Consider the following 112,970-nt stretch of genomic DNA (forward strand, 5'->3'; position numbering starts at 1 on the left):
GCGCGTGGCGGTCAGCGCGTGGCGGTCAGCGCGTGGCGGTCAGCGCGTAGCGGTCAGCGCGTGGCGGTCAGCGCGTGGCGGTCAGCGCGTGGCGGTCAGCGCGTGGCGGTCAGCGCGTGGCGGTCAGCGCGTGGCGGTCAGCGCGTGGCGGTCAGCGCGTGGCGGTCAGCGCGTGGCGGTCAGCGCGTGGCGGGTGGGGCCAGCGCATGGTGGGTAGTGCATGGCGGTCCGGTACGTGCGGGGCAGCCGGCGCGTGTCAGTCCGGCGGATGTGCCTGGCGGGCCGGTGCGGGGCAGTCAGCGGCGTGTCGGGCCGGCGCGCGGTAGCGCCGGGCGGACCAGTGTGGGGCGGACCAGTGTGGGGCGTGCAGCGTGGGGCGGGGTAGGGCAGGAAGGAAGCGGATGGTCAGCGGTCGAGGGCGTCGACAGCCTTGCGGGCGGCGATCAGCACCGGATCCCAGACCGGCGCGTACGGCGGGGCGTAGCCGAGATCGAGGGCGGTCATCTCGTCCACCGTCATCTCGTTCCACAACGCCACGGCCAGCGCGTCGATCCGCTTCGCCGCCTCGGAGCGGCCGACGATCTGCGCGCCGAGCAGCCGCCCGGTGGGCCGTTCGGCGATCAGCTTCACCGTCATCGGCTCGGCCCCCGGGTAGTAGCCGGCCCGGTTCGTCGACTCGGCGATCACCGAGACGAACTCGAAGCCGGCCGCCGTGGCGTCCCGTTCCCGCAGCCCGGTACGGCCCACCTCCAGGTCGCAGACCTTCGTCACCGCGGTGCCGATCACCCCGGGGAAGGTGGCGTATCCGCCGCCGATGTTGATCCCGGCGACCCGGCCCTGCTTGTTGGCGTGGGTGCCGAGGGGGATGTGCACCGACATGCCGGTGACCCGGTGCAGGGTCTCCACGCAGTCACCGGCCGCCCAGACGCCCGGCACCCCGGTCACCCGCATCCGCCGGTCCACCCGTACCCCGCCGGTCGGGCCGAGCGGTAGGCCGGCGGCGGCGGCGAGCGCGGTGTTGGGGCGTACCCCCAGGCCGAGGACCACGACGTCGGCCGGCACCGGGCCCGCCGAGGTGACCACCGCGGACACCCGGCCGTCGCGCTGCTCGACCCCGGCCACCGTGACGCCGGTACGGATCTCGATGCCCAGTTCGCGCATCGCCTCGGCGACCAGGCCGGCCATGTCCTCGTCGACGGTCGCCATCGGTTGCTCGGCCTGCTCGACCAGGGTGACGGCGAGCCCGCGTTGGATCAGCGCCTCGGCCATCTCCACCCCGACGTAGCCGCCGCCGACCACCACCGCCCGGCGGGGTGTCGGTGTGCCGTCCAGCCAGGTACGCAGCGCCGCCCCGTCGTCCAGCGTCTGGATGCCGAAGATGCCGTCGACGTCGCCGGCCGCCCAGTCGGGCAGGTTCGGGACCGAGCCGGTGGCGTACACCAGGGTGTCGAACCGTTCGCGGACCTCGCCGCCGTCGTCGAGCCGGCGGGCGGTGACCTCCCGACGGTCGAGGTCGATGCCGGTGACCTCGGTACGCAGCCGTACGTCGATGGCGAAGTCGTCGCGGAAGGTGGCCGGGTCGCGGGCGATCAACGCGTCCCGCTCCTCGACCAGCCCACTGATCCAGTACGGGATGCCGCACGCCGAGTACGACGTGAAGTGTCCCCGCTCGAACGCCACGATCTCCAGGTCGTCGGCGTCCCGGCGGCGACGGGCCTGGGAGGCCGCCGCCATCCCGGCGGCGTCCCCACCGACGACGATCAGCCGCTCTGCCACGACGCCCAGTCTTCCACGCGCCGGTCGACCACGGGCCGGTCACCGACGCGTCGGTCAGCCACGGGCCGGTCAGCCACGGGCCGGTCAGCCACGGGCCGGTCAGCCACGGGCCGGTCAGCCACGGGTCTGCCGGGCGACCTCGGCGACCACGTCCTCCAGCCGACCCGACCGCGCGAAGACGGCCCGCTGCCGGGCGGCCCCGCTGCCGTGCCGGCGCAGCCCGGCCAGCAGTTCGGAGACCTCGGCCAGGTCGTCGTGCGCCACCAGTGCCGGGCTCACCTGCTCGACCAGCCGGTCCACCAGCTCCCAGGCCGGACGCAGCTCGCCGTTGGACAGGTCGACGCCGTCGCCCTCCAACCCGTCGTGCGCGGCCCGCCAGTGCGCGGCCACCAGCAGGTGGTGATCGGTGTTCACCGCTGGGCGGCCCGCCGCCACGTCGTTCATCGCGGTGGCGACCAGCGCCCGGACCAGCGCTGCCACCAGCACCGCGTCGTCGACCGAGGGGCAGACGTCACCGATCCGGACCTCCACCGTCTGGTACTTCGCCGACAGTCGGGCGTACCAGTAGAGCATTCCCTCGTCGAGCATCACCCCGCTGGCGATCAACTGCCGGATCAGCCGCTCGTAGTGCTCGTAGGACTCCAGGTAGGGGGTGGGCGCCACCGAGGGCCAGCGCTCCCACTCGACCGACCGCCAACTCGCGTAGCCGGTGTCGACGCCTTCGGAGAACGGCGAGTTGGTGGTCATCGCGTGCAGCACCGGCAGCCACGGCCGGATGTGGTTGAGCACCCGCACCCCGGTGTCCGGGTCGGGCACACCCACGTGCACGTGCATGCCGTTGTTGCCGGGACCGGGCACCAGCAGCCGGAACCGCTCGATCATCCGGTCGAAGCGGGGCTTGTCGACCACCGGGGGCACCGGACCCGCCACCGGTCCGGTGCCGATGGCCAGCACCCGTACGCCGGCCCGCTCGGCGGCGTCGGCCAGCGCGTTGCGCAGCACGCCCAGCGAGTGCCGGATCGAGCTCAGCTCCAACCCGGGCGGGCTGCCGATCTCGATCTGGCTGGTCTGGAACTCCCGCTCCACCTGACCGCGCAGCTCGGCCGGCACCTGCGCCATGACCAGGTCGACGGCGGGCACCGCGGCACCGGTGTGCGGATCGACCAGGAGGAACTCCTCCTCCACGCCCACCGTGAGCCGGTCGACCCCGGCCCGCTCCGGAGCCACCTCCCCGGCCGCCACCCCACTGGTCATCGCCATCACCGTCCGTCCCGTCCCGGTCGCGGCGGGTTTCGCCGCGCTGCTGTCCGGCCCATTACCCAGAGTGTCCGGCGGAGAAAACGCGACACGGCGGGTCATCGCGCCGGATGCTTACCATGGCCCGGTCCGCCGACCGGTGCCGTGCCGCACCCCCGCCCGACCGGGTGGGTCGGGGCGGCGACGTGAGGGAGGTCAGGTGACCCCGACGACGGTGTCCCGGGTAGCGCCCCCACCGCCGGCTCGCCGGAGCGGCGACGCCCGGCAGGCCGGCGCGGACTGGCGGCGGCAGGTGCCCCGGATCTTCGCGGCGATGCTGTGGTTCATCGCCGCGATCTGCGCGCTGGCGGCGGTGAGCAGCGCGGCCAACGCCGAGTTCCAGCCGGTCCGGACCACCATCGACACGCTGCTGGTGCCCGCCCCCGCCAACCTGGCGTACGCGGTGTTCATCGGCACCCTCGCCGCCGCGGTGCTGCGGCGCAAGCGGTTGGCGTACTGGGTGCTGGTCGTCTACTTCACCCTCAGCCTGGTCGTCGGCGGGCTGGCCGGACTGCTGCTGGTGACCGTCGGCGCGGACCGGCTCACCGACGACGCCGGCCGGCGGATCTTCGACCTGGTCGACACCGTCGGCGTCTGGGTGGGCATCGGCTTCGCCGCCGCCGCGTTGGCCCTGCTGCTGGCCGCCCGACGGGAGTTCTACGCCCGGGTCCGCAGCGGCAGCACCCGCCGGGCCCTCGGGGTGTTCTTCGGCCTCGCCACGGCCGCCGTCGGGCTCGGCTACCTGCTGCTCACCGCCGTGCCCGGCAGCCTGCGCAGCTGGCTGGACCGGTTGGGGTACGCAATCGAGAAGGTCTTCGGCGGGGCGATCACCCTGGACGTCACCCGACACGGTCAGGCCCCCGGCTGGGTCAACCTGCTGCTCGGCGGGATGGGCGCGATCGCCTTCCTCGCCGGCCTGTTCACCCTGCTGCGCTCGCAGCGCGCCGCCGCCGTGCTGCACCCCGACGAGGAGCAGCGCATCCGGGAGCTGCTGGCCCGGTACGGGGAGCAGGACTCGCTCGGCTACTTCGCCACCCGGCGGGACAAGGCGGCGATCTTCTCGGCCAGCGGAAAGGCGGCGCTGACCTACCGGGTGGTCAACGGGGTGAGCCTGGCCAGCGGCGACCCGGTCGGCGACCCGGAGGCGTGGGGGCCGGCCATCACCGCCTGGCTGGAGCAGACCCGCGAGTACGCCTGGACCCCGGCGGTGATGGGGGCCAGCGAGGCCGGCGCGCGGGCGTACCACCGGCACGGGCTGAAGGTGCTGCAACTGGGCGACGAGGCGATCCTGGTGGCCCGGGAGTTCGACCTGGACGGGCGGGACATGCGTCCGGTCCGGCAGGCGGTGCACCGGGTCGAGCGGGCCGGCCACACCGCCCGGGTCCGCCGGCACGCCGAGATCCCGCCGGACGAACTGGCCGACCTCGCCGCGCTGGCCACCCGTTGGCGGGACACCGAGCACGAGCGCGGCTTCTCGATGGCGTTGGGCCGGCTCGGCGACCCGGCCGACGGCGACTGCGTGCTGGTCGAGGCCAGGGACGGCACCGGCCGGGTACGGGCGCTGCTGTCGTTGAGCCCGTGGGGCGTCGACGGGTTGTCGCTGGACCTGATGCGCCGGGACCGCACCGCCGACAACGGGGTCACCGAGTTCATGGTGGCCGCGCTGCTCGGTGCGGCGCCCCGGCTGGGCGTCGAACGGGTGTCGTTGAACTTCGCCGTGTTCCGGTCGGTCTTCGAGCAGGGCGCCCGGATCGGCGCCGGCCCGGTGATCCGGGTGTGGCGGCGTACGCTGCTGTTCTTCTCCCGCTGGTGGCAGTTGGAGTCGCTGTACCTGTCCAACGCCAAGTACCAGCCGCACTGGACGCCCCGCTACCTGTGCTTCGGGGAGCGGCGGGAACTGGCCCGGGTGGGGCTGGCCGCCGCCGTCGCCGAGGGCTTCCTGGCGTTGCCCGGTGGCCGGCCGTCCCCGCTGCACGGGGCGCCCCCGGCGGGCGGCGGGGTGGGGTTCGTGCCGCCGGAGGCCGGGGCGGTGCACGCGGTCAGCCCGGAACCGGCCCGCGAGCAGCTCCCCGAGCAGGTCCGGGTCCGCCGGGCGAAGCTGGACCGGCTGCGGGCGGAGGGCGTCGAGCCGTACCCGGTGGGGTGGGCGCGTACCGACGGCTGCGCGGCGGTGCGGCAGCGGCACGCCGGGCTGGCCCCGGACACCGGCACCGGGGAGACGGTGTCGGTGGCCGGGCGGGTGCTGCTGGTCCGCGACCACGGCCGGGTCTGCTTCGTCACCGTCCGGGACGGCACCGGCGACCTGCAGCTGGTGCTGGAGAAGGAGCTGGACCGGTGGCGGGCCACCGTCGACATCGGTGACCACGTCGGCGCGACCGGCGAGGTGTACGCCACCCGGCGCGGCGAGGTGTCGGTGCGGGTGGCCGACTGGCGGCTCACCGCCAAATGCCTGCGCCCGCTGCCGGACAAGCACCACGGCCTGGCCGACCCGGAGGCGAGGGTCCGCCAGCGCTACCTGGACCTGGCGACCAGCACCGAGGCGCGGGAGCTGCTGCGGGCCCGCAGCGCCACCCTCCACAGCCTGCGGCGGACCCTGGTGGCGCGGGACTTCCTGGAGGTGGAGACGCCGATCCTGCAACGGGTGCACGGGGGCGCCAACGCCCGCCCGTTCGTCACCCACAGCAACGCCTACGACCTGCGGCTGACCCTGCGGATCGCCCCCGAGCTGTACCTGAAGCGGCTCGCCGTGGGCGGCGTCGAGCGGGTGTACGAGCTGGGCCGGGTGTTCCGCAACGAGGGCGTCGACTTCAGCCACAACCCGGAGTTCACCGTGCTGGAGGCGTACCAGGCGTACGCCGACTACCACGACATGCGGGAGCTGGCCCGGGAGTTGATCGTGGCGGCGGCGGTGGCGGTGCACGACGCCCCGCTGGCCCGCCGGCCGGGGACCGGTGAGCTGGTGGACATCGGTGGGCCGTGGCCGGTGCGCACGGTGCACGAGGCGATCTCCGCCGCGCTGGGCGAGGAGGTCACCGTCGACACCGACGTGGCCGCCCTGCGCCGGTTCGCCGACACGGCCCGAGTGCCGTACGACCCGCGTTGGGAGCGCGCCGAGCTGCTGCTGGAGCTGTACGAGCGGCTGGTCGAGGCGGGTACCGACGTACCCACGTTCTACCTGGACTTCCCGACCGAGGTCTCGCCGTTGACCCGTCAGCACCGTGCCGATCCCCGGTTGGCCGAGCGGTGGGACCTGGTGGCGTTCGGGATGGAGCTGGGCACCGCGTACTCGGAGCTGGTCGATCCGACCGAGCAACGGCGGCGGTTGACCGCCCAGTCGTTGAAGGCGGCCGGCGGCGACGCGGAGGCGATGGAGCTGGACGAGGACTTCCTCACCGCGCTGGAGTACGCGATGCCACCGACCGGCGGGTTGGGGCTGGGCGTGGACCGGCTGGTGATGCTGCTGACCGGCCGGTCCATCCGGGAGACGTTGCCGTTCCCGATGGTCCGCGAGTCCTCGTGAACCGGCCCCGGCCAGTCCGGACGTGGCGCTCGTCGGCCGGCAAGTCGTCGGCCGGCAAGTCGTCGACCGGCAAGTCGGCGGCCGGGAAGTCGGCGGCGGCCGGGACACCGCGCTCGACCGCCCCGAGGTCGCCGGTCGCCCCGACGTCGTCGGCGGCCCGGACCGTGGCGGCGGTGGCGTTCGCGCTGGCGGCGGTCTGCTACGCCTCCTGGCTGCTCGGCCCGGTGCTCAACCCGGGGCTCGGGCCGATCGACAGCTACCTCAGCGAGCTGGCCGCGCGGGACCAGCCGTACCACCGGTTCTTCCAGCTCGGCGACGTGGCGACCGGGCTGTGCGCGGCGACCGCCGGGCTGGTGCTGCTCCGGGTGGCCCGGGACGTGCCCCGACCGGCCTGGTGGGGGGCGCTGGTCTTCGGCGTGGCCACCGCCGTGGACGGCGGCTACACCACGATGGACTGCGCCCCGTCGGTGGACGCCCGTTGCGCCCGGCTGGAGGAGCTGGGTGACCTCTCCTGGCGGCACCAGGCGCACACCGTCACCTCGTCGGTGGCGGTGGCCGGCGGGCTGCTGTCCCTGGTCGTCATCCTCGCCGTGCTGCGCGGCCCGGCCCGCCGCCGGGTGGGTCTGGCGGTGGCGGTGGTGCTGCTGGTCGGCACGGTCGGGACGCTGGTCGCCGCGGTGCGTCCCGAGTTCGGGTTGGGCCTGTGGCAGCGGGCCCAGCTGATCGGCCTGTCCGGCTGGCTGCTGCTCGCCGCCGGCGTCGCCCGCTGGGGCCCCCACCCGGAGCAGCCCCGGTGACCGGCCCGGCCGGGACGGGCGTGCCCGGTGGGCCGGGGGTGCTGCTCTGCCCGGGGATGGGTGAGGGGGCGGCCACCTGGGACCGGCTGGTCCCGTTGCTGACCGCCGACGGTTACCGGGTGGGCCGGTTGGACCGACCGGGATCGGGTGGAGCGCCGGACGACGGGCGGGTGCCCACCCTCGCCGCCGAGGTGGCCCGGATCGCCGCGGGGGTGGCGGGGCTGGGCCGGCCGGTGCTGGTGGCGCACTCGGCGGCGGCGCTGCCCGCCGAGGCGTACGCCCGGCTGCACCCGGGACGCCTCGCCGGGCTGGTGCTGGTGGACCCGAGCCTGGTGGAGCCGAGCGGGGCGGTGGGGTGGGGGCGGTTGTCGGTGTGGTCGGCCGGGCGAGTGACCGCCGTCGCCCCGGTGCTGGCCGGGTTGCTCGACCGGTCCGGCCTGGCCCGTCGGCTCGGCCCGTGGGCCTCGCTCCGGTCGGTACGCCGGATGAGCGTCCGGCCGCCCGATCCGGTGCTGGCGGTTCCGTACGGCTCGGGGGCGGTGCTGGTCGGGGCGCTGGTGGAGTGGCTGGCGCATCCGGCGGTGGCGGCGCAGTTGGCGGCGCTGCGCGCCGGCACGGACCCACCGGCGCTGCCGGTGCGGGTGCTGACCGCGCTCGGTGACGTGCCCACCCCGGTCGGCCGGGCGGCGTGGCGGTCCGGGCACGCCCGGCTGGCGGCGAGCTTCCCGGCCGGTCGGCAGGGGGTGTTCCGGGACGCGCGACATCTGGTGCATGTCGACCATCCGGAGGCGGTGGCCGCCGCCATCGGGGCGGTGCGGGGTGACAGCGGGCCCTAAGCTGGTGCGCGTGTCGGGTCTGCGGGTGGTGACAGGTCTGTGGGCGTACGCGCTCACCGGGCTGACCCTGCTCGCGGACGGTCCGGGTGACCTGTTGGCCGGTGCGGCGGTGGTGGCCGCGCTGTTGCTCGTCGTCCTGCTGGCGGCCCGTCCCCGCCCGGCGACCGGCCCGGCCTACGGGCGGCGTCGGGCGGTCGGGCTGCGGGACCGGGCCCGGCGTCGACGGGTGCCCCGACAGACCGATCCGGACGCGGCGGGCCGACCCCGTCCCCGGGCACCCGGTGCTCCTCTCCCGGTCGGCTGGTCTCCGGTCGCGGGCTGACCCCGCGCGCCGCCGAGCCGCCGACCGATTCCGTCGTCATCCGTCCCTGATCGGGACCGGCCGTCATCCGTCCCCTGGTGGGGGATGCGGTCGACCGTCTCGTCGGGACATCCGGAATTGGACCGAGGGGTTCCGCCATGCTCGCCTTCTCACCCGTGCACGACGCGGCTGCCGCCGCGGGGTCCGTCGTCGGCCGGCTGGCCGACCTGCTGACGCCGCTGACCGGCGGGGTCGCGACCGCCGTCGCCATCGTCCTGTTCACCGTCGCCGTCCGGCTGTTGATCTCGCCGCTCACCGTCGCCCAGATCCGCGGGGAGCGGCGTCGGGTGGCGCTCGCCCCGGAGGTCCGCAAGCTCCAGCAGCGGTGCGCGGGCGACCCGGCGACGTTGCAGTCGGAGTTGTTCGCGCTCTACCGCCGGACCGGGGCGTCGCCGGTGGCGGGTTGCCTGCCGGGCCTGCTCCAGGCACCGTTCTTCCTGGTCATGTACCGCCTGTTCAGCACCGGTGACGGTGGTGCCGGGCTGCTCGACGAACGGCTGGCCGGGGTGCCGCTGGGCTGGCACCTGGGCGACGGGCTGTCACCGTCGGTGCTGGCGGTCTTCGGGGTCCTGCTGGTGGCGTTGCTCGGGCTGGCCCGGATGCTGTCCCGGCGGGCGCAGCGGACGGCGGCGCTGAGCGGTGCCCCGACGGATCAGCCGGGGGCGGCGGTGCTGGCCCGGCTGATCCCGCTGCTGCCGTACGCGACGGTGCTGGTGGCGTTGGTGGTGCCGTTGGCGGCGGTGCTCTACCTGGTCACCACCACCGCGTGGACGGCGGGGGAGCAGGTGGTGCTGCGTCGGGGGCAACCGGCACCCGTCGAGGCCATCGACGGACGTTGACAAGTGGTGGGGCGGGAGCGTAGAAAACCGCTCAGAGAGCGCTCTCTCGCTCCCGTCCCCCAGAGAGGCATCCCGATGAACGCTGTCCCGGCGGCTCCGGTCGCCCCCACCGCCCCGCGTCGGTCCCGCCGCCGCCTCGCCCTGGCCGTGACGCTCGCCGCCGCCACCGCGTTGACCGGGGCCTCGGTCGCCGCGCAGGCCGCCGTGCCCACCCCGCCCGCCGGCTGGAGCCTGATGTGGAGTGACGACTTCACCGGGGCGGCCGGCACCCAGCCCTCCTCGGCCAACTGGATCGTCGACACCGGCACCAGCTACCCCGGCGGCCCGGCCAACTGGGGCACCGGCGAGATCCAGACGTACACCGGCAGCACCGCCAACCTGGCCCACGACGGCGCCGGTAACCTGCGGATCACCCCGGTGCGCGACGGGTCCGGCCGGTGGACCTCGGCCCGGATCGAGACGGTCCGCACCGACTTCAAGCCTCCGGCCGGCGGGGTGCTGGCGATCGAGGGGCGGATCCAGATGCCCAACGTCACCGGGGCCGAGGCGGCCGGCTACTGGCCGGCGTTCTGGGCGCTCGGCTCGCCCTACCGGGGCAACTACCAGAACTGGCCGGGTATCGGCGAGATCGACGTGATGGAGAACGTCAACGGGCTCAACCAGGTCTGGGGCGCGCTGCACTGCGGGGTCGCGCCGGGCGGGCCGTGCAACGAGTTCAGCGGGCTGGGCGCGACCCGGGTCTGCCCCGGTAGCGCCTGCCAGGCCGGCTTCCACACCTACCGCACCGAGTGGGACACCTCGGTCAGCCCGCAGCAACTGCGTTGGTACGTCGACGGGCAACTGTTCCACACCGTCACCGAGACCCAGGTCGGCGCGACGTACTGGGCGCAGATGACCGGTCACGGCGGCTACTTCCTGCTGCTGAACGTGGCGATGGGCGGCTCCTTCCCGGACGGGGTGGCCGGCTACGTCACGCCGACCGGGTCGACGGTCTCCGGTCGGCCGATGGTGGTCGACTACGTCGCGGTCTACCGCCGGGGGTCCACGTCCACCCCGACGCCGACGCCCACCACGCCGGCCCCGACCACGCCGCCGCCGTCCGGCTCGGTCGACGCGTACGGGACGATCCAGGCCGAGGCGTTCTCCGGCCAGAACGGGGTGCTCGTCGAGGCGTGCGCCGAGGGTGGGCAGAACATCGCCGCGCTGCGCAACGGCGACTGGGCCCGGTACGACAACGTGGACTTCGGCACCAGCGGGCCGCGTGACTTCCTGGCCCGGGTGGCCTCCGGGGCGGCGAGCGGGGTGAGCGGCCTGGTCGAGGTCCGGTTGGACAGCCCGACCGGCACCCCGATCGGCAGCTTCGCCGTCGCCAACACCGGCGGCTGGCAGAGCTGGCGGTCGGTGCCGGGCAACGTCTCGGCGGTGACCGGCCGGCACAGCGTCTACCTGACCTTCAGCAGCGGTCAGCCGGCCGACTTCGTCAACGTCAACTGGTTCACCTTCCGCCGCTGAGTCGGGCTGCCGAGGGGGTCCGCGTCGAGACGGCGCGGACCCCCTCGCCTGTTTCGGCCGGTCCAGGGGCTGGACAGAAATAGTTAAGAGTCCTAATAATGGGCGCTGACGTAGACGTACGTGGATGCGTTTGCGTCGTTCCGGTCGGGTCCACCCCCACCCGCCGCGCGTCACCACGCCCAGGTCCCTGGAGGCCACCCGTGAGAGTCCGCCCCCGCCGCCCGCTCACCCTCGCCGTCATCCTCGCCGCCGCCCTGGTCACCGGCACGATCGTGGCCCCGCCGGCCGCGTCCGCCGCCACCGCCGCCTTCGTCCGCACCGCCAGCTGGAGCAGCGGGTACGAGGCGAAGTTCACCGTCACCAACGACACCTCGACCGCGATCAGCTCGTGGACCGTCCAGTTCGACCTGCCGTCCGGCAGCACCGTCGGCTCGTTCTGGGACGCCCGGGTGACCAGCTCCGGCCAGCGGGTCACCGCCGTCAACCAGAGCTGGAACGGCAGCCTCGCGCCGGGCGGCAGCACCACGTTCGGCTTCGTCGTCGCCGGGACCGGCGACCCGACCAACTGCACGGTCAACGGCGGCGCCTGCACCGGCGGCCCCGGCAACCCGTCCGGCCCGGCCACCCCGACCGGGCTGCGGGTCACCGGCACCACCGCCTCCTCGGCCACGCTGGCCTGGAACGCCGTCTCCGGCACGGTCACCGGCTACCGGGTGTACGAGGGCAGCACCGTGAAGGCCACCGTCACCGGCACCTCGGCCACCGTCTCCGGCCTGGCCACCTGCTCCGCGCACAGCTGGACCGTCACGGCGTACAACTCGACCGGCGAGTCGGCGAAGTCGTCCCCGGTCTCCGCCACCACCACCGGCTGCACCGGCGGCACCGGCCCGATGGCTGCCGCCCCCTACCTCTACCCCGGCTGGGGTGAACCGCCCGCGCCGTCGACGGTGATGGAGGCGACCGGGATCAAGTGGTTCACCATCGCCTTCGTGCTCTCCGGTGGCGGCTGCACCCCGGCCTGGGACGGTTCCGGCCCGCTCACCGGCGGTGCGCACGCCAGCACCATCGCCGCGATCCGGGCGGCCGGCGGCGACGTCATCCCGTCGTTCGGCGGGTGGAGCGGCAACAAGCTCGGCCCGAACTGCGCGTCGGCCAGCGCCCTCGCCGGGGCCTACCAGCAGGTGATCAACGCGTACGGGCTGAAGGCGATCGACATCGACATCGAGAACAGCGACGAGTTCGAGAACGAGGCGGTGCAGGACCGCATCCTCGGCGCGCTGAAGATCGTCAAGCAGAACAACCCGGGGATCAAGACGATCGTCACCTTCGGCACCACGACCACCGGGCCGTCGTACTACGGCACCCGGCTGGTCAACCAGGCCGCCGCGCTCGGGGCGAACATCGACACCTTCACCATCATGCCGTTCGACTTCGGCGGCGGGGCGAACATGTACCAGAACACCGTCAACGCCGCCGAGGGGTTGAAGAACACCCTGAAGACCGCGTTCGGCTGGTCGGACGCCACCGCGTACGCGCATCTGGGCATCAGCGGGATGAACGGCCTCTCCGACCAGCAGGAGCTGACCTCGCCGACCACCTGGACGCAGATCCGCGACTGGGCGAAGGCCCGGGGCCTGTCCCGGTTCACCTTCTGGTCGGTCAACCGGGACCGCCCCTGCCCGGGTGGGGGAGTGGTCGCCCACTGCTCCGGCATCTCCCAGAACAACTGGGAGTTCACCTCGATCACCGCGCGGTACTGAGCACCCGTACGGCGACGCGTACTCCGGTCAGCGGCCGGCAGTCACCGACTGCCGGTCGCCCCGGTCCCGCCGGGTGCGGACCTTCTTCACCACCCAGCTCCCGATCATGACGGCGAAGATCGCGAAGATCGCGTAGTTGAACCAGTCGCTGTACTTCTCCACGTCCTGCCAATGCGAGCCCAGCGTGTAGCCGAGGCCGACGACCAGCGCGTTCCACACCCCGCTGCCCAGCGTGGTGAGCAGGACGAACTCGCCCATCGGCAGGCGGTTCGCGCCGGCCGGTACGGAGACCAGGCTGCGGACCACCGGCACCAGCCGACCGATCAGCACCGCCCACCGGCCGTGCCGTTCGAACCAGCGGTCGGCCTTCTCCAGATCCTCCCGGTCGACCAGCGGGATGCGGTCCAGCCAGCGCTTGAGCCGCTCCTCGCCGAGCGCGGCGCCGAGCCAGTAGAGCACCAGTGCGCCGACCAACGAGCCGACCGTCGCGGCGAGGACGATCACCACCAGGTTGAACCGGCCCTCGCTGGCGAGGTAACCCGCCATCGCCAGCACGATCTCACTCGGGATCGGCGGGATGATGCTCTCCAGCGCCACCAGGAAGGCGACGCCGACCGCGCCGAGGGAGTCGATGACGCCCGCCACCCAGCCGGTCAGCCCGCGGAACTGGTTCGGGTCGACGTTCTGGGCGAGAGCCATGGGCGTCCTTCCACGAGCCGGGCGATGATCGGACAGTGGTACCCGCCCGGCCACCGCTTACACCCCTGGTGAGCGAGCCCACCCGAGAACCCGGCGGCCCGACCTCGACTCAGCCGGTCGGCTCTCGGCTGATCCGTGGCTCAGCCGGGGCCCTCGGCGGGGTCGGGATCAGCCAGCCGGATCCCGACCGAGCGGGGCTCGTCCGGGCCGGACCCGGGCCGAGTCGGTGCTCAGCTCGTCGGATGCAGTTCCCGGTCGGCCGGCCCCTGTCGCCAGCCGGTGAACCGGACGGTCAGCCCGCCCCGGGAGGGAGAGCAGCAGAACGGCCCGGCCAGCGCGATCGCGTCCGGGGCGAGCGGGGCGAGCCGGACCAGCCGCCACGCCTCACCGTCGGCCCGCGCCCGGACCGTCAGCGCGTCGCCGTCCCGGCTGACCCGCACGGTCACCTCGCGCCCGCTCCATTCCGACACCGGGGCCACCGACCAGTCCGAGAACTCCCGGGTGACCACCGCGCCGACCTGCGGCAACCCGTCGCTGATCTCCACCCCGGCCTTCACCCAGTTCCGCTCGTCGACCCGGACCAGCACCCCGGCCTGGTCGAACTGCGCCGTGTAGTCGAGCACGAAGCTCACCTCGACCGCGTTGCCGGTGGGCAGCGCCGCGAGCAGCGCCGGCCCGTCGTCGTGCACGAAGCCGTAGCTGGTGTGCCGCCACAGGTCGCTCTCCGCCCCCGGCTCCACCAACAGGCCACCGTCGTCGGTCCGGTCCACTCGCACCGGTGGGTGCAGCCACCGGCCCTCGTCCCAGTCCACCGCGCGGGAGCCGTCCGTCGGATGATCAGCCATGCCCGGCACCGTACCCCGGACACCTGCGGAGCAGCCGGTGGCGTGGCAACCGGGCGAGCCGGCGGTACGGGGTGAGCGTGCCGGTGCCGGTGCCGGTGCCGGTGCCGGTGCAGGGGTGGGCCGCGGGGCGCGGCGTCGGCAGCCGAGGGCGGCTCGCGTTTGCGGCGACGCCGGATCGGAGACATTAGGCCGGCATGGGTGACAGGTGGTACTCCGAGGCGGTCGTCTACTGCCTCGACGTCGACACGTACGCGGACTCCGACGGTGACGGGGTCGGTGACTTCCGTGGCCTCATCGGCCGGCTCGACTACCTGGCGCGGTTGGGGGTGACCTGCCTCTGGCTCAACCCGATCCATCCCTCGCCCAACCAGGACGACGGGTACGACGCGACCGACTTCTACAACGTCGACCCGCGACTGGGAACCCTCGGGGACTTCGCCGAGCTGCTGCACCAGGCGCAGAACCGGGGCATCCGGGTGATCATCGACCTGGTGGTCAACCACACCTCCGACCAGCACCCGTGGTTCCAGTCCGCCCGGTCCTCGCCCGACTCGCCGTACCGTGACTGGTACGTCTGGGCCGACCACGCACCGGCGGACCGGCACCAGGGCATGGTCTTCCCGGGTGAGCAGCACGAGACGTGGACCTACGACCGGACCGCCAAGGCGTGGTACTACCACCGCTTCTACGAGTTCCAGCCGGACCTCAACATCGAGAACCCGAAGGTCCGCGCGGAGATCAAGAAGATCACCTCGTTCTGGCTCCAGCTCGGCGTCTCCGGGTTCCGGATGGACGCCGTGCCGTTCATCATCGAGCAGACCGAGCCGGGCAACCCGAACGCGCCCAAGGACTTCGACTTCCTCACCGACCTGCGCCAGCACGTCCAGTGGCGGCGCGGTGACGCCGTCCTGCTGGCCGAGGCGAACGTCGAGCCGGACCAGCTGCCGGTCTACTTCGGCGACGGCAGCGGCTCGGGCAACCGGATCCACATGCTCTTCGACTTCATGCTCAACGGCCGGCTGATGCTCGCCCTCGCCCGGGAGGACCCGGAGACGATCGTCGACGCGCTGCGCGACACCCCGAAGCTGCCCACCGGCGGCCAGTGGGCGACCTTCCTGCGCAACCACGACGAGATCGACCTGTCCCGGCTCACCGCCGACCAGCGCAACGACGTGCTGGCGAAGTTCGGGCCGGACGAGAGCATGCAGCTCTACGGCCGGGGCATCCGCCGTCGGCTCGCCCCGATGCTGGGCAACGACCGCCGGCACATCGAGCTGGCGTACGCGCTCCAGTTCTCGCTGCGCGGCACGCCGGTGCTGCGCTACGGCGAGGAGATCGGGATGGGCGAGAACCTGGCGCTGGACGGGCGGAACGCGATCCGTACCCCGATGCAGTGGTCGTACAAGGAGAACGCCGGCTTCTCCACCGCGGACCCGGAGAAGCTGATCCGCCCGGTGATCGACCAGGGTGACTTCGGCTACCAGAAGGTCAACGTCACCGCCCAACGTGGCGACTCGAAGTCGTTGCTGGCCTGGTTCGAGCGGATGATCCGGACGCTGCGGGAGGCCCCGGAGATCGGCTCCGGCTCGACCTCGCACATCGACGTGCCGATGCCGGCCGGGGTGCTCGCGCACCGCGCCGACGGCCCCACCGGCACCATGGTCTTCCTGCACAACCTCGGCACCGAGGACGTCGAGGTGGACCTGAGCACCCTGGCCGCCGAGGCGGACCTGCCGATAGACGTCCTCACCGACCGGGGCTACGGCGACGTCGGCAAGCTGGACCGCCTGAAGCTGGGTGGGCACGGCTACCGCTGGATCCGGCTCTGCCGGTCCACCGCCAGCTACTGACCATCCTCCGGAGTACGGGCCCTCTCCTGTCGTTCCCGGCGCGGGAAAGGGCCCTTCCCCGCGCCGAGGGCGAGTAGGCTCCTTCGATCGAGCCCCAAGTTACCGGGAGGTAATCGTGTCGGAGGAGCCCCGCGTCGCCATCGTGACCGGAGCCGCACGCGGCATCGGCGCGGCCACCGCCCGTCGGCTGGCCGCCGACGGCATGACCGTCGCCGTGGTCGACATCGAGGAGTCGGCGACCCGCCAGACGGTGGACGCGATCACCGCCGCCGGCGGCCGGGCCCTCGGGGTCGGCGCGGACGTCGCCGACCGATACCAGGTGGAGACCGCCGTCGAGCGGATCGCCACCGAGCTGGGTGGGCCGACCGTGCTGGTCAACAACGCCGGTGTGCTGCGGGACAATCTGCTGTTCAAGATGACCGACGCCGACTGGGACACCGTCCTGGGTGTGCACCTGCGCGGCGCGTTCCTGTTCAGCCAGGCCGCCCAGCGGCACATGGTCGAGCAGAAGTACGGCCGGATCGTCAACCTCTCCAGCACCTCCGCGCTGGGCAACCGGGGCCAGGCCAACTACGCGGCGGCCAAGGCCGGTCTCCAGGGCTTCACCAAGACCCTCGCCATCGAGCTGGGTCCGTTCGGGGTGACGGTCAACGCGGTCGCCCCCGGCTTCATCGTCACCGACATGACCGCCGCCACCGCCGCCCGGATGAAGGTCGACTTCGACGACCTCCAGAAGCACGCCGCCGCCGAGATCCCGGTCCGCCGCCCCGGCCGACCGGAGGACGTCGCGCACACCATCTCGTTCCTGGTCAGCGAGGGCGCATCCTTCGTCTCCGGCCAGGTCATCTACGTCGCCGGTGGCCCGAAGGACTGACCGCCCGGCAGGTGTCCCGCCCGGTGCCGGGCGGGACACCTCAGGCGTCGGTGCGCGCGCCGGTCCCGGTCCCCGTGCTGGTGCTGGTGCCGTGGTTGGTGCGGGTGCGCCAGAGCCAGAGCAGCCCCAGCACCGGCAGCACCAGCGGGATGTAGCCGTACCCGCTGCCGAAGCCGGACCAGACCGTCTCGTCAGGGAAGAGCTCGGCGTCGACCAGGCTGAGCACGCCGACGCCGACCACCCCGACCAACTCCACCGAGCAGCAGGCCAGCGCGACCCGGCGGCCGGCGTGGCCGGCGCGGGCCAGCCCGACCGCCGCCACGATGTAGATCAGCGCCGCCACCGCCGAGAGCAGGTACGCCACCGGTGCCTCGTCGAACTTCGTGGCGATCTGGAGGCCGGCCCGGGAGGTGGCGGCGATGGCGAACAGGATGTAGACGGCGATCAGCAGCCGCCCCGGCCCGGCGTTGGTGACGCGCTCCGGCGTCCGGGTGTCAGCCACCGACGACCTCCCAGGTCTGCTGGAGCCGGACCACGACCACCGGGACGACCAGGCAGATCGCGCAGACGATCGCCGACCCCCAACGGGTCGGCTCCATCCGGGCCAGCACCCAGGCCAGCGGGGGCAGACAGACCAGCGTCACCAGGTAGCCGAAGAACGCGCCGGGCTCGCCGGCCCGTTCACCGCCGACGACGGCGACCAGGGCCAGCGCGGTCAGCGCGAGCAGCGCCACCTCCAGCACGCCCAGGCCGACGGACTGCACCAGGTCCGGCGGCCGGTGCCGGACCGCCGCCACCAGACTCCACAGCGCGAGTACGAGCGACAGCACGATCGTCACCGTGGCGGGAACTCCGTCCACCGGCGAGCCGGCCGACGCTACGCCGGTCATCGCGGGCATCCGGTCGGTGTGTCGGTCACCGGCACAGCCTACTAACCAGCGTAGTACTCACCGTCGTCCCGGTCCTGGTGTCGGCCCTCGTCCCGGTTCTGGTGCCGGGGCCGGTGCCGGCTGCGGTGGCCGGGGTGGGCGACTAGCGTGGATCACGGTCACGGCGTTCCGTGGCCGACGACGACACCGGGGGTAACTCGTGCTGCGGTTCGGCCTGTTCGGCACCGGTCACTGGGCGGCGCAGACGCATGGCACCGGGCTGGACGCGCACCCGCGCGCCGAGTTGGTGGGTGTCTGGGGGCGCAACCCGGACAAGGCCGGCGCGTTGGCCGCCCGGCACGGCGTACCGGCCTTCGACGACGTCGACGCGCTGCTCGACGCCTGTGACGCGGTGGCCGTGGCGCTGCCGCCGGACGTACAGGCCGAGATCGCCGTCCGGGCCGCCACCGCCGGCCGGCACCTGTTGCTGGACAAGCCCCTGGCGCTGCGCCTCGCCGAGGCCGACCGGGTGGTCGCCGCCGCACAGGCCGCCGGGGTGGCGTCGGTGGTCTTCTTCACCCAGCGGTTCCACCCGAACGTCAACGGCTTCCTCGCCGCCACCGCCGCAGCCGGCGGCTGGCAGCACGCCCGAGCGACCCAGTTCGCCTCGATCTACCAGCCGGGCAGCCCGTACGGCGATTCCCGCTGGCGGCGGGAGCAGGGGGCGCTGTGGGACATCGGCCCGCACGCGCTGTCGATCGTCCTGCCGGTGCTCGGCCGGGTCACCCGGGTCGCCGCGCTGGACGGCCCCGGCGGTCTGGTGCATCTGCTGCTCAACCACGACGGGGGCGCGACCAGCGCGTTGTCGCTGACCCTGGACGCCCCGCCGACGGCGGTGACCCGGGACTTCGTCTTCTACGGCGACAACGGCACCGCGTCCGTCCCCCCGGGCGACGGCAACGCGCTGACCGCCTTCGGCACGGCCCTCGACCAACTGCTGGAGGAGATCGACTCGGGCAGCCGGGACCACCGGTGCGACGTCCGCTTCGGCCGCGAGGTGGTGGCCGTCCTGACGGCGGCACAGGTCGCCCGTACCGAGGCCCGCACCGTCGACCTCTGACAGCGAGGAGGTGGGAGCGGGAGGGAAAACCCGTTGCGGAACGTGCGGAGTGGGTTAGCGTGGCCTACATGTTCACGCACGCTCTGATCAACGTGGCCGTCGCGCCGGCCGCGCGGGGCCCGCTCCTGGTTGCCCGCCCGCGAGTCCGGCGTCCGGCCCTGGCCGGCCGGGACGCCCACCGCGCCTGACCTGATCACCGTGCGCTGAGTCGATCTCCGCGCCGCGCTGATCGCCGTGCTCCGGTGATCGCCGCGCCGTCACCGCATCGCGTCCCCCGCCGATCTCCAGGGTCGTCCGAGTCCCGATCCACTCGGACAGGCCCGCTTTCGTGCTGCGCCTGTCCGTACCGTCGCCCGGTGGCGACAGACAGGACGAACCCGTGGCGCCCCGCCGAGACCGCACCACCGCACGCGACCGGTCCCGTCGCGTACTGTCCCAGAACTTTCTCGCCGATCCGGCCGCCGTGACGCGGATGGTCCGGGCGGCCCGTACCGACCCGGACGACCTGCTGCTGGAGGTGGGCGCCGGACGCGGTCAGTTGACCCGGCCGCTGGCCGAGCGGTGCGGCCGGCTGATCGCCTACGAGGTCGACCCGACCGTCGCCCCCGGGTTGGCGGCGGTGTGTGCGGCGTTTCCGCACGTCGAGCACCGGCAGGCCGACTTCCTGACCGCGTCGCCGCCCGACGAGCCGTTCGCCGTGGTCGGCAACATCCCGTGGTCGCTGACCGCGGCGGTGGTCCGCTGGTGCCTCGCCGCGCCCCGGCTGCGCGCGGCCACCCTGCTCACCCAGTGGGAGTACGCCCGCAAGCGGACCGGTGACCTCGGCCGGTGGAGCCGGCTGACCGTGCTGACCTGGCCGGAGTACCACTGGCGGCTCGCCGGCCGGGTGACCCGTACCGCCTTCCGTCCGGTGCCCGCCGTCGACGGGGGCATCCTGCGGATCGACCGCCGGCCGGAGCCGCTGCTGGCCGCGGCCACGCTGCCCGCGTACCGGCGGATGGTGGAGCGGGGGTTCGGCGGGGCCGGCGGGTCGCTCGCGGCGTCGCTGCGGGCGGCCCACCCCGGCCGGCGGGTCGACGGCGCGTTGCGGGCGGCGCGGCTCGACCCGGCGACCCCGGTCGGGCTGGTCTGGCCGGAGCAGTGGCTCGTGCTGTTCCGGCTGCTGCACGCCTCCGCCCCGATGCCCCGGCGCGACCGGGCGGGCGGTGACCCCGCCGGCCCCGGTCCGGCGTCGAACGCCCACCGTACGGGCAGGTGGAGCGGACGGGAGGCGAGACCGGAGGACCTGCGGCGACATCGCCGATGACCCCCCGGAACCGGTCGGGGACGGGCCACGCCCGTCGGCGCTCCCCGGCCCGGTAGCTCCTGGACGGTCACCGTGCGCACGGCGATCGTCCAGGAGCTCTGGTCAGGCGAGGGTGGCGAGGGCCTCGTTCAGCTCGGCCGGGTCGTCGAACTGCTGGGCGGGCAGGGCGCGCAGCGTCTGGAGCAGTTCGGTGCTCGCGCCGTTCTCCTGACCCCAGCGGACCAGGTCCTCGCGGGAGACCGGGTAGTCGAGCCCGGCCAGGTACTCCTGCAACTGCATCCCGGTGACGCTCATCCGCCCGGCTACCCGTTCAGCCCGCCGCCACACCGCCCCGCCGCCACACCGCCCCCGCCGGGTCGTCACACCGCTGCCACGGCCGGGGTGCGGCGCGTCCGTCCCCGCCGATCGGCGGTTTGTTCGCCGACCCTGCCGGGTAGCCCGGCGCATGCTGGTACAGCGGCTCGGTACGCCGAGCGACTTCGACCCGCTGCTGGAGCGCGTCCGGGACGCCCGCGTGGTCATGATCGGTGAGGCGACGCACGGCAGTTACGACTACTACCGGTTGCGCGAGCAGCTCACCCGACGGCTCATCGTCGAGCAGGGGTTCGACTTCGTGGCGGTGGAGGGGGACTGGCCGGACTGCGACCGGGTGCACCGGTCGGTGGTCGGCGCACCCGGCGGGGCACTCGACCCGCGCACCGCCCTGGGGCGTTTCGCCCGGTGGCCGACCTGGATGTGGGCGAATGCCGAGGTGAACCGGTTCTGCCGCTGGTTGCGGGCGTGGAACCTGGAACGTCCGGAGCGGGAGCGGGCCGGCTTCCACGGGCTCGACGTCTACAGCCTCTGGGAGTCCATGCAGGCCATCTTCGACTATCTCGGCGAGGAGGACCCGAACTCGATGGAGGCGGCGCAGGACGCCTACCGGTGCTTCGAGCCGTACGGCAAGCGGGTCGAGGAGTACGGCATGGCCAGCCGGTTCGTCTCGGCGCGCTGCGAGGAGGAGGTGATCCGCCTGCTGGCGCGTACCCGGGCACACGTCGCCTCGGACGGCCCGGACGCCTTCGCGGCCTGGCAGAACGCGGAGGTGGTGGCCGGCGCGGAGCGCTACTACCGGGCGATGGTGCACGGCGGACCGGACTCGTGGAACATCCGGGACATCCACATGACCGACACCCTGGACCGGTTGCTGACCCGGTACGGCCCGGGGTCGCGGGGGATCGTCTGGGCGCACAACACGCACATCGGGGACGCCCGAGCCACCGACATGGCCGACGACGGGATGGTCAACATCGGTCAGCTCGCCCGGGAACGGCTGGGCCGGGACGCGGTGGCGTTGATCGGTCTCGGCGGCTACCGGGGTACGGTGATCGCCGCCCCGCGCTGGGGTTCACCGGCCGAGGTGATGGTGGTCCCGCCGGCCCGGGAGGGATCGGTGGAGCGGCGGCTGCACGAGTTGCTGCCGGAGCGGGCGGTGCTCGTCTTCGGCGGTCCCGACCAGCCCGACTGGGCCGCGGACACCGCCGATAACCGGGCCATCGGGGTGGTCTACGACCCGACCTTCGAGCGCTGGGGCAACTACGTTCCGAGCCGGTTGGCCGACCGCTACGACGCCTTCATCTGGTGCGACGAGTCCACCGCCCTGCACCCCCTGCCCGCCCTGACCACCTTCGGCGAACTGGAGACCTACCCTGCCGGCGTCTGACCGGTGGCTCCCTGGTCAACGATCAGAAACGGTCGGTGTCATCCCGGCGACGAAGTCGCCGTCGGATGCCGGGCCGGACCGGTGGTCGCGGGTGGGGGTGCCCGGTCGGGGCGGCTTTCGCGGCCTTCCACCGGGCACCCCCACGCCATGCTTCACCGGGGTCAGACGTTGACCGGGTGCTTGTCGAGGTGGGCCCGTAGGCCCTCGCCTTCGATGTCGACGTTGGGCAGGGCCCGGTCCAGCCAGCGGGGGAGCCACCAGGCCCTGCTGTTCAGCAGCGACATCACGGCGGGGACGATCGTCATCCGGACCACGAAGGCGTCGATGGCGACACCGACCGCGAGTGCGAAGCCCATCGACTTGATCACCGGGTCGTCGAGGAAGACGAAACCGCCGAAGACCGAGATCATGATCAACGCGGCGGCGGTGACCACCCGTGCGCCGTGCCCCATCCCGTTGATGGTGGCCTGCTGGGCGGTGTCGCCGTGCACGAAGTCCTCCCGCATCCGGGAGACCAGGAAGACCTCGTAGTCCATGGCCAGGCCGAACAGGATGCCGATCAGCAGGATCGGCAGGAAGCTGATCAGCGGGGCCGGGCTGTCCAGGCCGACCAGGCTGGCGAGGTGGCCCTGCTGGAACACCGCCACGGTGATGCCGAAGGTGGCGGCCACCGTGAGCAGGAAGCCCAGCGCGGCCTTCACCGGCACCAGGATCGACCGGAAGACCAGCATCAGCAGCAGGATCGACAGCCCCACCACGAGCAGCAGGTAGACCGGCATCGCGTCGGAGAGCTTCTCGGACACGTCGATGCCGATCGCGGTCACGCCGGTCAGCAGCACCTCGGCGTTGCCGACCGAGCCCACCCGGTCCCGGATGTCGTGGACCAGGGTCTCGGTGGCGGCGTCGGTCGGGCCGCTCTTCGGGATCACCCCGATCAGCGCCGTCCGCCCGGACGGGTCGAGCTGCGGCGGGGTCACGGTCAGCACCCCCTCGGTACGCTGGATCAGCGCCGTGACCTGCGGCACGGCGGCCGAGGTGTCCTGCGGGGAGTCCGAGGTGACCACCACGGCGAGCCGGCCGGTGAAGCCCGGACCGAAGCCCTCCCGGATCAGGTCGGCGCTGGTCCGGGCCGGGGTGCCCACGGGGGCGGTGCTGGCGTCCGACAGGGCGAGCCGCATGTCCTGGGCCGGCAGGGCGAGCAGCCCGAGGCCGAGCAGGCCGACCAGGATGACCGGGATGCGCAGCCGGGTCACCCAGTGCGCCCAGCGGAACCCGAAGTTGGAGCGGTCCTCGGCGGCGTGGGCGACCGGCGCGGCCTCGGCGGCGTCGGCGGCGGCGTCGGTGGTCGACCCGGACCCGGCGGCCGACGTGGCGTCGGCCCTGCGCAGCTTGCGGGGAAGGGCCTTGCGGCCGGCGAAACCGAGCAGCGCCGGGGCGAGGGTGATCGCCACCAGCACCGCGACGGTGACCGTGCCGGCGGCGGCCAGACCCATCACGGTGAGGAACGGGATGCCGACGACGGCGAGACCGGCCAGGGCGATGACCACGGTGGCGCCGGCGAAGAGCACGGCGGAGCCGGCAGTGCCGACGGCCCGGCCGACCGCCTCCTCGGGGGTGAGCCCGTCGAGCAGGTACTGCCGATGCCGGGAGGTGATGAACAGCGAGTAGTCGATGCCGACCGCCAGGCCGAGCATCAGCGCCAGGATGGGCGCGGTGCTGGTCAGCTCGACCGCGCCGCTGAGCGCGAACAGGCCGGCCATGCCGACCCCGACGCCGATCAGCGCGTTCAGCATGGTCATCCCGGCCGCGACCAGCGAGCCGAAGGTGATGACCAGGACGATCGCGGCGACCAGCACACCCAGCGCCTCGGTCGAGCCGACCTCGGGCTCGGAGTTGAGCACCTCACCGCCGGGCGCGACCTGCCAGCCCTGCGCCTCGGCCTGCGCGCCGACCTTCTCGTACGCGTCGCGCTGGTCGTCGGTGACTTCGTCCGCGCCGGTGGCGAACTGCACCTGGATCAGGGCGTACCGGCCGTTGGGGGTGACCGCCTGGGCCTGGTACGGGTCGACCGCGGCGACCACCCCGGGCAGCGTCCCCGCCTCCTGGACGATCCCCTTGACCACGGTCTGGCCCTCGGGGGTGGTCAACTGGCCGTCCGCGGGCGCCTTCACCGCGATGGTGCCGGTCGCGCCGCTGGCCGCCGGGAACCGGTCGGCGAGCAGGTCCAACGCCTGCTGCGACTCGGTGCCGGGCATGGTGAAGTTGCTGGCCGTCGGGCCCTTCAGGGTGGCCGCGGCGATGCCGAGGCCGACGAGTACGACGAGCCAGACGGCGACGACGAGTCGCCGGCGGTGCAACGATGCCCGGCCTAGCCGGTACAGCAGGGTCGCCATCAGATCCTTGTCCTCAATCGTGGTTGGGTGGGTCGAGAGGTGGCCGTGGTGACGGCGGTGCGGGTGTTACGAGTACCCGCTGGGCGACGGCCAGCAGGGCGGGACGCAGTTCGTCGTCGGGGATGTCGCCGAACGCGTCGCACCCCTCGGCGATGCCGGCGAGCAGCACCAGCGCGGCGACCCGCGCGTCCTGCTGGCCGCCGGGGCCGGTCATCGCCTCGATCAGCCGTTCCGAGATGCGCTGCACATGGGCGAAGGCCGGTTGGGCCAGCAGCTCCGGGAACTCCCCGCGCAGCAGCGAGATCTCGCCCCGGAACCGCACCGCGAGGTCGACGAGCCCCTCCGCCGCGACGCGCTGGGCCGCCGCTCCGGTCAGCTGCGAGATCCGCTCGTCCAGCTCGCACAGCACCGCGATCGGCTGCGCCATCAGCTCGGCGAGCAGGGCCTCCTTGCTGGCGAAGTGGTAGAGCACCGCCGCCTTCGAGCAGCCCACCTCGCGGGCGATGTCCTGCAGCGAGGTGCCCTTGTAGCCGGTCACCGCGAACCGCCGGGCCGCCGCGGCGAGGATCTCGCCGTGCGTGCGAGGGGTGCGACGGATCATGCGCTCCAGCATGCCTGACCGATCGGTCAGACACTGACCGATCGGTCAGAGAAAGGTGGTGGCGTTCACCACATGATCGACACCGGTCTCACCCGTCACGGGCTGCGATGCTCACGGGCGAACCGGGGGCGGCAGACCCGTGTCGGGGTTGCGTCCGGGCGGACCGGCCGCGAGGGTGGGCGGATGAGCGGGGCGACGGAGACGCGGGACGGGGTCGGCCTGACCAACCTGGACCAGCCCCTGCTCGCCGGCGGCGACGTGACCAAGCGGGACCTGGTCGACTACCTGGACACCGTGCGCGACCGGCTCCTGCCCGGCCTGCGCGACCGGCCGCTGTCGGTGGTCCGGCTGCTGCGCGGGCAGGAGCCGTTCATGCAGAAGAACCTGCCGAAGTACACCCCGGAGTGGGTACGCCGTACCGAGATCTGGGCGGAGGCGTCCCACCGCCAGGTGTCGTACGCGCTCTGCGACGACCGCCGCACCCTGCTCTGGTTCGCCAACCAGCGGGCGATCGAGTACCACCCGGCGCTGGTCACCGCGACCCACCCGGAGCAGCCCACCCACCTCGTGCTCGACCTCGACCCGCCGGACGGGGACGCCTTCGGGGCGGTGGCCCGGGTTGCCGGGGCGGTCCGCCGGGCGCTGGCCGACGTGGGGCTGGTCGGCGCGGTGAAGACCAGCGGCGCCAAGGGATTGCACATCTTCGTCCCGGTGCACCCGGAGACCACCGCCGAGGAGGTGGCCGCCGCCACCCGGGCGTTGGCCGTGCACACCGAGCGCCTCGCCCCGGAGTCGGCGACCACCGCCTTCATCCGGGAGGACCGGGGCGGCCGGGTCTTCGTCGACCCGACCCGGGCCGGCGGGGCGACCGTGGTCGCCGCGTACAGCCCCCGGCTGCGCCCCGGGTTGCCGGTCTCCTTCCCGGTGGCCTGGGACGACCTCGACCGGGTCAGCCCCGCCGATTTCACCGTGCGGTCCGTTCCGGAGCTGCTCGGCGACCGAGACCCGTGGGCTGCGGCGATGCCCCCGCCGCAGCAGCTCCCGGCCGACCTGGTGGCCGAGGGGCGGACCATCCCGGTGCCCCGGGTGCAGGCCATGCACGAGGGGAAGCGCCGGGCGAAGGCCCGCCGCGAGACCGGCTGAGCCCGGCCGTCGGCAGAGCGGCTGCGGGGAACGCGAAGAAGCCCGGGTCGGCGACCCGGGCTTCTCGTTGTCTGGTGCCCCCGGCGGGGCATGTCACAGAACTGCAAATAGTCACCGCCCCCGCCGTCGTCGGCGGGGGCGGCGTCGTCTGTGCTGGTGTGGCCGGTGGCGGCACGGGGACCGCTGACCGTGGCGCGGGTTAGGCGGGCTAGGTGCGGGGTGGCGTGTTGGCTGACGGTGGCTCGGAACGCGACCTGCTTGGTGCGGACGTCGTGGTAGATCTGCACCGCGAACGCGTCCAGGAGGCGACGGAGGCGGTCGGTCGGTAGCAGGCCGAGCTTTACTTCCATCTCCGGCAGGCCGGCGAGGATGTCGGCGCTGCCCGGCTCCTCCGGCATGGTTTCTTCGAGATGTGCGAGTTCGGCGGCCTTGATCTCTCGGTCACGGTCGAGTTGGGCTCGCCGCTCGCTGATCTCCGCGAACACGCTGCCATCCGGATCGTCGTTCTCCTCGATGACCCGCAGGAGGCGGCGGCGGCGAGCGGCGATGTCTTCCAGCGTCCGCCGCAGCACCGTGATCTGTCGGCGCTGCTCCTCGGCGGCTTGCTGGGCGGCGATGTCCAGGCTGCGGGTGGCCAGTTGGACTCGATCGGGACCGAGGACGTAGATGTTGAAGAACCGGTCGGCGGCGTCGAGTAGCACGTCCTCGGTCACCGAGATCATGTTCGGGTGGCCCTCGGGGATCGCCCGCTCTCGGGGTTGGCAGGAGTAGTAGGTGTAGCCGGTCACGGTTCGACCGAACATGCGCCGCTGGCACGGCGCGCACCAGACGTAGGAACGAAGCGCGTAGACCCGCTTGGTCTGCCGGTGCCGGTTGGGAGATCCCTGGCGGGCATCGGCGCGTGATCGTTCCCGAGACCGGCCCACGTTCTGCGCGGCCAGGAACGTCTCGATCGGCACGATGCCCGGGTGGGTGGGCTCTGCGGAGACGATCCATTCCTCACGCGGGTTGACCTTGCCGGGGTGCATCTTGTCTTTGGTGGAGCGACGGTTCCACACCATGTGGCCGGTGTACTTCGGGTTGACGAGGATTTCGCGGACGGCCGAGCCGGTCCACCGGCCGACCGCGCGGGCGGGGTCAACGGGCTGTGGTGGCGGGTAGCGGTCGAGGTCGGTGTTGAGCCGGTCGGCGATGGCTCGGTAGGACAGCTTCTCGTCGATGCGCCAGGCGAAGATCTGCTCGACCACAGGACCGCGATCCGGGTCGATCTTCAGCTTGGTCTTGTGCTTGCCCTGCGCCCGCTTGGCGGGAACAGGGTGTTTGTGCTTCTCGGCGAGGTAGCCGTACGGAGGCTTGCCGACGTTCCAGCCCTGACCGGTGTGCTCTTCGAAGCCGTCCCACGACTTCTCCAGCATCTCGATCATGTACCACTCGGCCACGCCCTGCTTGGTACGCCGTAGGAGGACCTGGGCGGCGCGTTTGCGGCTGTTCGACTGCGTGATCGGTTCGTCGGCGGCCAGCAGCGGCACCCCGGCGAGTTCGAGGTCGTGTTCGATCTTGGTGCCTTGGTGCGTCCACCGGGCGATGCGGTCGATCGACTCGCAGATGACGACATCGAAGCGGCGATCCGGCGAGGTGGCCTCTTCCAGCATGTCGGCGAGGCCGCCGTCGCGGCGAACATTGATGTCGAACTTCTGCCACGCGGTGCTTCGGCCCCGCTGGCTAAGTTCCTTGCGGGAGGACTCCACGTCCCAGAACCAGGCGACGATGACCATGTTGGGCAGGAGTGCCCGCTCGGAGTTGGTCAACTGCCGGGGAATCGACAGGGTGGGGTCTTGCTGCTCGTCGGTGGAGGTACGTCCGAGGAACGCGACGCGTATCGTCCGCTGAGGTACGGGTGCGGTGGCGGGTGGGCGTAGCCAGTCGGGCAGGGTGGTCGTCACTGGTCGCCTCCTTCGCTGATGAGGCGGGTCAGCACGTTGATGTAGGCGACGCTGCGCAGTCGCCATGGCGCGACGGGCAGCCGGTGACCGTCGCGGATCTCGGGCGCCTGGAGGAACTCGATGTTCGCCAGCGCGAGCGTGCGCAGGATGGTGGTGCTCGTCGCCGTGCGGCGGGACAGGCGGTAGACGTCGGTGCTGATCACCAAGTCGAACGGGCGCCATGGTCGGCTCACCCAGGCGAGCAGGTCATCCAGGCCGCCTTCGCGCCGGACCTGTCGCTCGTTGTCGAGGGAGAGGCGGGCGGGTGCCGGCTGGTAGTGGGGCCGGGTGCCGAGGTCGTAGAACACGGCCGTGATAGCGCCTTCGGGTAGGACCGAGACGCACTGCTGGTACTGACCGCCGAGCACGAGGGCCGCCGTGCCGAGGTCGCTGACATCGGCGGTCCGGCCGTAGAACGCCACGCGCGGGGGCGGTGTCGCGGCGCGGCGGTTCATGCCTCGTCTCCGCTGCTCGGGGTGGCGTCGCCGGTGATGGGGGCCGTGAGCGCGAGGACGTGGCAGTGCGCGCCCGTCTCGGCGAATCGGTTGGTGCGGGCGTGCCACCACTGCTCGGCGCGGTCAGGCCCGGTGAAGGGGCCGACGACGAACACGCTGTGGCTGCGGGGGTGAATGCACACCGCGAGGGTCGGAGCGTTGAGATCGTCCACCGAGGCGGCGGCGGGGGCGCACACGGGGGCGGCGGTGAGCGCCGTCCCGGCGGTGGCGTGCTGGTAGGGGTGGGCCAGGGTGCCGGTGGTGCGGTCGGCGGCACCCGGTGGGCAGATGGCCATGGTTACCGCCTGATCGTTCGGTGCGATTACCGCTATGTCATGGGGGCCGTAGACGACGATGCGGCCGGTGCCGTCACGGGTGACGGTGACGTACATGACGCGTTCCTCCTGCTGTTGGCGTGTGGATCAGGCCACGGGCCGACCGCCGGTGCTGGCGGTCGGCCCGTGGGCGTCGATCACCGCTCAACTCGGCGAAGGGATCAAGACCGTTGCGGCTGCCGCGTCCTCGACGGCACGTCGAGGACGCGCGGGATGCGCGGTCAGGAGGACGCCGTTCTGTGCTGATGCAGCCAGGTCAGGACGTCGAGGATCACCTCGGCTTGCAGCACGGCCAGCCGCCGGCCGGCGTCGCCGTCGAGAACGGTGATGTCGAAGCGAACCTCGGGCTCGTCACCGCGGGCACCCGTGGCCTCTACGGGCTCGCCGCTCGCGGGAGCGTTGCCGCGCGTCTTGCGCCCCTTGTCCGCGTTGGGCGAGACCCGGCGCGGCCTGCTGCCGCCAGCCCCGGACATGCGCGGGCTACCGGCCATCGGAGACCTCGTCGCCGCCGGTCGGGGTTCTCAGGACCACCACGTCTTCGTGCTGGACGAGCCATTGCGGGTCGCCGCTGGCGATGGCGTCTCGGGTGTTCTTCTGCTGAAAGAACGAGGCCCGGGGGATGATCACGCCGTCGCGGACGCCGCAGATGAGGGCGATGCATTCCTCGACCAGTTCGAGGCCGGCGTTGATGCCGGCGGCGACGACCATGCCGGGGATGTCGATGAGTTCGCCGTGGCGGCGGTAGGGCCGTGCGGTGACGACGACGTGTCCGCCGGGACGTAGGAGTTGGCGGCAGCCGGTGAGGATCGCGGTGAAGCCGTCTGCCAGTTCGCCGTGGCTGCGGTAGGCGAGGTTGTCCACGCCGCCGTACCGGTGGTGGATCTTGCGGACCTTGCCGCGTCTCGGGCCGGGGGTGCGGACGTGGCCGTGGGTGGACGGCCCGTACGGCGGTGAGGTGATGACCAGCGAGACCCGCCCGTGCAGGTTCGCCGGCAGCAGGGTCGGCAGCGCGGTCGAGTCCCCGTGGTAGATCTCGCCCCGGCCCGGTGCCCCGGCCGCGATGGTGTGGCGGATGTTGTCCGCTGCCTTCGCGGCCCATTCCGTTTCGTACTCGACGCCGACGCCGTGACGCCCGAGGTGCATGGCCTCGATGACGGTGGTGCCGATGCCGGCCATGGGGTCGAGCACCACGTCACCGGGGCTGGTGTAGGTGCGGATCGCGTACCGGGGAATGGTCGGCAGCATCTTGCCTGGGTGGGCCAGCGACTCGGGGGTGTATCGGCCGCGCCGCAGGTCCCGCGACGCGGTTTGGCCGGTGAGCCAGACCGAGCCGAGGTAGCCCTCGGTGAGCAGGGCTGCCAGGTCGGACGCGTCGGACTGCGTCGGTTCGAGGTCGCGGCGGTCGGCGGGGTGGAACGGCGGACGGGGCTCAGACACGGGCGTTCTCCTCACCGGTGGCGGTGGTGCCGAACACGACCAAATCTCGAAAGGTCGGCAGGTGACGGCCGGCGAGCAGCCGCCGGCCGTCGTCGGCCTCGTCGGGGCGTTCCGGGGCGGTGCGCGGCTCGTGCTCGGGCAGCGGGACGAGGACGGCGGGGATGTGCTGGTGGTAGAAGAGTCCGGCGGCGCGGGCGGCGGCGATGACCGTGGCGCGGTGACTGGACTTGCCCGACTGAGGCTGCGAGGCGGTGAGTCCGACGAGCAGAAAGCCGCCGGGTCGTAGCAGGGGCCGCCAGGCGCGCATCGCCGTGGCCGAGTCGACTTGGGTGAGGCCCGGCGCGCCTCCCGGCAGGGTCGCCAGCATCAGGTCGACACGTGGGCCGGGACGACGCAGGGCGTGGCGCGTCCGGCGTTCCGGGGCGGGCGGCAGGAGCCGCACGTGCAGGCCGTGACGACCGGTGAACAGCCGGGCCGGCACCCGGCCTAGGTAGGCGGTCGCGGCGATGGCGGCGGGGTGCGCGTCGAGGTCGAGCACCACGTCACCGATGTGGGTGTAGCGGCGGATGACGTAGGCGAGGTGGCTCGGGGACAGCCCGTGCCAGTCCGGCACACCCCGCCGGGGCGTGCGGGGGAAGCGGGTACGGGCGAGGAGCAGGCCGACCGGTGCCGGCTGGGGCCGGTCACTGGGGGCGGTGGAGCTGGGCTTCGGCATGGGCGTGTGGGCCACGTCCGCCGACGAGCGCTGACACTAAGGGATTACAAATCCGGGCCTCGGATTGGAAGCCCGGCCGCGCGCTGACTTCGGCCCCTGCCCGACGCGGAGTGGTTGAACAAGATCATCGACAGGTTGAACACGCAGGTCAGGGCCGTTGAGGCGCTCACCGTTCACGTCATCTGACCGGCGGAGGACCGCGACGGGGTTGTGACCGGTTGAACAAGATCGTCAACCGGGTTGAACAAGATCCTCCCCCGGCTTGAACACGACCGGGCTCACCGCCTCGGGGCTTGAACAAGATCCCCCCGGGCATTTCCGTGGCCTCTTCCGGCCCTCCAGCTCGATCCATATAGGTGGATCTGTTGCGGGCGTGTTCAAGCGGGCTGCCTCGAAGCGGCTGGGCCGGCGCGGAGGGCCTTGAACAGCCTGACCACGGGTTGAACACCCCGGCTCGGGGCGTCGGTGAGTCGCAGCCGAGGTGCATCGACGGGCATCGGCGACAGCCGGGTTGAACACGTGCCGAGCCCCCTTGAACAAGATCACGAGTGTTCACGATCTGTTCAAAGGCCCTGGTGGCGTGGTGGCACAGCGCCGACCGGCACTCCCGCCGGACGGCACACGGTCATCACGAGGGAGCACCACCATGGACCGTCGTACCCCTACCGCCGAGCCGGCCGCCCCGCAGCGGGGCGAGACGCTGCTCAACGACATCGAGTACCGATTCCGGCTGATGGGGCAGGGACCGAGCCCGCTGTCGGTAGACGGCCGCAGCCTCGGTCACGGCCTGCCCTGCAGGCCCATCGCCCTGCCCGAGCTGTCGGCGATCCTCATGCACCCTTCCTGCGGCTACGCCGCCCGGGACGCCGCGTGGCGGCTGCTGGTGCAGCACGCCCGTACCGGTGATCCGGCATGGCGTGCCGGCGCGGTCGGAGTCGCTCTGCCGGGCTTGCGGTTCAAGGCGTACCTGCTGGCCAAGCTGTTCACCGGCGACGTGCAGGCCGCCATCGTCGAGCACTTCCTCCGCGCCCTCGGCACGGTTGACCTGGACCGGCCGGGCGTGGTCGGACACCTGCTGTCGACCGCGTTCTCGAAGGCCCGCACCGAGCTGCGTGACCTGGAGCCGGCCTCGTCCGGGGCACCGAACCACGCCCCCGGCGCGGTACTGCCACCGGCCCCGTACGGCCACCCGGATCTCGTCCTCGCCCGCGCCGTCACCGCCGGGGCCATCACCGCGCAGGAGGCGGAGCTGATCGGCGCGACGTACCTGGAGGACGTCAGTCTCACCGAGTACGCCGAGCGTACCGGCCAGCCCCGCTGGAACCTCTACAAGCGGCGCACGGCCGCCGTCGCCCGACTCAAGGCCGCGATCGAGTCCGGCGAGCTGTCCGACCCGTACGCCGACGCGATCAACGAGGCCACCGCAACCCTGGTCCTCGACGCCCCGACCGCCCGGAAGCGTCCGTAAGCACGCCGCCTGAGCTGCGGCTTTCCAATTCGAGGCCCGGATTTGTAATCCCTTAGTGCGGGACTCTTCCGCGCAGGTGACCTTCTCCGACCGGACCCGCTGACGGCGCTGACACCCCGTACGGTCCCCGGCTCACCGCCTTCCCCGTGAGGAGGACGGCCGCGCCGGTCGGCACCACAGGTCACCCACGAGCGCACCGCCCGGTCCCGCCTTCGTCGCCCACTCGCGCACCCACGCCCCGCTGCGGGCTGCCAAGGCGTGCGCACTGGAGGTGCCCAATCCCATGAATCACCACCCCTCTGCGCGTCCCGAGGCGGCGGCTCCCCGCCGCCTCGGGACCGCCGGGCGGGGACGGCCGTCCGTCCGCCGTCCCCGCCGAAACCTCTCTCGTCCGGCCCGCGCCTCGCTGATGCTGCTCGGGGCCGCCGCGGTGACGGTCGCCTTCGCCGCCGCCCCAGGCACGGCGTACGCGGCCGAGCCCGCCCCGGTGGTGCTTGCCGCCGAGTCGATCGAACAGGTCGCCAACAACATCCGTACCTGGCTGATCGGCATCCTCGTCGCCGTCGCCACCCTCTTCCTGACCGTCGGCGGGCTGCGCTACATGGCCGCCAATGGCGACCCCGGCGAGGTCGAGAAGGCCAAACTCGCGCTGCGGTCCGCCGCGATCGGCTACGGCCTCGCGCTGCTCGCTCCGCTGTTCGTGACCATCGTCGGCGCGTGGGTGGCCTGATGCCTGCCCTCGCGATCCGACCCCGCCGCCCGGTCCGACCGGTGGCGTTGCTGCTGCTCGGCCTGGTGATCCTCGCCGGCCTTGCCCTGACCTGGGCCGGGCCGGCGCACGCCGAGCCGAGCCCGGCACCCGGCCCGCCCGCTACCGCACCCGGCACGCCGCCAACGCCCGGCGTGCCTGACCCTGGCGTCCGCCCGCCGGGAGTGGAACCGTCTCCCTCCGCGCCGGCACCCACTCCCGGTCCGGCCCCGACGCCCGGCCAGCCTTCTGTTGACGATGATCCGGCCTGGTACGACATCGGGGGCCAGATCCGCAAGGCCGTGGTCGACCTGGTCGTGTGGGCCGCCGAGCAGGCCCTCAAGCCGGTGATGGAAGCCCTCGGCGCGTCGTGGCTGTCGACCCCCGACCTCACCAACAACGAGCATGTCAAGGCGATCTGGACGACCAGCCTGATCGTCGCCAACGGCGTCGTCGTGCTGTTCATCGTCGCCGGAGGGTTCCTGGTCACCGCCCGGGAGACCCTGCAAACCCAGTACGGCCTCAAGCAGGTGCTACCCCGCATCGCCCTGGGCGTGGTCCTCGCGAATTGCAGCCTGTTGCTCGGGCAGAAGGCGATCGAGCTGACCAACGCGCTCACCGTGGCCATCGCCGGCAACACGATCGACGGCCCGAGCGCCGCGACCGCGATTCGGCAGATCGTGGACAACGCCTTGCAAGGCGACGGCTTCTTGATGGCGCTGATGGCCATCGCCGTGATCGTGATGTGCGTCGTCCTGGAGTTCACGTTCGTGCTGCGGCTCGCCGCACTGATCATCCTGTTCGGTCTCGCCCCGGCGGCGTTGATCTGCCACGCCAGCCCGTTCACCGAGGGCGTGGCGAACCTGTGGTGGCGCTGCGTCCTGGCCTGCCTCGGCCTGCAACTCGGTCAGGCCGTCATCGTCATGGCAAGCATCAAGGTGTTCCTCACCCCCGCCGGGCCGACCGTGCTGGGCGTGCCCGCAACCGGCGCCGGCCTCCTCGGCATCGTGGTCTGCCTGACGATGCTGTGGCTGCTGATCAAACTGCCGGGCTGGATGCGACAGTTCATCCTCGGCCCGCTCGGACAGCGCAGCGGCCGAGGACTGCTCGGCCAAATCGTCCACGCCGTCCTGATGATCAAGACACTCGGCGCGGCGGCCGGCATCCTGGGCGGCGCGAGCGCGGCCCGGACCGCCGGACGGACGGCACCTCGTCCGCCCGGTCCCCGTCCATCGCCGGGCGGCCCCCGTCCGCCCCGTCCACCGCGTCCGCCCCGTCCCGGGCCGACTCCCGTCCCGCCGTCCCCGCCGGGACCGGCGGCCTTCAGCCACGCCCCAGTCACCCATACGCCGCTGTCCGCGCCGTCCGGGACGAACGCCGCCCCCACCTTCAGCCACCCGGCGGCCCCGTCCACGCCACCGCCAGCGCCGTCCGGCGGTGTCCCGGCCGCGCAGTTCTCTCACCCGTCCGCGCCTCAGCCGAGTCCACCGGCCCCGGCCGCACCGCCCGCCCGAGTCGCCTTCAGCGACGCCACCACCACGACACCGAGAGCAACACCCAGTGGCGCGGCACCGGCGGTGACGTTCTCCGCCGCACCAGCGCCACAGAGCGCGCCGCGCCGGCCACCTGCCCCGGTCACGCCGGTATTCTCCGCAGCTCCGGCCGCACCGAGAGCCGGCGGGTCACGACGAGCCTCGACCCCCGGGACACGGCCCACGGCGGCGCGCCGCGCCACCCCGAGCGGGCCAGCCACCGCCAACGCGAGCACCGCCACCCGGCGAGCACCGGCCACCAGCACACCCCGGCCTCGTCCACCGGCCTCGTCCGCCCCACCGTCCCCGGCCGGTCGACGGTCGGCCGTCCCGACCCCGCCGCCGCGCCCGTCCCCGTCTCCGACGGCGAGGCCGTCCCCGGCGGCTGGTGCGACCCCGGTGGGTCCGACCGCCGTCCGTACCGGGCCGTCCCCGTCCCCGCCGTCCCCACCGCCGGCCCGGTCGTCCGCTCCGGTGCGGCGCTCGCCATCGAAACCGAGGGGTGATCAGCGATGAGCCGCCACAGCGACGAGGCCCCGATGCGGGCTCGGGTACCCGCCGACATCGAGCGGCCGGACCGGATCGCGTTCGGCATGTCGGGACGGCAGTTGGTGATCCTGGCCGTCACGGGCCTCCTGCTCTACGCGGTGTGGACGGCGGTGGCGACACTCGTACATCCGCTGGTGTTCCTCGCGGGTGCGATTCCGGTCGCCGCCGGGGCGTTCCTGCTCGCGGTCGGCCGCCGGGACAGCATTCCGCTCGACGCCTGGGTCCTCGCGGCGCTGCGGCACCGCCGCAGCCCGCGCCGGCTCGTACCGGCCGACGGACCGGTCACCCCAGCCCCGGCGTGGGTACAGACCACCGCCGGGCCGGGTGACCAGCTCCCCCTGCCCGCACCGCTGCGGCTGCCCGCGAAGGGCATCACCGGCGACGGGCTGATCAACCTCGGGCCAGACGGCACCACCGGCCTGGTCGCCGCCTCGACGGTGGCCTTCGGGCTGCGAACCCCCGGAGAGCAGAACGGCCTGGTGGCCGGGTTCGCGCGGTGGCTGCACAGCCTCGACGGCCCGGCGCAGATTGTGGTGCGGGCGCAGCGGGTCGACCTGACCTACCTCGCCGACCGGTTCCTCGCCGCCGCCCCGGGGCTGCCGCATCCCGCGTTGGAGGAGGCCGCCCGCGCGCACGTGGCGTTCCTCGACGACCTGGCCGGGCAGCGCGAGCTGCTACACCGGCAGGTCACCGTCGCCGTGCGCAGCCGACGCGGCGCGCACCACGCCGCCCACGCAGCGGCCGAGGCGGTGCGCGCCCTCGCCGGCTGCGAGGTTCCCGCCCGGGTCCTCGATGGGCCGGACGCCACGGTGCGGCTCGCGGCCAGCCTCGACCCCACCGCCGCATCCCTCACGCCCCACGCCACATCTGACGGAGGTGATGACCTGTGAGCCTGCTTTCCGCACTGCTGCCGACGCGGCGGCGTTCCGCGCCCGAGTCGGCCACGATCCTGCCCGGTTCCCCGGACGCCGTGGAGGTCGACGGCCGACACGTGCGGGTCGGGGACGGCTACAGCGCCACGCTCGCCGTGGTCGGATACCCGGCCGAGGTCGGCCCGGGGTGGGCGGAGCCGATCCTGTCCTACCCGGGCCTGGTCGACGCCGCCTTTCACATCGAGCCGGTCCCGCCGGCGGTGGCCTCCGAGCGGCTGCGCAAGCAGCGCGGCCGGTTCGAGTCCTCCCGCCGCCAGGACGCGGCCAAGGGCCGCCTTGACGATCCCGAACTCGACGCCGCCGCGGTCGACGCCGCCGAGCTGGCCGGCCGTGTCGCGCGAGGTGAAGCGAGGTTGTTCCGACTCAGCCTGTACCTGACTGTGCATGGCGCCAGCCCCGCCGACCTCGCTGACCGGGTGGCCGAGGTGCGGTCCCTGGCCTCTTCGCTGCTGCTCAACACCGCGCCGGTGACGTGGCGGCAGTTGCAGGGCTGGATCAGCGGCCTACCCCTCGCGTTTGACGCGCTTGGGATGAAGCGGGTCTTCGACACCGACGCCCTCGCGGCGAGTTTCCCGTTCACCAGTCCCGACCTGCCTGACACCGCCGGAGACAGCGGCATGGGCGTTCTGTTCGGGCTCAACCTGCACTCGGCCGGCGTTGTCGTCTGGGACCGGTGGGCGCAGTCCAACTACAACGCCGTCATCCTCGCCCGATCCGGGGAAGGCAAGTCGTACCTGGCCAAGCTCGACCTGTTGCGCAACCTGTGCCTCGGGGTGGAGGCGTTCGTCATCGACCCCGAAGACGAGTACCTGCGGCTGTCCGACGCTGTCGGCGGTACGGTCATCCGTCTCGGCGCGGCCGGTGTGAAGATCAACCCTCTTGACCTGCCGGCCGATGATGACGATGCCCTCAACGACCGGGCGCGGTTCATGCAGACCCTGGTCGCGGTCATGGGAAGCGGTGACACCGCTGTCAGCGCGCCCCTTCCCGGCGACGAGGCCCGCTCGCTCGATGTGGCGGTGCTGGCCGCGTACCGGGGCAAGGGCATCACCACTGACCCGCGCACGTGGAGGCGACCGGCGCCGTTGCTGGCCGATGTGATGGCCGCGTTGGAGGGCACCGACGACGCGGGCCGCCGAGTCGCCGCCCGCCTGCACCCCTACGTCGCCGGAAGCATGAAGGGCCTGTTCGACGGGCCGACCACCACGCTCGCGCAGGGGCACCTCGTGGTCTTCGCCATCAAGGACCTACCGGAGCAACTTCATCCGGTCGGCACTCTGCTCACCCTGGACACGATCTGGCGCACCGTACGCGGCGCGACCGCCTCCGGCGCTCGACCGGCCGTGCTGCGGATGGTGCTGGTGGACGAGGCGTGGAAACTGCTCTCCGGCGGGCGCGGCGGCGTGTTCTTGGAGACCCTGGCCAAGTCGGCGCGCAAGTACGGCGCGGGCTTGACCGTCGTGACCCAGGACGCCGCCGACGTGCTCGCCACCAAGACCGGCCGCGCCGTCGTCTCCAACGCGGCGACGCAGGTCCTGTTGCGGCAGGCGCCGCAGGCGATCGACGCCGTGGCGAAGGCGTTCGGGCTGACCGATGGCGAGCGGGCGTTCCTGCTGTCCTGCCAGCGCGGAGACGCGCTCCTCGCGGCGGGATCAGCCCGGGTGGCCTTCCACAGCCACGCTTCGGCCACCGAGCACGAGCTGATCGTCACCGGCCCGGTCACCGGCCTACCAGCCCGCCGCCGCTGACTCGGCCTGCGAGCCCCTTCCTTCCGCCGATCGGAGTCCCCGATGGTTCCCATCCTTGTCCTGTCCTCACCGTCGTCGCCGGAGCCTGCCGGGTGTGTTCCTGGTCAGGGCGGTGTGCCCGGCTCCTTTGTGGGCGAGCTGCTGTGCGGCTCGTGGGGCGACGACGCCACCGGCGCTGTGCGGCATCTCGTCCGCGACCGGTGGCCGCTGCTCCTCGCCGCCGTGGCCGCACTCGTCGCCGTACGGGTCGGGTGGACGCTGTGGCGGCGGCGCGTCTGGCGGCGGCACGCCGCCGGAGCCCGGTGGCTGCAGATCACCCCACCGGTGACCGCCACCCCGGCCGCGACGATCGGCCTGTGGCGGCTGCTCGCCACCGCGTTGCCCGCGCCGCGCCGGTGGGCGCTGCGCCCGGCCCGGCTCGTCTGGGAGGTCGCCGCCGACCCGGACGGGATGCGGTGCGGGCTGTGGCTGCCACCAGGGGTCAACCCGACCGCCGTCGTGCGGCTGCTGCAACGCGGCTGGCCCGGCGTCCGCGCCGAACAGACCACCCCACCGGCCGTCCAGACGACCGGGGCCGTGGCCGCCCTCGCGGTCTGGCCCACCCAGCCCGAATGGCTGCCCCTGGTCGAAGACGCGTCCCCACCAGCGCGCCGAGGCGTGGACGCGGGCGCCCCCGAGGAGGACCGGCTACGGGCCGTCTACGGCGGCCTCGCCTCGGCCGGACGCACCGGCGGCGCGCTCCTGCAAGTCCACCTCGGCCGGGCACCGGCCCACCGCCTGCGGCTGCTCCGCCGCGCGATGACCAACCCGCAGCGTGCCCGCCGAGCCCGGGGCACCGCCCGCGCCGCGAATCTGCTCGCCGATGGGCTACGAGCGCTGCTCATCGGCGTCCTGGACATCTTCACCCCCGGCGGCTCGTCGAGCACGAGGCGTCGCCCCAGCCCGACCGACCCGTACACCGCCGAGCTGGCCCGGCAGGCGCGGGCGAAGTACGCCGACGCGCCGCACCTGCTCGTCGCCGTTTACGCCGTCGCCGCCGGCCCGACCAAGCCGGCCGCCGTCGCCGCCGCCGCCGATGTCAGCTCGGGGTTCGGGCTGCTCTCGGCGCACTTCACCCGCCGCCGGCTACGGCATGGGGCGGTCGCGGCGGCTGACCGGTGGGTGCCCGAGGCCCGGATGAGCCTCGTCTCCGTCGCGGAAGCCGCCGCCTTCGCGGGGCTGCCCGCCGAGCCGGCCGCCTACGGCCTGCCCGGTGCGGCGTCGCGGCGTCGGGCCGCCACCCGCGAGGTCTTCCGCGCTACCCCGGCCCCGCGCCGCCGGCCGTCCACCGACCCGCCGGCCGAGCCCGAGGGACACGACGATCCGCCGACCGTTTGGAGTACCCCTTGAACAAGATCGAAGCCAAGGCTGCCGGGTCGAACACCGGCACCGAGGAGCGCAGGCTCAACCTGGTGCCTTTGGCCGATCGGCACGGTTCGGGCGGCAAGGTGATCGGCGTCGCCAACGCCGGTGCGCCGATGCGGGTCGGGATCTCGCTGGCCGACTGCCGGTACCACGTCCACGCGCTCGGGCCGACCGGCACGGGCAAGACGACCCTGCTGATGCGGATGATCCTGGACGACGTCGAGGCCGGGCGCGGCGTGGCCGCGTTCGACCCGGCCAAAGGCGACTTGATTCGAGACCTGCTGGCCCGGCTACCGAAGTCGTGTGGTGACCGGCTCGTCCTCATCGACCCGGACGAGCGGGCCGCGCCCCCGGCGATCAACCTGCTCGACCCGAGTGTGCACGGTGGCAGCGCGCACGACGTGGCCGCGAACCTCACGGCGGTGATGGCGAAGGTGTGGTCGCGCTGGTGGGGGCACCGTACCGCCGACATCTGCTATCACGGACTGCTCACCCTCGCCCACATCGAGGGCGCCACCCTCGCCCAGCTACCGCGGCTGCTGTCGGACTCCGCGTGGAGGACCGCCCGGGTCAACGCCGTCACCAGCAGGTTGAACGCCTGGGAGGGCAACACCCTCGGCGAGTTCTGGGAAGGGTTCAACGAGCTGCCCGCCGCGCAGCGCTCCGGCCTCGTCGCCCCGCTGCTGTCCCGGCTGCGTCTCGTGCTGGCGCACCCGATGGCGAGCAGCCTGTTCGGGGTGCCGGCCACCACGTTCTCCTTCGCTGACATCCTCGACGGCGGCATCATGCTCGCGCGGCTACCCAAGGGTGTCATCGGCGAAGACGGCACCCGCCTGGTCGGCTCGCTGCTCCTCGCGGGGCTCTGGCAGGCCACCACCGCCCGCGCCCGGATTCCCGAGGACGAGCGCCCGGACGCAATGATCGTCCTGGACGAGTGCCACAACTTCCTGCACCTGCCGATCGGGATCGATGACGCTCTCGCCGAGGCCCGCGGTCTGCACACCTCGTTCGTCCTCGCCCATCAGTACCTCGGCCAACTGTCCGGGGACATGGTGGAGGCGATCGACGCCAACGCCCGCAACAAGGTGTACTTCGCCCTCGCTCCTCGCGATGCCATCGATCAGGCCCGGCACCTGCGGCCGTACCTCGATGACGGGGACCTGATCCGCCTCGGCGGCTACGAAGTCGTCCTGCGGCCGGTCGCCGGTGGCCGCGTGGTGCCACCGGTCACCGCCGACACCGAGCCCCCGTCACCTCCTCTGCCGGGCCGAGCCGGCGAGCTGCGCCGCGCCGCCCGTGACCACACCGGCCTCGCCGCCGAGGAACGTCGCCGGCTGCTCGGCGAGACCGCGACCGCTACCGCCCCGGCCGAGCGGTCGACACCCGTCGAGGGTGCAGTGGTGGAACTGGTGGGCCGCAACACCTTCGCTGTTCAGGGCGAGGGGTCTAACGAGACCTCTAACGAGCGGTCCAACGAGGAACGCAACGACCACGAACAGCCGGGTGAACACGCCCCCTTGAACACGTCATACGCGCACGTGGACGGCGGTGAGGAGGACCCGTGGACCGGAACCGACTGATAAGAGATATCCCTCCTACCAACACATCTGCCAAGGGCAGCTTCCGCCTCACGGCGTCCGTCGTGGCTGCCGAACTCGGTCGGCTCACCCCCCGAGACCGGCTCCTCCTGGACCTGCTCGACCAGCACCGGACGTTCACCACCGACCAGCTTGTCGACCTGGCCTTCGGGTCCGTCGGTCGTGCCCGCAACCGGCTCAACACCTTGCACGATCGAGACATCCTCGACCGGTTCCGTCACTACCAGCGGCCCGGTTCGCAATCCTGGCGGTGGACGCTAGGCCCGGTCGGCGCGGCCCTGCTCGCGGCCGGACGAGACGAGGCGTTGCCCCGCCCGGCCGTCGTACGCGACGCTACGGCGCGTCTGGCCATGTCCCCGATGCTGGCGCACCTGGTGACCGTGAACGGGTTCTTCGTCGCGCTCACCGCGCACGCGCGTACGCATCCCGGCGCGCGGTTGGTGCGCTGGTGGAACGAGGCACGGTGCCGGGACGCGTGCGGGAACCTGGTACGCCCGGACGGGCATGGCGTGTGGGCCGATGGCGGGCGGGCGGTGCCGTTCTGGTTGGAGGCTGACCTCGGTACCGAAACGTTGGGGCGGGTGGTGGGCAAGCTGACCGGCTACGCCGCCCTACCGCCCCGGCGGGCGTTTCCGGTGCTGTTCTGGCTACCCACTACCGCCCGTGAGGCCAACCTGCACGCCCACTTGCGCCGGGCCGGGGTGCCGGACGGGGTGACCGTGGTGACCGCCGCCGCCGACCACGCCGCCGCGTCCGGCGGCCCGGCGGGGCCGGTGTGGCGCATCGTGGGGCACCCCGACCGGGTGAGCCTGGCCGGGCTACCCGCCCCGACCGGCGACGGTGGCACGCCGTGGGACGGGTAGTCGGGTGGGTCGCGTCCGGGGTCGCCGTGGTGTTGCTGCTGATCATCGCCGCTACCGCCGGGGTCGTCTCATCGGTGTTCGGAGGGGGCGGGGGCGGCGGTAGTTGCGTCGGGGCGGTCACCGTGCCGGGTGCGACCCCGGCGGGGTTGACGGCGGAACAGGCCCGTAACGCCGGGGTGATCGTGGCCGTGGGTGAGCGGTTGCGGGTACCGGTGCGCGGGTGGGTGATCGCGGTTGCCACGGCGTTGCAAGAATCGTCATTGATCAATCATGGTGACCTAGGCCCGGACAACGATCATGATTCGTTGGGGCTGTTCCAACAGCGACCGTCGCAAGGGTGGGGCACCCCGGAACAGATCATGAGCCCCGACTACGCCGCCGGGAAGTTCTACGAGGCGCTGTTGCGGGTGCCGGGGTGGGAACGGCTACCGCTCACCGACGCGGCGCAACGGGTGCAACGGTCGGCGTACCCGGACGCGTACGCCAAACACGAGACGCGGGCAACCGAGATCGTTGCGGCGTACACCGGCGGGACGCTGCCCGTCTGCGACGACGCCCCGGTTAGTGCCGCCGGGTGGACGCGCCCGGTGGCGGGCACGGCGGGTTCCGGGTTCCGCACCGGTGAGCGGCCCGGACATGACGGCGTTGACATCATGGCCGGGAAGGGCACCGTCATCCGTGCCGCGTCCGGGGGCGTCGTGGTGCGGGTGCGGTGCAACGTCGGAGGCGACTCATGGGAACCCACCGGCGGGCCGATGCCGTGCGACCGTGACGGCTACCCCGGCCTCGGCGGGTGCGGCTGGTACGCGGAAGTCCGGCACGCGGGGGACATCGTTTCGCGGTACTGCCACATGGTGCGGCAACCCATTGTGCGGGTAGGGCAAACCGTGATCGCGGGACAGCCGATCGGCAACGTGGGAAGTTCCGGAAACTCGTCCGGCCCCCATTTGCACTACGAGATCCACGAAGGCTATCCCGCCACCGAGAACAATGCCGTTGACCCGGTTCCTTTCATGCGTCAAAAAGGCGTGGCCCTGTAATTCATGAAGTGATTTTTCGCACATTCTAAGAAGGCCCCTTGGGTTGCCGTGAGCGCCGCGCGTCCGGTCCGCCGGGCGCGCGGCGTAGTCGTTTCGACCCGGAAACCGCGACCCCGTAAGACGGTGTGAGCGGCCCCCACACCGCCCACCCTATGCAGCCACTAGGGAGCCGCGCCGAACGTGGCGCAGCGTCGGACATGGGGCCGTCAAATGGCGTTTCGGGCGGCGGTAGCGGTTCCTGAATCGAGAACGGAAGCGGCGCGGCGCGGTTCCCGTAAAGAGTCTTGCGCAACGGGGTTGACAATCACCGGGCATCGAGCGTCCATGGACGTGGGCAACAAAAACCGCCCCGGCGGAACCGCAAACAATGCGCACCATGCGCACGCGGAATCGCTATTGCCGACCCCTATTGCACGGAGGTTTATTCGCCATGTCCACCAACGCCAACGCCGCGCCGACCACCACCGCCGCCACCGTCGCCCGGACCCTCGCCAACCACCCCGACGGCATCACCGTCCGTGACCTCGCGGCCGAGGCCGGGGTGGGTCAGTCCACCGCCTCCAAGGCCCTCGCCGCGATGGAGGCCGGTGGTACCGCCACCCGCACCCCCGGCCCGACCAACGGCAACCGCAAGAGCGCCGACATCTGGCACCCCGCCACCACCGACGCGACCGACGAGCCGACTCCGGCCGACGACGCCACCGACGCGACCGATGAGGCGATCCCCGGCGACGACGCGACCGACGAGGCGACCCGGGGCGACGACGCCACCGACGCGACCCCGGACGCCACCGACGAGGCGACCCCCGCCGACGACGCGAACGGGGGCGGCGGGGCGGACGAGTCCGCGCTACCGGAGGCCCCCGTGTCCGGTGCGCCGGTGTCGGGGGTGCCGGTCGCCCCGCGTCAGCCTGACCTGAAGGTGTTGATCATGGCGGGTGTGTTGGGCGGGCACCCGGACGGCATCACCGCCGACAACGCGATCAACGAGAGCGGTCTGTCGATCGTCATGGGCGACACGATCCTCGCCGCGATGGAGGTTGCCGGGGCCGCGCGTCGCCTGCCGGTTGACGACGACGGTAACGAGTTGTGGGTCATCGGCGACGGGGACCTCGCCACGGTTGACCCGGCCAACGCCCCGACGCACACCACGTGCCCGACGTGCGGTCACACCCGCAAGATCCGCCGCCCCTCGGCCCGGCGCACCACCGGCACCGGCCGCACGACCGGCGAGATCAACAGTGACGGATCGGTGAAGCTGGCTAAGAACGAGTTGCGGCACCGGGTCGAGGCGTTCATGCGCGACCTCGGCACCGGCCACGACGTGACCCCCGGCACCGTCGCCCGTGAGATCGGCGGACGGAGCCCCGGTGCGGTCCGCAACGCCATGGAAAAGCTCGCCGGGGCCGGTGTGCTGATCCTGACCCGCGAGGCCCCGGAAACGTACGCCCTCGCGGACAACCCGCCCGCCCCGACCGCCGAGGTTCGCGCGTTCCTGGCCCCGCCGCAGACCGACGACACCACCGCCGACGAGGCCGGCACCGACGAGGCCGGCACCGACGAGGCCGCCGCCGCGCCGGTAGCGGCCTGACCGACCGCCCCGCCGGGGCCGGGCACCACGCCCGGCCCCGGCACCCGCACGCCCACCCACAAGCGCACGGAAGGAACGGACATGACCACCCCCCACGGCCACCCCGACCACGGCCACCCCGACCACGGCCACCCCGACCACGACCACGCCGCCCACGGCCCGACGTTCGCGCCGGGGTCGCTGCGCTGCTCCGAATGCGGGGAACCGGCCCGGCCAGTACCGCCGCGTGACTGGCCCCTCAACGGATTCACCCCGCGTCCGGCCGCGTCCCACCACGACGGCACCCCGCTATGCCCGGTGCCCGGTCCGAACGGCTCACAACCGGCCGAACCGATCGGCGCTCCGGCACGCCTGACCATGTGGCAGGCCGTACGGCAATCGTGGCTGATTCATCCTGATTGGACCGTCGCCGATCACCTCGCATGGCTCGATGGCGAGGGCTACGACACCGACGACATGACCGGCGACCCGGCCGAGGTGGTCGGCCGGTGGCTGGCCGAACACCGCCGTACCGCCCCGGTGGCCTCGTCCACCAATGACCCCCGCGTCTACATGGTTGCCGGGGGCGACATGGTGGCCGTGTTCGACTCGGCGGAAGAGGCCGACATCATGGCCGTGACGATGACCGCCGCAAATCTCGAACCGGTCACCCTGCCCCTGACCGAGGCGCAATGGGAACAGGCGCACGCTGTGTTGCGGTCACAGCAACCGCACATCACCGTGACCGATGCCCGGTCCGGCCGTGCGGCCGGTGCGTCGTGACCGGCCCATCGGACACCGGCCCGGCCACCGACCGGCCCGACATCCCGCCCTCGCTGGCCGCGCGTCCCCACGACGCGCGGCGCGGCCTACCCATCCCGCCGGTCAACATCCACCCCAACCCGACCGGCGACGGGTCACACGTGGACTTCACCACGATCAACACCACCACCTCGACCCGCCTCGCCATCGAGCGCCGGTGCTCGCTGTGCGGTGAGCCGATGGGGTATTGGGTGGCGTTCCTCGGTGGGCCTCGGGCCGCTGAGTTGATGCGCTACGCGGACCCGCCGGGGCACCCGGAGTGCATGACTGCCGCACTGTCGTTGTGCCCGCATCTGGCGCTCGGGCGGCACCGCCGCGCCCGTGCCGACCGTCCGGGGGCGGGCATCATCCCGCCGGGGTCGCACGGCGAGAAACCCGACCGGTACCTGTTGGGCATCACGCGCGACTACCGGACCCGGTTCATTCCCGAACACGGGTTCACCGTCTACCTACCGGCCCCGTTCAAAACCGTCCGCGCGTACCTGTACGGCCCGGACGGTCGGCTGCGCCCGGCCACCGATACCAGGTAGGCCCCGCCCAGCGGCGGGCGTCAGATTCGCCGCAGAAACCTCGATCGACTCGAACCGATCGTCTTGATCGACCGGTGGAGGTAGGAAACATTGTTTGTGACGGCGCGGCCGGGGGTCGCAACCCCCGGCCCGCCGCCCGCCAAAACACAAGCTGGAAGGGGTGCCACCGTGGCACACGAACTGGAAACCCTCGCGAACGGCCAGACCGCCTTCGCCTCCGCCCGACTGTCCGCCTGGCACCAGCTCGGCACCGTCGCCGAGGCGTGCATGACCGCGCAGGAGGTCATGAGCAAGGCGTGGCTCGGCGGCTGGGAGGTCCGCAAGATCGCCATCCAGGGCATCGAGATCACCGAGCGGGGCGTGACGAAGGTCGACTGCCCCGACAAGTACATGACGGTGCGGACCAACCCGGTCACGGGCGTGACCGAGTACCTCGGCGTGGTCGGCGAGGACTACAGCGTGGTCCAGAACGAGCAGGTTGCCGAGACCCTCAACCTCCTGGTCGACCAGTCCGGCGCGCACTTCGAGACCGCCGGCTCGATGCGCAAGGGCCGGTCGGTCTTCGTGACCATGAAGCTGCCCACGGCAATGCAGATCGCCGGGGTGGACGACATGGATCTCTATCTCGCCGCCACCACCTCCCACGACGGCACCGCCTCGTTGCGCCTCGACGCGACCCCGGTGCGGATCGTGTGCGCGAACACGCAGGCCCTCGCGTATCGGCGGTCGGTCAGTTCCTACACGTTCCGGCACACCTCGAACGTCACCAGCAAGATCGCCGAGGCGCGGCAGGCCCTCGGTCTGATGTGGAAGGCGTTCCGCGACTTCGAGACCGAAGCCGAAAAAATGATCAACGAGTCGCTGACCATGGGCGAGTTCGAGAAGATCATCGCGCAGGTATGGCCCCTCGCCGACGACGCCTCCGACACGGCGAAGAACAACGCCAAACAGCGTACGAACACGTTGCGGTACCTGATCCGCGACGCCGACACGCAGAAGGCGATCAAGGGCACCCGGTGGGCCGGCTACCAGGCCATCACCGAGTACGTCGACCACTTCGCCCCCGCCAAGACCGACCTCGCTCGGGCCACGCGGGCGCTGACCGGTACCGGAGCGGACCTCAAGGCCCGCGCGTTCGAGCTGCTGGCGGTCTGAGGTGGGCTGGCGTTGGTTCCGGGGTCGTAGGAAGACCTCGACCGGCTCGGGTACCGGTGCGCACTCCGCCACCGGTACCGCGAAAGTCCGGACGGAGCCCGTCGTGGCGTCACCGCCCACCCCGGCGCCCACCGCCGAGGCAATGCTCGCCCTGGTCAACCAGGTGTGCGCCAACTTCGCGCGGGCCGAAGTCGCCCGCGCGATGGCCGAACACTCCACCAGCAGGGCCGAGTACGACAACTCGGTCGCCCGCGCCGGACAGTGGGACGCACTCGTCAACGAGCAGTGGCGGGCACTGGCCAAGGCCCTGCGTGTGGGCCTGCCCGGCGGGGCGCAGATCGAGCGCTTCCAACCGGTCCGGCCACTGCCTGACGGCCACGTCGAGCTGCACCTGCACGACCCCTCGGCCCGCCGCCTCGTCGTGCTGCTCACCGGCGAGCAAGCCCTCGCCGTGGGCGCGCACCTGACCGCCACCGGGGCGGTCGTGCTCGACCGAATCGGTCAGCTCACCTCCGGGCTTCCGCACGTGAAGGCCGCACCGCCGTTCGCCCCCAACGGCACCGGTCGGCACCCGGCGAACCCGCCCGATGCCGCCGGACCGCCCGCCGACCGTCCCTGACCGCCGCGACGTGCCGCGCGGCCACGGTCCGACCCCGGCCGCGCGGCACACCCGGCGACGCCTCTCTGACTCACCACGGAGTATCCGCATGAATCCAGAACGACTGTTCGACCTCGCGGCCGAGTTCGCCCACGCGACCGGCAACGCCGAACGCTTCCACGCCCGCGCCGCCTCCGCCACGGGCGACGACCACACCACACACACGAGGAAGGCGTCGGAGTGGGAGGCCATCGCCGCCCGCCGACGCGAGCACCTGCGCGCCGCGCTGCGCGAGGCACTGCGCGGGACCGTCACGGCCGTACCGGACAACGAGCTGCCCGTCGCCACCTGGCAGCGAGGCCGCGTCGAGATCCGCGCCACCACCACCGACGGCACCCGCGCCGTTCGCGTGCGATACACCCCGGCCCAGGCCCTCGCCGCCGGAGCCGCCCTCATCGCCTGCGCCGCCATCACCGACGAGCAGGCCGGCGGCACCCTCACCAGCATCCTCGGCGTCTTCCCACCCAACCCGGCCACCGGCGACGAGCCGGCCAGCGGCGCAGGGACGCCGGCATGACGACCTCGGAGAACACCGATGGCATCGGCGACGGGCAACACACCCTCGGCGGCCCGCAGCTCGCGGGCGCGCTCGCCGCGCTCGGCCTGGTCGACCCCGTGTGCGCCGAGGTGCTGACCCTGCTCAACCTGCGCGTTTACCCCGGCGACGCCACCGCTGGGGATCGCACCGCGTACGTGGTGCTCGACGTGCACGGGGTCTCCATCGGCGTCAAACGCCGCGCCGCCGACCTCTACCTGCACGCCGACACCACCGAGACCGACGACCGCCTCATCGCCTTCGAGATCAACGGCGGCGGCGAGACCGACCGCCCCACCCGCTAGCCCCTCACTCTGATGAACGGAGTACCGATGTACCGATCCATGGAGGTCGGCAACACCGCCCGAGTGATCACGCCGTCCGACGCCACCGAGTACCGCCTCGGCACAGTCACCGACGTTGCTTACTCCACCCCGCACACCACCTACGCCCTCCGCTACACCCTGCGATTCCCCAACGGCACCGAGCGCACCTACCCGGCCGATCACGTCGTCTGGTGCACCCGCGCCGACGACCGCGCCGCTCTGGAGGCCGCGCTCACCAAGGCGGCCGTGGCTCTGCGCGACGCCTGCCGTATCGCCCACGACTTCGACGCCGACCTCAGCAGCGGAACGGCGAGCCTGCTGCGGCGGCTGGTCGACCTCGCCCGCCTGCGCCTCGGGCTGACCCTTGACCCCGCCGATCCCGCCTGGCCGCACACCGCTACCGAGGACGGAGGTGACCAGTGATGCCACCGCGTTTTCCGCACCCGGAGGAATTCGCCCGTCCGCCCGAGGCAGCAGCGCTCGACACGAGTATGGCGCTGGGCCAGGAGCCGATCTACTGCCGCCGCTGCCGTCGAGGGCTCAACATCCGCTTCAACGACCTCGGCCTCATCGTCGGGTACCTCCACGCGGCCGAGCAACGCGGCCAGCAAAGCGACCACCGTCCCGAGCCCGCATCCATCACCGAGATCCCCGATCCGATCATCGAGTGTGACTTCTGCTCCGCGCCCGAGGCCGCCTGGATCTACCAATGCGCGAACCAGGTCACCGACTCGCGCCGGATCACCGGGCAAGTGGTGTCCGTCAACGACTACCGATCCCGGCACCATGCGGCGCGCGTGCGCCGTACCGACACCGAGCACGCCCTCACGCAGGCGTGGGGCGAACGGTGGACGTCCTGTCAGGGGTGCGCCGACCTCATCGAGGCCCGCGACCTGTACGGGCTGATCCGCCGCGTGACCGACGCGATGCCCGCGAAACTCACCCGAGGCAAACGCCTGATGCGGACCCGGGGTGAGCTGCACGAAAGGTTCTCCGCAGTGTTCGACACCCTCGTACCCAGCCGAGGCCAGATCACCCCCGGCCACCCGCTCGGCATCTGGCCCGACACCGAGGCAGGGGCACCATGACCGCCACCTCCCGGCACGAGCGGCCCGCCTTCACCCACGCCAAGGCCCGCCGCCGCCTCGGCCCGGTGTGCGGGGCCGACGACGGGCCGCTGACCCGTATCACCGAGGACCCGCACCTCGTGAACTGCCCGGACTGCGAAGGACTGGCCGAGATCGACGCGCTCCCGGACGACGCGACAGCCGGCGACCCCCGCGTGATCGAGTTGCTGCGCGAGGTGAAGAAGGGCGCGTTCCGCAAGATCGACGGGGTGGTGGTGGACGCGACCACCGCCGCCGCGATCCTGACCGTGTACGACGCACTCAAACCCGCTACCCGGGCGAAGCTCGCTGCTCTGCCACTGCACCGGATGGCGGACGTAGCGTGGCGGTTGCTGCGCCCGAAGGTGTAACCGGGCGGGTCGGTGGCCGGCGGGCACACCCGAGGGTGCGCGCAACCCCGACCGGCCACCTCGCCCACTCCGGGCCGCCTGCGGACACACGGCCGCTTCTACCCGAGCCAGGGCGTACCGCCGATCCTACGGCGAGCCGTACCCGCCTCGACGGCACGGCGCCGGCAGCGAGCCACCACCGGAGGGAGGATGGGGGCGTGGCACGACGCATGATCGGCGGACGGACCGCCCTCGACCGGGCCGGAGTTGCCGCGCACACCGGTGCGGCCTACTCCACGGTCAACCACTGGCACCGCCACCGCGCCCGGTTCGGCTTCCCCGAAGGCTTCCAGTACGACGGCTGTGAGTGGTTCTGGCTCGACGACATCGAGGCATTCCACGACGCGCACCAGGCCGCGAAACGCGCCGAGCTGACGAAGGTCGACCGCCGCGGCGACTCCGAAGACCTCATTGGCTCGGGCGCGGCGGCGAGGGTCCTCGGCTACGCGTCGTACCGCAACCTGCCCGACACCCTGTACGACCACCCTGACCGAGTTGAGGTGCTGCCGGACGGGCGGGTGCGCCGTCTGTGGTTCCGGCGCACCGTGTGGGCCGTGGCCGACGCCCGTACGGGCCGACAGTCCACCGGCCGCACCCCCGGCACGACCGGTGCCCGCAAGCCGCACCCGTACGCCGACGACCCTCGACTTCCCGCCGCCATTGCGCTCCTGGCCGAGCACGACCGCACCGGGCGTGACCGGCGCGGCCTCGGTGTCGCGCTCGCTCAGCAGCTCGGCATCACTCAACGCACCGCGCAACGACTGCTTGCCGCCGCGTACGCGGTAAGCGATACCTCTTCCGGGCAAACGGCCTGAGTACGACAGGTGCCGCCGAGTCCGTGAGCCCGGCCTCGGCGGCACCTGTCTGGCGGGCTGTTCAGTCCTCGTCGTCGTCCTCGGCAGTAGTCCGAGGCGTCGGAACCTCCATCAGGTAGCGCAGCGCGCCGTTGATGTCGGTGTCTCGGCTGTCGGCGGTGCGCTTCAGCACGTCGTACACGTCGTCAGCCACCTCGATCGTGCGAGGGCCGGGCGTTCTGTCGGTCATGTGTGGTCCCTTCTGGCAGCGTTCGGCGTGGTGCCCGTTCGGGCAACCCTGCCTATCCACGCTGACCTCGACGGTGCGATCAAGACCGCCGCTGGTCCCAGGCCAGGGCTACGACTGGTGGCTCTGTTCGAGGGTGGAGCGTCGCCGTTCGCGTTTGGTGTGTGTCACTGCGGGGCGTCGCCTCGAATGGCGGCGTCGGCGGCGTCGGCGGCGTCGGCGGCGCGGAGCAGGGCGGCGGCGAGGCCGCGAGCGTGCTCCGGGTTGAGACTTAGTTGTAGGCCGTCCTCGGCCGGAACGGTGAACTCGACGTAGGGGCGTTCCAGGTCGGCGGGATCGGTGCCGATCCAGCTCGGGGCCTTGTCCCAAAACGCGACGCGCACATGTGCCTCAACTAAGAGGCACGCCGGGTCGTAGACGTGCACGGTGGTGGCCACGCCTCGGTGCAGGAGTGCCCGGGGCGAGAAAGGGTCGGCGTCATCGTGGCGGCACTCCGTACACCAGGGCGGGCAGTGCTGCGGGTGCGGTGGGCGGGCGGCGCTGGCCGCTCGGGCAGGCTCGCTCACGTGCGGCCTCCTCGCGCGTCTGATCGTGTGCGGTGAGCTGACGATGGCACGTTATACCGATGCGGTGGGGCGAGAGCCGTTGACCGAACGCGTCTCCTGGCGCAGCGTGGCGAGGAGTTCCGACACGGCACTGTTGCGGATCGAATGGCCGTTCTGACGTATGCGACGTGCGAGGGCATCTCGGCTGACGGTCTGGCCCTCGCGGATCAGCTCGTCACGGGCCGCGCGGGCGGCGGGCAGCAGCGGTACGAGATCCGGGGCAAGGTCCACATCGGCATCGTCCGTGTCGTCGGACGAGTCGTCATCGTGAGACTCCGTGTCGAGGTCATTACCGGTCTCATTGGCATCTGAGTCGTGGTCGTGCTTTGGGCGTTCGGCGGTGTCAGGAGCCTCATCGAGACGCAAGTTGTCCACATCGACATCGACGTCGATGGGAGGGCGCTCGGGCAGCGGTTTCCGATCGGGTGGCGGGAATTCGCTGGTGCCGGGCGGGGGCTCGACCGGTGCCGCTGCGGCGGGCTCGGCCGGCACCGGTGCCGCTGGTGCCTCGGCTAGCACGGCGTGCGGTTGGCGTTCGGCTTCGCGGCGGCGGGCGGCGAGTTCCACGAGCGACACCGACGCGACGATGATCAACCCGTCCACAGAGAGCGGTAGGAGGTAGGGCACGGTGCCGGTCTCGCCGTATCGGGCGACGACTCCGACCATGTGGTGATAGCTGATCCACGCGGCGATGGCGGCGATAGCCGAGGCGGCGACGACCCGGATCACGCCGAGTGAACGCCGGTGGACGGGTACCCGGGTGACCAGCTCGACCGTGATCAGCAAGGCCAGAGGCGGCCACGCCGCGATGGCCTGGGAGATCGGGTTCGCTTGCGCGTGCAGGATGTTCGCGGTGACCGAGGCGGCCACGCCGAGTGCCAGCGTCGCCCGCACGGCCCATTGCATCCGCTGGAGCTGGCCGTCGTTCATGGCCGTCCTCCGGTGGCCGGGGCGACGGGTCGGAGCTGCCGTTCGGCGACGCGGCGGGTGGCCTGGGACGGTTCGGCGTCGCCCAGGTCCGCGAGACGTTCCTCCAATCGGCGCAGGGTGCGCCGCACGGCGTCGGGCCGCTGCTGCCTGCCGTGGATACGCATGATCCGCTGGTACAGCTCCTCGTTCACCGGGTCCAGGTCGGCGGCACGTTCGAGAGCGGCGACGGCCTGGTCAGGGTGGTCGGGTTCGAGGATCTCCGCGATCCGGGCGTAGACGGTGAGGACCTGATGCCGGTAGCTGGTGGCGTAGTCGGTGGCCCAGGTGTGGTCGTGGCCTTCGGCGAAGTCACCCCCGTACAACTCGGCCGCCCGGCGCAGCGCGGCCAGCATCGTCGCCTCGTCGTCGGTGGTGGTGGCCCGTTCGATGGCGGTGAGCATCTGCCAGAGGTCCACGGTGACGGTCTCGGGGTCGAGCTGGTATCGGCCGGTGGCGGGGTCGTAGACGATGAACATGGGCTCCTCGTGGCCGGTGGCGGCGCGCAGCACCCGCCGGGCGGAGGTGATGTCGGTTCGGACGCGTTTGACGGCGGCGGCCGGGTCAGCGTTGGGGTGCAGGTCGGCGGCGAGCTGATCGAGGGTGCGGCCGGCGGGGTGGGCGGCGAGGACAGCGAGCGCGGTGTAGGAGCCGCTACGCATTCCGGTGGCGATCGGACCGGCGTCGGTGGCGACGGTGACCGGGCCGAGCACCCGGAGCCGGACCAGGGCCGCCGCGTCGTCGGGCTGGACCGGTACTGCCTCGTTGGTCTCGACGGTCACCGCGGCCGGCGAGATCTCGGCGGGCGGGTCGTCGACGTCAGCGCCGGCCTCGGGACGGGCTATCGCGTCGGTGAGCATGGAGAGGATGGCGGCGAGGTCATCCGCGCCGAGGGTGGACAGCCGGGTCACCGAATGCGGTTCGTCGCCGGTGGCGGTGCCCTCGGCGCTGATCTCGACGGTGGGGATGCCGTCATGCTGGCCGAGGATGACGGGGTGCAGGTCCAAGGCGGCGCGGTGGGCGGCGACGGCCTGGAGGCGGGCGGCGTGCCGGGGGCTGGACTCGATGAGCAGCACGTACGGCGGTTGCGTCTCGGCGTGGTCGGTGCGGGCGTTGAGGTCGGTGATCGTCTCGGCGTCGAAGATGTCCAGCAGCCGGCGTCGGCCGATCATCTCCTCTTCGGCGTGGGTGACCGCCGCCGCGATGTCGGCGAGCACGATGAGGCGTTCCCCGTCGTAGGCGGTGCCGTCGGGGTCCAGCCCGACCGCCGGGGCGTCCTCGGGCAGTAGCCGGGCGAGTAGGTCGGCGGTTGTGACCACCACCGGCTGTCGGACGGCGGTCTCGGCCACGTTGGTGCTCAGGACGGAGGCGAGGACGGCGCGGGCCGCTGGTACGGCTCCGTCGCCGTGCAGGGCGACGCCAGGACCGGGCAGGTGGAACAGGCTTACCTCGGTGCCGTCGGAGTCGACGCCGACGGGTGCTGCAACGGCGGGGCTGGCGGGGCGGTGGTCGCCGCTGTTGGAGCCGAGGTAGCGGCTGCCGATGATGTCGACGGCGGCCAGAGATGGCGGCATCGGGGAGCGTTGCGGCGCGGTGTTCACCGATATCGGGAAGGTCAGCCGGGCGCGGCGGCGTCGTTGCAGGCGTAGCAGAGCGGCTACGGCGGCGATGGCGGCGGCCAGGCCGAGGCTGATCCAGCCCTGCGCCGGCAGCGTGATTCCGGCCTCGTCGGTCGGCTGGTCATCGGATGGGTCGGTGTCCGGCGCGGGGGTGGCGACATCGGTCGAGTCGGCTGGTGTGCTTGGTTCGGTGGTAGGCGGTGAAGGGGTGCTCGGCTCCGGGGTGCTGGGGGTTGGGGTGGCGCTGGCCGGCGGCGCAGGCGGCGGGACGGCCGGGGCGGTCTCGTTGGCCTCGGGCGCGGTGGTACCGGGGCTGCCGGTGGGGTCCTCGGTGTGGGGTGGGGTGGCTGCTGGTGCGGTATCGCGGGCGGGAAGTGCGAGGACCCATCCGACGTGGATCTCGTCGGGGTCGGTGAGGGTGTAGCCGTTGGTTTGTTCGTGTCCCCGGTTGAGTTTGTAGATCTCCCGCCAGCGGTGCGGGTCGCCGAGGTGCTTTGCGGCGAGGTCCCACAGGTTGTCTCCGGCGACGACGCGGTGTGTCCCGCCGGGGGCGTCGCGTGCCCAGGACGGGACGGCGGGGTTGTCTCGGTGGGTGGCGAGCGGGAGGGTGGCGCTGGTGGCGGACAGGGCGATGGTGAGCGCCGGGCGTGGGCCGTGCTGCACGGTCGGCGGGGCGGCGGGGTGTGCCGGGGCGACGGCAACGGCCGGGCGGCGTGCGGCGGCATCGGCGGCAGCCGCACTCGCCGTGGGGGTGCTGGTGACGACGCGGGCGGCGTCGAACAGCACGGCTCCGACGATCGCGCCGACGAGGACAGCGGCGACCCAGCGGATCGGGCCGCGTCGCCTCGCGGGTGGACGGGGTTGGCCGCGCCGGCTGGCCGACGCGGCGGCGGCCATCTCGATGATCTCGATGGTGGTGTCGCGCAGGAACTGCGCCCACAGCACCCAGCCGATCGTGGCGAGCAGCGCGAAGACCATGTTGTCGGACCACGGGCTCGTGATCGCGGCGTACAGGTCGGTCAGAGTGGGCACCGCGTCGGGCTGCGCCCAGCCGATCCAGTCGAGGGGCCAGCCGGCCGCGACGGTCAGGAGCCACGGCACCCCGGCGGTGAAGCCGGCCAGCACGGCGAGTGCGAGCAGGGCGCGCACGGTCCGGGCGATGGCGGCGAAGGTGCGGGACATGCGGGGTTGTCCTCTCCCAATGTGCGGGGTCAGGTGGTGGGGCCGGTGACGCCCTGCACGGCGGTGGCGCTCGCGGAGGCGGACACGGCGAGCTGCCGCACGCCGACGATCTGCAGGAGCTGGGTGCGACTGGCGCGGCGTACGGTCACGGTGACCGTGGTCGTCGTGGCGGTGGCCTCGCCAGCGGCGCCCGCCGAGGCCAGCCACGCCCGTGCGGCCGACGCGGCGCGGGCCGGGTCGAGTACCGCGACGTTGCGGGTGCGGTACTGGTACAGGTCGAGTTCCTGCGCGCCCGCTCTGGCCGCCGCCTGGGCGATGTCGAGGGCGCGGACCTTCTGTGTGAGGGCGAGGCCGGCGTCGAGGACCAGCCCGGCCACGGCGAGCAGGGCGACAATCATCAGGACCGCGAACGCGGTCACCTGGCCGGAGTCGTCGCCGGTGCGCTCGCGTAGCCGCCGCCAGCGCCCGGCATCGGGTTGCCTCACGAGGGGCCTCCTCTCCATACGTCGATTGGGGAGGTCGCCGTGGCCCGTGTGGTGCGGGAACCGGGCACGGACAGTAGGGCGAGGTCGGACAGGGGAACGGTGCAGGCCAGGGTCACGGTGACCGCGCCGCCGGGACGCAGCCCACCGGTGGAGACGGTGACGCTGACCTGCTGGCAGGTGACCGCGCGGGCGGCGAGGGTCTCCCGCGCGGTGCGGTCGGCCTCGGCGCGTGCGGCGGCGTCGGTGCGGGCGAGCGAGGCGGACCGGGCCGCTGCGCTGGCGGCGGCGTCGAGGTCCATCTGTGCCGAGACCAACCTCCCGCACAGCACCACGAACAGCAGCATGGCCACCAGCAGCGGGGTAAGAAGGGCCGCCTCGGTGGTGCTCGCCCCCCGGTCACCGAGCGCGATGACCTGCCGCAGCCGGAGCCGTCCGGCTCGCGCACCGGCCCGGGTCATGGCGCGGCTCCGTCGTCGGGCACGAAGCGTTCGACGGGTCGTACGACGGTGGCGCGGACGGTCCACCGCACGCCGGGGACCACGGTCGCGGCGGTGCCGGTGATCTCGGTGCGGACCTCGGTGGCGGTGCGGGTCACCGACACCGACGGGTCCTTGAGTACGCCGTTGCCGATCGCGGCGAGGGTCTGCTCGCCCGCGTCGCGACCGGCGGCAGCACTCGATTGGTAGCCGGCGGCGGCGTTCGCCGTCCGGGTCGCGGCGCTCTGGGCAACGTGGGTGGCGTGCATGAACACCCCGGCCTGGAGGACGAACATGACGATGAGCAGCAGCAGGGGCATAGCGATGGCCAACTCGGCGGTAGCGGCGCCTGCGTCGGAGCGGGCGGCTACGCGCCGCCATCGGGCGCGTAGCCGCCGGGCCGCGCCGAGCGCCGGGGAGGGTGGGCGCTCGGCGCGGTGTTCCCGGATGGTCGGCGGCATCGGTCAGCCGAGGTTGATGCTGTTGGCCTTGGCGGTGACCTTGACCGCGATGATGCCGATGACCACGATCGCCAGGGTCACCAGCACGGCGGTAACGAGGACGGCTTCGGTGGAGTAGCCGCCGTCCTTGGTGTCGCGCACCGCCTGCCAGCGGTGCCGCAGCTCGGCGGCGAGGTATGTGACGAGAGCGGACATTGCGTGTTCCTCCAATGCGGTACGGAATCTTGTGGGTCTTCGGGATTGGTGAACTGGCGCGCCTCCTACAGCCCGCCGAGTACGGCGGCCATCGCGGGATATCCGAGGAAGATCAGGAAGCCGGCGAACAGGGCGACGATGGGAAGAGCCATGCGTTCGGTGGCGGCGTTGGCCTCACCCTCGGCATCGGTCAGTTGCCGTGCGCGTAGAGCGATGGCCCGAGAGCGCAGCGACGCGCGGACCTTCGCTCCCTCGGTGCCGGCCAGCCCGACGGTGGCGGCGAGCTGCTGCAACTCGGCCACCGCGACCCGGCGGCCGAGCGCGGCGAGGATGTCCCACGGCGGTACCCGGGCCAACCGCGCCTCGGTCAGCGCGTACCGCAGCTCGGTGTAGGCGGGGCCGGAGCCAACCTGCGCCGCGTCGTCGAGCGCCTGGTCCACGCCGGCGCCGGACGCGAGGCTGATGACGACCAGATCCAGGAAGGACGACAGGGCGTCACGGAACGCGGCCCGGTGCTTGGCGGCCTCCGACCGCACCGACAGTTCCGGGGCGAGGAAACCGGCCGCGCCGAGCAGCAGCGATGCGGCGGCGGGCATGGTCACGCCAACGGTGACCCCGGCCAAGGCGAGCAGCGTCGCGGCTACCGGAGGCAGGAGGAGCCCGAACACCGTCGCGGTCGCCTGCTCGGCGAGGTGCACGTCCACCGGCTTGTCGAGGGTGGCGAGGTCGCGGCGGGTGCTGGCCAGGGGAAGGCCCGCCCGGCGTAGCCACCGCACGGCCGGGCGGCCCCACCGCCCGGTCCACCCCTGGGAGCGGGCCTCGGCGGCGGCGTCAACGGCGCGGTCGAGCCCGTACGGGGCGTCGAGGGCCTTGTCCAGCCGGGGTGGGCGGGGAAACCAGCCCACCAGCACGAGCCACAGGCCCGCTCCGGTGCCGAGCCCGGCCAGCAGTATCAGCCCGGTCATGTCGGCACCGCCTCTGGCTCGGCTGGTGCGGCGATTCCGGCCAGGACGCGGGCGGTGTCGCGGTCACGCATGAGCCGGCCGAGCCAGATGAACGCGGCGGCGAAGCAGCCACCGGCGCCCAGGAGCACGAGCTGGCCGGTCGCCGTGTCGAACGGGGCCAGGTAGCCCCGGTTGAGCAGCGCCAGCAGCCCGGCCATGGTCAGGGTGGCACCGACGATGACTCGCGCTGAGGTGCGGTTGCGTTTGCGGGCGGCGGCGATGCGTTGCCGGGAGGCGACCTTCGCCCGCGCGGACGTGGCCAGCTCTCCCAGCACGTCGCCGAGCTGCCCGGCGCTGCCCCGCGCGGCCATCACGAGCCCGGCTACCACGAGATCGGCGGTCGGGTCGTCCAGCTCGGCGGCGAACGCGCGCAGCGCGTCACGCAGCCGCCAACTGCGCTGCAGGCGCACCGCCAGGCGGGTCACCTCGTCGCGGATCGGCTCCGGGGATTCGATCGCGCTGGCGGTGATCGCCTGTTCCAGGCCCGCCGCGCCGGACAGGTTGTCCCGCAACGCCTCGGTCCAGGTGGCGATGGCCTCGATCCGCGCCACCCGGCGGGTGTGTTCGCGGTCCGGGCCGATGATTTGCGGCAGCATCCACGCCCCGGCCGCTGACAGGGCCGCCGCGACTGGCCAGCGGGTCACCACACCGACGACCACGCCCACGGCTAGGCACAGGGCTACCCGACGCCGGTCGACCGGTCCACGGGTCGAGGCGAGCCTCGACAGCCACGAGCCGGTGTTGGAGTCGACGGGCCCGTTGTCCCGGGGCGACAGGCCGATAGCCAGCAGGACCAACCCGAACGCGGTTCCGACCCCCAGCAGGGCGGCGAGGGGCACTGTCAACACCATCACGCCCACCCCCCACCCGGGGCGGTGCGGGCCTCATCGAGCAACCTCGGGTCGAAGCCGCACCCGGCCAGCGCCGACAGCAACCCGGTCGACGGTGGCGCACCCGGGACCGCCCGGCCGTCGCGGTCGGGCCGGAAGATCTCGTTGCTGGACACGGCCAGCCCGTCAGCGCCGACCACCTCCCGCACCGAGGTCAGCGCCCGGACCCCGCCATCACCGGCGAACCCCAGGTGCACGACCAGGTGAACCGCTTCGGCGACGAGGAGGTTGGTGGTGGCCGGGTCGAGGCGTTCCGGTGCCTGCGCGGCGTAGAGCATGAGCTTGTTGAACGCCCCGGCCGACGACGAGGCGTGGATGGTGCCCAAAGATCCGTCGTTGCCCTGCGACATGGCGTTGAGCATGGGGATGACTTCGTGCCCGCGGATCTCCCCGACGATGACTCGGTCCGGTGACATCCGAAGCCCCGAGCGGAACAACATGCTCATGTCAATGGCGCCCTCGCCCTCGACGTTGGCCTCCCGCGACTGCAACGGCACCACGTCCGGATGCACGGCCTTGTCCGCGTCGAGCGCCAGCTCGTAGGTGTCCTCGATCGTGACGATCCGCTCGCCCGGTGGGATCGCCGACGCGAGGGCGCGCAAGAGGGTCGTCTTGCCCGCGCCGGTACGCCCCGCGATAAGCACGTTCAACCTCGCCCGCACCGCAGCGGCCAGCAGCTCCCGCAGCACAGGGTTGACGGTGCCGAGTTGCTCGAGATCGGCCAGGGTGACCTTCACGTAGCCATGCCGACGGATAGACAGCGCCGGACGCCTGGTCACCGACATGATCGCGTGCAGGCGGGAACCGTCCGCGAGTTGCAGGTTCAACACCGGAGCGGCCCGGTCCCAGCGGCGTTCCTCGGCACCCTCGCCGCCGGTCTCGGCGCGGCCGGCGTCAGCGGCCAGGCGGCGGATCAGCTCCACCATCTCCGCGTCAGAGTCGGCGATCGGCCCGACCTGGGCGCGGCTGCCGTCGCTGTAGCGGACGAACACCTGGTCACAGCCGTTGGCGTTGACCTCCTCGATCCGTTCGTCGTTGAGCAACGGTTGCAGGCCGCCCGCGCCGAGCAGCATGTCCGCCACCGCCCGGCCCACCCGCGACTCGACATCCGGGCGCAGCGGCGGACGCCCGGCGTTCATCTCCTCCGTGGCGTACGTGTCCAGAACCTCGTTGATCAGCCGCCGGGTCGTCGCCGCGCGTTCGTCGGCGGGCATCGGCGAGCCGGTGGCCGTCTCGTGCGCGCGCGTGGCTCGGGTGAGCCGCTCGGCGACATCCCGGCGGATGCGTCGCATCACCGTGATCTCGCCCGCCTCCCCGGCCCCCGGGGTCGACAGGAAAAGGCTGGTCATGATGTCGCCTCCGTGGGTACGTCGGTGTGCTGCGCAGCCGCGACGACGGGCAGGTAGGGGGCGAGGTCGGTCCACAGCCGCGCGTAGGCGGCCATCAGAGGCAGACGACGCCAGCGCCGGCCCGCCACCAGTTCCCCGCCGAGCACCGCCGCCGCCCGCCGGTCGTGCGGCAGCGGACCGAGCACGCTCACCGTCTCCGGGTCGCGGGCCAACTCCTGTCCGACGTGAGTCGCCAGGACGTCCGCGACGTCCGCCGCCGAGTAGACGCCGCCCGCGCCGAGCAGCACGACCAGCCGACCCGCGCCCGCATCGACCAGGTCGCCCAGGTGCTCCCGCAGGTGGGCCACCTCGTCGGTATTCGCCCGAGCTAGCACCAGCACCACGTCCGCGCGCCGCAACAACGGCCACACCGGCGAGCCCGGCCCCAACCGGCCGCAGTCCGCCACCACCACCCGATCGGTCGCGGCCAGCACCGCCCGGCCACTACCGGTCAGCTCCGGCAACGCGGCGCGGGTCTGCGCACCGCCCGCCGGGGCGACCACCACCGGCACCGCCACCTCGGCCACCGCCATCGGCTGCGACGCGGCGGCGAACACATCTCCCGGGCTCGCCGCGCCCCGCGCGGCGGCGGCCAGGTCCACCACGCTCGGTACCGCCGCCAACCGGTGCCGGCGCATCAGGTCCCCACCCGCCGGATCGCACTCCACCACCACCGGCCGCGCCCACTCCGGCGCGACCGCGGCCAACCCGAGTGCCGTCGTCGTCGCACCCGGACGACCCTTCACATACGTCACCGCCACCAGAGGCATGTCAGCTCCCCACCGGCGAGGTCTGCATCAGCACCACACCGCCGGACGGAGCCGCCGCCAACTGCGGCGCGTCCGTGGCCGCCAGCAGGAGCGTGATGACCGTCGAGCCCTCGCCATCACCGGCGAGGTCAACCCCCAGCACCACGGCCGACAACCGGGCCGGGGCCGACCCGCTCGCCGCCGAGCTGGCCGCCGGAGCCGGCTGGCCACCGTCCGGCGCGGCCGAGACGTAGACGACCACTCGCGCCCCCGCCGCGAGCCCTTGCGGATACTGGCCCGGCTTCACAGCTACCGAGGCGGTCACCTGGCCGCCCGGCGGAAACGCGGCATCCCCGAGCAACTCTGGCGTCAGCAATGTGCCGGCCACCAACGGCACCACCGCCGTGCGACCGACCACCTCCACCGCTTGCGCGGCCGGGACCAGCCGAACCCCCGGGTCGCGGGCGGCGGAGACCTCCTTGAGGTCCGCAGCGGTGATCGCCTGCCCGGCCGCCACCGGCCGCGCCACCGCGAGTACCTGAACACGATCGCCGAGCTGCGCCGCGCCGTAGGCATAGGCCAGCACGCACACGATGACCAGCAGGCCGCCGAGCGCGACGAACGGCAACCGGCGACGCCGCCGGGTGGCCCGCCACGGCCCACGTCCCGCACGGACGGCAGTAGTCGTCGCACGATCTTCTAGACCTGTTTTTGGGCGCACGGAATCCAGCGCCATGACTTGTCCTCCTCGGGATGCGGCGCTCGAACGATCTGGTTTACTCGCCTAACGCACGACGGCCTGCGACTCCTGGACCCGCGTCTGTAGCTGCCCGGTCGTGGTCAACCCCGGCACCGTGCCAGACTGCCCAGCCCCGGCCCAGGTCACCTCCCACGTGACCGTCACCGTCACGGTGAAGCGCCCGCCCGGCGCGCCCGCCGAGGACCGCCGGTAAACATGCCCGCAGTCAGGCGACGCCTTCGCCGGATTGGTACCCGAGGCCCACGGCGTCCCCGGCCCGGTGCATGTCACCGTCACACCGTCGCCCATCGACCAGCTCGCCTTCACCGGCCGCGCTGTCGCCGTGACGCTGACACCCGGAACGGAGGCGGTTGCCGACCGCGACTCCCACGACCCCCGGTCGAGCGCCAGCCAGGCCGGCAGGTTGACGAGCTGGTCACCCGGCGGGTTCATCCGAATGACGACCCTCGGCAGGTCAAGACGTGCCCGCGCCTGCCGCGCCAACACCGCTGGAGAGACCACCGGAGGATCACCCGCTATCCACACCACGCTGCCAAAGGCGTTGTCGTCGCCGTAGCAGGTCCGCATGTACCAACCACCCTCACCCGCCGGCTGGCCCCCGAGAGCCGCGATGGTCGACGGCGACGGGTCGACTGGCGAGTAGTAGCAACCATCCGCCCCAGCCCACGCTCCGTCCCGCTCACATGGGATTTCCTCCCCGGAGGGGTTCCGGCACTTGCCGTCCCCACCTCGGCCCCCGCCGCCGTTGCCCGGGTTGGAGCCGCCGCCACCGCCGGGATTGCCGGCCGTGACGTCGCATCCGGGGGCGCTGGGGTTGTTGTCGCAGCGGGTGTCCCCGAACGGGTCTGCCTGTGCAGGCATCGGCGCGACGAGCAGGACGGCTCCGGCGAGCATGAGCACCGTTGCTATACGTATGAGCTTCAGCATGATCCGATGTCCCCCACATCGAACGAGACCACCTTCCACGAGCCGTCGACCGGCTTGACCACGGCGGTGATGGTTCGTCGCCCCCGTGGATCGTCCTCGATCAGCTCGCCGGTGGTCTTCTTGTGCTTGGTCCAGTTCGTAGAGTCGGCGCAGTCGGCGACGGTGACCTCGGTGGGCGCGTCGGCCGGGCTCGCGCCGGTCACACCTGCATTCATGACTGGCACGCCGCGCGTCACGACCCCGGTTTCTCGGTACGTGAACAGCACATCCACGATCCGGGCCAACGCCCGATCGGCCGCGTACTGCCGCAGCTCCGGCGAATCCGGATCGGGAACCTCGCCCGCCTTCGCCATCGCCTGCCACATCCCCACGTACGCCGCCAGCGCGTCTCGCTGCTCGCCACTCGGCCCAGCGCTTGATGTTGACGGCGTGGCCGTCTGCGTCGCAGGTGCCGATCCGCCAGACTCACCCGAGCCGCACGCCGCACTGAGCAGCATCGAACCTCCGATGAGACAAACCATGAGCTTCCGGGTCAACACCGGCTACAACCTCCCTCATCTCGTGAATGGCCTCCGGCTGGCAGTTGCATCTATGCCCGCCCATCGGCTGCTGGCCTGCAGGTGGTCACCAGTCGTGTTTACACCTCGACCCCACGGTGATGTCTACGTGCGTACCTGCACCTACGCGCTTCATGCGGGGCGGGACTCACGCGCATGAGGGCACGCACCTCGGGGTAACTTGAATCCCTGAATGATAACAAAACGCCCAAGTGGACTGTCATTTACCCGACAGATCAGTCGGCATCAATCACGGCTAGGCTTCCCCGAAAATTGTGGTGCGAGAAGGGTGGGAACAGCCAATGGGCGACCACGATCGCACAGAGCGAACGCTGACCCTACTAGCGCGACGCGGCGCTTTCGAGTTGCTGCTGGCGATGCACGATCGCGGCGGCACCGCCACCTTCGCCCAGATCGCCGCCGAGTCCCCGAGACCAACAGCTCTACTGCGAGCGATGGCGGCGGACGGCTTCCTAGTCAGCCCGCGAGGCGGCTCGCTGGACGGCGAACCCTTCGCTGACGCCTGCTTCTGTCTAACCAGCAAGGGCGAGGCCATCTTCGGCCGTCTCCTGCGCCTGCGTCACTGGTTGGCATCGCGCGCAGCGCCGACCCCGAAGCCGATTGGCCACTGACTCCCCTATCGAGATGCGTCAAATGCAAGAGTTGCCCCGATAGATCCCGTAGTCTCCAGTGCTAATTCCACAATGGACAGAAACTTTCTCCATGCTAAGCGCTCGCCGAACAGTTGTGCGACCTCATAGACTGGCGTCTCGACCTGGCGCGCTCGATTCGGGGGAGGTGAGCTGCGCTGACGAATGACCTCGAACACATACTCAACCTGGCTAAGCGGAAGCTGTCCGTTGCGATCTTGACCGCCCTCCGCGAAGGGCCACTGCGCTACTCCAAGCTCCATCACGCGGTGTCCCAGGTCAGCCCCGATGTCGTGCACGCCCGTACCCTGACCGACACCCTGAACTATCTCCGCTCCCAAGACCTTGTTGAGCACCACCAGGGCGACGACGGAGCTGACTACCGGCTGACCGGCGGCGGCATCGAGCTGGTTGATCTCCTTGGCGAGATCGATCGGTGGAGTCGGCAGCACCGCGCGAGCGGCGAGCGGACCTAACAACCGTGACGAATAGTCTCGCCGCGATCAGCTTCGGCCTCGCAGGCGCGATGGCTGGCGTCCCGGTAGCCGCCATTGCGTACGGCGTGGACCACGCCGGGCCGGTGCGCCTACCTACCCGATGGTGGGCAGGCGGCCCGGCCCGCCCCACGCATCTACTCCTCACCGTGGTCGCCGTCGCCGTCGCTGCCGCCACGATCGGGGCGGTTGCCTCCCCGACCCCGGCGCTGCCGGCCTTCTGGCTCTTCGCGGTCGTCGGGGTGGGTTTGACCATTGTTGATGTACGGTGCCGGCGGTTGCCCCATCGACTTACCGGCGTGCTGTGGGCTTCGTCCGGCCTGTTCTTCACCGTCGCGGTCCTCACCGGAAGCGATGTCGGGCAGCTCATTCGAGCTGCGAGCGCGGGCATCGGTACCGCAACGGTCATGCTCGCCGTCGCCCTGGCGCTGCCGGGTCAGCTCGGCCTTGGCGATGTCGTATTCGCGGGTGCCGTCGCTTTCAACCTCGGCTGGCTGGGCTGGCAAACAGCGGTACTTGGCGTTGTCGCCGGGCTGCTCCTGCAAGGCGCCATCGTCCTCGTGGTCAAGATCCGCCGGACCACCAACGCCATCGATACTCCGACGCCTATGGGACCGGCCCTCGCCGCTGGTTGGTTCCTGGCCGTCGTGCTTGCGGCGTAGCGCTCGCGACCGAGGGCGCGGCCGTCGCGGCCCGTGAAGCGCGGATGGTCTCAGCCGTCATCCCGCTCATACATGAGGGCGCTTTCATCGACGGGCCGCCCGCGCCCGCCGACCCGATAGCCGGTGTACCTCGGGGAAGAACCATCCACGAGCTGCTGTGGATCAACCCCCGCAGCCGAGATCACGAAGGCGGCATGACTCCCCGCCGGACACGGTGCTGGCCGCCCACACGTACCGCACACTCCGGGTTCGCGCTCGGCGCGGTGCCGCTGGTAGAGGGCCACCGCCACCTCGAACAAGACCGACTGGCGCAGTCCCGGGATGGGTGTCAATGACGCGGCCATCGGCATCCCTTCACAACACGGCCTGCGATCCGTCGCCCCGGTGAAGCGGGGTCACCGTCGCATACCGGCCGACTGCGGGCGCATCCGCATGATCGTTGGAACTCATCGGCGACATCTGGAGGATTCTCGCGAAGCGAGTGCGGGCGTCCTGGTCGGCGAGCTTGAGCGCGTCGTCCAGCGCTGCCTGCATGGTCAGGCTCGGCGGTGCTGACTGCCTGCGGTCCTCCCACTCGGCCACGATCGACGGGGCGATGCGAAGCCGTTCGGCGAAGGCTTGAACGCTGAGCCGCAATGCCTCCCTCAGCGCGAGGGTCTCCCGCCCGCTCCATCGGGCGATCGTGATCATCGTGCATCCGCAGACGGCAGGCTCGACCGTTAAGCTGTGCTGCGGATACGGTGGCGCGGCTGCCTGATGGCGTCGCAGTCGGTCCTGCTCGGCTATCCACGCCCTTTCCACCCGGCGGGTGCTGACTAGTTCGTAAAGGGCGTCGAACGCCTCCAACAACGTTCCTCCCGCGCCGAGTTCGCGGTCGGCGCACTCCCAGAAGCCGCGGGATATGTTCTGCCGGCCGATCTCCACGTTCGCGACCGCACTGCGGGAGTACGCTGTCCGCCTGGCCAAGGCGACCTGGGTCAACCCAGCCGCCTTGCGACATTGGGCCAACCGCCGTCCCAACGCCTGTTGTGCCTCGCGAATCCGTTCCGGAGTGGTCGAGCCCAGGACAGCCTCCATCGCGCTCACCTGTCCCGTCCGCCGGGCAGCACGTACAAGCGCGCCCCGTCGCCGCTCGTCATCGGGGATGCGGTTTCGAGGCCGACTGACCCAACCGCCAGGATCTCCGTGACCACCCTGATCCGTATCGGCTCCGTGGCCGACGCATCCGCTTCCGACGGCCTGGCCGTCTGGTGCTCCACGAATCGCCACAATCGGGCCAACGCCCCGCCAGTCCCCAACGCCTCGTCACAGCGAACCATCGCATCAAGGCTCGCCGCACGTTCGGCCTTCTCTATCCTGCCGAGCAGGTCCGGGCTCACGAACACCAGCGCCGCCAGCCGCGCCAGCGACAGTCCGTGCTGCTGCCGCCAACATCGCAGCTCAGCGCCGAGGAAGTGTCGCGCGGACGCGTGTGGCGTCAACTCTGCCGGTTGCTGACCCATCAGGCTCGCCTGCGCCGAGCGTCGAGCGAGTACACCCGTGCCCCGGTGCCGGAGGCCGGCAGCAACGCCGAAACGTAGGGACTGGCGTCGGGCGTACTGGTAAGTACAACGCGGATCGGCCCAGCGCTCCCGCTTCCGAGCGTGATCGTGACCGCCGCGCCCGCCGGAACGCCGAGACGAACAGTAGGCACCGGGTCCGCAACCTCGTCCGACAGCGTGGTCGGTGTCGGCGCTGCCTCCGATGCCGGAGGCAGCACTGGCCCCGCCGCGTCGCTCGGGCGGCCCGCACCGTAGATGACGTACAGCCCAATCGAGGCGTCGCTGTCCACGCCGAAAACCCCGCGCAGCCCCGCCCGGACGTGCGCCAACGGCCAGCGGACCTCACCGCGTTCCAGCTTGCCAACGTACTTGCCGTCAAGGTGCGTGCATCGCTGCTGGTTCTCCCAGATCCATGCGTTGACCGCCTCGGCAACCTCTTGCCGCGACATCACTCGACCCGACCCCGTCGGCGACGGCAAGGCCACCCGTGCGCTCCGCAACAGGTCATTCGGATTGCGTGGAGCCCTCGTTCGAGCGCCCGGTACGCCGTTCACTATCGATGCCCTCTCGGAATCAGACCGTCTCGAAGGATCAAGGTTTGCTGGGCTTGACGTCAGCTCAGTAGTCGTGGGCGCTGCCACCTACCTCAACCGCCAGGCCGGTGCGCGCTATGGCTCGGAACCCGTCCCGGTCGTCTCGTCGCCGTCGTTCTCCGCCGCCGAGGCGAACCACGATGTTGGTGCAGCACCCGCCAGGGCTGGAGCGGCGCGGCGCACCCCCGAGGTGCCCGGTCGACGGCGTGGCAGACGTCCGTACCTCATTAACGTTGAGCCCGCGTCGCGGCGACCGGAGCACGGCTCGACCTCACCGCACGTCACGCACTGGCCGGTCGGTCGGACCGCCAAGTGCCGTTCAAGTTCTGCCTGAGCCCGCTCGACTTCTTCCAAAGCCGCGCTGGCCAGGTAGGTCGTACTCATGCCGACCTCGACGGGTGCACGATGCGCACCGCACGAATCCGGACGAGTGCCGGGCGGGAGTGCGGGCCGAGTTGGGTACCGTCTGCCCGCAGCGCTAGACCTTCCACGTTCAGCCACTCGTCGTCGTGCACACGGACTTGGTCACCGATACGCGTGACTCGTAGCTTCAGATGACCGGTTCCATACATGTAGTCCTGCTCGCCAACCTCGATCACGTCGCCGAGCTGGGGAACCGTCATCGCGCTCGCCTTACCTGCTCGCGAGCGATGGCAGTGGACCCGCACTGCGGACACCATCGGTCTTTGACCTTGAAGGACACCAAGCCGGCGACGTAGCCGACCATCAACGCCGCGAGAACACCGAACAGCAGCAGCACCGTCATCACCTCAATTGGGTTGTCCCTGACGCGTGGGAAGAGCCCCTCTGTCTGGTTCGTCCGTCGTGCATCGAGGTCGCGTTGCGGACCTAGCTCGTGCGCATTGGGCGTGTTGGTCACTGTCCATGCACTGATGTTCGCTCAGGACGCGGCCCCTTACTATGCTGGCCAGTCTTGCAGCATCGTACGATGCTGGCAAGCATCAGGATGCGGTGCCCCTGTAGGTGGGCTGGTTGCGCATGAGGGAGGATCAGAGCATGGCCGGATTCACTCCACCGACGCCTCGGTCTCGCCGTCTCGGCAGGGAACTGCGGCGACTACGCGAGGCACGCAGTCTCACACAGGGTGACGCGGCCAAGCTGCTCAAGTGCTCGCAACAGCGGATCGCCCGCATCGAGTCCGGCGACATCAAGCCACGTCCGCGGGATGTGCTGGAGATCCTCGTCGCCTACGACGTCCCGCACGACGAAGAGCACGGGCTGGCGCTCCGGACCATGGCCGAACAGTTGCGGGAGCCTGGCTGGTGGCAGCGACTCAACACGCTGCCGGCCCGATACGCCACGTTCATCGCCTACGAAGCTGAGGCTACGGATCTTCGGCAGTTCCAGCCGACTCTCATCCCCGGGCTCATGCAGACTCGCGCGTATGCCACGGAGGTGATCCGCATTGGTCGGGAAACGGACCAGGAGGAGATCCTCCAACGCGTCGAGGCGCGTCTCAAGCGCCAAGAGGTGCTGACGCTGCGCCGGCCGCCACTTCGACTGCAGGCAATCATCACGGAGCAATCGTTGATGCTGGAGGTCGGCGACGCCAACCTTCGTCGCGAGCAACTGGACCACATCATCAAGATCGCCGCGCTGCCCAACGTCACCGTGCAGGTCTTGACGCTCGCAGCCGGTGCTCATCTTGCCGTGCACGGCGGCTTCGAGGTTCTGACGTTCGCGGATGGTGACCCGCCTCTTGGCTACATCGAGACCCTGGCGGGAGAATTGTTCCTGGAGTCGCCCGAGGAGATCCGGCGACTCACGGGCGTGTTCAAGCACCTGCTGTCCCTGGCGCTGTCACCCAGGGAGTCGATCCGATTGATTCAGGAGAAGAAGGATGGACTCGGTTAAGTGGTTCAAATCCAGCCGGTCGGGGAACAACGGGTCATGCGTGGAGGTCGCCCTCCTGCATGAGGGTGCCATCGGTGTCAGGGACACCAAGGCCCAGGGCCAGGGGCCGATCCTACGGTTTACGCAGGCAGAGTGGGCTGCGTTCATCGACGGCGCGAAACACGGCGAGTTTGACTTGACCGACTGATGTTGTTGGGTGCCCTGCCGAGCTGGGCGGGCGCCCAACGTCGTCGATCTTCGGGTGGGAGCCCGGCGTGGCCCTCCGACAACGGCCATGGCTACTCGCCCCAGTCGCACTGATCGTCGGGTACGCCCTTCGAGCGTGCGTAGGCAACGGCTTCGGCGCGGCCTCGGTCGTCGCCCCTGCGGTAGACGAAGGTCTTGTCCGGGAACACGACATACTTCTGATCATCTGTGTGGAAGTCGACATACCAGCCTGGGCTGCTCAGGGCTTGGGCGAACTGGTCCGCTAGCCATGCGGGATCGTCGCGGTCCGAGGTGAAGTCCACGATCGTCCATGTGTCCGGCTGGCCGGACACTGGGTCAGGGTTTCGCCAGCGGGTGATCTTGTGGACTCGTAGGTCGAGACCTTCGAGCGTCACGTCGTGGCGCAGACTTTCGGTGATCAGGACTCCCGCAAGCACGGGTCTAACCGTACGCCAATCTTGTGATTAGGCACTGACCGTGTGTGTCAGTGTTGGTCGAGGGTTGTCGACAAACACTGACACTAACCCTGTCGCCGGGACCTTGACCCCGGTGAATGCCCAACCGAGGCTTGCGGCATGGATCGTCAGGGTTCTGGCAGGCTTTTGCCTCAGTTTCGCGTCACCGTGAACTCGCGGTGCGGTCGTGCGTGCTTCTTCTGCCGGCCGTCCGGTGAGGCGGTGCTGACCGCGGCCGGCACTGAGTTGAGTGTCGACCACCTCGTGTCAGTCGGCCGCCTGGTCCGCCGAGCGGGTGTGGCGGGCGCAAAGCTGACCGGTGGTGACCCAGCGCTGTACGAACCGCTGGAGGTGGCGGTCGAACGGCTGCGCACCGAGGCGGCGTTCAGCGAGGTCGAGGTCATCTCTCGCCATCCACGCATTGGCCCTCGGGCAGCCGGGCTGGCTCAGGCTGGTGTGACGCAGTTCAACATGAGCGTGGACACGCTCGACCCGGCGTTGCACAAGGAGATCACGGGACAGAACGATCACGCCGCCGTGCTGGACGCCCTGAGGGCGTGTGTGTCGACGGGCGTGCCGGTGAAGGTCAACATGGTGGTGATGGCCGGGGTCAACGACGACGAGGTGGCGGCCCTGGCGGCGTTCTGTGAGCGAGAAGGCGTCGCGACGCTAAAGCTCTTGGACGTCATACAGGATCTTGACGCGGGGGCTGAGTCGTTCGCGAAGCGGCTCGCGCGCAAGCGTGCTGGGCGGGTGGTCCGGGACCTGTATGTGCCGTTGGAGTCGATCACGGCGCAGTTCGCGGCGGACGCCGTGGAGGTCTCAACACGGACGCAGGGCGGGTTGGGGCACCCGATGACGGTCTTGTCGTTCGGCTCGGGTTTCGAGGTGGTGGTGAAGGACAGCACCGCCGGCGCCTGGTACGGCTCGGTGTGCGACTCCTGCCCGTTGTTCCCGTGCCATGACGCGTTGATGGCGCTGCGGCTGACGGCCGATTTGCGGTTGCAGTTCTGCCTGTTGCGCGAGGAGATCACCGTGCCGTTGGCGGGGTTGCTCGACAGCGATGGCGGCGAGCTGGAGGCGACCGTGCAACGGGCACTCGACGTGTACGCGGGGGCGACGTTCCGGGCTGTGGCACCCAAGGCGTCGGTGGCGGCGGTGCTGTCATGACGGTGCTGTTGCCGTCTCCGGCGCGGCGTCGGCTGGTGATCCTGGCCTACCCGCAGGTGGAGCATGAGAAGGACTACTTGTACCACTGGATGCCGTTCTCGCTGTTGACGATCGCGCAACGCCTCCTCGCGGACGGTGACGTCGATGTGGTGATCTTCGACGGGAATCAGCGCACCGCGCAGCAGTGGACGGCGTTTCTGGACGAGTACCTCGACCGGGCGGTGTGTATCGGGGTCAGCATCATGACCGGCGGTGGGCAGATCCGGCACGCCTTGGAGATGGTGCGGGAGGCGAAACGCCGAGCCGGATGTCCACCGGTGGTGTTCGGCGGGCCGCACGTCAACGTGCTCGGGGAACAGACAGCCGCGCACGAGCTGGTGGACATGGCGCTGGTTGGCCCAGGGCAGCGGTCGATGCCGGAGCTGGTGCGCTGCCTGCTGGGGTCGGGCCGACTGGACCAGGTTCCGGGGCTGCTGATGACGAGCGGCGGGCATCTGGTGAAGGGGCCGGTGAACACGCCGAAGACGGAGATGATGGCCCGGTACCCGTGGCAGTTGCTCAACGTGCAGGAGTACATTCGCGATGATCCGACGGTGGCGCCCCGGACGCTGAACTACGTCTCGTCGCAGGGCTGCGTCTACAAGTGCCAGTTCTGCTATGAGCTGACGTATCAGCGGGCCTGGTCGTCCATGCCGGCCGATCCGCTGGTGGCCGACATCGCCGAGCTGGTCGAGGCGTACGACCTGAGCGGGATCAAGTTTTACGACGCCGACTTCTTCGTCCAGCCCCGCCGGGCGGTCGACTTCTGCCAGGCACTCACCGCACGCCAGCTCGAAATCGGCTGGGCGGCCTCGATCAACCCGAACGATGTGCTGCGCTCCCGGAAGCAGCGGCTCGACTTGTTGGGCAGCATCGCCGGCTCCGGGTGCCGGCGGCTGCTGATGGGGATCGAGTCGGGCTCGGACCGGGTGCTGCGGGAGATCGTTCGTAAGGACATCACCCGGGAGCAGGCGTACGACGTGGCGGCCGACATCGCCGCGCACGGCATCCTCGGCTGCTACACGTTCATCGTCGGGTTCCCCGGGGAGACCGACGCCGAGGTGGACGAGACGTACGACCTGCTGACCGCGATCAGTCAACTGCATCCACGGCCGGAGACGCGGGTACACCTGTTCGGCCCGTTTCCCGGCACGCCGCTGTTCGATGACGCGCTGCGCCACGGGTTCGAGGCACCGGACACCTTGGAGGGTTGGGCCGACTTCGACTACTACGACTCGCAGACGCCGTGGACGTCGGCGGCGACCGTGGCGCGTGCCCGCGCCCATACACGTCTGGTGAAGCAGCCCGGGGCAGCACGAGCGGAGGTGTCGGCATGACGCCCGGCCAGTCGGCAGGGGATTCGGAGGGGATGATGCGTGGCCTGGTGCTGATGGAGAGCCTGACGGACGGACGGCTGCCCATGCCGCTGCCGGCGGTCGTGGTGCGCCGGTACCCGCACCTGCTCGGCGGCACGCTGCCGGTGCAGATCGCCGAACTCGCCGTGACCCGTCACCGAGTCCTGGCAGTCGCCATGCAGGTAGCCAAGGTGTTGCTGCCGAAGCGGTTCTACGCGCACTTCCTCGACGACGAGCGGATGTACGTGGTGTTCCCGAACTGCGTGACGGTGGTCCTCCGCGATGACCCCGTCTCGGCGGACACGGCACGCGCGGTCGGTGCGCTGTTCGACATTCCGGCGGTTCAGATGCGGTTCGAGGAGATGTTCGTCAACGACCATCCCGACTCGCCGCGCACCGAGGCGGCGGCCTGATGGGCGGCGGGCAGGATCTCGCGGTGGTGGTCGGCGGGTCCGGCGCCATCGGCCGGAGCGTGGTGGCCGAGCTGCGCACGCGCGGGCTGGGCGTGGTCGCCACCCATCACGGGCAGCACCCCGACGACACCGACGCCGGTACGGGCTGGGTGCCGTTCGACGCGGCCAGCGGCGACGCCACGGGGCTACGGGCGGCGGTGGACGGTGTCCCTGACCGGCTGGCCGTTGTGGTGTTCACCGTCGGGGTTGCGTCCTCCAAACGACCGGTGGCGGACACGCCCCTGGAGGAGTTCGCCCGGCTGTTCGCGGTGAACGCGCTCGGCCTGGTCACGGCCTGGCAGGCGCTCGCCTCGCGGGCGCGCGCCGGAGCGGCCCGGCTGGTGGTGGTCAGCTCGGACACCGCGCGCGTGGCTGGGGCCGGCAACGGTGCGTACACCGCGTCGAAGGCGGGATTGGAGGCGCTCGCGCTGACGCTGGCCAAGGAGGAGGCCCTGCACGGTGTGCGGGTCAACGTCGTCGCGCCGTCGCTGGTTGCTTCGCCACAGGCAGAGCAGATCCTTGCTCTCAAGGGCGTCACCGACATCGACGCGCACTATGCCGGCCTGCCCGCCGGCCGGGCGTTGACGGTGGAGGAGGTAGCGGGCGTGATCGCCGGGTTGGGCTGTGACCCGGTATGGGACTACGCCACCGGCACGGTGGTGCGGCTGGTCTTCGACAGCGGGGCTCGGTAGGAGGCGACGATGACGGTCGGGTACATGCGGTGGCTGGCCGATCTCGAACGGCCGGACCTCGCCGGCGACCCGGAGACCGGGGTCGTGGATATCGGCTTCGTCCCGGACGGGGTACGGCTGCCCGGGTTGGCGTCGCTGGTGCAACGGCTCGCAGCCAGGTTCGGGGACGCGCAGGGCTCTCCGCTGAGAGTCACGGTTGTGGTGACGGCGGCGCTGGACGCCGCGAGCGCGGTGTACGCCAACGCCGACCAGGCCGAGACCGCGCTGGCCGCTGCGCTGCGGGAACGACTGTCCGCTGTTGATGGCCGGACGGGCCTGCTGCTGGTCCAGACCCTGCCCTATGCCGACCCGGTATCGGCGCAGGCCGTGGAGCAAGCGAACGCAGCCGTGACCGAGACGGCGACGATCGCCGGTACAGTGGTGGTGCCCGTGCACCGGGTGGCCGACCTCGACGTGCTGACCGCCGGTGAGGACTTCCCGGCGGTGGCCGCCGCGTTGGAGGCGCTCGGCCGCCGCGACCGCGTCGGCTACCTGTGGAACCGCCTGCTGGACCTGGCCTGGGCGCATTGGCAGGCACTCGCCCCGCACCTGGCTACCGCACCCAAGGTGCTGCTGACCGACCTCGATGGAGTGCTGTGGCCCGGCACGGTGGCCGAGGACGGCCTGCCGGATGCGCTCACGGTCGGTGGGACCATGACCCAGCTCGGTCACCGGGTGTGGCGGCAGCACTTGGCCGAGCGGCAGCGGCGCGGCGCCCTGCTGGCGGGCATCAGTAAGAACGACCCGGCCGAGGCACAGGCCGCCCTCGATCGTGTCGATCCTGCCGTGCCGCTGGCAGAGCTGTGGGCCGCACCGGACGTCGACAAGACCGCCGCGACCACGTGGGCCTTGAGCTACTTCGACCAGATCGCCGCTCACCACGCGGTGTTCATCGACGACAACCCCGGCCAGCAGGAGCGCCTCCGCGCCGCCTATCCGGCACTGCACGTGCCCGCAGTGGCGGCCACTCCGCTGCTCGTCACCGACCTGTGTCGCCAGCTACACCCCGGCAACGACCAGCCGCCCACGACCTCAGACCTGCAACGAACCCGCTACTACCAGGCCCGCCGCAGCGGCGAACTCGTGCCGGAGATCGTGTGCATCGAGGACCCGACCGACGAGGAGACCTTGCGGCGGCTCGCGCAGTTGCACGCCCGCACCAACCAGTTCAATATGACCACCCCGCGCCGCACCGCCGACCAGTTGGCGGCTCTGGTCACCGACCCGGCCTGGAGCGTCCTGGCGTTTCGGGTCACCTACCATGGCTCGGACCTCGCCGACGAGATCATTGGTTGCGCTGAGATCACCTACCCGCCGGACGGCCCGGCCCGGCTGGACTCGTTCTTGGCGAGCTGCCGGCTGCTGTGGGCGGGAGCCCAGCGGCGCATGTTCGGCCAGGCCCAAGCCGTCGTGCTCAGCCGGGGCATCAAGGAGTTGACCGCCCGATGGCAGCCCAACGGCCGGAACGAGACGTACGCCCAGTGGTATGCCCACCAGGAGTGGGCCGAGCCAGTACCGGACGGGGACGGGTGGTCGTTCACCGGGTCCACCGTCACCCGGGACGGGGAGAGCCCCGACGATCTTCTGACGGTGATGACCCGCTACCTCGACGCCACCCTGCAGCCGGCACCCGAGAAGCCGACAGCAACCCGTCTGCGGGACAGCGACAACGCAACCGAGGTGCTCGTCCCGGGAGGCCCGGCCACCCTCGGGCTCCGCGCGGAGGACCGCGCCGTGGCCCGGTCCGTGTTCGGGCTCGACCCCATCGGTGAAGATCCGCGGCCGGTCGACCTCACGCCGTTCTGGATGGATCGGCACCTCGTCAGCCGCGACATGTTCGCCGCCTTCCTCCGTACGGCCGATCGAGAAGAACAGGCCGCGGCGGTCGAAGCGACCGCCGAGCAGTACGTTCTCGGACCGGTCGGGGATGTGCAGCCGGCGCTCGGGACAGGCCAACTCCCGGCCGTTGTGCCCTGGGCATGGGCGCAGCGCTACGCGCAGTGGGCCGGCGGCCGTCTGCCCACCGAGGACGAATGGGAGTTCGCCGCTCGCGGCACCGACGGCCGTTGGTTCCCCTGGGGCTCCGCCATGCCCGCGCCGCCGCGTTGCTTGGCCCGAGGCTCGGCCCTCCATACGATTACCGCCAACTGTTGGGGGGCATCGCCGTTCGGAGTCGAGGACATGACCGGCCACGTGTGGCAGTGGTGCTCCGGCAGCTACCGCGACCACCCGCAGTACCGAGGCGGCGACACCCGCGCCAACACCTACTTCCTGCGCACCACCGTGCGCCCCCTGGAATCCGCCGAGCACTGCGGGCACCTCGTGGGCTTCCGCGTCGTCCGCGACGCCGCCCCAGAAGACCAATCAGAAAGGTAGGGACGATGCCCACCACGATACGGCCGCCGGCCGCGCCGCCCGGCTCCACCGTGGCGGTGGTCGCCACCTCATCCCCGGTGAGCAGTGACGACCTTGATCGGCTCGTTGGCTACCTGCATGGTCGCGGATACGAGGTGCGCACCTACCCGAGCTGCCGGGCCGCTACCGGGTACCTCGCCGGCCCGGCCGAGCAACGCGCCGCCGATCTCACCGCCGCCTTCACCGACCCCGATGTGCGGCTCATCGTGCCCGCCACCGGCGGCAAAGGCGCGGCGCAACTGCTGCCCCTGCTCGACTACGACGCCATCGCCGCTAACCCCACCATCCTGACCGGCATGTCCGACCCCTCCATCCTGCTCAACGCCATCCACGCCCGCACCGGCCTGCTCACCCTGCACGGCCCCTCCGGGTACGACTTCTTCCAAAGACCGGTACACGACGAGACCGCCACCGCCTTCTTCGATGCCATCACCGGCAGCCTCACCGGCCGAGAAGTCCCCGGCAAGGACTGGAGGATCGTGCGTGGCGCGGACGCCACTGTGCGAGGCCCGGTCGTCGGCGGGCACCTCGGCACCATCCGCGCGCTCGTCGGGACCGACTACCTACCCGACCTCGACGGCGCCATCCTGATCCTCGAAGAGGTCTTCGTGGGCTGGGTGGACATCGAGGCTGCCCTCACCCACTTGCGGTTGGTCGGTGTGTTCGACCGGATCGCCGCGCTCGTCGTCGGCGTGCCCGTGGACACCAGTCGGGGTGACGCGCCCGACCAGACCTGGGACGACCTGATCGTGCGCTGCGTCGGCGGGGCCTTCCCGGTGATCACCAACGTCGAGTTCGGGCACACCCCCCGCAAGATCCCGCTGCCGATCGGCGGCACGATCGAGCTTCAACTCGACGACACCAGCCCGGTCCTGCGCTACCGCGACGACCTGATCGAGGCCCGATGAACGTCCACGACCTTGTCCTTGACCTGGACACGCATGTCGATTTCACCTACACGCTGGAGACCTACCTGATCTATCCGTGGGTGCGCGACGGTGACGAGCTGGTCCGCCCGCTGCGTATCGGACCCAAGGACGCTCACCACGCCGTTGCCCGGATCAGGCAGAGCGCACCCAACCAGCTCACCGCCCGGGTCACCGTGGACGACGCCGTTCCCGATGGCGTCGACCAGGTCCGCGCCGCGCTAGTGCGCTGCCTGCAACTCGACTACCCGTACGAGCAGATCGTTGCCCTCGCCTCCGGCGATCCGGTCCTGCAAGCCGCCGTCAACCACCGCGGCCTCGGTCGCGGCAAGCTTTACCCCGACGCGTTCGAAGCACTGTGCGGGGTGGTGTGCGCCAAGCGCACCAACTTCAACCGGATCTACGCCATGATGCGCAACCTCGCCACCGCCTTCGGCGAGCCCAGCGGCGAGACGGCGGCCGGCGAACCGGTGTACGTGTTCCCGACACCGCCCATGATGGCCCGCGCCACCGACGAAGAACTCCGCGCCTGCAAGGTCGGGTTCCGCGCGAAAGACCTCGCCAACGTGGCCAGCTACCTCACCGAAGTCGGCTACACCTGGGCCGACTGGCGCAGCCGTCCACCGGCCGAGGTGATCACCGACCTGCTCGGCATCAAGGGCGTCGGCCCCTACACCGCCAACCTCACCACGAACCTCGTCTACGGCAGCGGCGGCACCCCCCACGTCGACACCTACGTCATCGACGTCATCGGCCGGCTCTACCTGGACAACCCCAACCCCACCCCGGAAGCGGTCGCCGACTTCATCGACCAACGATGGGGACAGCTCGGCGAACACGTCCTCGACTTCCTCACCACCGACACCGAGCAATGGGTCAGCACCATCGGCATGACCGTGGGGGTGCGCTCCGGTGCCCGATCCTGACACCCGAATCCGGGTCGCGATCGACGCCCGCTATTGGCGCGGCAGCTTCCAGACCGGCGTCGAACGCTACATCCTGCTCCTACTCGAAGCCCTCGGCACCGTCCACCAGCACGTCCACACCGCCGTGGTTATCCGCGACAGCGAGCACGCTGCGTTCCCCGCCGACGCGTACCCGCACGTCCAGGTGCTCACCGTCCGCACCCGCCACGCCCACGCCCTGACCCGAGCCCTACGCGGCTTCGAGCCCGACCTCGTGCACTACCCGTTCGACCTACCCCGGCGGCTCGACCACCCCGCCATCTACACATTGCACGACCCCGGTCGCTACCTGTACCCAGAGCTGATGGTCAAACGCATCCGCGAGGAGGACAACGACCTGTTGCGCGACCAGCTCCACCACCCGCAGCTCCGCGCGATCATCACCGTCTCCCACTCCAGCCGCGCCGACATCGTCAACGTCTTCGGTGAACCCGCGCAGCCGCTGACCGTCGTGCCGAACTTCATCGACAGTCGTTTCGCCGCCCAACTCCACCACGCCCGCACCACGGCCCGACCTCCATCGCAGCCGTTCCTGCTCGCCGTCGGCGTCTACATCCCCACGAAGAACATCCCCCGCCTGGTCCGCGCCTTCCGACTCGCCCGACAAGCCGCCCCCGACACCGTGCCCCCGCAACTGAAACTCGTCGGCCGCCTCGGCTGGGAACGCGGCTTTCCCATCAACGGCGCGCCCGACATCGCCGTCCTCGGCCACCTCAGCAACGAACGCCTCGCGCAGCACTTCGCCACCTGCACCGCGTTCGTATGGCCGTCGTTCTACGAAGGCTTCGGGCTGCCCGTGCACGAGGCGCTGGCCGCAGGCGCGCCCGTGCTGGCAGCCGACACTGCAGTCAACCGCGAGGTCGCTGGTGACCTGGTGACCTACACCGACCCATACGACGACGACCAGATGGCGAAGGCGATCATCACACGCTGCCAGCAGCCCGCGCCCCCTGCACAGACCGTCGCCGACCACCTCGCCCACTACACCGCCGCGACCGCCGGTACAGCCCTCCTCGACACCTACCGCCGCGCACTCGATCAATGATCTAGCCACCACACCGCGCAACCCTGACAATGGTGACAGTCGCCAGGTCAGGAGCAATCGTGGTCAACCAGCGCTATGCCCGCCACATCGGCATCGTGCAGCAACTGCGGTCCAAGAGTTGGGTCTCGGCCACTGCACTCGCCACCCGCTTCGATGTCAGCGTCCGCACCATCTACCGCGACATCGAAGAACTGAACACCGCCGGCCTGCCCATTGAGTCCGTTGCCGGCCGCGAGGGCGGCTACCGGCTCAGCGCCGAAAGCCCCGTCGATCCGCTGATCATGGACGCGGACGACGTACTACGCCTCTACGTGCTCGGCCTCATCGACAACGGAGACGAAGCCATCACCGACCCCGGCCTCCTCCAAGCCGGCGGGGTCAGCGCCTACGCCCGCGACACACTCCGCAAGATCGGCCAACGCATCTACTTCGACACCCGAGACTGGTACTGGCAAGACGAAGGCTCCGGCCACGTGCCCGCCATTCGCTACGCGCTGCTCACCAGCACCGCCATCGAGATCACCGTCCGCGTCAAACGCTCCCAGGCGGCCCAAACGATCACGGTCAAGCCCTACGGACTGGTCTGGAAAGGCGGCGAATGGTGGCTCGTCGCTGCCCCCACCCGGGGCGAACCCCGCCGCTACCGCCTGAACCTCATCGACCGGCTCAACCGCACCGACCTGACGTTCACCCACCCCGGCGACGCATTCGACCTGCGCGAGTGGTGGACCCAAGACCTCGAGGACTACGGGCGCGGTTCCACCCGGGTCGCTCTGCAGGTTCAACCTAGCGCCCGCGACGAGATGCTGCGGCTCGGGCTCAAGCCCGACTCGGAGGTCCACCATGAACCAGACGGAACGGCGCGGATCATTCTGTACGTGGACAACTGGCAATGGCTCGTGCCGCTTGTGGCCAGCTTCGGCGCTGACGTCGCCGCTGAGGAACCCGCAGGACTCCGCCAGGCACTACGCCACCATCATCAACGAGCGCTGGTCGTCTACGGACGAGAAGACAGCACCGATACGGACCCCAGCTACCTCCACGACGACAGCCGGCTTCGAGCAACCCGAGGCCGCAACCCGCGCAGCTCACGATAACGGCGGTGCCACAACGTGAGGATGCCCTGGCCGATCGGCCAGGGCATCCTCACGTTGTTAACCGAGCGCGAAGGCGGCTTCTACGATCAGGTGTCGATCAACCACCTTCCGCTGTTGCAGTTCTGTGACGTGCCCCCGGCAGGATTCGAACCTGCGCCCCCGCCTCCGGAGGGCGGTGCTCTATCCCCTGAGCTACGGGGGCTCAGCGACCCGAGAAGAGTAGCAAACCCCCGGCGGGATCTCCGAATCGCCATCCGGTGCCCACCGCCCCCACCGCTCCCACCTGCATGATCATCCAGGTGGCCGGCGGGAGGGGGCACCGCCGGTCTCGGGAGTCGGTGTCAGGTGGCCCCCGTGACGTCGGCGGTGAGGCGGAGCGCCGCCGCCGACGTCACGGACGGCCGGATCAGGCGGCGGCCAGGGTGCGACCGCAGCTCGGCAGGGGGTGCAGCACGATGCGGCGGGGCAGCCGGCGGGGCCACTCGTTCCTGGGCCAGGAGCCGTCCACGATCAGGTGCACCGGGTGCTGGTCGGCACCGCTGAGCCGGAACACGAAGTCCCGGGGCAGCGGCGGGTCCACGCTCGGTGTGGTGACCATGAACCGGACCCGGCCCCGGGACGACACCGCCGAGAGCACCTCGGCGGCGGGCATGGTGCCGCGCAGGCGCACCCGGCCGATCCAGTAGACCTCCGCGTCGTGTTCCTGGGCGTTCCGGGTGATGACCGGGTACTCGCCGCGTACCCAGCGCTCGACCGCGCCGACGCAGAGCCCGCAGGCCCGCTCGCGCGGCTCCCGCGGACCCAAGCCCCAGGCCCGCAGGTACGCCCCGACCGCGCCGGCGTCCATGGTCAGGTCGAAGCGGCGCTGGATCAGCGCGGCGAGGCTCTGTCGCGTCCAGAGCTCCTCGTCCAGCCCGAACTCGTCGGGGTGGACGCCCCGGAGTACGTCGATCAGTTCGAGTTCCTGTTCCCGGCTGAGCGCTCCCGACTCGCCCTGCCGGTGTCCGCGACGGGCGGCTGCCACCGCTCCGTCACCGCCGATGGTGTGGCGTCGGCACCAACTGGTGACCGAGCGCCGCGCGTCTCTGAGTGCAACCCCCACGTCCTGCGCAACGAGCACGAATCGCAACTGGTCACGATATGTATGGAGAAAAGTCTCGTAGTGCCATAAAGGTGCGGAACCCGCTAAAACCTAAAATCACCCATAACCTGACCAAGGATTCGCAAAGCGACGCGGCACCGGTCCGGCGGGGCGACGTGGCGGCGGTGACGTGACCCGGCCCGGGTGGGAGGGGCGACGCGCGGAGGCCCGCGTCCGCCGAAGCGGGACGCGGGCCTCTCGGGACGACGACGGGGTCAGCCGCCGAGGCGCTTCAGGGCGTTCTGGAGGTTGGTGAGGTCCGTCTGCTGGGTGTTCTTCATGATCTGCGCGACCTTGAGGACGTCGTCGTCGTCCCCGGCGTCGAGGATCCCCTGGATCATGTGGATACCGCCGAGGTGATGCTTGATCATCATCTGGAGGAAGAGGACGTCCAACTCGCGGCCCTGGGCGGCGCGCAGCTTCGCCATCTCCTCCGGAGTCGCCATGCCCGGCATCAGGCCGTTCTCGAGCTGACCCCCACCGTCGGGCATCCAGGCCATCCGGGGCTGTGAGCCGGTCGGGTCCAGCCCCCACGACCGCAGCCAGGTCTGCATGGTGCCGATCTCGCCCTGCTGGCCGGTGGCGATGTCGCCGCCGATCTGCCGTACCTCGGAGTCGGTGCCCCGGTCGAAGGCGATCAGCCCCATCTCCACCGCCTGGGCGTGGTGGGTGCTCATGTCCCGGGCGAAGCCCGCCTCCGCCGAGTTGTCGCCCGGCCGGGTCAACGTCGGGGTCAGCAGGCCGCCGGCGTACCCGAGGAGGAGACCGACCACGACGGCGGCGGCCAGGGCGAGCACGCCGTAGCGGCCGGCGGGCCGCCGGTCACCGGAGGTGGTGACCGAGGGCTCGGCGGGCGGCGTGTCGGTCGTCGCGGGGGCGGTCATCGCCACGTCCTCACTGGGTGGGCTGTTCTTGCTGCTGCGGGACGTCGTCGCGCGGGGCGGTGCCGGTGGCCGTGATGCCCTGGCCGCAGTTGGCGTTCGGACCCTCGACCGAGGCGTTCACCCGCAGCGTCTTGATGAACTCGTCGATCCGGCTGTCGTCGGCGTCGTCGACCTTGAGCTGGTAGCCCCACGCCTGGAGCGAGATGGGCTTGTCCAGCCCCTCGAACGGGCTGAGCATGGCCTTCTCGACGCCCTGGACCTTGCTCCTGAGCTTGCTGACCTGGTCGGCCGGCAGATCGGGGCGGTAGGTGATCCAGACCGTGCCGTGCTCCAGGCTGTGCACCGCGTGCTCGTTGGCGATCGGGGCGTCGTAGACGTCGCCCATGCAGTTCTGCCACGACGGGTTGTGCGCGCCGCCCACCGGCGGGAGGACGTCGTACTTGATCGCGCCCTGCTGGTGCTGGCCGCCCTGGACGAGCTTGGAGTCCTTCTTGCGGTAGTCGACGATGCCGTCGATCTCGGAGGCCCGCTTCTCCCACGACTTGGACCCCTGGAAGGCCGCGTACGCGCCGTAGCCGATGATCGAGGCGGCGAGCACACCCACGGCGACGAACAGGGCGATCGGGCCCCAGGACCGGCCCTGGCTCACCTTCACCGGCGCGATCGGCTTACGGGGGCCCTTGCCGCCCGCGGTCTGCCGGGGGGCGCCCGCGGACTTGCCGGCCCCGGGCTTGACGCCGGACGCGGGCCGGCCTGCCGCCGGCTTCTTGCCGGTGCTGACCACGGTCGGGCGGCGCTCAGGGCCGCCCGGAGTGCTGATGCTCATCGTGCCTCGTCAGGTCGGTCGGTCAGGGGATCTGGCGGGCCGGGTGACGCTCAGGGTCGCCGCCGAGTGCCCGAGTCTACCCCCGATAACATGGTTCGGTGACTCCCGCAGAACTCGCCGAGGTCGTCCTCTCCGCAGCCCACGCCGTATTCACCGAGCGCGGGCTCGACCCCGCCGCGCTTCCGGCGGGTACGGCGGTGGAGCGACCGCGCAACCCCGACCACGGTGACTACGCCTCGACGCTGGCCCTCCAGCTCAGCAAGAAGGTGGGCGTCCCGCCCCGGGAGTTGGCCGCTGCGCTGGCCGAACAGCTCGGCCGCGCGGCCGGGGTCAAGTCGGTGGAGATCGCCGGTCCCGGGTTCCTCAACATCCGGCTCGACGCCGCCGCCGCAGGCCAGCTCGCCCGGGTGATCGTCGAGACCGGCGCGGAGTACGGGCGCAGCGACCGGCTCGCCGGCCAGAAGATCAACCTGGAGTTCGTCTCGGCGAACCCGACCGGCCCGGTGCACATCGGCGGGGTCCGCTGGGCCGCCGTCGGGGACGCGTTGAGCCGGCTGCTGCGGGCCGCCGGCGCCGACGTGGGCACCGAGTACTACTTCAACGACGCCGGCTCGCAGATCGACCGGTTCGCCCGGTCGCTGCTGGCCGCCGCGAAGGGTGAACCGGCCCCCGAGGACGGCTACGGTGGGGCGTACATCGCCGAGATCGCCGAGCAGGTCCGGGCGATCCGTCCGGACGTGCTCGACCTGGCCGACGCCGACGCCCAGGAGGTGTTCCGGGTCGAGGGCGTGGCGCTGATGTTCGACGAGATCAGGTCCTCGCTGCGTGGCTTCGGGGTGGAGTTCGACACCTACTTCAACGAGAAGGACCTGCACGACCGGGGCGAGCTGGACCTGGCGCTCGACCGGCTCCGCGCGCAGGGGCACCTGTACGAGGCCGACGGGGCGACCTGGCTGCGCACCACCGACTTCGGCGACGACAAGGACCGGGTGCTGCGCAAGTCCAACGGCGAGTGGACGTACTTCGCCGCCGACTGCGCCTACTACCTCGACAAGCGGGAGCGCGGCTTCGAGCGGGTCGTGATCATGCTGGGCGCCGACCACCACGGCTACCTCGGGCGGATGAAGGCGATGGCCGCCTGCTTCGGCGACGACCCGGCCGTCAACCTGGAGATCCTCATCGGCCAGCTGGTCAACCTGGTCCGCGACGGCGCTCCGGTGCGGATGAGCAAGCGGGCCGGCACCGTGGTCACCCTGGAGGACCTGGTCGACGCGATCGGCGTCGACGCCTCCCGGTACGCGCTGGCCCGCTACTCCAGCGACTCGCCTATCGACATCGACGTCGAGCTGTGGACCCGGGCCACCCGCGACAACCCGGTCTACTACGTGCAGTACGTCGCCGCCCGGACGGCAAGCGTCGGCCGCAACGCCGCCGAGATCGGGCTGGACCGGGGCGACCCGGACACCTTCCGGCCGGACCTGCTCGACCACGAGAAGGAGAACGAGCTGCTCAAGGCGCTCGCCGAGTTCCCCGCCGTGGTCGCCGCCGCCGCCGAGCTGCGCGAGCCGCACCGGGTCGCCCGCTACCTGGAGGACCTGGCCGGGGCGTACCACCGGTTCTACGACAACTGCCGGATCCTGCCGCGCGGCGACGAGGAGGTCACCGACCTGCACCGGGCCCGGCTCTGGCTCAACGACGCCACCCGTACCGTGATCGCCAACGGGCTGCGCCTGCTCGGCGTCTCCGCCCCGGAGAGGATGTAGCTCTGATGCGTACCCGAGGAACGGGCCTGCGTCCGCAGGCCGGCGGAGTGGGCCGGCGGTCGCCGCGGCCCCGGGGCGGAGGTCGCTGATGCGCGCCCACGAAGCCGGTGCCCTGCACGGCGACATCGGCCACCGGGAGCCGGCCTGGCTGCGTCCCCCGGTCGACGTCAACGCCCTGGTGCCGCAGCTGTGGCCGCGCGCGGTGGCGCGCGGCGTCGACGGCGCGCTGACCGTCGCGGGCCTCGGCGTCGCCGACCTCGCGGCCGAGTACGGCACCCCCGTCTACGTCCTCGACGAGGACGACCTGCGCTCGCGCGCCCGCGACTTCCGGGACGCCTTCCCCGACGTGGACGTCTACTACGCGGGCAAGGCGTTCCTCTGCCGGGCGGTGATCCGGATGATCGCCGAGGAGGGCCTGCACCTGGACGTCTGCACCGGTGGTGAGCTGGCCACCGCGTTGTCGGCGGGGATGCCGGCGGAGCGGATCGGCTTCCACGGCAACAACAAGTCGGTCGCCGAGCTGACCCGGGCGCTGGACGCCGGGGTGGGCCGGATCATCCTCGACTCGTTCACCGAGATCGACCGGCTCACCGCGCTGGCCCGGGAGCGCAAGGTCCGGCCCGGCGTGCTGGTCCGGGTCACCGTCGGGGTGGAGGCGCACACCCACGAGTTCATCGCCACCGCGCACGAGGACCAGAAGTTCGGCTTCTCCCTCGCCGGCGGGGCCGCTGCCGCGGCGGCCTTCAAGGTCATCGACGAGGGCGTGCTGGACCTGCGCGGCCTGCACTCGCACATCGGCTCGCAGATCTTCGACACCAGCGGCTTCGAGGTCTCCGCCCGCCGGATACTCGCCCTGCAGGCGCAGATCCGCGACGCGCGCGGGGTGGAGCTGCCCGAGCTGGACCTGGGCGGCGGCTTCGGCATCGCGTACACCACCCAGGACGACCCGGCCGCCCCGCAGGAGCTGGGCAAGCGGCTCCGCAAGATCATCGACTCGGAGTGCGCGGCGGAGAACCTGGCCGTGCCGCACCTGTCGATCGAGCCGGGCCGGGCCATCGTCGGCCCCGCCGTCTTCACCCTCTACGAGGTCGGCACCGTCAAGAACGTCGATGGCCTCCGGACGTACGTGAGCGTGGACGGCGGGATGAGCGACAACATCCGGACCGCCCTCTACGACGCGTCGTACTCGGCGACGGTGGCGAACCGGGCCTCGACGGCCGAGCCGCTGCTGGCCCGCGTGGTGGGAAAGCACTGTGAGGCCGGGGACATCGTGGTGAAGGATGAATTCCTGCCCGCCGACGTGCAGCCCGGAGATCTTGTCGCGGTCCCCGGCACGGGGGCGTACTGCCGGAGCATGGCCAGCAACTACAACCACGTGCCCCGACCCCCGGTGGTCGCGGTGCGTGACGGCAGCGCCCGGCTGATCGTTCGCCGGGAGACCGAAGAAGACCTGCTCGCTTTGGATGTGGGATGACGTCACCTGTGCGCTTGGCGCTGCTCGGCTGCGGAACGGTCGGTAGCGAGGTGATCCGGCTGCTGCACGCGCAGTCCGCCGACCTCACCGCCCGGATCGGCGCTCCGCTGGAGATCGCCGGCATCGCCGTACGCCGGGTCGGCCGGGACCGGGGTGACCTTCCCGTCGACCCGGCGCTGTTCACCACCGACCCGCTCGGCCTGATCAAACGCGACGACGTGGACGTGGTCGTCGAGGTGGTCGGCGGTATCGAACCGGCGCGGAGTTGGCTGGTGGAGGCGCTGCGCGCCGGCAAGAGCGTGGTCACCGCCAACAAGGCGCTGCTCGCCGAGGACGGTGCGGCCCTGCACGACGCGGCGGCCGAGGGCGGGGCCGACCTCTACTACGAGGCCTCCGTCGCCGGGGCGATCCCGCTGCTGCGTCCGCTGCGCGAGTCGCTGCACGGCGACCGGATCAACCGGGTCACCGGCATCGTCAACGGCACCACCAACTTCATCCTCTCCGCGATGGACGCCACCGGCGCCGGCTTCGCCGAGGCGCTGGACGAGGCGACCGAGCTGGGGTACGCCGAGGCCGACCCGACCGCCGACGTGGAGGGCTTCGACGCCGCCGCGAAGGCCGCCATCCTGGCCTCGCTGGCCTTCCACACCCGGGTCACCGCCGCCGACGTGCACCGCGAGGGCATCACCGAGGTGACCGTCGCCGACATGGCCAGCGCCAAGGCGATGGGCTGCACCATCAAGCTGCTCTGCATCGCCGCCCGGGGCGTCGACGCCTCCGGCCGGGAGACGGTCAGCGTCCGGGTGCACCCGGCGATGATCCCGCTGACCCACCCCCTGGCCAGCGTCGGCGACGCGTTCAACGCGGTCTTCGTCGAGGCCGAGGCGGCCGGGCAGCTGATGTTCTACGGCCGGGGGGCCGGTGGCGCACCGACCGCCAGCGCGGTCCTCGGTGACGTGGTGGCGGTGGCCCGCAACCGGCTCGCCGGCGCCCACGCCGCCAGCGAGTCCGCCTACGCCGACCTGTCGGTCCGGCCGATGGGGGAGGCGCTGACCCGCTACCACATCAGCCTCGACGTGGCCGACCGGCCGGGTGTGCTCCAGTCGGTGGCCGGGGTGTTCGCCCGGCACGACGTCTCCATCGCCACCGTCCGGCAGGGCCCGGCCGGCGGCGGCCCGGCGGGTCGTGGCGAGGACGCCGACCTGGTCATCGTCACCCACGTCGCCCCGGACGCCGCGCTCGCCGCGACGGTACGGGAGCTGCGGGGGCTGGACACCGTCCGGTCGGTGGCGAGCGTGCTGCGGGTCGAGGGCGGGGCGTGACCCCGGCGTCTCGCCTGATGGTTATCGGTGGGTGTGCCGGCGGTCGGTCGGTGAGCCTGGTCCAGGCTGGCAGGGGCTCCGGCGCGACCGGGGCGGGCAGAGGCGAGGAGAGCGACATGTGGCGGGGCCTGATCGAGACGTACCGGGACCGGCTGCCGGTCACCGACGCCACGCCCGTGGTCACCCTGCACGAGGGGAACACCCCGCTGCTGCCCGCGCCGGCGCTCTCCGCCCGGCTCGGCGCCGACGTCTACCTGAAGGTCGAGGGGGCCAACCCGACCGGCTCGTTCAAGGACCGGGGCATGACGGTCGCCGTCTCCAAGGCGGTCGAGGCCGGCGACAAGGCGATCATCTGCGCCTCCACCGGCAACACCAGCGCCTCCGCCGCCGCGTACGCGGCGCGGGCCGGGATCACCTGCGCGGTGCTGGTGCCGCAGGGCAAGATCGCGCTGGGCAAGTTGGCCCAGGCGCTGGTGCACGGGGCGAAGCTGCTCCAGGTGCAGGGCAACTTCGACGACTGCCTCGCGTTGGCCTCGAAGCTCGCCCAGGACTTCCCGGTGGCCCTGGTCAACTCGGTCAACCCGGACCGGCTGCACGGCCAGAAGACGGCCGCCTTCGAGATCGTCGAGGCGCTCGGTGACGCCCCCGACATCCACTGCCTGCCGGTCGGCAACGCCGGCAACATCTCCGCCTACTGGATGGGCTACTCGGAGGACCTGCGGGACGGCAACGCCACCCGGGCCCCGAAGATGTACGGCTTCCAGGCTGCCGGGGCGGCACCGATCGTCAGCGGTCAGGTGGTGGCCGAGCCGTCGACCATCGCCACCGCCATCCGGATCGGCAATCCGGCCAGCTGGACCAAGGCGCTCGACGCCCGGGACGCCTCACAGGGGCTGATCGCTGCGGTGACCGACCGGGAGATCCTCTCGGCGTACCGGCTGCTCGCCCGGGAGGTGGGGGTCTTCGTCGAGCTGGGCAGCGCGGCCAGCGTGGCGGGCCTGCTCCAGCAGGGCGCGGCGGGTCGGGTTCCGGCCGGCGCCACGGTGGTCTGCACGGTCACCGGTCACGGCCTGAAGGATCCGGAGTGGGCGATCTCCACCGCCCCCGCCCCGATCACCATCGCCAACGACGCCCTGACCGCCGCCCGCGCCCTCGACCTGGCCTGATCCCGCCCGTCTCGGCGGCCGGTGCGGCGCCCACCCGGCCGCCGCCGGCCCCGACCGGGAGGCGGTGACCCCGTGGGGGTGGGGGAGACCGGGTCGGGCAGACTTTGCCTACGCCTGTCCCCTCTCCCAGGAGTGAGCCCCGCCGATGTCGCTGCTCGCCAGATCCAGCCTCGCCAACCGGGGGCTCGTCGCCCTGATCGCGGTGGTGACCGCGGCGTTCGGGGCGTTCACCGTCCCCTCGCTCAAGCAGCAGCTCCTGCCGTCGCTGGAGTTCCCCGGTGCGTTCGTCGTCGCGGTCTACCCGGGTGCCTCGCCGGAGATCGTCGAGGCGCAGGTCACCGAGCCGATCGAGAACAGCCTCCAGAGCATCCCCGGGCTGGAGAAGATCACCTCCACCTCGCGGGAGGGGTCGGCGACCGTCTCGGTGCAGTTCGTCTTCGGCACCGACATCGACGACGCGGCCAGCAAGATGCAGACCGCGCTGAGCCGCCTCGACGCGCAACTGCCGGAGGAGGTCGACCCGCAGGTCATCACCGGCAGCACGGACGACCTGCCGGCCGTGGTGCTGGCCGCCACCGGCGGGGGCGACGAGCAGGCGCTCGCCGGCAAGCTGCGCGACACCGTCGTACCCGAGCTGGAGGGGATCGACGGCGTCCGCACGGTCGCCGTGACCGGCACCCGCGACCAGGTCGTGACGATCGTGCCGAACCCGGCGAAGTTCGCCGCCGCGAAGCTCACGCCGACCGCGATCGCCACCGCGCTGAAGACCAACGGGATCGCCGTCCCGGCCGGCGCGGTCGTCGACGGCACCAGCGCGCTGCCGGTGCAGGTGGGCGCCCCGGTCACCACCCTCGACGAGCTGCGCGGCATCGCGCTGACCTCGACCGCGCCGAAGGCCGCCCCGGTCCGGCTCGGTGACGTGGCGACCGTCGAACAGCAGCTCGCCCCGGCCACCGCGCTCACCCGCACCAACGGCAAGGAGAGCATCGGGGTCCAGGTCACGGCCGCCCAGGACGGCAACGCCGTACGCATCTCGCACGACATCCGGGACCGGCTGGACGAGCTGGAGTCCGCCTCCGGGGCCGAGCTGACCATCGTGTTCGACCAGGCCCCGTTCGTGGAGAAGTCGATCGAGAGCCTGACCACCGAGGGCCTGCTCGGCCTGCTGATGGCGGTCGTGGTGATCCTGGTCTTCCTGCTGTCGGTCCGGTCCACCCTGGTCACCGCGGTCTCCATCCCGCTGTCGGTGGTGGTGGCGCTGCTCGCCCTCTGGATCGGCGACTACTCCCTCAACCTGCTCACCCTGGGCGCGTTGACCATCGCGGTCGGGCGGGTGGTCGACGACTCGATCGTGGTGTTGGAGAACATCAAACGCCATCTGGAGTACGGCGAGCCGAAGCGGGACGCGATCGTCACCGCCGTCCGGGAGGTGGCCGGGGCGGTCACCGCGTCGACGCTCACCACGGTCGCGGTGTTCGCGCCGATCGCGCTGGTGGGCGGTTTCGTCGGGCAGCTCTTCGCACCGTTCGCGATCACCGTCACGGTGGCCCTGCTCGCCTCGCTGCTGGTGTCGCTGACGGTGATCCCGGTGCTGGCGTACTGGTTCCTCAGGCCGCCGCGGGACGGGGCGGACGAGGCGGTGCGTCGGGCCGCCGAGGAGAAGGAGTTGCACAGCCCGTTGCAGCGGGCGTACCTGCCGGCGATCGGGTTCGCCACCCGGACCCGCCGGACCCGGTGGATCACCGTGGCGGTGGGCATCCTGCTGCTGTTCGGCACCTTCGGGCTGGCCCAGAAGCTGGAGACCAACTTCCTCGACGACTCCGGCCAGGACACCCTGAGCATCAGCCAGAAGCTGCCGGCCGGGTCGGGGCTGGCCGCCACCGACCAGGCGGCCCGCCTGGTGGAGGGGGTGCTGGGGCGTACCGACGGGGTCGAGACGTACCAGGTGAGCGCGGGGGGCAGTGACCAGCCGTGGCAGGGCGGCGGCGGCAACAACGTCGCCAGCTGGTCGGTGGCGCTCGGCGGTGACACCGACGCCAAGGAGATGAAGCAGGTTCTCCGCAGGGAGTTCGACAAGCTCGGTTCCGGGGCCGGCGAGCTGAGCTTCGACGCCGGGCAGAGCAGCACCTCCGGCAACCAGCTGGAGGTGGTCGTCCAGGCCGCCGACACCGACACCCTCAACCGGGCCGCCGAGCAGGTCCGGGCCGCGATGGCCGGCACCCCCGGGGTCGAGGACGTCGCCACCAGCCTGGCCGACCGGGTGCCCCAGGTCGACGTCACCGTCGACCGGCTGGCCGCGGCCCGCGTCGGGTTGAGCGAGGCGGCGGTCGGGCAGCTGGTGTCGCAGGCGTACCGGGGCAGCCCGCTGGGCCGGGTGACGCTGGACGGCGGTCAGCAGGACGTGGTGCTGCGTACCACGGCGACCCCACCGGTGACCGAGGAGCAGTTGCGGGCGCTGCCGGTGGGCCCGGTCAAGCTGGACGACATCGCCGACGTCACCCGGGGTGAGGGGCCGCAGCAGGTCACCCGGATCGACGGTGAGCGCAGCGTGTCGGTGACCGGCACGGCCACCGGGTCGAACCTCGGCGCGACCACGACCGAGCTGGAAAAGCGGTTGGACGGCGTCGACGTGCCGGGGGCGACGATCACCGTCGGCGGCGCGAGCGCCCAGCAGCAGGACGCCTTCGGCGACCTGGGCCTGGCCGTGCTGGCCGCGATCGCGATCGTCTTCCTGATCATGGTGGCGACGTTCCGGAGCATCACCCAGGCGTTGATCCTGTTGATCTCCATCCCGTTCGCGGCGACCGGTGCGATCGGCCTGCTGCTGGTCACCGGAACCCCGCTGGGCGTGCCGGCGCTGATCGGCGTGCTCATGCTCGTCGGCATCGTGGTGACCAACGCGATCGTGCTGCTGGATCTGGTCAACCAGTACCGGGCGCAGGGGATGGGCATCGCCGAGGCGGTGGTCGAGGGCGGCCGGCGTCGGCTGCGGCCGATCCTGATGACCGCGGTGGCCACCATCTTCGCGCTGTTGCCGATGGCCCTCGGGCTCACCGGCGAGGGTGGCTTCATCTCCCAGCCGCTCGCGGTGGTGGTGATCGGTGGCCTGCTCAGCTCCACCCTGCTCACCCTGGTCCTGGTGCCGACCCTCTACACGATGGTGGAGCGCACCAAGGAGTCGCTGCGCGAGCGGCGGGCCGGCGATCGTGGCCGGCGCGTCCCCGGCGGCCCGACCGGGGCGCCCGAGGACCGGGCCGCCGAGGTCCCGGCCCCGGTGGGTGCCCCGGCTGCCGAGGCGGCGGCCGAACCGCAGGCCGGGCCGACGCCGTCGCCCGCGTTGGTGGACGGTACCGACCAGTTCGAGGTGCTGCGGCTGCCGAAGAGTCGCCGGTCACCGTTGCCGCCGACCGAGTAGCTCCCCCTCGCGCTACGCGCCGCGACCGTCGAGGCAGGACGCGCCGCGACCGTCAAAGCCACGACGCGCCCCCGGCCCGGGGTCACCGGCCCGGGGGCGCGTCGCGTCGGGCCCGGGACATCGGGCCGGTCGCCGGGTACCGTCACCCCGTGGGCACCTACCGTCGGTCATCGTCCATCAACCCTGGGTGATGGTGCGCCCCGAGGTGGAGACGGCCGACCCGGGCGGTGGGCGGTGGGGTCGGCGGCGGGTGCTGAGCGGCGGGGCGCTGCTGGCCGGGGGCGTCGCGCTGGGTGCCGCCGGGATGTCGCAGGGGGCGTGGCTCGCCGACCGGCACCTGCCGATCTCCGGCGGCCCGGCCAGCGCCACGGTCGGCAACCGGCGGCAGGACGTCGGTTCGGGCGGGCTCCAGGTGGTGTGGCACGTCCCGACCAGCGAGCGGCTGGTCGCGTTGACCTTCGACGACGGCCCACTGCCGCAGTGGACGCCGACCGTACTGGACACCCTGGACCGGTACGCGGTGCCGGCGACCTTCTTCCTGGTCGGCGCGCGGGTCCGCCGGCACGCCGGGCTGATCCGGGGCCGGCTGGCCCGACACGAGGTGGGCAACCACAGTTGGCGACACCGGGACCTGGCGAGGCTGGCCGCCGCCGCCGTGCACGACGACCTGCGCCGGTCGCACGACGCCATAGCCGAGGTCACCGGGGTGCCGCCCCGGCTGACCCGGCCACCGTACGGGCACCTGGGCGGCGGGGTGCTGCACGCCGCCGTACGCCTCGACTACCGCGTCGTGCTCTGGTCGCTGCAGATGGTGGAGGGTGAGTTCCCGAACGACCCGGCCGGACACGCCCGGCGGATCGTGGCCGACGTCGTGCCGGGCACCATCCTGCTCGCCCACGACGCGGGCTCGGAGAACCGGCAGGTGGCACTGCATGGTCTGGGTGCGATGATCACCGGCCTGCGGGCCCGCGGCTACACCTTCGTCACGGTCTCCCAGCTCCTGAGCCGAACGGTCGGGCCCCGGGCCGGCGGGTAGGGTCCGGGCACGTGTCCTCTCCACTCTCAGTTCTCGTCCGCAACCGGGACTTCCGCAACCTCTTCCTGGCCGAGCTGGTGGTCTTCGGTGCCGACTGGTTCGTCATGGTGCCGCTGCTGGTGCTGCTGCCGAAGCTGACCGGCAGCGGCGTGTGGGGCGCCCTGGTGCTGGCGCTGGACACCGGTGTGCTGGCGCTGCTGCTGCCGTACACCGGGACCATCGCCGACCGGTTCGACCGCCGGAAGGTCATGATGGCCGCGAACGGCGTGACACTGCTCGGCGTGCTGCTGCTGCTCGCCGTCCGCGACGCCGGTACGGCCTGGCTGGCGATGGTGGCGATCACGGCGGTGGCGGTCGGCAAGGCCTTCTACTCGCCGTCCGCGCAGGCCGCCCTGCCCAACGTGCTCGACCCGGCCGACCTGGCCGCCGGCAACGCCATCGCCGGGTCCGCCTGGGGGACGATGACCGTGGTCGGCGCGTCCCTCGGCGGTGTGTTGAGTGCGGTGGTCGGGCCGTACGCCTGCTTCTGGGTGGGGGCGGTCGGCCTGGTGCTGGCGGCGGGCCTGGCGGCGCTGATCCGCCGGCCGTTGCAGGCGGCCCGGGAGGCCGACCGCTCGACGCCGCGCACCTGGACGGCGATCCGCGAGGCGTTGGGCCACATCCGGCACCGGCCACGGGTGCTGGCGCTGGTCACGGTGAAGTCGGCGGTGGGGCTGGGTAACGGTGTGCTGACCGTCTTCCCCCTGCTGGCCGCCGTCTACGGCGTCGGGCCGGTCGGTACCGGCCTGCTCTTCGCGGCGCGTGGGGCGGGGGCGCTGGTCGGGCCGATCCTGATGAGCCGGGTGCTGACCAACCGGGCCTGGTTGCTGCCCGGCCTGGCCCTGTCGATGTCCCTGTACGGGCTGGCCTACCTGGGCGCGGCGGTGGCGACCTGGTTCCCGCTGGTGCTGGTGCTGGTCTTCGTGGCCCATTTCGGCGGCGGCAGCAACTGGGTGCTGTCGAACTTCGCCCTTCAGGGTGAGGTGCCCGACCGGCTGCGGGGCCGGGTGTTCGCCACCGACATGATGCTGGCGACCCTGGCGATCTCGGTCAGCCAGCTGGTGGTGGCCGGGGTGGTCGACCTGGTGGACGAGCGGGTGGTGCTGGCCGGCTGTGGCCTGGTCACCCTGGTGTACGCGGTCGGCTGGCGGATCGCCACCCGCCGGCTCTCGCTCACCGACCCGGCCACCGGGACGGGTACGCTCACCGCCCGCTGACCGCCGCAGGCGGCTCAGTCGGTGCGGTCGACCTGCTGCGGCGTGGTCGGCGGGCGGTTGCCCCCACCCCACGGGCCGGTGGCCTGGACCGGCGCCGCCGGGCCGGTGCCGGGGAACCCGCCGGCCGGGAATCCCGTCGCTGGTGCCGTCGGGCCGGTGTTCGGGAAGCCCTCGGCCGGGAATCCCGTCCCTGGGCCGTTGGCCGGGGGCGTCCAGCCGCCCCACGGGTTGCCGGGCGCGGGCGGCGCGGCGCGGCCGGCGAACACGGCGGCGACGAGCAGGCCCAGGCCGACCGGGTAGCCGATCCAGCCGACCACGCTGACCATGAGATTCCACAGCTGGTACTGCCGTATCCCGCCGGAGCGGACCAGGTCCGGCAGGGTCACCACCCAGGCCGTGCTGATCAGCTCCAGCAGCAGCAGGACGGCGGCCCCGGCGACCAGCAGCGACCGGGTCCGACCGGGCAGCCGGCGGTGGGCGGTGGCGGCGAGCACCAGGACGGCGAGCAGCGTCAGCAGCACGGGCAGGTGCCCCAGCACCTGCGTGAACCGGTAACCGAGCATCTCCACCTGGCCTCCCGACCTTCTGTGGGGTTGGCGTCAGGCTAATCGGGGCGGTCCAGTCCCACCGTCCGGGCGAGCAGGCGCGACGTCAGCCCTGGGCCCTAGCATGAGCCGGTGCCGACGACTTTCGCCTCCGGGCCGGTGCGGGTGCGGGTGCCCGCGACCAGTGCCAACCTGGGCCCCGGGTTCGATGCCCTCGGGCTCGCCCTCGCCCTGTACGACGATGTGGCCGCCGAGGTGACCTCGGCCGGCGTCCGGGTGGCGGTGACCGGCGAGGGCGCCGGCGAGCTGCCGCAGGACGACCGGCACCTGTTGGCGGTCGCCATGCGGGCCGCCTTCGACCTGCTCGGCGGGCAGCCGTCGGGCCTGGCCCTGGAGTGCGTCAACCGGATTCCGCAGGCCCGCGGCCTGGGTTCCTCCTCGGCGGCGATCGTGGCCGGGGTGCTGCTGGCGCGGGCGCTGGTCACCGACGGTGCGCAGCGGCTCGACGACGACGCGGCGCTGCGGCTGGCCGCCGAGATCGAGGGTCACCCGGACAATGTCGCCCCCTGCCTGCGCGGCGGGTTCACCATCGCCTGGACCGAGCCGACCGGCGCACGGGCGGTCTCGCTGCCGGTGGCCGCCGGGGTCCGTCCCACGGTCTTCGTGCCGGCCGAGCGAGGGTTGACGGCGACCGCCCGAGCGGCGCTGCCGGCGACCGTGCCGCACGCCGACGCGGCACTGAACGCGGGACGGTCGGCGTTACTGGTGCACGCGCTGACCGCCGAGCCGGCCCTGCTGCTGCCGGCCACCGTCGACCGGCTGCACCAGGACTACCGCGCGCCGGGAATGCCGGAGAGCGCGGCCCTGGTCAGCGAGCTGCGAGAGGCTGGTGTGGCGGCCGTGGTGAGTGGGGCGGGCCCGACCGTGCTGGCGTTCACCGAGCCGCCCGACGGGTTCGTACCGGGAACAGAATGGGAAGTCTGGCGGTTGCCGGTAGAGGTGCGCGGAGCGACGGTCGCACGGGGTAGACTTGGACACGCCGAGCGGGGCCCTGTTGCCGCAGGTCGGAAGAGTTGATTACGCTCTAGACTCAGCACAGCCGCGAAGCACGCGATCTCTCTGCGGGTCGGCGCACCCCGAAGCTCTCGGCGGTCAGCCCGTCACCCCTGCCAAAGGCCCACGCCGCACCGCAGTTTCCGCAGGTCGCCGCAGGCGGCGAGACCTGCTCACCGACGTTGGTGAGTTGGGAAACCGACCGGCTGCTGTGCCACAGACTCCCGCGACGCGTCATGCGAGGCGGGTGCACCGAGGCCGCCCGGCCACCTTGCTTGTCGATCCCGGGCAGTCCCGGCCTATCGAGGGAAGGAATCCATTGAGCGACACCACCGACGTGACGTCGGATGTTTCCAACGTCGCTGGCGATGCCACCACCGCCGCCCCCGCCCGCCGTCGGCGCAGCGGTACCGGTCTGTCGGCGATGCTGCTGCCGGAGCTGCAGAGCCTGGCCGCGTCGCTCGGCATCTCCGGGACCGCTCGCATGCGCAAGGGCGAGCTGATCAGCGCGATCTCCGAGCGGCAGCAGGGCGGCGCCGCGACCGGCACCCCTCGACCGCGGGCCGAGGTGGCGGCTGCGGCTGCCCCCGCCCGAGAGGAGGTGCACGCCGAGGTGACTCCGGAGCGGACCGCCGAGCCGGCGTCGGCGACCCCTGCCGCCACCGGTGAGACCGAGGGTCGTACCCGGACCCGGCGCAGCCGGGCCAGCACCGCCGAGACCCGGCCGGCCGCCGAGACGCGGACCGCCGAGACCCGGCCGGCTGCCGAGACGCGGACCGTCGAGACCCGTACCGAGGAGGCGCCGGTCGAGACCGGCGAGCGTCCCGAGCGGGCCGAGGGACGCGGGGGCCGGGACCGTGGCGAGCGGACCGGCGTCGACCGGGCTGAGCGCGGCGACCGGGCCGGTAACGACCGGGCCGAGCGGGCGGACAACGACCGGGCCGGCCGCGCCGGTAACGACCGGGCCGAGCGGGCGGGCAACGACCGGACCGAGCGGGCCGGCAACGACCGGGCCGAGCGGGCTGAGCGGACCGATCGCAATGACCGGGGCGACCGTAACGACCGGGTTGAGCGGGCCGACCGGGGCGACCGGGCTGACCGCGCCAGCGACCGGGGTCAGCGCGACAACCGCGACAATCGTGACGACTCGGACGACGACGGCGAGGGCGGCGGCCGGCGGGGCCGGCGTAGCCGGTTCCGGGACCGTCGGCGTGGCCGGGGCGACCGGGTCGAGGGCGGCAACGACAACGGCGGCGCCCGCGAACCGCAGGTCGGCGAGGACGACGTGCTGGTCCCGGTGGCCGGCATCATCGACGTGCTCGACAACTACGCCTTCGTCCGGACCACCGGTTACCTGGCCGGCCCGAACGACGTCTACGTCTCGATGTCCCAGATCAAGAAGCACGGTCTGCGCCGGGGTGACGCGATCACCGGCGCCGTCCGGGCCGCCCGGGACAGCAGCGGCAGCGGCGACCAGCGGCGGGACAAGTACAACCCGCTGGTCCGGCTGGACACCATCAACGGCATGGAGCCGGACGAGGCCCGCCGCCGGCCGGAGTTCTACAAGCTCACCCCGCTCTACCCGCAGGAGCGGCTGCGGCTGGAGACCGAGCCGCACATCCTCACCACCCGGGTGATAGACCTGGTGATGCCCATCGGCAAGGGGCAGCGGGCGCTGATCGTGTCGCCGCCCAAGGCGGGTAAGACGATGGTGCTGCAGGCCATCGCGAACGCCATCACCCGGAACAACCCGGAGTGCCACCTGATGGTGGTGCTGGTGGACGAGCGGCCGGAAGAGGTCACCGACATGCAGCGTTCGGTGAAGGGCGAGGTCATCGCGGCCACGTTCGACCGTCCGCCGCAGGACCACACCACGATCGCCGAGTTGGCGATCGAGCGGGCCAAGCGCCTGGTCGAGCTGGGCCACGACGTGGTCGTGCTGCTCGACTCGGTGACCCGGCTCGGCCGGTCGTACAACCTGGCGGCGCCGGCCTCCGGCCGGATCATGTCCGGTGGTATCGACTCCACCGCCCTCTACCCGCCGAAGCGGTTCCTGGGTGCGGCCCGCAACATCGAGAACGGCGGCTCGTTGACCATCCTCGCCACCGCGCTGGTGGAGACCGGGTCGATGGCGGACACGGTCATCTTCGAGGAGTTCAAGGGCACCGGCAACGCCGAGCTGAAGCTGGACCGGAAGATCGCCGACAAGCGGGTCTTCCCGGCGATCGACATCAACCCCTCCGGTACGCGCAAGGAGGAGGTCCTGTTCGCGCCGGAGGAGTTGGCGATCATCCACAAGCTCCGCAAGGTGCTGCACTCGTTGGACTCGCAGGCGGCGCTGGATCTGCTGATCGATCGGCTCAAGCAGTCCCGCACCAACATCGAGTTCCTGATGCAGATCGCCAAGTCGACGCCGGGGGAGTGACCTCACCCGGGTGAGACCGCCACGAAGGGCACGGCCGCAAAGGCCGTGCCCTTCGTCGTACCCGCGATTGGTGGTAGCCGGGAGTTGCCGGCGGCGGACTTTTCCTTCGGCGGAGTTGGCTGCTCTTGAAAATTCTATGCGTGGCCGGGTTGACTGTGGGCACGCGAGTTCGCGGTCGATCCGGCCGGGGCGCGAGTACCGAGGGTGGCGGAGGAGACCTGGGGAGGCGTCCGCCGCCCGGCAGCCCCGCCGGGTGGGCTCCTGAACCTGGGGGAGGAGCCCGCCCGGTCCGGTCGCCGCGCCGGCCGAGGAATGGTGGACGGGACGGCGGGAATGCGGTCCGGTGGGCAGGCGTTACCACAGCCGGACCGATCGTGTGGCCCGCTCGTCGGGTCGGCTCACGCCCATGGCACACTGGTCAATCGGCCACCGGTTCCGGTTCACGCCCGAGTCCGTCGCGCACCAGGCGGCGGGGGATCAGCGGCGACCCGGCGACCACCTGACGAAAGGACCGAGGCGACATGAAGCCCAACATCCACCCGGAGTACGTGACCACCGAGGTCAAGTGCTCCTGCGGCAGCTCCTTCACGACCCGCAGCACCGCCAAGGGCGGTTCGATCAACGTCGAGACCTGCAGCGCCTGCCACCCGTTCTACACCGGCAAGCAGCGCGTCCTCGACACCGCCGGCCGGGTCGCCAAGTTCCAGCAGAAGTACGCCAAGGTTCAGGCGAAGAAGGCCAAGTAGCTCCACCGACGACGCCCGTGTCCGGCCCCGCGCCGGACACGGGCGTTCGTCCGTTCCGCCTACTTTTGCCCTTTCCTCGCCTGTCGCTGTCGTCCCCTCTTCCGCTGGAACCCCGTCGAAGGAGCACCCCGTATGAGCAGCGAGCGCCTGGCCGCCCTCCTCGACGAGTACGCCGAGCTGGAGAAGCGGCTGGCCGACCCGGCCATCCACGCCGACCAGAACACCGCCCGCCGGGTCGGTCGCCGCTATGCCGAGTTGGTCCCGCTGCACAAGGCCGCCGATGAGCTGGAGCAGGCGCGCGCCGACCTGATCGCGGCCCGGGAGCTGGCGGCCGAGGACCCGGCGTTCACCGAGGAGGCGGAGTCGATCGCGGCGAACCTGCCGGCGCTGGAGGAGCGGCTGGCCGAGCTGCTGATCCCCCGTGACCCGCACGACGCCAAGGACGTGATCATCGAGATCAAGGCCGGCGAGGGCGGCGAGGAGTCCGCGCTCTTCGCCGGGGACCTGCTGCGGATGTACACCCGGTACGCCGAGCGGCACGGCTGGCTGACCGAGGTGATCGACGCGCAGGACTCCGACCTCGGTGGGGTCAAGGACGTCTCGCTGGCGATCAAGACCAAGGGGGTTCCGGACGGCGGCAACGGCGTCTGGTCCCGGCTGAAGTGGGAGGGCGGCGTGCACCGGGTCCAGCGGGTTCCGGTCACCGAGTCGCAGGGCCGCATCCACACCAGTGCCGCCGGCGTGTTGGTGCTGCCCGAGGCCGAGGACGTCGACGTCACCATCGACCCGGGCGAGCTGCGGATCGACGTGTTCCGCTCGTCCGGGCCGGGCGGGCAGTCGGTGAACACCACCGACTCGGCGGTACGGATCACCCACCTGCCCACCGGCGTGGTGGTCTCCTGCCAGAACGAGAAGTCCCAGTTGCAGAACCGGGAGCAGGCGATGCGGATCCTGCGGGCCCGGTTGCTGGCGGTGGCCCAGGAGCAGGCCGATGCCGCCGCCTCGGACGCCCGTAAGGCGCAGGTGCGCACCGTGGACCGCTCGGAGCGGATCCGCACCTACAACTTTCCGCAGAACCGGATCACCGACCACCGGATCGGCTATACGGCGTACAACCTCGACCTGGCCCTCGCCGGGGAGCTGGACGGCGTTCTCGACGCCCTCACCGAGGCCGACCGCGCCGCCCGCCTCGCCGGCGGCACCGAACTGACCCGTCGCTGACCCGCTGCCGCCCACCGACCCGAACGGGTCAGGAGGCGCGGGTGCGGGTCTTGGCCCGCAGCATCTCCCGGTCGGCGATCTCGAACGCGGTGCCGAGGGCGTCGCGCAGCGCGGTGCCGGTGCCGCTGCCGCTGACCTCGGCGAAGCCGATGCTCACCCCGACCGGTGTGCCGGGCACCAGCGACTCCCAGTCCTCGGTACGCACGGCCGCGTCGATCCGGCGGGCCACCTCGGCCGCCTCGGTCATGCCGGCCCCGGAGAGCACCACCACGAACTCGTCGCCGCCGTAGCGGGCCACGAAGTCGCCACGCCGCATCACCCTGTTGATCACTCCGGCGATGCGTTGCAGCACCAGATCGCCGGAGTGGTGGCCGTGGTGGGTGTTGACCGCCTTGAAGCCGTCCAGGTCGCAGACGCCGATCACCACCCGCTCGCCCCGGGACACCACCGAGGCGATGTACCGCTCCAGTCGACGCCGGTTGGGCAGCCCGGTCAGCGGGTCGGTCAACGCCTCGCCCTCGTAGCGGGCCGCCTCCCGGCGCATCTCCTCGTGGTCGATCCGGGCCGCGATGCCGTCGATGTAGACGTCCCGCAACCGGTCGTTGCGCTGCGCGGCGAGCCGGAACGCCATCCGGTCGGCGCGGTGTGCGGCGGCGTGGTCACCGGCCCGGGAGAAGGCGATGCTGCGCAGCCGGGAGGGCTCCGCCGCGCCGAGCGTCTCGGCCGACACCCGGGCCGAGTCCAGCCGGGTGATCGCCTCGATCGGGCGTCCGTCGGCCACCGCCAGGCAGACGTGGCCGAGCTGGCGCATGTCCCGGGCGCGGGCGCTGTCGCCACCGTGGTCGAGCAGCCGGGCCGGTTCCGGGCCGACGGGGGTCGGGTCGCCGAGCGCCGCCCGGCGGACCGCCGCGTAGCCGTACGCGGCGAGGCTGCTCGGCCGGAGCCGGTCGGCCCGCCCGTCGGAGACGAAGCGTGCCAGGTCGGCCGCGATGTCGCGGAGCACCCGCAGGCAGCCGTCGCTGTCCCCGTTGTGGTCCAGCGCGACGGCGTTGCGCAGCCGGATGCCCGGGGCGGCGAAGGTCTCCTCGGGAATGCCGGCGGCGGCGCCGTGCTGGCGGGCCCGCTCGATGGCGCCCAGGGCGTAGCCGTGGAAACTGAGGTAGGAGTAGGCCATCGCCAGGTCGTGCCAGCCCCAGGCGGTGTCCCGGTCCCGGTCCTCCGCCGCGCCGAGCGCCCGCGCCGCCCGGACCAGGTGGGTGACGCAGCGGTCCAGCGCGCCCTGGTGGTGCGCGGCGAGCGCGGCCAGCGCGTTGAGGTGCCCGTGCAGGTAGGGCTCGGGGAGGTCCCGGACGGCGCCGGAGGCCTCCTCGATGGCCCGGGTGAACTCGGCCGTCCGGCCGAGATTGATCAGCGCGCAGAGCCGCTGCACCAGCGCGTCGGCCCGGGTGTACGGGTCGGCGGTGGTGCGCAGCACCCGGTCGAGGACGCCGACCGCCTCGGCCGAGCGGCTGGCCTCCTGGAGGTCCCGGGCATGGGTCAGGGCGTCAACCTGGTCATCGACCCGGTCGAGCCACCCCACCTGCGAACCTCCTGTCGGTGTGCGTCCGGACGCACCCGCTCGTGGCGCGGCCGATGACGCATCATGATTATGTCGTGACCTCACTTCCGTGCCACCCGTCCGAAGGGACAGAACGCGAGCGGCCCTCGCTCGTGGTGGCCCGCGCCGCCCGTGCCCTCGCCGCCGCCGGAGTGGCGTCGGCCCGGTCCGAGGCGGAGCAGCTCGCGGCGTACGTGCTGGACGTGCCCCGGGGTCGGCTCGCCCTGGCGGACGGCTTCACCCCCGCCCAGCGGGCCCGGTACGACACGCTGGTGGCCCGGCGGGTCGACCGCGAGCCGTTGCAGCACCTGACCGGCCGGGCCGGTTTCCGGCACCTGGAGTTGGCGGTCGGGCCGGGGGTCTTCGTGCCCCGCCCGGAGACGGAGCTGCTGGCCGGCTGGGGGATCGACCGGGCGCTGACCCGGCCCCACCCGGTGGTGGTCGACCTGTGCAGCGGCTCGGGTGCGATCGCGCTGGCGGTGGCCCAGGAGGTGCCGGCGGCCCGGGTGGTGGCCGTGGAGCGGTCCCCCGCCGCGTTGGACTGGCTGCGCCGCAACGCCGCCGAGCGGGCCGCCGCCGGGGATCGGCCGGTCGAGGTGGTGGTCGCCGACGTCACCGACCCGGGCCTGCTCGCCGACCTGGTCGGCGCGGTGGACGTGCTGCTGTGCAACCCGCCGTACGTGCCGCGTGCGGTGGCGGTTCCGCCGGAGGTGGCCGGGTACGACCCGGACGAGGCGGTCTTCGGTGGGGCGGACGGGTTGGCCGTGGTCCGGCCGGTGCTGCACCGGGCGGCCGAGCTGCTGCGACCCGGCGGTGACCTGGGCGTCGAGCACGACGACACGCACGGCGTGGCGGTGCCGGCGCTGCTCGCCGCGGACGGCCGGTACGCGACGGTGCAGGCGCACCGGGACCTCGCCGGCCGGTCCCGTTTCGCCACCGCGTCCCGCCGGTCGGACGGCCCGCAGGCAGTTCGGACGTCGGCGTGGCAGACTGGCTCCTCGTGATGCTCTACGACTGTCGGTCGCCTGCCGACCGGGACCGCGGCATCGCCGCTGCCATCGAGGCGGTCAAGAACGGCGAACTGGTCGTCCTGCCGACCGACACGGTCTACGGGATCGGCGCGGACGCGTTCACCCCGTACGCGGTGAAGGCCCTCTCCGATGCCAGGGGCGGCAGCCAGCAGGCGCCTCCGGTGCTGATCGGCTCCCGACACACCCTCGACGGCCTGGTCCTCTCGCTGCCCAAAGCGGCCCGTGACCTGGTGGAGGCGTTCTGGCCGGGGGCCCTGACCATCGTGGTGGAGCACTCGCCGAGCCTCGCCTGGGACCTGGGCGACGCCAGCGGGACGGTGGCGGTGCGGATGCCGCTGCATCCGGTGGCGTTGGAGGTGCTGCGGGAGACCGGCCCGATGGCGGTGGCCTCGGCCAACAAGGTGGGCCAGCCGGCCGCGCTGACCGCGGAGGCGGCCCGTGACCAGCTCAGTTACTCGGTGCGCGTCTACCTGGAGGCCGGCGCCTGCCCCGACCCGGTGCCGAGCACCATCGTCGACCTGACCGGTGAGGTGCCCCGGCTGCTCCGGGCCGGCGCGATCGACCTGGACCGGCTCCGTGAGGTCGCGCCGGACATCCTCGACGAGCGGGGCGCCTGAGTGCCGCCGTTCACCGTCCTGCACGTCTGCATGGGCAACATCTGCCGGTCCCCGATGGCCGAGCGGCTGCTGGTGCTCGCCGTCCGGGAACGGCTGGGGCGGCTCGGTGTCGACCCGGGCAGCTCGGACGAACTGCTGCACAGCCACAGCGCTGGCACCGGCGGCTGGCACGCAGGGGAGGAGATGAACCCACCGGCCGCCCGGCAGGTGGTGGGCCGGGGCGGTGACGTCGAGGGCTTCGCCGCGCGCAAGCTCCGTTCCGACCTGATCGACGCCGCCGACCTCGTCCTCACCGCCACCGCCGACCAGCAGGAGTACGTGGTGGCGTTGCGTCCGGACGCGGCCGGGCGCACCTTCGTGCTGGGTGAGTTCGGCCGGCTGCTCGGCGCGGTGGACGCCGCTGCCCTGCCGCCGGCCCAGGCCACCCCGGACGCCGTGTACGCCCGGGGGGTCGCCCTGGTGGCGGCGGCCGACGCGGCTCGGCAGGGTGCGGCTCCGCTGCACTCCGACGACCTGGACGATCCGTGGGGCCGAGGTGACCAGTGCTTCAGCCGGGTGGCCGACGAGATCGAGGAGACGGTGCACCCGCTGACCTCGGCGCTGCTGCCCTGAGCGTGCTGCTGCCCTGACCTCGTCCGGGTGACCGGGGCGGCGTGTCCCACCCCGCGCGCCGTGTCTGTCTCGCGAACCTTATCCGGTTTCGGGGAAAGATGAGAGTTCGGGCGGTTTTGCGGGTCATGCTGAACGGGTCCTGACGACTCCTGCGGGGAGTACTGATGATCCGGGCCCACCTCGACAAGGTGTTCACCGTGTTGATCGCCGGCGTGCTCGCCGGTCTGGTGCTGGCAGCGGCGGTCCTGCCGCTGGCTCTCGTGTTCGGCATCGGCTTCGGCGGGCTCGCGTCCTCCTACGCCGAACTGCCCAACACCCTGCGTGCCCCACCCACCGCCCAACGCTCCAACCTGTACGCCGACGACGGCGTCACCCTGATCACCTCGTTCTACACCGAGGACCGGGTGGACGTGCCGCTGGCCAAGGTGGCCCCGGTGATGCGGCAGGCCATGGTGGCGGCCGAGGACGCCCGGTTCTACCAGCACCGGGGCGTCGACCTGCGGGGCGTGGTGCGGGCGTTCACCGTCAACCAGCGCGACGGCCGGACCCGGCAGGGCGCCTCCACGCTGACCATGCAGTACGTCCGCAACGTGCTCAGCAACGACCCCCGGCTGACCAAGGAGCAGCGGAAGAAGGCCACCGAGATCAGCACCGCCCGCAAGCTCCAGGAGATGCGGTACGCCCTGGCGTTGGAGCGGGAGCTGACCAAGGACGAGATCCTCACCCGCTATCTCAACATCGCGTACTTCGGTGCCGGGGCGTACGGCATCGCCGCCGCGGCCAAGCGCTACTTTTCCACCACCCCGTCCAGGCTGACCCTGGACCAGGCGGCGCTGCTGGCCGGGTTGGTCCGCTCCCCGGACACCGACGACCCGATCAACGGCGACGCCGACGCGGCGCTGGCCCGCCGGTCGTACGTGCTGGACCGGATGGTGGCGCTGGCCCAGGTCCCGGCGGCCGACGCGGCGCAGGCCCGGGACGCCCCGCTGGCGTTGCGCCCCAGCCGGACGCCGAACGACTGCACGGCCGTGCCCGAGGACCGCAACGACTGGGGCTTCTTCTGCGACTGGTTCACCCAGTGGTGGAGCGCCCAGCCCGCCTTCGGCGCGACCACCGCCGAACGGCAGGACAACCTGCGCCGGGGCGGCTTCCGGATCGTCTCCTCGCTGGACCCGGCGGTGCAACGGGCCGCCGTGCGCCAGGTGACCGACATCTACGACGTCGACGACCCCCAGGCGGCGCCCGTGGCGGTGGTCCAGCCGGGCACCGGTCGGGTGCTCGCCCTAGCGGTGAACCGCAACTACAGCGTGGCCCCCAACCCGGCCGGGCAGCAGAACCACCCGAACACGGTCAACCAGCTGATCGCCGGTGGCAACGGCATCGCGGGGTACCAGGCCGGCTCGACGTTCAAGCTGTTCACCCTGCTGGCCGCCCTGGAATCCGGGCTGCCACTGGAGACCGGCTTCGTCGCGCCGAGCCGGATCGTGACCCGCTTCCCGACCGACGACCCCGGGGCCGGCTGCGGCGGGCGGTGGTGCCCGGTCAACGCCACCCCCGAGTGGATGGACGGCTACCGCACCATGTGGACCGCCTTCGGCCGCTCGGTGAACACCTATTTCGCCTGGCTCACCGAGAATGTCGGCGCGGACCGGGTGGTGGAGATGGCCGAGCGGCTGGGCATCCAGTTCCGTGCCCCCGACGACGCCGAACTGGCCCGCTACGGGGCCCGGGACTGGGGGGCGTTCACCCTCGGGGTCTCCTCCACCACCCCGCTCGACCTGGCCAACGCGTACGCCACGGTGGCCGCCGAGGGGACCTGGTGCGCGCCGCTGCCGGTCGTGTCGATCACCGACAGCGCCGGACGGGAGGTGTCCGCGGGCCGGCCGGACTGTCGGCAGGTGATCGACACCGAGGTGGCCCGCGCCGCCGCCGACGCGGCCCGCTGCCCGGTCGGCGACCAGTCGATGTACCGCCGCTGCGACGGCGGCACGGCGGAGAAGCTCCGCCCGTTGCTGGGTCGTCCGGTGGCCGGCAAGACCGGCAGCTCCGAGCGGAACGAGACCGAGTCGGTGGTGGCCTTCACCCCGCAGCTCGCGGTCGCTCAGATCGCCGCCAACCCCGATGACCCCCGCGACGCCGTCGGCGCCGCCGTCCAGTCCCGCATGGTCGACGCGGTGGGCCGCATCCTCGCCACCGCCCTGTCCGACACCCCCGCCCGGGACTTCGTCCCCCCCGCCGAATCCATCACCTACCGCCCCGCCCCCACCCCCCGCACCGGCAACTAACCCACCCCACCCACCCCCACCCCCACCCCCGCCCACCCCCGCCCACCCCCACCCGCCCCCACCCGCCCACCCACCCCCACCCCACCCGCGTCGATCATGGAGTTGTGGTGCCCGGCTCGATCGGCTTCCACCCGGTTCGTCCCCACCACAACTCCATGATCGACGGCGGGAGTGGGCGGGAGCGGCGGGAGCGGGGGGAGTGGGGGGAGTGGGGGGAGTGGGGGGAGTGGGGGCGGGAATGGGGTGGGGTGGGGTTGGTTGTGGCGGTTTCGGTAGGCGGAGCGGACCTCATCGGGAGGGAGGAGTAGGTCTACTTTCGGGTTAGGGGGTGGAGTGGGTTTGGCGGGTTATGTTGCGGGCCATGCCGCCGAAGACGGCGGCGTGGAAGGGGGCCACCGAGAGCCAGTAGAGGTGGCCGGGGAGGCCGCGGGGGAGGAAGACGGCCCGTTGGATGTAGCGGCTGCCGCTGTCGCCGAGCGGTTCGGCGCGCATCTCCAGCCAGGCGCGGCCGGGTAGGCGCATCTCGGCGCGCAGTCGTAGCAACTCGCCGGGGATGATCTCCTCGACCCGCCAGAAGTCCAGCGCCTCACCGACCCGGAGGTGGTGCGGGTCGCGTCGGCCCCGGCGTAGCCCCACCCCGCCGACCAGCCGGTCCAGCCAGCCCCGTACCGACCAGGCGAGCGGGAACGAGTACCAGCCGTGCTCGCCGCCGACGCCCTCGATGAGCCGCCAGAGCGCGGCCGGTGGGGCGTCGACTTCGCGTTCCCGTACGTCGGTGTAGACCGTGCCACCGGACCAGTCCGGGTCCGACGGCAGGGGTTCGGCCGGCGCGTCCGGGCCGCTCGCGTTCGACCAGCGGGTCTCCACCTGGGCGTCCCGCACCTTGGTCAGGGCCAGCGCGACGGCGTCGTCGAAGCCGGTCAGCCCGCCGGGCGGGTCGGGCAGCCACCGCGCGATGTCGTGCTCGTGCGCCACCGCCTCGTGGACCAGGCTCTCGACCAGCGGCCGGGCGATGGCGTTCGGCACCGGGGTGATCAGCCCCACCCAGTGCGAGGAGAGTGACGGGGTCAGCGGGCGGACCGGCACGATGATCCGGCGGCGCAACCCGGCGACCTGCGCATAGCGCTGCATCATCTCCCGGAAGGTGAGCACGTCCGGGCCACCGATGTCGAAGGCCCGGTCCACCTCGGGCGGCAGGGTGGCGCAACCGACCAGGTAGCGCAGCACGTCCCGGACGGCGATCGGCTGGATCCGGTTGCGTACCCAGCGGGGGGTGACCATGGCCGGCAGTCGTTCGGTGAGGTAGCGCAGCATCTCGAACGAGGCGGACCCGGACCCGATGATCACGGCGGCCCGGAGTACCACCGTGGGCACCTCGCCGGCCAGCAGGATCCGGGCGACCTCGGCCCGGGACCGCAGGTGCGGCGAGGGCACCTCGCCGTCCGCCGTCGGCTCCGGCCCGCCCAGGTAGGCGATCCGGCGTACGCCGGCCGCGGCGGCGGCCTCGGCGAAGTGGGTGGCGGCCTCCCGGTCGGCCGCCTCGAAGTCGGCCTGCCCGAGCGAGTGCACCAGGTAGTACGCGACGTCGACGCCCTCGAAGGCGGCCGGCAGCGTCTCCGGCTTCCGCAGGTCCCCCTCGGCCACCTCGGCCTGGGCCGCCCAGGGCACGTCGCGCAGCCGACCGGCCCGGCGGGCCAGGCAGCGCACCTGGTGCCCCTCGGCCAGCAGTCGGGGCGCGAGCCGCCCGCCGATGTATCCGGTGGCTCCGGTGACGAGGCATCTCACGGTCACCAGTGTGCGGCTCCGTAGACTCCTTCGCTGTGGAGAACGCGAAGCACACCTTCTGGGGGCCGGACTTCGAGCAGCTCAGCACCGTCGACCCGGAGATCGCCGGGGTGGTGCCCGGCTCCGGCCTCCGGGTCGGCGCCCCGAGCGTCACCACCCAGGGCATGCGGGAGCCGGAGCGGCGTCAGGTCGCCTCGCGGACCGCCCGCGCGGTGCGCACCGATCCGTCGACTCCCGGGGGCGTCGACTCGCTCGCCGGGGTCGTCGAGCTGGTCGCCGCCTTCCCGGCGTACCCCCGTGGCTGAGTCGGGGGTGCGCGCGCCGGTGGCGGCCGACGACGACCGGGGCTGGCGGTTGCGTCACCTGCCGGTGCTGCTGGCCGCCTCGGCGGTGCTGGGGGCGGTCGCGGCGCTGGTCGGCGGGATGACCGGCGGCGGGGTCGCGGCGGTCGGCGCGGCGGCCGGGGTGGCGGTGACCGTGCTGAGCTACACCCTGACCACGGTGGTGCTGGCCTGGGCCGACGCGATCAACCCGCAGCTGGTGCTCCCGCTCGGGTTGGGCCTGTACGCGGCCAAGTTCACCCTGCTGGGTGTCGTCATGGTGGCGGTGGCGTCGACCGGCTGGGACGGGCTGGTTCCGCTCTGTGTCGGCATTGCCGCCGGCGTGGCGGTCTGGACCGGGGTGCACATCTGGTGGCTGACCAGGGTGTATTCCCATCGATCGGTGGACTGACCGTCCCAACTGGTGGACGCGAGCGCGACTGTCCGCGATCGGTCATTCTCTCACTGGCCGAAGGGGAGTACCGTGCCCCCAGACGACGGAGCCCGCCAGATGCCCACACAACGACGGTTGTGCGGGGGGTGAGGCACAGCCTCGTCTCCCCGGCTGATATCGTTCGCCCCGTCATGGCTGGTGACCAAACCCCCCAACCCACCGGCGGTCCGGACGACGTTCCGACCGGCGCCGGTCAGGGCTGGACCGCGCTCTCGTACCTCATCGGGGGCATGCTCGTCTGGGGTTTCATCGGCTGGCTGGTCGACCAGTGGCTCGACTCCGGCGGCATCGCCACCGGGATCGGTGTCGTGCTCGGCATGGCCGGGGGAATCATCCTGGTCGTCCGCCGGCTCGGCACGCCTACTTAGGAAGGGACGCGGTGTTCGGACAGGCGAACGTCCTGGCAGCGGGCCAGGCGGCATTCCCACCCAGCGTGGAGGACTTCTACCTGCCCAGCATCCTGCCCTGGGGTGCGCACGACTCGTACTGGTTCACCAAGGTCACGGCGATGGTCTGGATCGCGGTCGGCATCCTGATCATCTTTTTCCTGGCGACCTACCGGAAGCCGCAGCTGGTGCCGACGAAGAAGCAGTGGCTGGCCGAGTCGATCTACGGCTTCGTGCGGAACAACATCGCGATCGACATGATCGGGCACCGGGGGGTGCGGTTCGCGCCGTACTTCACCACGCTGTTCTGCTTCATCCTGCTGACCAACCTCTTCGCGATCGTGCCGTTCTTCCAGATCTCCCCGAACTCGCACATCGCCTTCCCGGCCTTCCTCGCCGTGATCAGCTACGTGATGTTCAACTGGGTGGGCATCCGGCACCACGGCGCCGTCAAATACTTCAAGCACGCGCTGATGCCGCCGGCACCCTGGTACATCCTGCCGCTGCTGGTCCCGATCGAGCTCTTCTCGACCTTCATCATCCGGCCGTTCTCGCTGGCCGTGCGTCTCTTCGCCAACATGTTCGCCGGCCACATGCTCCTGTTGGTCTTCACGCTCGGCGGCTTCGCGATGATCAGCGCCAACGCCTGGCTCGCGCCGGTCTCGGTGCTGTCCTGGGTGATGACCATCGCGCTCACCTTCCTCGAGTTCCTGGTGATCTGCCTGCAGGCGTACGTCTTCACGGTCCTCACCGCCAGCTACGTGCAGGGCGCGCTCGCCGACGAGCACTGATCCACCCGGGCAGCGCTCGCCAGCGGGCACTGACCACTTGCGTACCAACAGTTGTCGTACCGCGTGACCGTCACGCGTGATAACCAGGAGGAACCCACTAATGGACATCTACGCCGCGGTAGAGGGCAGCACCGCCGCCATCGGCTACGGTCTCGCGGCCATCGGCCCGGGTATCGGTGTCGGCCTGGTCTTCGCCGCCTACATCCAGTCGACCGCCCGGCAGCCGGAGTCGTCCCGGATGACCCTGCCGTACGTCTGGATCGGCTTCGCCGTCATCGAGGCGCTCGCCCTGCTCGGCATCGCCTTCGGCTTCATCTGGTCCGGCGCCTGATCCCCCCTCTGACCGGGAGGTCTCTCATGTTCCTTCTCGCCGCAGAGGGTGGTGAGTCGACGCACAACCCGATCTTCCCGATCTGGCAGGAGATCGTGGTCGGTGGCGTCGCCTTCATCGTGCTCTGCATCGTGCTGATGAAGTTCGTCTTCCCTCGCATGGAGCAGACGTTCCAGGCCCGGGTCGACGCGATCGAGGGTGGCATCAAGCGCGCCGAGGCCGCCCAGGCCGAGGCCAACCAGCTCCTCGAGCAGTACCGCGCGCAGCTCGCCGAGGCGCGTACCGACGCCGCCAAGATCCGGGACGACGCCCGAGCCGACGCGGAGGGGATCCGTCAGGACATCCTCGGCAAGGCGCGGGAGGAGTCCGACCGGATCATCGCGGCCGGCAAGGAGCAACTCGCCGCCGAGCGGGCCACCATCGTGCGCGAGCTGCGCACCGAGGTCGGCACCATCGCGGTCGACCTGGCCAGCAAGATCGTCGGCGAGTCGCTGGCCGACGAGGCACGGCGCAAGGGCACCGTCGACCGGTTCCTGAGCAACCTCGAGAGCACGGGGGCCCGCTGATGCAGGCCGCCAGCCGGGAGTCGTACAAGATCGCGGCCGAGCGCCTCGACGCGTACGTCCGCGGCGCGGAGCCGTCGGCGGTGGCCACCACCGCCGACGACATCCTCTCCGTCGCCGCCCTGCTGCGGGGCGAGCCGCGGCTGCGCCGGGCGCTGTCCGACCCGGCCCGCACCGGCGACGACCGGGGTGCGCTGCTCAACGGCATCCTGGCCGGCAAGATCGGCGCGGACGCGCTCGACCTGCTGACCGGCCTGGTCTCCGGCCGCTGGTCGGCGCCGTCGGAGCTGCTCGACGGCACCGAGCGGCTCGGCGTGGAGGCGTTGCTGGCCAGCGCCGACTCCGCCGGCGACCTCGGTGAGGTCGAGGACGAGCTGTTCCGTTTCGGCCAGGTGGTCGGCGGTCAGTCCGCGCTCTCCGCGGCGCTGGCCGACCCGATCGCCCCGGTCGGGCAGCGGGCCGCGCTGGCCCGGGAGCTGCTCGACGGCAAGGCCCGCCCGGTCACCGTCCGCCTCGTCGAGGTGGCCCTCGGCGGGTTCGGGGGACGCTCCTTCACCGGAGCGCTCACCCGGCTGGTCGAGCTGGCCGCCGATCGGCGGGACCGTCAGGTCGCCTACGTGACCGTGGCTGCCCCGTTGAGTGAGCAGGACGAACGCCGGCTCGGTGCCCGCCTCTCCGCGATGTACGGTCGAGAGGTTTCCGTCAAGCAGACGGTCGACCCGGAGGTGCTCGGTGGGGTGAGCGTGCGGGTCGGTTCCGACCTGTACGACGGCACCGTCCTGCGCCGCCTCAACGAGACCCGCAACGCGCTCGTGAAGCGCTGACCCGCGGCCTCGCCGCCCTTTGATCGACGCCATTCGGACCGGTCGGTACTAGGTATCCCGGGCCCCTGATACTTAAGGAAGCAGAGGATGGCCGAGCTGACCATCTCGACGGAGGAGATCCGCGGCGCCCTGGAGCGCTACGTCTCCTCCTACTCGACCGACGTCTCCCGCGAGGAGGTCGGCACCGTCGCCGACACCGGTGACGGCATCGCCCACGTCGAGGGCCTGCCCTCGACCATGACCAACGAGCTCCTGGAGTTCGAGGACGGCACGCTCGGCGTGGCGTTGAACCTCGACGTGCGGGAGATCGGCGTCGTCGTTCTCGGTGACTCCGCCAAGCTGGAGGAGGGGCAGCGCGTCAAGCGCACCGGCCGGGTGCTCTCCGTACCGGTCGGCGACGCCTTCCTCGGCCGCGTGGTCAACGCGCTCGGCCAGCCGATCGACGGCCTCGGCGACATCGCCGACGAGGGCTTCCGCGAGCTGGAGCTCCAGGCCCCGAACGTGATGTCCCGGCAGTCCGTCGACGAGCCGCTGCAGACCGGTATCAAGGCGATCGACGCGATGACCCCGATCGGTCGGGGCCAGCGGCAGCTGATCATCGGCGACCGGAAGACCGGCAAGACCACCGTCGCGCTGGACACCATCCTCAACCAGCGGGACAACTGGCGCTCCGGCGACCCGAAGAAGCAGGTCCGCTGCATCTACGTCGCCATCGGCCAGAAGGCCTCCACGATCGCCTCGATCAAGGGCATCCTGGAGGACGCGGGCGCGCTGGAGTACACCACCATCGTGGCCTCCCCGGCGTCCGACCCGGCCGGCTTCAAGTACCTCGCCCCGTACACCGGCTCGTCCATCGGGCAGCACTGGATGTACGGCGGCAAGCACGTCCTGATCGTCTTCGACGACCTGAGCAAGCAGGCCGAGGCGTACCGCGCCGTGTCGCTGCTGCTGCGTCGCCCGCCGGGCCGTGAGGCGTACCCGGGTGACGTCTTCTACCTGCACTCCCGCCTGCTGGAGCGCTGCGCGAAGCTCTCCGACGCGCTGGGTGGCGGCTCGATGACCGGCCTG

111 protein-coding genes, 1 tRNA gene and 2 pseudogenes (1 of these 114 running past the window's edge) are annotated in these 112,970 nt (G+C 71.8%); 71 read left to right on the forward strand and 43 right to left on the reverse strand.

The window, feature by feature from the left end; all coding sequences use genetic code 11:
* Positions 1-405: 405 nt before the first annotated feature.
* Together ACIG87_RS12265 and ACIG87_RS12270 are read right to left on the reverse strand one after the other, a co-directional pair.
* Positions 406-1,776 carry an FAD-dependent oxidoreductase gene (locus ACIG87_RS12265; protein WP_396850571.1) on the reverse strand — a complete coding sequence of 457 codons (1,371 nt, stop codon included), beginning with the start codon at positions 1,774-1,776 and terminating at the stop codon, positions 406-408.
* 114 nt (positions 1,777-1,890) lie between these two features.
* The gene (locus ACIG87_RS12270; RefSeq protein WP_396850572.1) at positions 1,891-3,030 is read right to left on the reverse strand and encodes a glutamate--cysteine ligase; all 1,140 of its coding nucleotides are present in this window, start codon (positions 3,028-3,030) and stop codon (positions 1,891-1,893) included.
* 202 nt (positions 3,031-3,232) lie between these two features.
* Here ACIG87_RS12270 and lysX point away from each other — a divergent pair, with 202 nt between their 5' ends.
* The 7 genes from lysX to ACIG87_RS12305 all read left to right on the forward strand — a co-directional run bounded on the left by lysX (position 3,233) and on the right by ACIG87_RS12305 (position 12,697).
* On the forward strand, positions 3,233-6,592 hold the full coding sequence (gene lysX / locus ACIG87_RS12275) for a bifunctional lysylphosphatidylglycerol synthetase/lysine--tRNA ligase LysX (RefSeq protein ID WP_396850573.1): 3,360 nt from the start codon (positions 3,233-3,235) through the stop codon (positions 6,590-6,592).
* Entirely contained in the window at positions 6,589-7,389 is an 801-nt protein-coding gene (locus tag ACIG87_RS12280) for a DUF998 domain-containing protein (protein ID WP_396850574.1), read from the forward strand. Before lysX ends, ACIG87_RS12280 begins: the two co-directional genes overlap by 4 nt.
* Positions 7,386-8,225: an alpha/beta fold hydrolase gene (locus ACIG87_RS12285; protein WP_396850575.1), complete on the forward strand. Its 840-nt coding sequence runs from the start codon at positions 7,386-7,388 to the stop codon at positions 8,223-8,225. Before ACIG87_RS12280 ends, ACIG87_RS12285 begins: the two co-directional genes overlap by 4 nt.
* Before the next feature lie 10 nt (positions 8,226-8,235).
* The gene (locus tag ACIG87_RS12290; RefSeq protein ID WP_396850576.1) at positions 8,236-8,547 is read left to right on the forward strand and encodes a DUF6412 domain-containing protein; all 312 of its coding nucleotides are present in this window, start codon (positions 8,236-8,238) and stop codon (positions 8,545-8,547) included.
* A gap of 137 nt (positions 8,548-8,684) precedes the next feature.
* A complete protein-coding gene (locus ACIG87_RS12295) occupies positions 8,685-9,425 on the forward strand; it encodes a YidC/Oxa1 family membrane protein insertase (RefSeq protein WP_396850577.1) in 741 nt (246 codons plus the stop codon).
* A gap of 75 nt (positions 9,426-9,500) precedes the next feature.
* Entirely contained in the window at positions 9,501-10,937 is a 1,437-nt protein-coding gene (locus ACIG87_RS12300; RefSeq protein WP_396850578.1) for a carbohydrate-binding protein, read from the forward strand.
* A 200-nt stretch (positions 10,938-11,137) separates the two neighbouring features.
* Entirely contained in the window at positions 11,138-12,697 is a 1,560-nt protein-coding gene (locus tag ACIG87_RS12305) for a cellulose binding domain-containing protein (RefSeq protein ID WP_396850579.1), read from the forward strand.
* Between the two features lie 27 nt (positions 12,698-12,724).
* Here ACIG87_RS12305 and ACIG87_RS12310 read toward each other — a convergent pair whose 3' ends face one another.
* Positions 12,725-13,396 carry a DedA family protein gene (locus ACIG87_RS12310; protein ID WP_396850580.1) on the reverse strand — a complete coding sequence of 224 codons (672 nt, stop codon included), beginning with the start codon at positions 13,394-13,396 and terminating at the stop codon, positions 12,725-12,727.
* Between the two features lie 230 nt (positions 13,397-13,626).
* Positions 13,627-14,241 carry a DUF1349 domain-containing protein gene (locus ACIG87_RS12315; protein WP_396850581.1) on the reverse strand — a complete coding sequence of 205 codons (615 nt, stop codon included), beginning with the start codon at positions 14,239-14,241 and terminating at the stop codon, positions 13,627-13,629.
* A 194-nt stretch (positions 14,242-14,435) separates the two neighbouring features.
* On the opposite strand from ACIG87_RS12315, the gene ACIG87_RS12320 reads away from it, so the two are divergent.
* The gene (locus ACIG87_RS12320; protein WP_396850582.1) at positions 14,436-16,091 is read left to right on the forward strand and encodes an alpha-amylase family protein; all 1,656 of its coding nucleotides are present in this window, start codon (positions 14,436-14,438) and stop codon (positions 16,089-16,091) included.
* Between the two features lie 115 nt (positions 16,092-16,206).
* A complete protein-coding gene (gene fabG / locus ACIG87_RS12325) occupies positions 16,207-16,965 on the forward strand; it encodes a 3-oxoacyl-ACP reductase FabG (RefSeq protein ID WP_396850583.1) in 759 nt (252 codons plus the stop codon).
* 40 nt (positions 16,966-17,005) lie between these two features.
* On the opposite strand, the gene ACIG87_RS12330 is transcribed toward fabG, so the two are convergent.
* Together ACIG87_RS12330 and ACIG87_RS12335 are read right to left on the reverse strand one after the other, a co-directional pair.
* A complete protein-coding gene (locus ACIG87_RS12330) occupies positions 17,006-17,467 on the reverse strand; it encodes a hypothetical protein (RefSeq protein WP_396850584.1) in 462 nt (153 codons plus the stop codon).
* Positions 17,460-17,855: a hypothetical protein gene (locus ACIG87_RS12335; protein WP_396850585.1), complete on the reverse strand. Its 396-nt coding sequence runs from the start codon at positions 17,853-17,855 to the stop codon at positions 17,460-17,462. The genes ACIG87_RS12330 and ACIG87_RS12335 overlap by 8 nt, the downstream gene beginning before the upstream one ends.
* Positions 17,856-18,057: 202 nt before the next feature.
* On the opposite strand from ACIG87_RS12335, the gene ACIG87_RS12340 reads away from it, so the two are divergent.
* Positions 18,058-18,954 carry a Gfo/Idh/MocA family protein gene (locus tag ACIG87_RS12340; protein ID WP_396850819.1) on the forward strand — a complete coding sequence of 299 codons (897 nt, stop codon included), beginning with the start codon at positions 18,058-18,060 and terminating at the stop codon, positions 18,952-18,954.
* 379 nt (positions 18,955-19,333) lie between these two features.
* A pseudogene (gene erm, locus ACIG87_RS12345) lies at positions 19,334-20,125 on the forward strand (ErmE/ErmH/ErmO/ErmR family 23S rRNA (adenine(2058)-N(6))-methyltransferase); the annotation flags it as partial.
* A gap of 237 nt (positions 20,126-20,362) precedes the next feature.
* Here erm and ACIG87_RS12350 read toward each other — a convergent pair.
* Positions 20,363-20,554 carry a DUF2795 domain-containing protein gene (locus ACIG87_RS12350; protein ID WP_396850586.1) on the reverse strand — a complete coding sequence of 64 codons (192 nt, stop codon included), beginning with the start codon at positions 20,552-20,554 and terminating at the stop codon, positions 20,363-20,365.
* A 151-nt stretch (positions 20,555-20,705) separates the two neighbouring features.
* Here ACIG87_RS12350 and ACIG87_RS12355 point away from each other — a divergent pair, with 151 nt between their 5' ends.
* Complete coding sequence (locus tag ACIG87_RS12355; protein ID WP_396850587.1) at positions 20,706-21,962, forward strand: erythromycin esterase family protein; 1,257 nt, start codon at positions 20,706-20,708, stop codon at positions 21,960-21,962.
* Between the two features lie 161 nt (positions 21,963-22,123).
* Here ACIG87_RS12355 and ACIG87_RS12360 read toward each other — a convergent pair whose 3' ends face one another.
* Complete coding sequence (locus ACIG87_RS12360; protein ID WP_396850588.1) at positions 22,124-24,355, reverse strand: MMPL family transporter; 2,232 nt, start codon at positions 24,353-24,355, stop codon at positions 22,124-22,126.
* A 13-nt stretch (positions 24,356-24,368) separates the two neighbouring features.
* On the reverse strand, positions 24,369-24,956 hold the full coding sequence (locus ACIG87_RS12365; protein WP_396850589.1) for a TetR/AcrR family transcriptional regulator: 588 nt from the start codon (positions 24,954-24,956) through the stop codon (positions 24,369-24,371).
* A gap of 183 nt (positions 24,957-25,139) precedes the next feature.
* On the opposite strand from ACIG87_RS12365, the gene ligD reads away from it, so the two are divergent.
* The gene (gene ligD / locus ACIG87_RS12370; protein WP_396850590.1) at positions 25,140-26,099 is read left to right on the forward strand and encodes a non-homologous end-joining DNA ligase; all 960 of its coding nucleotides are present in this window, start codon (positions 25,140-25,142) and stop codon (positions 26,097-26,099) included.
* Positions 26,100-26,509: 410 nt separating this feature from the next.
* Positions 26,510-26,797, forward strand: coding sequence for a hypothetical protein (locus tag ACIG87_RS12375; protein WP_396850591.1), 288 nt, complete (start codon positions 26,510-26,512; stop codon positions 26,795-26,797).
* Between the two features lie 288 nt (positions 26,798-27,085).
* Here the strand turns inward: ACIG87_RS12375 and ACIG87_RS12380 are convergent.
* The 6 genes and pseudogenes from ACIG87_RS12380 to ACIG87_RS12405 all read right to left on the reverse strand — a co-directional run.
* A pseudogene (locus tag ACIG87_RS12380) lies at positions 27,086-28,108 on the reverse strand (recombinase family protein); the annotation flags it as partial.
* Complete coding sequence (locus ACIG87_RS12385; RefSeq protein WP_396850592.1) at positions 28,039-28,536, reverse strand: hypothetical protein; 498 nt, start codon at positions 28,534-28,536, stop codon at positions 28,039-28,041. The pseudogene ACIG87_RS12380 and the gene ACIG87_RS12385, both read right to left, overlap by 70 nt.
* The gene (locus ACIG87_RS12390; protein WP_396850593.1) at positions 28,533-28,967 is read right to left on the reverse strand and encodes a hypothetical protein; all 435 of its coding nucleotides are present in this window, start codon (positions 28,965-28,967) and stop codon (positions 28,533-28,535) included. Before ACIG87_RS12390 ends, ACIG87_RS12385 begins: the two co-directional genes overlap by 4 nt.
* A 164-nt stretch (positions 28,968-29,131) precedes the next feature.
* On the reverse strand, positions 29,132-29,401 hold the full coding sequence (locus tag ACIG87_RS12395; RefSeq protein ID WP_396850594.1) for a hypothetical protein: 270 nt from the start codon (positions 29,399-29,401) through the stop codon (positions 29,132-29,134).
* Positions 29,391-30,347 (reverse strand): TRM11 family SAM-dependent methyltransferase, encoded by a 957-nt coding sequence (locus ACIG87_RS12400; RefSeq protein WP_396850595.1) that lies wholly within the window; start codon positions 30,345-30,347, stop codon positions 29,391-29,393. The genes ACIG87_RS12395 and ACIG87_RS12400 overlap by 11 nt, the downstream gene beginning before the upstream one ends.
* Positions 30,340-31,062: a hypothetical protein gene (locus tag ACIG87_RS12405; protein WP_396850596.1), complete on the reverse strand. Its 723-nt coding sequence runs from the start codon at positions 31,060-31,062 to the stop codon at positions 30,340-30,342. The genes ACIG87_RS12400 and ACIG87_RS12405 overlap by 8 nt, the downstream gene beginning before the upstream one ends.
* A 646-nt stretch (positions 31,063-31,708) precedes the next feature.
* Between ACIG87_RS12405 and ACIG87_RS12410 the strand changes: the two genes are divergently transcribed.
* From ACIG87_RS12410 to ACIG87_RS12505, 20 genes are all read left to right on the forward strand, one after another.
* On the forward strand, positions 31,709-32,530 hold the full coding sequence (locus ACIG87_RS12410; RefSeq protein ID WP_396850597.1) for a hypothetical protein: 822 nt from the start codon (positions 31,709-31,711) through the stop codon (positions 32,528-32,530).
* Positions 32,531-32,813: 283 nt separating this feature from the next.
* Positions 32,814-33,260, forward strand: coding sequence for a pilin (locus ACIG87_RS12415; protein ID WP_396850598.1), 447 nt, complete (start codon positions 32,814-32,816; stop codon positions 33,258-33,260).
* The gene (locus ACIG87_RS12420; RefSeq protein ID WP_396850599.1) at positions 33,260-35,326 is read left to right on the forward strand and encodes a hypothetical protein; all 2,067 of its coding nucleotides are present in this window, start codon (positions 33,260-33,262) and stop codon (positions 35,324-35,326) included. The genes ACIG87_RS12415 and ACIG87_RS12420 overlap by 1 nt, the downstream gene beginning before the upstream one ends.
* Positions 35,323-36,249, forward strand: a complete 927-nt coding sequence (locus ACIG87_RS12425; protein WP_396850600.1) for a PrgI family protein — start codon at positions 35,323-35,325, stop codon at positions 36,247-36,249. The genes ACIG87_RS12420 and ACIG87_RS12425 overlap by 4 nt, the downstream gene beginning before the upstream one ends.
* Entirely contained in the window at positions 36,246-38,039 is a 1,794-nt protein-coding gene (locus tag ACIG87_RS12430; protein ID WP_396850601.1) for a VirB4 family type IV secretion system protein, read from the forward strand. Before ACIG87_RS12425 ends, ACIG87_RS12430 begins: the two co-directional genes overlap by 4 nt.
* Before the next feature lie 129 nt (positions 38,040-38,168).
* The gene (locus ACIG87_RS12435) at positions 38,169-39,428 is read left to right on the forward strand and encodes a hypothetical protein (protein WP_396850602.1); all 1,260 of its coding nucleotides are present in this window, start codon (positions 38,169-38,171) and stop codon (positions 39,426-39,428) included.
* A complete protein-coding gene (locus ACIG87_RS12440) occupies positions 39,425-41,023 on the forward strand; it encodes a type IV secretory system conjugative DNA transfer family protein (protein ID WP_396850603.1) in 1,599 nt (532 codons plus the stop codon). The genes ACIG87_RS12435 and ACIG87_RS12440 overlap by 4 nt, the downstream gene beginning before the upstream one ends.
* A 62-nt stretch (positions 41,024-41,085) precedes the next feature.
* The gene (locus ACIG87_RS12445; protein WP_396850604.1) at positions 41,086-41,904 is read left to right on the forward strand and encodes a replication-relaxation family protein; all 819 of its coding nucleotides are present in this window, start codon (positions 41,086-41,088) and stop codon (positions 41,902-41,904) included.
* Positions 41,892-42,944 (forward strand): M23 family metallopeptidase, encoded by a 1,053-nt coding sequence (locus ACIG87_RS12450; RefSeq protein WP_396850605.1) that lies wholly within the window; start codon positions 41,892-41,894, stop codon positions 42,942-42,944. The genes ACIG87_RS12445 and ACIG87_RS12450 overlap by 13 nt, the downstream gene beginning before the upstream one ends.
* Before the next feature lie 430 nt (positions 42,945-43,374).
* Entirely contained in the window at positions 43,375-44,535 is a 1,161-nt protein-coding gene (locus ACIG87_RS12455) for a MarR family transcriptional regulator (protein ID WP_396850606.1), read from the forward strand.
* Between the two features lie 297 nt (positions 44,536-44,832).
* A complete protein-coding gene (locus ACIG87_RS12460; RefSeq protein ID WP_396850607.1) occupies positions 44,833-45,297 on the forward strand; it encodes a hypothetical protein in 465 nt (154 codons plus the stop codon).
* Positions 45,294-45,866: a hypothetical protein gene (locus ACIG87_RS12465; RefSeq protein WP_396850608.1), complete on the forward strand. Its 573-nt coding sequence runs from the start codon at positions 45,294-45,296 to the stop codon at positions 45,864-45,866. Before ACIG87_RS12460 ends, ACIG87_RS12465 begins: the two co-directional genes overlap by 4 nt.
* Before the next feature lie 168 nt (positions 45,867-46,034).
* Positions 46,035-47,021, forward strand: coding sequence for a DUF932 domain-containing protein (locus ACIG87_RS12470; RefSeq protein ID WP_396850609.1), 987 nt, complete (start codon positions 46,035-46,037; stop codon positions 47,019-47,021).
* 103 nt (positions 47,022-47,124) lie between these two features.
* A complete protein-coding gene (locus tag ACIG87_RS12475; protein WP_396850610.1) occupies positions 47,125-47,640 on the forward strand; it encodes a hypothetical protein in 516 nt (171 codons plus the stop codon).
* Positions 47,641-47,728: 88 nt separating this feature from the next.
* Positions 47,729-48,196, forward strand: a complete 468-nt coding sequence (locus ACIG87_RS12480; RefSeq protein WP_396850611.1) for a hypothetical protein — start codon at positions 47,729-47,731, stop codon at positions 48,194-48,196.
* Complete coding sequence (locus ACIG87_RS12485; RefSeq protein WP_396850612.1) at positions 48,193-48,519, forward strand: hypothetical protein; 327 nt, start codon at positions 48,193-48,195, stop codon at positions 48,517-48,519. The genes ACIG87_RS12480 and ACIG87_RS12485 overlap by 4 nt, the downstream gene beginning before the upstream one ends.
* 27 nt (positions 48,520-48,546) lie before the next feature.
* On the forward strand, positions 48,547-48,963 hold the full coding sequence (locus ACIG87_RS12490) for a hypothetical protein (RefSeq protein WP_396850613.1): 417 nt from the start codon (positions 48,547-48,549) through the stop codon (positions 48,961-48,963).
* Entirely contained in the window at positions 48,963-49,628 is a 666-nt protein-coding gene (locus ACIG87_RS12495; protein WP_396850820.1) for a hypothetical protein, read from the forward strand. The genes ACIG87_RS12490 and ACIG87_RS12495 overlap by 1 nt, the downstream gene beginning before the upstream one ends.
* Positions 49,625-50,017: a hypothetical protein gene (locus ACIG87_RS12500; RefSeq protein WP_396850614.1), complete on the forward strand. Its 393-nt coding sequence runs from the start codon at positions 49,625-49,627 to the stop codon at positions 50,015-50,017. The genes ACIG87_RS12495 and ACIG87_RS12500 overlap by 4 nt, the downstream gene beginning before the upstream one ends.
* A 209-nt stretch (positions 50,018-50,226) precedes the next feature.
* Positions 50,227-50,871: a hypothetical protein gene (locus ACIG87_RS12505; protein WP_396850821.1), complete on the forward strand. Its 645-nt coding sequence runs from the start codon at positions 50,227-50,229 to the stop codon at positions 50,869-50,871.
* A 61-nt stretch (positions 50,872-50,932) separates the two neighbouring features.
* On the opposite strand, the gene ACIG87_RS12510 is transcribed toward ACIG87_RS12505, so the two are convergent.
* From ACIG87_RS12510 to ACIG87_RS12580, 15 genes are all read right to left on the reverse strand, one after another.
* On the reverse strand, positions 50,933-51,100 hold the full coding sequence (locus ACIG87_RS12510) for a hypothetical protein (RefSeq protein WP_396850615.1): 168 nt from the start codon (positions 51,098-51,100) through the stop codon (positions 50,933-50,935).
* 164 nt (positions 51,101-51,264) lie between these two features.
* Positions 51,265-51,663 (reverse strand): DUF6907 domain-containing protein, encoded by a 399-nt coding sequence (locus ACIG87_RS12515; RefSeq protein ID WP_396850616.1) that lies wholly within the window; start codon positions 51,661-51,663, stop codon positions 51,265-51,267.
* 51 nt (positions 51,664-51,714) lie between these two features.
* Positions 51,715-52,632: a DUF2637 domain-containing protein gene (locus ACIG87_RS12520; protein ID WP_396850617.1), complete on the reverse strand. Its 918-nt coding sequence runs from the start codon at positions 52,630-52,632 to the stop codon at positions 51,715-51,717.
* Positions 52,629-55,469, reverse strand: coding sequence for a BTAD domain-containing putative transcriptional regulator (locus ACIG87_RS12525; protein WP_396850618.1), 2,841 nt, complete (start codon positions 55,467-55,469; stop codon positions 52,629-52,631). Before ACIG87_RS12525 ends, ACIG87_RS12520 begins: the two co-directional genes overlap by 4 nt.
* A 29-nt stretch (positions 55,470-55,498) precedes the next feature.
* Positions 55,499-55,954: a pilus assembly protein TadG-related protein gene (locus ACIG87_RS12530; protein ID WP_396850619.1), complete on the reverse strand. Its 456-nt coding sequence runs from the start codon at positions 55,952-55,954 to the stop codon at positions 55,499-55,501.
* On the reverse strand, positions 55,951-56,412 hold the full coding sequence (locus tag ACIG87_RS12535; RefSeq protein WP_396850620.1) for a TadE/TadG family type IV pilus assembly protein: 462 nt from the start codon (positions 56,410-56,412) through the stop codon (positions 55,951-55,953). Before ACIG87_RS12535 ends, ACIG87_RS12530 begins: the two co-directional genes overlap by 4 nt.
* On the reverse strand, positions 56,409-56,891 hold the full coding sequence (locus ACIG87_RS12540; protein ID WP_396850621.1) for a TadE family protein: 483 nt from the start codon (positions 56,889-56,891) through the stop codon (positions 56,409-56,411). Before ACIG87_RS12540 ends, ACIG87_RS12535 begins: the two co-directional genes overlap by 4 nt.
* 3 nt (positions 56,892-56,894) lie before the next feature.
* A complete protein-coding gene (locus tag ACIG87_RS12545) occupies positions 56,895-57,086 on the reverse strand; it encodes a hypothetical protein (protein WP_396850622.1) in 192 nt (63 codons plus the stop codon).
* A 65-nt stretch (positions 57,087-57,151) separates the two neighbouring features.
* Positions 57,152-58,051, reverse strand: a complete 900-nt coding sequence (locus tag ACIG87_RS12550) for a type II secretion system F family protein (protein ID WP_396850623.1) — start codon at positions 58,049-58,051, stop codon at positions 57,152-57,154.
* Entirely contained in the window at positions 58,048-58,950 is a 903-nt protein-coding gene (locus ACIG87_RS12555; RefSeq protein ID WP_396850624.1) for a type II secretion system F family protein, read from the reverse strand. The genes ACIG87_RS12550 and ACIG87_RS12555 overlap by 4 nt, the downstream gene beginning before the upstream one ends.
* Positions 58,941-60,329 (reverse strand): CpaF family protein, encoded by a 1,389-nt coding sequence (locus ACIG87_RS12560; protein WP_396850625.1) that lies wholly within the window; start codon positions 60,327-60,329, stop codon positions 58,941-58,943. The genes ACIG87_RS12555 and ACIG87_RS12560 overlap by 10 nt, the downstream gene beginning before the upstream one ends.
* Positions 60,326-61,138, reverse strand: a complete 813-nt coding sequence (locus ACIG87_RS12565; RefSeq protein WP_396850626.1) for a hypothetical protein — start codon at positions 61,136-61,138, stop codon at positions 60,326-60,328. Before ACIG87_RS12565 ends, ACIG87_RS12560 begins: the two co-directional genes overlap by 4 nt.
* A gap of 1 nt (position 61,139) precedes the next feature.
* Positions 61,140-61,745 (reverse strand): SAF domain-containing protein, encoded by a 606-nt coding sequence (locus ACIG87_RS12570; protein WP_396850822.1) that lies wholly within the window; start codon positions 61,743-61,745, stop codon positions 61,140-61,142.
* A gap of 156 nt (positions 61,746-61,901) precedes the next feature.
* Positions 61,902-62,804, reverse strand: coding sequence for a hypothetical protein (locus tag ACIG87_RS12575; protein ID WP_396850823.1), 903 nt, complete (start codon positions 62,802-62,804; stop codon positions 61,902-61,904).
* Positions 62,798-63,301 carry a hypothetical protein gene (locus ACIG87_RS12580; protein WP_396850627.1) on the reverse strand — a complete coding sequence of 168 codons (504 nt, stop codon included), beginning with the start codon at positions 63,299-63,301 and terminating at the stop codon, positions 62,798-62,800. The genes ACIG87_RS12575 and ACIG87_RS12580 overlap by 7 nt, the downstream gene beginning before the upstream one ends.
* Before the next feature lie 362 nt (positions 63,302-63,663).
* On the opposite strand from ACIG87_RS12580, the gene ACIG87_RS12585 reads away from it, so the two are divergent.
* The 3 genes from ACIG87_RS12585 (at position 63,664) to ACIG87_RS12595 (ending at position 65,167) form a co-directional block, all read left to right on the forward strand.
* Positions 63,664-63,993 (forward strand): hypothetical protein, encoded by a 330-nt coding sequence (locus ACIG87_RS12585; protein ID WP_396850628.1) that lies wholly within the window; start codon positions 63,664-63,666, stop codon positions 63,991-63,993.
* 221 nt (positions 63,994-64,214) lie between these two features.
* Positions 64,215-64,487, forward strand: coding sequence for a winged helix-turn-helix transcriptional regulator (locus tag ACIG87_RS12590; protein ID WP_396850824.1), 273 nt, complete (start codon positions 64,215-64,217; stop codon positions 64,485-64,487).
* A gap of 167 nt (positions 64,488-64,654) precedes the next feature.
* Entirely contained in the window at positions 64,655-65,167 is a 513-nt protein-coding gene (locus tag ACIG87_RS12595; protein ID WP_396850629.1) for a prepilin peptidase, read from the forward strand.
* A 354-nt stretch (positions 65,168-65,521) separates the two neighbouring features.
* On the opposite strand, the gene ACIG87_RS12600 is transcribed toward ACIG87_RS12595, so the two are convergent.
* From ACIG87_RS12600 to ACIG87_RS12620, 5 genes are all read right to left on the reverse strand, one after another.
* On the reverse strand, positions 65,522-66,244 hold the full coding sequence (locus tag ACIG87_RS12600) for a helix-turn-helix domain-containing protein (RefSeq protein WP_396850630.1): 723 nt from the start codon (positions 66,242-66,244) through the stop codon (positions 65,522-65,524).
* 5 nt (positions 66,245-66,249) lie between these two features.
* Entirely contained in the window at positions 66,250-66,669 is a 420-nt protein-coding gene (locus ACIG87_RS12605) for a helix-turn-helix domain-containing protein (RefSeq protein WP_396850631.1), read from the reverse strand.
* Positions 66,669-67,157 carry a hypothetical protein gene (locus ACIG87_RS12610; RefSeq protein ID WP_396850632.1) on the reverse strand — a complete coding sequence of 163 codons (489 nt, stop codon included), beginning with the start codon at positions 67,155-67,157 and terminating at the stop codon, positions 66,669-66,671. The genes ACIG87_RS12605 and ACIG87_RS12610 overlap by 1 nt, the downstream gene beginning before the upstream one ends.
* Positions 67,158-67,681: 524 nt before the next feature.
* The gene (locus ACIG87_RS12615) at positions 67,682-67,924 is read right to left on the reverse strand and encodes a hypothetical protein (protein WP_396850633.1); all 243 of its coding nucleotides are present in this window, start codon (positions 67,922-67,924) and stop codon (positions 67,682-67,684) included.
* On the reverse strand, positions 67,921-68,061 hold the full coding sequence (locus ACIG87_RS12620) for a hypothetical protein (protein ID WP_396850634.1): 141 nt from the start codon (positions 68,059-68,061) through the stop codon (positions 67,921-67,923). The genes ACIG87_RS12615 and ACIG87_RS12620 overlap by 4 nt, the downstream gene beginning before the upstream one ends.
* Before the next feature lie 257 nt (positions 68,062-68,318).
* On the opposite strand from ACIG87_RS12620, the gene ACIG87_RS12625 reads away from it, so the two are divergent.
* Positions 68,319-69,176 carry a helix-turn-helix transcriptional regulator gene (locus tag ACIG87_RS12625; protein WP_396850635.1) on the forward strand — a complete coding sequence of 286 codons (858 nt, stop codon included), beginning with the start codon at positions 68,319-68,321 and terminating at the stop codon, positions 69,174-69,176.
* Complete coding sequence (locus ACIG87_RS12630; RefSeq protein WP_396850636.1) at positions 69,163-69,363, forward strand: DUF397 domain-containing protein; 201 nt, start codon at positions 69,163-69,165, stop codon at positions 69,361-69,363. The genes ACIG87_RS12625 and ACIG87_RS12630 overlap by 14 nt, the downstream gene beginning before the upstream one ends.
* Before the next feature lie 91 nt (positions 69,364-69,454).
* Here ACIG87_RS12630 and ACIG87_RS12635 read toward each other — a convergent pair whose 3' ends face one another.
* Entirely contained in the window at positions 69,455-69,820 is a 366-nt protein-coding gene (locus ACIG87_RS12635; protein WP_396850637.1) for a hypothetical protein, read from the reverse strand.
* 138 nt (positions 69,821-69,958) lie between these two features.
* Here ACIG87_RS12635 and ACIG87_RS12640 point away from each other — a divergent pair, with 138 nt between their 5' ends.
* Genes ACIG87_RS12640 through ACIG87_RS12680 form a run of 9 tightly spaced genes read left to right on the forward strand, consistent with a single transcriptional unit; the run spans position 69,959 to position 80,033 of the window.
* Positions 69,959-71,008, forward strand: coding sequence for a radical SAM protein (locus tag ACIG87_RS12640; protein ID WP_396850638.1), 1,050 nt, complete (start codon positions 69,959-69,961; stop codon positions 71,006-71,008).
* Entirely contained in the window at positions 71,005-72,384 is a 1,380-nt protein-coding gene (locus ACIG87_RS12645) for a B12-binding domain-containing radical SAM protein (RefSeq protein ID WP_396850639.1), read from the forward strand. Before ACIG87_RS12640 ends, ACIG87_RS12645 begins: the two co-directional genes overlap by 4 nt.
* The gene (locus ACIG87_RS12650; protein WP_396850640.1) at positions 72,381-72,815 is read left to right on the forward strand and encodes a hypothetical protein; all 435 of its coding nucleotides are present in this window, start codon (positions 72,381-72,383) and stop codon (positions 72,813-72,815) included. Before ACIG87_RS12645 ends, ACIG87_RS12650 begins: the two co-directional genes overlap by 4 nt.
* Entirely contained in the window at positions 72,815-73,546 is a 732-nt protein-coding gene (locus ACIG87_RS12655) for an SDR family NAD(P)-dependent oxidoreductase (protein ID WP_396850641.1), read from the forward strand. The genes ACIG87_RS12650 and ACIG87_RS12655 overlap by 1 nt, the downstream gene beginning before the upstream one ends.
* Positions 73,547-73,555: 9 nt before the next feature.
* The gene (locus tag ACIG87_RS12660) at positions 73,556-75,961 is read left to right on the forward strand and encodes an SUMF1/EgtB/PvdO family nonheme iron enzyme (protein WP_396850642.1); all 2,406 of its coding nucleotides are present in this window, start codon (positions 73,556-73,558) and stop codon (positions 75,959-75,961) included.
* Between the two features lie 5 nt (positions 75,962-75,966).
* Positions 75,967-76,908 (forward strand): LD-carboxypeptidase, encoded by a 942-nt coding sequence (locus tag ACIG87_RS12665; protein ID WP_396850643.1) that lies wholly within the window; start codon positions 75,967-75,969, stop codon positions 76,906-76,908.
* A complete protein-coding gene (locus ACIG87_RS12670; RefSeq protein WP_396850644.1) occupies positions 76,905-77,852 on the forward strand; it encodes a DNA-3-methyladenine glycosylase family protein in 948 nt (315 codons plus the stop codon). The genes ACIG87_RS12665 and ACIG87_RS12670 overlap by 4 nt, the downstream gene beginning before the upstream one ends.
* Complete coding sequence (locus ACIG87_RS12675) at positions 77,839-78,936, forward strand: glycosyltransferase family 4 protein (protein ID WP_396850645.1); 1,098 nt, start codon at positions 77,839-77,841, stop codon at positions 78,934-78,936. Before ACIG87_RS12670 ends, ACIG87_RS12675 begins: the two co-directional genes overlap by 14 nt.
* Positions 78,937-78,995: 59 nt before the next feature.
* A complete protein-coding gene (locus ACIG87_RS12680) occupies positions 78,996-80,033 on the forward strand; it encodes a helix-turn-helix transcriptional regulator (RefSeq protein WP_396850646.1) in 1,038 nt (345 codons plus the stop codon).
* A 130-nt stretch (positions 80,034-80,163) separates the two neighbouring features.
* On the opposite strand, the gene ACIG87_RS12685 is transcribed toward ACIG87_RS12680, so the two are convergent.
* From ACIG87_RS12685 to ACIG87_RS12700, 4 genes are all read right to left on the reverse strand, one after another.
* Positions 80,164-80,235 (reverse strand) — tRNA-Arg (locus ACIG87_RS12685).
* 204 nt (positions 80,236-80,439) lie between these two features.
* On the reverse strand, positions 80,440-81,135 hold the full coding sequence (locus ACIG87_RS12690; protein WP_396850825.1) for a winged helix-turn-helix domain-containing protein: 696 nt from the start codon (positions 81,133-81,135) through the stop codon (positions 80,440-80,442).
* A gap of 254 nt (positions 81,136-81,389) precedes the next feature.
* Positions 81,390-82,058 carry a DUF305 domain-containing protein gene (locus ACIG87_RS12695; RefSeq protein WP_396850647.1) on the reverse strand — a complete coding sequence of 223 codons (669 nt, stop codon included), beginning with the start codon at positions 82,056-82,058 and terminating at the stop codon, positions 81,390-81,392.
* A gap of 10 nt (positions 82,059-82,068) precedes the next feature.
* The gene (locus tag ACIG87_RS12700) at positions 82,069-82,884 is read right to left on the reverse strand and encodes a DUF3105 domain-containing protein (RefSeq protein WP_396850648.1); all 816 of its coding nucleotides are present in this window, start codon (positions 82,882-82,884) and stop codon (positions 82,069-82,071) included.
* 98 nt (positions 82,885-82,982) lie between these two features.
* Here ACIG87_RS12700 and argS point away from each other — a divergent pair, with 98 nt between their 5' ends.
* The 7 genes from argS (at position 82,983) to ACIG87_RS12735 (ending at position 94,316) form a co-directional block, all read left to right on the forward strand.
* A complete protein-coding gene (gene argS / locus ACIG87_RS12705) occupies positions 82,983-84,647 on the forward strand; it encodes an arginine--tRNA ligase (protein WP_396850649.1) in 1,665 nt (554 codons plus the stop codon).
* A gap of 88 nt (positions 84,648-84,735) precedes the next feature.
* Complete coding sequence (lysA, locus tag ACIG87_RS12710; protein ID WP_396850650.1) at positions 84,736-86,121, forward strand: diaminopimelate decarboxylase; 1,386 nt, start codon at positions 84,736-84,738, stop codon at positions 86,119-86,121.
* Between the two features lie 8 nt (positions 86,122-86,129).
* Positions 86,130-87,443, forward strand: coding sequence for a homoserine dehydrogenase (locus ACIG87_RS12715; RefSeq protein ID WP_396850826.1), 1,314 nt, complete (start codon positions 86,130-86,132; stop codon positions 87,441-87,443).
* Between the two features lie 116 nt (positions 87,444-87,559).
* Entirely contained in the window at positions 87,560-88,609 is a 1,050-nt protein-coding gene (gene thrC / locus ACIG87_RS12720) for a threonine synthase (protein WP_396850827.1), read from the forward strand.
* A 145-nt stretch (positions 88,610-88,754) separates the two neighbouring features.
* Complete coding sequence (locus ACIG87_RS12725; protein ID WP_396850651.1) at positions 88,755-92,024, forward strand: efflux RND transporter permease subunit; 3,270 nt, start codon at positions 88,755-88,757, stop codon at positions 92,022-92,024.
* A 190-nt stretch (positions 92,025-92,214) separates the two neighbouring features.
* Positions 92,215-93,060, forward strand: coding sequence for a polysaccharide deacetylase family protein (locus ACIG87_RS12730; protein WP_396850652.1), 846 nt, complete (start codon positions 92,215-92,217; stop codon positions 93,058-93,060).
* 11 nt (positions 93,061-93,071) lie between these two features.
* Positions 93,072-94,316 carry an MFS transporter gene (locus ACIG87_RS12735; RefSeq protein WP_396850653.1) on the forward strand — a complete coding sequence of 415 codons (1,245 nt, stop codon included), beginning with the start codon at positions 93,072-93,074 and terminating at the stop codon, positions 94,314-94,316.
* A gap of 14 nt (positions 94,317-94,330) precedes the next feature.
* Here the strand turns inward: ACIG87_RS12735 and ACIG87_RS12740 are convergent, their stop codons facing one another.
* Positions 94,331-94,885 carry a hypothetical protein gene (locus ACIG87_RS12740; RefSeq protein WP_396850654.1) on the reverse strand — a complete coding sequence of 185 codons (555 nt, stop codon included), beginning with the start codon at positions 94,883-94,885 and terminating at the stop codon, positions 94,331-94,333.
* A 108-nt stretch (positions 94,886-94,993) separates the two neighbouring features.
* Here ACIG87_RS12740 and thrB point away from each other — a divergent pair, with 108 nt between their 5' ends.
* From thrB to prfA, 4 genes are all read left to right on the forward strand, one after another.
* Positions 94,994-95,938 carry a homoserine kinase gene (gene thrB / locus ACIG87_RS12745; RefSeq protein WP_396850655.1) on the forward strand — a complete coding sequence of 315 codons (945 nt, stop codon included), beginning with the start codon at positions 94,994-94,996 and terminating at the stop codon, positions 95,936-95,938.
* Between the two features lie 295 nt (positions 95,939-96,233).
* A complete protein-coding gene (rho, locus tag ACIG87_RS12750) occupies positions 96,234-98,339 on the forward strand; it encodes a transcription termination factor Rho (RefSeq protein ID WP_396850656.1) in 2,106 nt (701 codons plus the stop codon).
* Positions 98,340-98,860: 521 nt separating this feature from the next.
* A complete protein-coding gene (gene rpmE, locus ACIG87_RS12755) occupies positions 98,861-99,085 on the forward strand; it encodes a 50S ribosomal protein L31 (RefSeq protein WP_396850657.1) in 225 nt (74 codons plus the stop codon).
* 132 nt (positions 99,086-99,217) lie between these two features.
* A complete protein-coding gene (gene prfA / locus ACIG87_RS12760; protein ID WP_396850658.1) occupies positions 99,218-100,306 on the forward strand; it encodes a peptide chain release factor 1 in 1,089 nt (362 codons plus the stop codon).
* A gap of 28 nt (positions 100,307-100,334) precedes the next feature.
* Here the strand turns inward: prfA and ACIG87_RS12765 are convergent, their stop codons facing one another.
* Positions 100,335-101,885 carry a GGDEF domain-containing protein gene (locus ACIG87_RS12765; RefSeq protein WP_396850659.1) on the reverse strand — a complete coding sequence of 517 codons (1,551 nt, stop codon included), beginning with the start codon at positions 101,883-101,885 and terminating at the stop codon, positions 100,335-100,337.
* Positions 101,886-101,938: 53 nt separating this feature from the next.
* Here ACIG87_RS12765 and prmC point away from each other — a divergent pair, with 53 nt between their 5' ends.
* The 4 genes from prmC (at position 101,939) to ACIG87_RS12785 (ending at position 106,448) form a co-directional block, all read left to right on the forward strand.
* Positions 101,939-102,907 (forward strand): peptide chain release factor N(5)-glutamine methyltransferase, encoded by a 969-nt coding sequence (prmC, locus tag ACIG87_RS12770; RefSeq protein ID WP_396850660.1) that lies wholly within the window; start codon positions 101,939-101,941, stop codon positions 102,905-102,907.
* Positions 102,907-103,551 (forward strand): L-threonylcarbamoyladenylate synthase, encoded by a 645-nt coding sequence (locus ACIG87_RS12775; RefSeq protein ID WP_396850828.1) that lies wholly within the window; start codon positions 102,907-102,909, stop codon positions 103,549-103,551. Before prmC ends, ACIG87_RS12775 begins: the two co-directional genes overlap by 1 nt.
* Positions 103,552-104,163, forward strand: coding sequence for a phosphotyrosine protein phosphatase (locus ACIG87_RS12780; protein ID WP_396850661.1), 612 nt, complete (start codon positions 103,552-103,554; stop codon positions 104,161-104,163).
* 164 nt (positions 104,164-104,327) lie between these two features.
* Positions 104,328-106,448 (forward strand): transglycosylase domain-containing protein, encoded by a 2,121-nt coding sequence (locus tag ACIG87_RS12785; RefSeq protein ID WP_396850662.1) that lies wholly within the window; start codon positions 104,328-104,330, stop codon positions 106,446-106,448.
* Between the two features lie 321 nt (positions 106,449-106,769).
* Here ACIG87_RS12785 and ACIG87_RS12790 read toward each other — a convergent pair whose 3' ends face one another.
* A complete protein-coding gene (locus ACIG87_RS12790) occupies positions 106,770-108,233 on the reverse strand; it encodes an SDR family oxidoreductase (RefSeq protein WP_396850663.1) in 1,464 nt (487 codons plus the stop codon).
* Positions 108,234-108,268: 35 nt separating this feature from the next.
* On the opposite strand from ACIG87_RS12790, the gene ACIG87_RS12795 reads away from it, so the two are divergent.
* From ACIG87_RS12795 to atpA, 8 genes are all read left to right on the forward strand, one after another.
* A complete protein-coding gene (locus ACIG87_RS12795; RefSeq protein WP_396850664.1) occupies positions 108,269-108,538 on the forward strand; it encodes a hypothetical protein in 270 nt (89 codons plus the stop codon).
* Positions 108,531-108,965 (forward strand): hypothetical protein, encoded by a 435-nt coding sequence (locus tag ACIG87_RS12800; protein ID WP_396850665.1) that lies wholly within the window; start codon positions 108,531-108,533, stop codon positions 108,963-108,965. The genes ACIG87_RS12795 and ACIG87_RS12800 overlap by 8 nt, the downstream gene beginning before the upstream one ends.
* 173 nt (positions 108,966-109,138) lie before the next feature.
* Positions 109,139-109,375, forward strand: a complete 237-nt coding sequence (locus ACIG87_RS12805; protein ID WP_208568404.1) for an AtpZ/AtpI family protein — start codon at positions 109,139-109,141, stop codon at positions 109,373-109,375.
* Between the two features lie 11 nt (positions 109,376-109,386).
* Entirely contained in the window at positions 109,387-110,184 is a 798-nt protein-coding gene (gene atpB, locus ACIG87_RS12810) for a F0F1 ATP synthase subunit A (RefSeq protein WP_396850666.1), read from the forward strand.
* A 100-nt stretch (positions 110,185-110,284) separates the two neighbouring features.
* A complete protein-coding gene (locus ACIG87_RS12815) occupies positions 110,285-110,515 on the forward strand; it encodes an ATP synthase F0 subunit C (RefSeq protein WP_120730471.1) in 231 nt (76 codons plus the stop codon).
* 26 nt (positions 110,516-110,541) lie between these two features.
* The gene (locus tag ACIG87_RS12820; protein WP_328343454.1) at positions 110,542-111,081 is read left to right on the forward strand and encodes a F0F1 ATP synthase subunit B; all 540 of its coding nucleotides are present in this window, start codon (positions 110,542-110,544) and stop codon (positions 111,079-111,081) included.
* Positions 111,081-111,902 (forward strand): F0F1 ATP synthase subunit delta, encoded by an 822-nt coding sequence (locus ACIG87_RS12825; protein WP_396850667.1) that lies wholly within the window; start codon positions 111,081-111,083, stop codon positions 111,900-111,902. Before ACIG87_RS12820 ends, ACIG87_RS12825 begins: the two co-directional genes overlap by 1 nt.
* A gap of 87 nt (positions 111,903-111,989) precedes the next feature.
* Positions 111,990-112,970 carry the 5' portion of a F0F1 ATP synthase subunit alpha gene (atpA, locus tag ACIG87_RS12830; protein WP_396850668.1) on the forward strand. Its footprint extends 663 nt past the window's final position, so the window shows 981 of its 1,644 coding nt (coding positions 1-981); it begins with the start codon at positions 111,990-111,992; its stop codon lies off the right edge, out of view.

Origin of the sequence: Micromonospora sp. NPDC051925, from assembly GCF_044548625.1 — a bacterium.
Classification (GTDB): Bacteria; Actinomycetota; Actinomycetes; order Mycobacteriales; family Micromonosporaceae; genus Micromonospora.

What these genes read in the sequence shown, in the direction of transcription:
- ACIG87_RS12270 (WP_396850572.1), bottom strand. Translation starts at nt 3,030, where the DNA reads ATGACCAGTGGGGTGGCGGCCGGGGAGGTGGCTCCGGAGCGGGCCGGG.
- ACIG87_RS12295 (WP_396850577.1), top strand. Translation starts at nt 8,685, where the DNA reads ATGCTCGCCTTCTCACCCGTGCACGACGCGGCTGCCGCCGCGGGGTCC.
- ACIG87_RS12300 (WP_396850578.1), top strand. Translation starts at nt 9,501, where the DNA reads ATGAACGCTGTCCCGGCGGCTCCGGTCGCCCCCACCGCCCCGCGTCGG.
- ACIG87_RS12310 (WP_396850580.1), bottom strand. Translation starts at nt 13,396, where the DNA reads ATGGCTCTCGCCCAGAACGTCGACCCGAACCAGTTCCGCGGGCTGACC.
- ACIG87_RS12315 (WP_396850581.1), bottom strand. Translation starts at nt 14,241, where the DNA reads ATGGCTGATCATCCGACGGACGGCTCCCGCGCGGTGGACTGGGACGAG.
- ACIG87_RS12320 (WP_396850582.1), top strand. Translation starts at nt 14,436, where the DNA reads ATGGGTGACAGGTGGTACTCCGAGGCGGTCGTCTACTGCCTCGACGTC.
- ACIG87_RS12335 (WP_396850585.1), bottom strand. Translation starts at nt 17,855, where the DNA reads ATGACCGGCGTAGCGTCGGCCGGCTCGCCGGTGGACGGAGTTCCCGCC.
- ACIG87_RS12350 (WP_396850586.1), bottom strand. Translation starts at nt 20,554, where the DNA reads ATGAGCGTCACCGGGATGCAGTTGCAGGAGTACCTGGCCGGGCTCGAC.
- ACIG87_RS12355 (WP_396850587.1), top strand. Translation starts at nt 20,706, where the DNA reads ATGCTGGTACAGCGGCTCGGTACGCCGAGCGACTTCGACCCGCTGCTG.
- ACIG87_RS12360 (WP_396850588.1), bottom strand. Translation starts at nt 24,355, where the DNA reads ATGGCGACCCTGCTGTACCGGCTAGGCCGGGCATCGTTGCACCGCCGG.
- ACIG87_RS12365 (WP_396850589.1), bottom strand. Translation starts at nt 24,956, where the DNA reads ATGATCCGTCGCACCCCTCGCACGCACGGCGAGATCCTCGCCGCGGCG.
- ligD (WP_396850590.1), top strand. Translation starts at nt 25,140, where the DNA reads ATGAGCGGGGCGACGGAGACGCGGGACGGGGTCGGCCTGACCAACCTG.
- ACIG87_RS12375 (WP_396850591.1), top strand. Translation starts at nt 26,510, where the DNA reads ATGTGCGAGTTCGGCGGCCTTGATCTCTCGGTCACGGTCGAGTTGGGC.
- ACIG87_RS12385 (WP_396850592.1), bottom strand. Translation starts at nt 28,536, where the DNA reads ATGAACCGCCGCGCCGCGACACCGCCCCCGCGCGTGGCGTTCTACGGC.
- ACIG87_RS12390 (WP_396850593.1), bottom strand. Translation starts at nt 28,967, where the DNA reads ATGTACGTCACCGTCACCCGTGACGGCACCGGCCGCATCGTCGTCTAC.
- ACIG87_RS12395 (WP_396850594.1), bottom strand. Translation starts at nt 29,401, where the DNA reads ATGGCCGGTAGCCCGCGCATGTCCGGGGCTGGCGGCAGCAGGCCGCGC.
- ACIG87_RS12405 (WP_396850596.1), bottom strand. Translation starts at nt 31,062, where the DNA reads ATGCCGAAGCCCAGCTCCACCGCCCCCAGTGACCGGCCCCAGCCGGCA.
- ACIG87_RS12410 (WP_396850597.1), top strand. Translation starts at nt 31,709, where the DNA reads ATGGACCGTCGTACCCCTACCGCCGAGCCGGCCGCCCCGCAGCGGGGC.
- ACIG87_RS12415 (WP_396850598.1), top strand. Translation starts at nt 32,814, where the DNA reads ATGAATCACCACCCCTCTGCGCGTCCCGAGGCGGCGGCTCCCCGCCGC.
- ACIG87_RS12420 (WP_396850599.1), top strand. Translation starts at nt 33,260, where the DNA reads ATGCCTGCCCTCGCGATCCGACCCCGCCGCCCGGTCCGACCGGTGGCG.
- ACIG87_RS12425 (WP_396850600.1), top strand. Translation starts at nt 35,323, where the DNA reads ATGAGCCGCCACAGCGACGAGGCCCCGATGCGGGCTCGGGTACCCGCC.
- ACIG87_RS12455 (WP_396850606.1), top strand. Translation starts at nt 43,375, where the DNA reads ATGTCCACCAACGCCAACGCCGCGCCGACCACCACCGCCGCCACCGTC.
- ACIG87_RS12480 (WP_396850611.1), top strand. Translation starts at nt 47,729, where the DNA reads ATGAATCCAGAACGACTGTTCGACCTCGCGGCCGAGTTCGCCCACGCG.
- ACIG87_RS12485 (WP_396850612.1), top strand. Translation starts at nt 48,193, where the DNA reads ATGACGACCTCGGAGAACACCGATGGCATCGGCGACGGGCAACACACC.
- ACIG87_RS12490 (WP_396850613.1), top strand. Translation starts at nt 48,547, where the DNA reads ATGTACCGATCCATGGAGGTCGGCAACACCGCCCGAGTGATCACGCCG.
- ACIG87_RS12495 (WP_396850820.1), top strand. Translation starts at nt 48,963, where the DNA reads ATGCCACCGCGTTTTCCGCACCCGGAGGAATTCGCCCGTCCGCCCGAG.
- ACIG87_RS12500 (WP_396850614.1), top strand. Translation starts at nt 49,625, where the DNA reads ATGACCGCCACCTCCCGGCACGAGCGGCCCGCCTTCACCCACGCCAAG.
- ACIG87_RS12505 (WP_396850821.1), top strand. Translation starts at nt 50,227, where the DNA reads ATGATCGGCGGACGGACCGCCCTCGACCGGGCCGGAGTTGCCGCGCAC.
- ACIG87_RS12510 (WP_396850615.1), bottom strand. Translation starts at nt 51,100, where the DNA reads ATGACCGACAGAACGCCCGGCCCTCGCACGATCGAGGTGGCTGACGAC.
- ACIG87_RS12520 (WP_396850617.1), bottom strand. Translation starts at nt 52,632, where the DNA reads ATGAACGACGGCCAGCTCCAGCGGATGCAATGGGCCGTGCGGGCGACG.
- ACIG87_RS12525 (WP_396850618.1), bottom strand. Translation starts at nt 55,469, where the DNA reads ATGTCCCGCACCTTCGCCGCCATCGCCCGGACCGTGCGCGCCCTGCTC.
- ACIG87_RS12535 (WP_396850620.1), bottom strand. Translation starts at nt 56,412, where the DNA reads ATGACCCGGGCCGGTGCGCGAGCCGGACGGCTCCGGCTGCGGCAGGTC.
- ACIG87_RS12540 (WP_396850621.1), bottom strand. Translation starts at nt 56,891, where the DNA reads ATGCCGCCGACCATCCGGGAACACCGCGCCGAGCGCCCACCCTCCCCG.
- ACIG87_RS12545 (WP_396850622.1), bottom strand. Translation starts at nt 57,086, where the DNA reads ATGTCCGCTCTCGTCACATACCTCGCCGCCGAGCTGCGGCACCGCTGG.
- ACIG87_RS12550 (WP_396850623.1), bottom strand. Translation starts at nt 58,051, where the DNA reads ATGACCGGGCTGATACTGCTGGCCGGGCTCGGCACCGGAGCGGGCCTG.
- ACIG87_RS12560 (WP_396850625.1), bottom strand. Translation starts at nt 60,329, where the DNA reads ATGACCAGCCTTTTCCTGTCGACCCCGGGGGCCGGGGAGGCGGGCGAG.
- ACIG87_RS12565 (WP_396850626.1), bottom strand. Translation starts at nt 61,138, where the DNA reads ATGCCTCTGGTGGCGGTGACGTATGTGAAGGGTCGTCCGGGTGCGACG.
- ACIG87_RS12575 (WP_396850823.1), bottom strand. Translation starts at nt 62,804, where the DNA reads ATGCTGAAGCTCATACGTATAGCAACGGTGCTCATGCTCGCCGGAGCC.
- ACIG87_RS12580 (WP_396850627.1), bottom strand. Translation starts at nt 63,301, where the DNA reads ATGCTGCTCAGTGCGGCGTGCGGCTCGGGTGAGTCTGGCGGATCGGCA.
- ACIG87_RS12585 (WP_396850628.1), top strand. Translation starts at nt 63,664, where the DNA reads ATGGGCGACCACGATCGCACAGAGCGAACGCTGACCCTACTAGCGCGA.
- ACIG87_RS12600 (WP_396850630.1), bottom strand. Translation starts at nt 66,244, where the DNA reads ATGGAGGCTGTCCTGGGCTCGACCACTCCGGAACGGATTCGCGAGGCA.
- ACIG87_RS12605 (WP_396850631.1), bottom strand. Translation starts at nt 66,669, where the DNA reads ATGGGTCAGCAACCGGCAGAGTTGACGCCACACGCGTCCGCGCGACAC.
- ACIG87_RS12610 (WP_396850632.1), bottom strand. Translation starts at nt 67,157, where the DNA reads ATGTCGCGGCAAGAGGTTGCCGAGGCGGTCAACGCATGGATCTGGGAG.
- ACIG87_RS12615 (WP_396850633.1), bottom strand. Translation starts at nt 67,924, where the DNA reads ATGACGGTTCCCCAGCTCGGCGACGTGATCGAGGTTGGCGAGCAGGAC.
- ACIG87_RS12625 (WP_396850635.1), top strand. Translation starts at nt 68,319, where the DNA reads ATGGCCGGATTCACTCCACCGACGCCTCGGTCTCGCCGTCTCGGCAGG.
- ACIG87_RS12630 (WP_396850636.1), top strand. Translation starts at nt 69,163, where the DNA reads ATGGACTCGGTTAAGTGGTTCAAATCCAGCCGGTCGGGGAACAACGGG.
- ACIG87_RS12640 (WP_396850638.1), top strand. Translation starts at nt 69,959, where the DNA reads ATGGATCGTCAGGGTTCTGGCAGGCTTTTGCCTCAGTTTCGCGTCACC.
- ACIG87_RS12645 (WP_396850639.1), top strand. Translation starts at nt 71,005, where the DNA reads ATGACGGTGCTGTTGCCGTCTCCGGCGCGGCGTCGGCTGGTGATCCTG.
- ACIG87_RS12650 (WP_396850640.1), top strand. Translation starts at nt 72,381, where the DNA reads ATGACGCCCGGCCAGTCGGCAGGGGATTCGGAGGGGATGATGCGTGGC.
- ACIG87_RS12655 (WP_396850641.1), top strand. Translation starts at nt 72,815, where the DNA reads ATGGGCGGCGGGCAGGATCTCGCGGTGGTGGTCGGCGGGTCCGGCGCC.
- ACIG87_RS12660 (WP_396850642.1), top strand. Translation starts at nt 73,556, where the DNA reads ATGACGGTCGGGTACATGCGGTGGCTGGCCGATCTCGAACGGCCGGAC.
- ACIG87_RS12665 (WP_396850643.1), top strand. Translation starts at nt 75,967, where the DNA reads ATGCCCACCACGATACGGCCGCCGGCCGCGCCGCCCGGCTCCACCGTG.
- ACIG87_RS12670 (WP_396850644.1), top strand. Translation starts at nt 76,905, where the DNA reads ATGAACGTCCACGACCTTGTCCTTGACCTGGACACGCATGTCGATTTC.
- ACIG87_RS12695 (WP_396850647.1), bottom strand. Translation starts at nt 82,058, where the DNA reads ATGACCGCCCCCGCGACGACCGACACGCCGCCCGCCGAGCCCTCGGTC.
- ACIG87_RS12700 (WP_396850648.1), bottom strand. Translation starts at nt 82,884, where the DNA reads ATGAGCATCAGCACTCCGGGCGGCCCTGAGCGCCGCCCGACCGTGGTC.
- lysA (WP_396850650.1), top strand. Translation starts at nt 84,736, where the DNA reads ATGCGCGCCCACGAAGCCGGTGCCCTGCACGGCGACATCGGCCACCGG.
- thrC (WP_396850827.1), top strand. Translation starts at nt 87,560, where the DNA reads ATGTGGCGGGGCCTGATCGAGACGTACCGGGACCGGCTGCCGGTCACC.
- ACIG87_RS12725 (WP_396850651.1), top strand. Translation starts at nt 88,755, where the DNA reads ATGTCGCTGCTCGCCAGATCCAGCCTCGCCAACCGGGGGCTCGTCGCC.
- ACIG87_RS12730 (WP_396850652.1), top strand. Translation starts at nt 92,215, where the DNA reads ATGGTGCGCCCCGAGGTGGAGACGGCCGACCCGGGCGGTGGGCGGTGG.
- rpmE (WP_396850657.1), top strand. Translation starts at nt 98,861, where the DNA reads ATGAAGCCCAACATCCACCCGGAGTACGTGACCACCGAGGTCAAGTGC.
- prfA (WP_396850658.1), top strand. Translation starts at nt 99,218, where the DNA reads ATGAGCAGCGAGCGCCTGGCCGCCCTCCTCGACGAGTACGCCGAGCTG.
- prmC (WP_396850660.1), top strand. Translation starts at nt 101,939, where the DNA reads ATGACGCATCATGATTATGTCGTGACCTCACTTCCGTGCCACCCGTCC.
- ACIG87_RS12775 (WP_396850828.1), top strand. Translation starts at nt 102,907, where the DNA reads ATGCTCTACGACTGTCGGTCGCCTGCCGACCGGGACCGCGGCATCGCC.
- ACIG87_RS12785 (WP_396850662.1), top strand. Translation starts at nt 104,328, where the DNA reads ATGATCCGGGCCCACCTCGACAAGGTGTTCACCGTGTTGATCGCCGGC.
- ACIG87_RS12805 (WP_208568404.1), top strand. Translation starts at nt 109,139, where the DNA reads ATGGCTGGTGACCAAACCCCCCAACCCACCGGCGGTCCGGACGACGTT.
- ACIG87_RS12815 (WP_120730471.1), top strand. Translation starts at nt 110,285, where the DNA reads ATGGACATCTACGCCGCGGTAGAGGGCAGCACCGCCGCCATCGGCTAC.
- ACIG87_RS12820 (WP_328343454.1), top strand. Translation starts at nt 110,542, where the DNA reads ATGTTCCTTCTCGCCGCAGAGGGTGGTGAGTCGACGCACAACCCGATC.
- ACIG87_RS12825 (WP_396850667.1), top strand. Translation starts at nt 111,081, where the DNA reads ATGCAGGCCGCCAGCCGGGAGTCGTACAAGATCGCGGCCGAGCGCCTC.